The following is a 114,417-nucleotide window of genomic DNA, read 5'->3' on the forward strand; positions in this document are numbered from 1 at the left end:
CGTGCGTTTGCGCTGGCTGTGCAGATAGATGGGAATGCTGGCCACACCGCCGGCAAAGCAGGGTTCGGGCGCCGTCAGGTGCAGGGTCAGGCCGCGCAGGGTGCCGTGACATACATGCATGCCCACCACGGCGCAACCCGCCAGCAAAAAGGTGAGAACGTAGCCAAGATTCAGTTGGTAGTTGATGCTGGCAATCAGCAACACCAGCAGGGTGACAGCCAACATCCAGCCCGGGCGTGTGGGCAGGATGTAGACCGTGCGCTGGGTCAGCGTGATGCTGTCGCTGGGTCTGAGGCGGCTGACCCAGAAGTGCTGTACCCGGGCACGCGCATGCTGCACCGGGTGCCATAGGGGGTGGGGGAGCGCAGCCTGCACGTCTCTTATGGCAGCGGTACCGCCGCCAGCATGGCCAGCACCTGCTCCCGTGGTCCGCGTGCTGCGCTGTCCACGGGAACCAGGCGGTGGGCAATGGTTTGTGGCAGGATGGCTTGCACGTCATCGGGTGCCACATAGTTGCGCCCGCTCAGCAGGGCCTGTGCCTGCGCTGCCCGCAGGACCGCAATCCCGGCGCGCGGGCTCAGTCCTTGTACAAACCACTGGCCGCTGCGGCTGGCGGCAATCAGGTCCTGTACATAGTCCAGCAGTGGGCCAGCCGTATGTACTGCGCGCACCGCGGCCTGCAACTGCTGCAGCTCACCGGAGCGCAAAACCGGTTGCAGTGCATCGGCCATGCCGCGCCGGTCGGTGCCACTGAGCAGTTCGCGTTCGGCAGTGCGGTCCGGGTAGCCCAGCGAGATGCACATCAGAAAGCGGTCCAGTTGCGACTCGGGCAGGGGATACGTCCCCACCTGCTCCAGCGGGTTCTGGGTGGCGATGACAAAGAAGGGTTCGGGCAGGGGACGGGTCTGGCCTTCCACCGAAACTTGCTTTTCCTCCATGGCCTCCAGCAGCGCACTTTGCGTCTTGGGGCTGGCGCGGTTGATCTCGTCGGCCAGCAGCACTTGCGCAAAGATGGGGCCGGGGTGGAATACAAAGGCCTCCTTGCCACGTTCGTACACCGAAACGCCGGAGAGGTCGCTGGGCATCAGATCGGAGGTGAACTGCACCCGAGAAAACTGCAGACCGAAGCTGCGCGCCAGCGCGTGGGCCAGAGTGGTCTTGCCGACTCCCGGCACATCATCGATCAGCAGGTGTCCACCGGCCAGCAGACAAGCGACACAGTCCTGGATCTGGGCCGACTTGCCCACAATCACCGTGTTAAGCTGATCCATCAAAGTATTGAGCGTATGTTGGGCGTCCATGGTTGGACGTTACCCGAATTTTCTGAAAAGCGAGTTTTCAGGTGAACAAGACAGGTTTCTTTTTTCACGGCGATTGCAGCCAGCATGAAATGGGGGCAGGGCACCCGGAATGCCCGCAGCGTCTTGCGGCCATCGAGAAGCGGCTGCAGACGCAGGGCGTGGCCGAACAGCTGCTGCGCCGGGAGGCACCTCTGGCCTCCATTGCCGATCTGGAGCTAGCCCATGACCGCATGTATGTGGCGTCGCTACGCGGTCTGACCGATGGCCTGCGCGATGAAGTGCTGGCAGGTGGCCCGGAGCATGCGCAGATCGATCCAGACACCAGCATCAATATCCACACCTACGATGCTGCGTTGCGTGCCGCCGGTGCCGCCGTTGCAGCAGTGGATGCGGTGATGGATGGTGAGATGGACAACGCGTTCTGCAATGTGCGCCCGCCCGGTCACCATGCCTGCCACGCCAAGGCCATGGGGTTCTGCTTTTTCAACAACGTGGCGGTGGCGGCACGTTACGCACTGGAGCGTCGTGGCCTGCAGCGGGTGGCCATCGTGGATTTTGATGTGCACCATGGCAATGGCACCGAGGACATCGTCGCCGGCGACGAGCGCATCCTGATGGTGAGCTTTTTCCAGCATCCGTTCTATCCATATGGCGGCACAGCGTCCACGGCCAGCAATCTGGTGAATACGCCAGTGCCTGCCTATACCAAGGGTGAAGCCATCCGTGAATTGGTGGCATCCAGCTGGATTCCCCGACTGGATGCATTCCGACCCGAGCTGCTACTGATCAGTGCCGGTTTTGATGCGCACCGTGAGGACGACCTAGGTCAGATGGGGCTGGTGGAGAGTGATTACGAGTGGATCAGCCTGCAGCTGATGCAGGTAGCCCAACGCCATGCCAAGGGACGCATCGTCTCCTGTCTGGAAGGCGGCTACAACCTGGACGCACTGGCCCGCAGTGTGGAAGCACACGTGCGCGTCCTGGCGGGACTTTGAATAGATTGGAGTTGAGGAACCCATGGCAATCGTGCAAATCATCCCTGCACCCGAACCCATAGACGATTTTGAAGGCTGGCTGAATGCCTTTGCCCAGACCACGGTACTGATAGAGCTGGCGGCCTTGCTGGTCTGCGTGTTGCTGGCCTGGGCATTGGTGCGCGGGCTGCGGCGCGGTCTGGGTCTGCAGGAGGAGCGCTCCATCTGGTTTGGGCGGCGCAACATCGATGGCGTGCTGTTCCCGCTGGCGTTGCTGTGCCTGGCATTTGTTGCGCGCGAGATCCTGGCCAAACATGTGTCGGTGGCTCTCTTCAAAGTGGCCATCCCGGTGCTGGTGTCCCTGCTGGTGATTCGCGTGGGCGTCAAGGTGCTTCAAGTGGCATTCAGCGAGTCCAAGTGGGTACGTCCGCTGGAGCAAACCATATCCTGGGTAGCCTGGTTGATCATGGTGCTGTGGGTCAGCGGACTGCTTCCGGTGGTACTCAATGAGCTGGACATGATCACCTGGAAAGTGGGCTCTACTACGCTGTCGGTGCGCAATGTGCTGGAGGGCGCACTCACCGGCGGGGCTGTACTGATATTCACGCTCTGGATTTCTGCCGGGATCGAATCCCGGGTGCTGCGCAACGCCACCGGCGGCGAGTTGTCCCTGCGCAAGGCCATCAGCAATGCCACGCGTGCCTTGCTGATGTTCGTGGGTCTGATGCTGGCGCTCTCCGCAGTGGGGATTGACCTGACGGCGCTGTCGGTGCTGGGTGGTGCGGTCGGCGTCGGTATCGGACTGGGCTTGCAGAAGCTCGCCGCCAACTATGTCAGCGGCTTTGTCATCCTGGCCGAGCGCAGCATGCGCATTGGGGACAACGTGCGCGTAGACAGCTTCGAGGGTTTGATAACCCAGATCAATGCCCGCTACACCGTGATCCGGTCGCTCACCGGGCGGGAGTCCATTGTTCCCAACGAACTGATGATCACCAGCCGGGTCGAAAACCTGTCCCTGGCCGATCCGCGTATCTACCAGTCCACGGTGGTTACGGTGGGGTACGACAGTGATGTGGATTTGGTCCGGTCGCTCTTGCTCAAGGCGGGACAAAGTCAGCCTCGGGTGCTCTCGGATCCTCCTTGCACGGCGACGTTGTCCAACTTTGGAGCCGATGGCCTGGAGTTCACCCTGGGGTACTGGATAGAAGACCCGCAGAACGGGCAAGGCAACCTCAAGTCCGACATCAATCTGGCCATTTTGGCGGCGTTGCGTGCCAACCAGATCGATATTCCGTACCCGCAGCGCGTAATACACCAGCGCTGACGAAAGGTGAAACAAAAAAATAGTACGACCGTGCTATTTTTTGGATAATTAGCCGCATACAATCAAAAGAGTTGACGTGCACGTCAATTCCGAACACCCCATTACAAACTCTGGAGCAGCAAGCATGAAAGCAATGGTCGCGGTCAAACGCGTGGTGGACTACAACGTCAAAGTCCGGGTCAAGTCCGACGGCACGGGCGTGGATATTGCCAACGTCAAGATGAGCATGAACCCCTTTGACGAGATCGCTGTGGAAGAGGCGGTGCGCCTGAAGGAAAAGGGCGTGGTCACCGAGATCATCGCCGTCTCCTGCGGTGTAGCCCAGTGCCAGGAAACCCTGCGCACGGCCATGGCCATTGGTGCAGACCGCGCCATCCTGGTGGAAACCGCCGCCGACCTGCAGCCCCTGGCGGTTGCCAAGCTCCTGAAGGCTTTGGTGGACAAGGAACAACCCGGCCTGGTGATCGTGGGCAAGCAAGCCATCGATGACGACTGCAACCAGACCGGCCAGATGCTGGCTGCCCTGGGCGACTGGCCCCAGGCCACCTTTGCAAGCAAGGTCGAAGTGGTGGATGGCAAATTGAAGGCCACGCGCGAAGTGGACGGCGGCTCCGAGTCCCTGTCGCTGACCCTGCCCGCCATCATCACCACCGATCTGCGCCTGAACGAGCCGCGCTATGTGACGCTACCCAACATCATGAAGGCCAAGAAGAAGCCGCTGGAGACGCTCAAGCCTGAAGATTTGGGTGTGGACGTGAACCCGCGCATCAAGACCTTGAAGGTCAGCGAGCCCCCAGCCCGCAGCGCCGGTATCAAGGTGCCCGATGTGGCAACCCTCGTCGACAAATTGAAAAATGAAGCCAAGGTGATCTGAACATGACATCCCTCGTTATTGCCGAACACGACAACGCATCCATCAAGCCCGCCACCCTCAACACCATCACCGCAGCCACTCAGCTCGGTGGTGATGTGCACGTGCTGGTAGCAGGCCACAATGCCGCAGCTGCTGCCGCCCAAGCCGCCCAGATCAGCGGTGTAGCCAAGGTCATCCATGCCGATGAGGCCGGTCTGGCCCATGGCTTGGCAGAAAACGTCACCGCCCAGGTGCTGGCCATTGCAGCCAACTACAGCCACATCGTGCTGGCTGCCACGCCCTCGGGCAAGAACATTGCACCGCGCATTGCCGCCAAGCTGGATGTGGGTCAAGTGAGCGACATCACCAAGGTGGTGAGCCCCGATACCTTTGAGCGCCCCATCTATGCGGGCAACGCCATTGCCACGGTGCAAGCCACGGACGCGACCAAGGTACTGACGGTGCGCACCACGGGCTTTGACCCGGCAGCCGCCACCGGTGGCAGTGCTGCAGTAGAAACCGCAAGTGCAGTCGCCGCAGCAACCAGCGTCACCTTCCTGGGCTCGGAGATTGCCAAGAACGATCGCCCGGAGCTCACCAGCGCCAAGATCATCGTCAGCGGTGGCCGTGCCCTGGGTTCATCCGAGAAGTTCACCGAAGTCATCACCCCGCTGGCCGACAAGCTCAATGCAGCGATGGGTGCATCCCGTGCGGCCGTAGATGCGGGCTACGCGCCCAATGACTGGCAAGTGGGTCAGACCGGCAAGATCGTGGCGCCCCAGCTCTACATTGCCGTGGGCATCTCGGGCGCCATCCAACACCTGGCCGGCATGAAGGACTCCAAGGTGATCGTGGCCATCAACAAGGATGGCGAGGCTCCGATCTTCTCGGTAGCCGACTATGGCCTGGAGGCGGACCTCTTCACCGCGGTGCCGGAGCTGGTCAAGGCGCTGTAATTTGCGCAGGTTAGAAGGGCATCCAGAGTGGTGCCCTTTTTTTGTATCTTTTTGGAGTTTGTCATGAGTTTTGTTGCCCCCGTCAAGGACATGCTGTTCAACATCGAGCACCTTGCCAACATCGAACAGATCGCCCAAATCCCGGCCTTTGCCGATGCAGGGCTGGACACGGCACAGGCTGTGCTGGAGGAAGCCGCCAAGTTCACCGAAGGCGTGCTCGCTCCCCTGAACTGGGAAGGCGACAAGAACCCTACCAGCTGGAAGGACGGTGTGGTCACCGCAACTCCTGGCTTCAAGGAGGCGTTCAAGCAATTCGCAGAAGGCGGCTGGCAAGGTCTGCAGCACCCGGCTGACTTCGGTGGCCAGGGCCTGCCCAAGACCATTGGCGCGGCCTGCATCGAAATGACCAACAGCGCCAACCTGAGCTTTGCGCTGTGTCCGCTGCTGAGCGACGGCGCCATTGAAGCCTTGTTGACTGCAGGATCTGACGAACTCAATGCGGTCTATCTGGAAAAACTCGTCAGCGGCGCCTGGACCGGCACCATGAACCTGACGGAGCCGCAAGCGGGCTCCGATCTGGCCGCAGTGCGCACCCGTGCGGAGCCGCTGCCGGATGGAACCTACAAGATTTTCGGTACCAAGATCTTCATCACCTGGGGTGAGCACGACATGGCCGAGAACATCGTGCACCTGGTGCTGGCCCGCGTGCAGGGCGCGCCCGAAGGCGTGAAGGGAATCTCCCTCTTTGTGGTACCCAAATTCCTGGTCAACGCGGATGGCTCCCTGGGCGCGCGCAACGATGTGCACTGCGTGAGCATCGAACACAAGATGGGCATCAAGGCCAGCCCGACGGCCGTGCTGCAGTATGGCGATCACGGCGGTGCCATCGGTTATCTGGTAGGCCAGGAGAACCGCGGCCTGGAGTACATGTTCATCATGATGAATGCGGCCCGCTATGCGGTGGGTGTGCAGGGCATCGCGGTGGCCGAACGCGCGTACCAGAAGGCCGTGACCTTTGCCCGCGAACGCGTGCAGAGCCGCCCGGTGGATGGTTCCATGCCCAGCGCAGCACCCATCATCCACCACCCCGATGTGCGCCGCATGCTCATGACCATGCGCGCCTACACCGAGGGGTGCCGCGCGATGGCTTCGGTTGCTGCCAGTGCCTACGACGCGGCTCACCACCACCCGGATGCCGATACGCGCAAGGCCAACCAGGCCTTCTATGAATTCATGGTGCCCCTGGTCAAGGGGTACAGCACCGAGATGAGCCTGACCGTGACTTCACTGGCGGTGCAGGTGCATGGCGGCATGGGTTTCATCGAAGAGACTGGTGTGGCCCAGTACTACCGGGATGCCAAGATCCTCACCATCTACGAAGGCACCACCGCCATCCAATCCAACGACCTGGTGGGCCGCAAGACGGCACGCGACGGTGGCCAGACAGCCAAAGGCATTGCCAGCCAGATCGCAGCGACCGAAGCCGAGCTGGTGCAAAGCGGTTCGGCAAACGCAGCGGCCGTAGCCAAGCGCTTGAAGGCTGCGCGCGAGGCGTTCCTGCAGGTGGTGGACTTTGTGGCTGGCAATACCAAGGCCAGCCCGAATGCGGTGTTTGCAGGCAGCGTGCCTTATCTGATGCTGGCCGGCAATGTCATGGCCGGCTGGCAGCTCGCACGCGCATTGCTGGTGGCAGAGAAGGCCGTGGCTGCAGGCACCGACGTGCCGTTCATGCAGGCCAAGATCACCACCGCGCGCTTTTACGCCGACCACATCCTGAGCCAGGTACCCGGTGTGCGCGATGCCATTGTTGAAGGCGCTGACAGCGTGACCAGCATGGCGCTGGATGCGTTCTGAAGACAAGACAAAGCCCAGACAACGATAAACACAAAGAGAGAGACTCGCCCCATGTCCAAACTGCCTCCTCCGCTGGACCGCCTGCCGTTTCCGGTCATTGGTTCACCGCTCTTCATCATCAGCAATCCCAAGTTGGTGATTGCCCAATGCATCGCCGGCGTGGTGGGCTCCATGCCCGCACTCAACGCCCGGCCTGCTGAGCAATTGGAAGAGTGGCTGATCGAAATCACCGAGGCACTGGCGGCCCACAACGCGGCGCATCCGGACCGTCCCGCAGCACCGTTCGCCATCAACCAGATCGTGCACAAGAGCAATGAACGGCTGGAGCATGACATGGCCCTGTGCGTCAAGTACAAGGTGCCCATCATCATCACGTCGCTGGGTGCACGCGAAGACGTGAACGCAGCGGCGCATTCTTATGGCGGTGTGGTGCTGCATGACATCATCAACAACAAGCATGCGCACAAGGCCATCGAGAAAGGTGCGGACGGTTTGATCGCCGTGGCAGCAGGTGCCGGCGGGCATGCGGGCGTGAAGAGCCCGTTTGCCCTGGTGCAGGAAATCCGCCAGTGGTTCGACGGCCCGTTGGTGCTCAGCGGTTCCATCGCCACCGGCGGCGCCGTGCTGGCAGCACAGGCTATGGGCGCGGACTTTGCCTACATTGGTTCGGCCTTCATTGCCACAGCGGAAGCGCGTGCGCCTGAGGCCTACAAGCAATGCGTCGTCGACAGCAACTCGGACGATATCGTCTACAGCAACCTGTTTACCGGCGTGCACGGCAACTACTTGGCACCCAGCATCCGTGCCGCTGGCATGGACCCCGACAACCTGCCGGTCAGCGACCCGAGTGCCATGAACTTTGGTGGAGAAAAAGCCAAAGCCTGGAAGGAAATCTGGGGTTGCGGCCAGGGCATTGGTGCCGTGACCAAGGTGCAGACTGCGGGTGAGTACATCGCCCAGCTCAAGCGCGAATATGCGGAAGCCCGGGCGCGTCTGCTCGCACTTTGAGCGCATGATCCGCCTTGCGCGCTGGTTGCGTTTTCAACAAGGAATAAGACATGGTTTGGATTGACCTGGTGGCCGTGCTGGCTTTGCTGCAGATGATCTTCTTTGCGGTGCTGGTCGCGCTGGCGCGTACCCGCTATCAGGTGCATGCACCCGCCACCACGGGACATCCCCAGTTTGAACGCCTCTACCGGGTGCAGATGAATACGCTGGAATTGATCGTGGTCCTGTTGCCGGGGCTGTATCTTGCTTCGCATTACTGGTCACCCCAGCCCGTGGCGTGGGGCGGCGCCATCTATCTTGTGGGCCGCATGGTGTACTGGAAGTCGTATGCCAAGGACCCCGCCAGCCGCAGCCTGGGTTATGGGCTCAGCGTTTTCCCGGTGCTGGCCATGCTGGGAGCCGCCCTGCTGGGCATTGTCCTCAAGGTCGTGGTCTGACTACTGCAGATTGGGCCGATCTGAACCGGGCAACGCAAAGCGGGTGATACGGGGCGCGTCGCCCGCCTGCCATGGTGGTACTTTTTCCATGATGGCCTGAAAGGCCGCAGAATCCTCGAAGCGTTGCAACCACTGGCCCAATTGCGGCCAATCCTGCGCGGCAAACCATTGCGGATCGGTGTGGGCAAACTGCCGTACAAAGGGTGCAATTGCAGCATCCAGAAATCCCCATCGCACACCATGCAAGCACGGGTTTGCTGACAGGCGCTCGGCCAATGGGCGCAAGAATTCGCTACCGGCCTCCCTGTGGGCCAAGCCATCAGCCAACGCAAAGCGGGCGGGGTACTTGTAGCGATCCAGGGCTTGCTTGAAAGGGCCGTCATTCAATGCAATGCAGTTCAGCGCGTCTTGCATGGCCGTCTCATCGGCGGGCAACCAATGGTGTTCATCGCCTTGCTGCAGGGCCCAGAGCATGATGTCCAGACTCTGCTCAATCACTTGGCCGTCAGGGAGCAGCAGCACCGGCACAGTTCCCATGGTGGATGCCATAAGCATCTGCCGCGGCTTGTCCCTGAGCAGAATTTCGCGCAGCTCAACTTCCACGCCACTGGCCTGCAATGCCAGCCGCGCACGCATGGCGTACGGGCAGCGGCGAAAGGAATAGAGAACCGGCAGGGCCATGTGAACAGGCCCTAGGCGGCGTCACCAATATGTGTGCGTTGCCGTGCCTTGGCCAGCTCCCATTGGCGTTGGCGTTCCCGGGCGCCGTTCTTCTGCGCCTCACTGGTGTGGGCATGGCAACGCGGGCAGCTGACGCCAGCCTCATACAGCGGCGACTCCATGGCGCCGTCCTCCAGCGGTTGGCGGCAAGCACGGCACAGCGCGTGCGAGCCGGGCACCAGGCCGTGGCCTACCGATACCCGCTCATCAAACACAAAACATTCGCCTTGCCACAGACTCTGTTCCAGTGGCACGGTCTCCAGGTACTTGAGAATGCCGCCCTCCAGGTGATAGACCTCGTCATAGCCCTGGGCACGCATGTAGGCGGTCGACTTTTCACATCGGATGCCGCCGGTGCAGAACATGGCGACCTTGGGCTTCTTCCCTTGTGCGGTGGTATGTGCCAGTGGCTCGGACTGCTGGACCCAGGCGGGCAGTTCGGCAAAGGTACGGATGTGCGGATTGATGGCATGGGCAAACGTGCCAATCTCCACCTCATAGTCGTTGCGCGTATCCACCACCACCACGTCCGGGTCGCTGATGAGTGCATTCCAGTCCTGCGGCTTGACGTAGGTACCGGCCATGTGGGTGGGGCTGATGCCCGGTACGTTGAGGGTGACGATCTCTTTCTTCAGCCGCACCTTCATGCGGTGAAAGGGGGCTTTGTGTGACCAGGATTCCTTGTGCTGCAGGTCGGCCAGCAGCGGATCGGAGCGCAGATACGCCAAGACGGCCTGCACGTCCTCTGCAGCCCCGGCAATGGTGCTGTTGATGCCTTCACGCGCCAGCAGGATCAGGCCCTTGACGTTGTGCTGCTGGCATAGCGCCAGCAGCGGCGCCTTGCGGCTCTCGAAGTCGGGGAGGTCGACGAACTTGTAAAAAGCCGCAGTCAGAAAGGGGGCAGACATGCCCGTATTTTGCAACGCTTCAATCAAACGCCCAGGCACCCAGGCAACTTGGCCCCACGGCACCGCGCCAGAGTCGGCGTGCCGGCTGGTCCGAGCCGGCGCCGCTGGCCACCATCAGCGGCAGCAGATGCTCTTCGCGCGGATGGGACGCACGGCCGCCGGGTGCGCTGCTCCACTGCGCCAAATGCCGCGTGCGCCCGCTGCGGTCAGTGCTTAGTGCTGCGTCCAGCCAGTCGTGAAAGGCAAAGGACGCGGGTGCCGCCGCCTGGAAGTCGCGCAGGTTGTGATAGCTCATTCCCGAACCCACGATCAGCACGCCCTCGTCGCGCAGAGGTGCCAGGGCTGCGCCCAGCGCGCAATGCAGGGCAGGGTCCAGACTGGCTTGCAACGACATGGCCACGACCGGAATCTGCGCTTCGGGATAGATAACTTTGAGCGGTATGAAGACACCGTGGTCCCAGCCGTATTGCGGATCAACCCGGGATGCATGTCCCGCAGAGCGCAGCAAACCGGCAGCCCGTTCCGCCAACTCCGAATTCCCCGGAGCCGGGTACTGCAGCGCATAGGTTTCTGGCGGGAAGCCGTAGTAGTCGTATATCAGTTCGGGGTGCAGGCCGCCGGTAAAACTGGGCACGGACTCTTCCCAATGGGCAGTCACAATCAGTATGGCTGCGGGCTGGGCGGGCAACAGCGAGGGGATGCTGCGCAGGAAATCTTCGGTGGCCTGGTAGCGCTGTTTGCGCTCACCGGTCATGAAAAATGAGGGGCCACCCCCGTGGGGCAGGTACACGGCGGGCATGCGCACAGTGGTCATGGGTGTTCCAATGGGTTGAGCCGCCATTTTGCGGCAGGTAAAGAGCGCGTATCGCCATAGCTGCTATGTGCCATTGGCATGACTTGGCGCACACGTTTCATGCAAGCACTCTCACTGCGTGCGCGCCAGTTACAAGGTCTCGTGAAAGTCGGCAGCGCCGGCTTTCCAGTACGCAGAAATGCGTGAAGCCTCGCGCGGCAATTGGCGCCCATTGATGAGTACCTCGCGCGCCTGGACCATGACGGATGCTTCACCGGCGCACCACACAAAACCTTCGCCCGCAGGCAACGGCGTATTGCGCAAGGCGTCCACCCACGCACGCGCATCAGTCAACCAGTGAACCTGCGCTGCACTGCGGGAAGTCGGCAACTGGCGGTCCAGCGGGTCGGCGATCTGTGCAAACACCAGGGCCGTGCTGCCTGTGGGAAGCTCCAGCAGCCTGCGACGTATGGCGGGCAGGGCAGAGGCGTCGCCCGCCAGCAGATGCCAGTCGTAATCGGTGGGCACGATCATGGAACCCTTGGGGCCGCCAATGACGGCTGCATCGCCAACACGGGCCTGCCGCGCCCATTCGCAGGCCGCGCCATGGGCATGCAGTGCGAATTCCAGCGTCAGTTCGCCGCGAGCCGTATTGATGTGCGTGGGCGTGAAGTCGCGCATGGCGGTTGCGCCGTTGCGGTCCGGGATGATGAGTTTGACATGGTCGTCAAACGACAGCGATACAAAGCTGTGGAGTGATTCACCTGCAAAGGTGAGGGACAGAAAGCCAGGGCTTGGTGCTTCGATACGGCTGATGTGCACGTCGCGCCGGAGCAATTCGTGCCGCACACGCTGAATGCGGCGCAAGGGGGATGCAATGGTCATGTGTTTGCAATCTAGTTGATAATGTCATCTATTATGAAAAAAGAAGTTGATATTGTCAACCAATTGCCTTTTGCGTCCGAGGACGATGTGCTGGAGCTCATCCACGCCGTGATGCATCAGGTACGCGCGCGCCACGGGCGAGCCGCTCCCGATGGGGGCCAATCCATCGCGCACATGGAGGGCAAGGTGATGAATTTCTTTGCCCGGCACCCGGGGGCCACGCAGAGCGACCTGGTTGTGCACTCAGGCCGTGACAAGGGGCAAATCGCGCGCCTGCTGGCGGGCATGAAAGACAAAGGCCTGCTGGAGTCCGTCACTGATGAAAAGGACCGCAGGGTGGTGCGCCACTTCCTGACCGAAAAGGCCAAAGACCTGCATGCCGACGTCAAACGCCAGCGTCAGCAGCTTTCCCGGTTGGCGGTGGCAGGGTTCAGTGCGCAGCAGAAGCAGCAACTGCTGGAGTTGCTGCGCCAGGTGCAGAACAACCTGCGTGAATAGACCCTAGGTCGGCCAGGTGGAGCCGTGCTCCGGCACCATGGCGCGCCAGCCGAGTTCCCGCGAGATGCGGGCGCGCAACGCGTCCGAAGCCTGCAGCTCGCCGTGCACCACATACACCTGTGACGGGGCAGAGGGCATGGTCTTGAGCCAGTTCAAAAGCTGGCCGGCATCCGCATGGGCCGAGGCCGATTGCAGTGACACGATTTCAGCCTGGACTTCCACATCGCGGCCATGGATGCGCACCGAACGCGCGCCGCTGGCCAGGGTGGCACCGCGTGTACCGGGCGCCTGGTATCCGGTCAGGATGATCATGTTGCGGTGGTTGCCGGCATGCTGCGCCAGATGGTGCAATACGCGCCCGCCAGTGGCCATGCCGCTGGCCGAGAGAATCACCATGGGGCCATGGCGTGTGGCCAGGGCCTTGGACTCGTCGGTGCTGCTGACCATGGTGGCACTGTGGGTGAGGGCACGTACCTCCGCTCCGGTAAGCCGGTGTTCGCCGGGATGCGATTCAAACAAATGCGTGGTGTGGACCGCCATGGGGCTGTCCAGAAACACCGGCAGACCCTTGGGCACTTCACCGCGCGCCTTGAGCTGGTTGATGGCGTGCAGGATGGCCTGTGCCCGGCCCACCGCAAAAACGGGAACCACGGCCACACCACCGCGTGCAGCCAACCGGTGCAGTGCGGGGCCGAGTTCAGCCAGCACATCATCCAGTGGATGGGTACGGTCGCCGTAGGTGGATTCGATCAACACCGTATCCGCAGCAGGCGCCCTGTCGGGTGGATTCATCAGCGAATCGTCGGGTCGGCCCAGGTCACCTGAGAACAGAATGCGGCGCCCGGCCAACTCCAGCAGGATGCTGGAGGCGCCCAGGATGTGGCCCGCAGATTGAAAGGTGGCTTGCCAGCCGGGGATGGGCTGGAACGTAACGCCCATGTTGACTGACTTGATCAGGGGCAGACAGTCCAGCGCGTCCTGGCGCGTGTACAAGGGCAAGGCTGGTGCATGTTTGGAAAAGCCATGGCGGTTGGCAAACAGGGCGTCCTCTTCCTGGATATGGCCGCTGTCGGGCAACAGGATCTTGCACAGGTCGCGCGTGCCGGTGGATGCGTACACATGGCCTGCAAAACCTTCCTTGGCCAGCAGGGGCAAGTAGCCGCTGTGGTCGAGGTGGGCGTGGGTCAGCAAAACGGCGTCGATGGTGTCAGGCACTACGGGCAAAGGGCTCCAGTTGCGCAGACGCAGTTGCTTGTAGCCCTGGAACAATCCGCAGTCCACCAGCAGGCTTTTGCCTTCGTGGCGGACCAGGTACTTGGAGCCGGTGACCGTGTTGGCCCCGCCCAGAAAGGTGATGCTTACGCCCATGATTGCCTCTTACAAAAAAGAAATGCCGTCTGATCCTTTATAGACCGGACGGCATGGTTTGCCCAGCGACTGGGTCAGCTTAGCTGAAGAAACTCTTCAGGCGATCGGCCCAGGTGTCGCCCGAAGGAGAGTGCTTGCTGCCCCCCTTCTTGAACGACTCATCAAGCTCGCGCAACAGCTTGCGCTGGTGCTCGCTGAGCTTGACCGGCGTTTCCACCACGATGTGGCAGTAGAGGTCGCCGGGGTAGCTGGAGCGCACACCCTTGATGCCCTTGCCGCGCAGACGGAACTGCTTGCCGGTCTGGGTGCCTTCGGGAATGTCGATGGCAGCCTTGCCCGCCAGCGTGGGTACATCGATCTCGCCACCCAGGGCGGCAGTGATCATGCTGATGGGCACGGAGCAATGGATGTCGTCTCCATCACGCTCAAAGATGTCGTGCTTCTTGAGCCGGATCTCGATGTACAGATCGCCTGCGGGGCCGCCATTGGTGCCGGGTTCGCCATTGCCTGCGCTGCGGATGCGCATGCCTGCATCGATACCAGCGGGGATTTTGACTTCCAGCGTCTTCTGGCGCTTGATCTTGCCCTGGCCATGGCAGGCGGTGCAAGGTTCAGGAATGACCTTGCCATTGCCGCGGCAGGTAGGGCAGGTCTGTTGCACGCTGAAAAAACCCTGGCGCATCTGCACATTGCCGCTGCCGCCGCAGGTGCTGCAGGTCTTGACCTGGGTGCCGGGCTTGGCGCCGCTGCCCTTGCAGGTGTCGCAGTTGTCCCAACTGGGGATGCGGATCTGGGCGTCCTTGCCCTTGGCCGCTTCTTCCAGCGTGATTTCCATGGCGTAGCTCAGGTCGCTGCCACGGTAGACCTGACGGCCACCGCCGGCGCGACCGCGCTGCTGGCCGAACATGTCGCCAAAGATGTCGCCGAAGGCTTCGGCAAATCCGCCAAAGCCTTCCGCACCAGGACCGCCCGCACCGCGGTTGGGGTCCACACCGGCATGGCCATACTGGTCGTAGGCGGCGCGCTTCTGCGCGTCCGACAGCATTTCGTAGGCCTCTTTGGCCTCCTTGAATTTCTCTTCTGCGACTTTGGAGCTGTCACCCTGGTTGCGGTCCGGGTGGTACTTCATTGCCAGTTTGCGATAGGCCTTCTTGATGTCCTCTTCGCTGGCGTTCTTGGGTACGCCCAGAATTTCGTAAAAGTCTCGTTTGGCCATGTTCAGTTTGGGTCTGTTTACAACGAAGAAGCCGCGTTGAGCCACCCAAGGTGTTCAACGCGGCGCAGGGGGCGAAAAACGCCCGGGTGATTAGCCCTTCTTGACTTCCTTGACTTCGGCGTCCACCACATTGTCGTCCGCGGGCTTGGCGGAGGCTTGCGCGCTTTCGTGCGCAGCACCTTCCGTGCCACCGGCTTCGGCAGCCTGCTTGGCCTGCATGTCGGCGTACATCTTCTCGCCCAGCTTCTGGCTGGCAGCCATCAGCGCTTCACTCTTGGCCTTGATCGCGTCCTTGTCGTCGGACTTGAGCACGTCTTCCACTTCCTTGAGGGCGGCCTCGATCTTTTCCTTCTCACCGGCTTCGAGCTTGTCGCCGTACTCGCCCAGGCTCTTCTTGACGCTGTGGGCATTGGCTTCGGCTTCATTGCGGGCCTGCACCAGTTCCAGCTTCTTCTTATCGTCGGCAGCGTTCAGCTCGGCGTCTTTCACCATTTGTTGGATCTCAGCTTCGGTCAGACCGGAGTTGGCCTTGATGGTGATCTTGTTTTCCTTGCCGGTGCCCTTGTCCTTGGCGCCCACGTGCAGGATGCCGTTGGCGTCGATGTCGAACGACACTTCAATCTGCGGCACGCCACGGGCTGCTGGCGGAATGCCTTCCAGGTTGAACTCACCCAGCAGCTTGTTGGCAGAGGCGATCTCGCGCTCACCCTGGAACACCTTGATGGTCACGGCAGGCTGGTTGTCGTCCGCGGTGGAGAAGGTCTGTGCAAACTTGGTCGGGATGGTCGTGTTCTTGGTGATCATCTTGGTCATCACGCCGCCCAGGGTTTCGATACCCAGGGACAAAGGTGTCACGTCCAACAGCAGCACGTCCTTGCGGTCACCGGACAGCACCTGGCCTTGAATGGCAGCACCCACGGCGACGGCTTCATCGGGGTTCACGTCCTTGCGCGGCTCCTTGCCGAACAGTTCCTTGACCTTTTCCTGCACCTTGGGCATGCGGGTCATACCACCCACCAGAATCACGTCATGGATGTCGGCAGCGGACACGCCAGCGTCCTTCATGGCAGTGCGGCAGGGAGCGATGGTGCGCTCGATCAGTTCCTCGACCAGGCTTTCCAGCTTGGCGCGGGTGAGCTTGATGTTCAGGTGCTTAGGGCCGGAGGCATCGGCAGTCACATAGGGCAGGTTGATGTCGGTCTGTGCGCTGCTGGAGAGCTCGATCTTCGCCTTTTCGGCGGCTTCCTTCAGGCGTTGCAGGGCCAGCACGTCCTTGCTCAGGTCCACGCCTTGTTCTTTCTTGAACTCGCTGATGATGAAGTCGATGACGCGCTGGTCAAAGTCTTCGCCACCCAGGAATGTGTCGCCGTTGGTGGACAGCACTTCGAATTGCTTTTCTCCATCGACATCGGCGATTTCAATGATGGACACGTCAAAGGTACCGCCGCCCAGGTCATACACAGCGATCTTGCGGTCGCCCTTTTCATTTTTGTCCAGACCGAAGGCCAGTGCGGCTGCAGTCGGTTCATTGATGATGCGCTTGACATCCAGACCGGCGATGCGGCCAGCGTCTTTGGTGGCTTGGCGCTGGGCGTCGTTGAAGTAGGCCGGCACGGTGATCACGGCCTCGGTCACGGCTTCACCCAGGTAGTCTTCGGCAGTCTTCTTCATCTTGCGCAGAACGTCGGCGCTGACCTGCTGGGGCGCAAGACGGTTGCCGCGCACTTCCACCCAGGCGTCACCGTTGTCGGCAGCAGCAATCTTGTAGGGCATCAGGTCGATGTCCTTTTGCACTTCCTTTTCGGTGAACTTGCGGCCGATCAGGCGCTTGACTGCGTACAGCGTGTTCTTAGGGTTGGTCACGGCCTGGCGCTTGGCGGATGCACCGACCAGCACTTCGCCGTCTTCCTGGTAAGCAATGATGGAGGGCGTGGTACGCGCGCCTTCTGCGTTCTCGATCACTTTGGCCGTATTGCCTTCCATGATGGCAACGCAGCTGTTGGTGGTACCGAGGTCAATGCCGATGATTCTTCCCATGATTTACTCCTGATAATTCAAAAAATTCAGATGTGGATAACTTGTGGGCTACTTGTGTGCTTTCAAGCCCATTTGGTGGATTACTTGTGATTACTTGGGAGCTGCCACAGTGACCAGGGCAGGGCGCAGCACGCGGTCTGCGATGGAGTAGCCCTTTTGCAGCACGGTGACGACTGTGTTGGCTTCCTGCTCGGCAGGCACCATGCTGATGGCCTGGTGCTGATGCGGGTCAAATCGTGTGCCCGCGGCGGGGTTGATGGCCACCACCTTGTTGCGTTCCAGCGCGGCAACCAGCTGGCGCAAGGTGGCTTGGGCACCTTCGCGGATCTGTTCAACCGTTGCGTCCTTGATGATCAGACCGGCTTCCAGGCTGTCGGCAACCGGCAGCAGGCTTTCGGCAAAGCTTTCCACCGCGAACTTGCGCGCCTTGGAGATTTCGTCTTCAGCACGGCGGCGGGCGTTTTCTGCTTCTGCCTTGGCGCGCAGGAACTGGTCGGCCAGATCCGCACTTTTGGCCTGCAAGGTGGCCAGTTCGGCTTGCAGCTTGGGCAGGGCATCCGCTTCATGCGCATTCAGGGTGGCGATGAGCTCCTCGGCACTTTGCTGGTTTTGCGTGGATTCAGTGGGAGTGGGATTGGAAGTAGGTTCAGTCATGCTGGATGGGGTGCCGCAGTGGCTGCTAATAAAACGTTGCCCCGCACATGGGGGCAATCGGGAAGGTTTCAAGTACCCGCTAACACAAATTGCGTAGGCGGGAACGGGCCAGGGGAATCAGCCGATGACGTCCAGCAGTTCGACATCGAACTTGAGTGTGGCGTTGGGAGGAATCACGCCGCCCGCACCGCGTGCGCCATAGCCCAGGGCCGCCGGGATGATCAGGGTACGGGCGCCGCCCACCTTCATGCCAGCCACGCCTTCGTCCCAGCCACGGATGACCATGCCAGCACCCAGACCAAAGACAAAGGGGTCATTGCGGTCCTTGCTGGAGTCAAACTTGGCGCCTTGCACGCCGTCGTTGTAGAGCCAGCCGGTGTAGTGCACCTTGACGCGCTTGCCAGCGACCGCTTGCGTGCCGCTGCCCTCGACCGTGTCCAGATACTGAAGTCCGCTTGTAGTGGTTTGCATGAAGTTTCCTTGGGTTATGCGTGATGGCGCAGGGCACCAATCCTGCGCTCCTGATTCCGCAGCGCGGGCAAACCCGCAATTATGCCGCAAGGCCTCTGAGCCGGGCCCATGGGAATTACTTCACTTTCTTGGTCAGCCCGGCTGCCCAACGGGTGGCGAATGCAGGCAACTCAGCCAGTCTTTTGGCCAGATCGGAACCGGCCGGGGTCAGGCAGTAGCCTTCGCTGACATGGGTGACGAACCCCGCTTCGCGCAGTTCCTTGATACGGGTGTTCAGTGTGTTGGGGGTGATTCCGCCCACGCTGTCCTGCAGAAGCCGGAAGGTCTGTGCGTGCCCATCCCTCAGAGCCCAGATCACTCGCATGGCATAGCGGGATTCCAGCAAACCCAGCAACTGTCCCAGGGCCTGCGATTCTTTTGCACTCATGCACTCAACCTTCTTTTAGCAACGCGTTTTCTTGCCAGCTTATCGCAATTCAGGCCTTGCTACAAGATTCATAGCTAAGAGTCGGCCAAATGGTTGTCTTGCACTTGTCAGTGCCCTGGCGTGGTGCTAAGGTGTCCGGCAGTCAAAAGGCACATGGCCCGCAATGGAGAAAATAAATGGAATACAACTTTGATCAGGTCCACAACTATTACGAACGCCTGGTATTCGAGGAAGTCGCTGTTCGCGCGCAAAGCGAGGCATATAGCCACTTCACCCCTGACATGCTGGCCGATGTGGCATGCCTCTCTCTGAACCGGCTACCCGCCCGCTATGTGCGCCACGATGTGGACATGATGTTCTACCTCACCGAGCAGGAGCGCCATGCGATCGAGCAGTCGCTTGATGAGGTGCTGAAGTTCTCTTTCGGCTTTGTGCAGGAGCGCCTGGCCCGCTCGGCGCGCTGATCCGGCACTACTTACTCAAACCCGCTGCACATCTCCTGTTGCATCGCGCACCCACTGCGCGCGCTGCAGGCCGCGTAGCGCGCTGCAGACCATCAGGGCTTGCGCTGACAGTGCGTCCTGCAGGTGCAGCACTTTCTCGGTGATGTGGGGGCAGCGCTCCAGCATGCGTGTACGCATCACGCCTCTCAATACGCCGCTGGCCAGCGGCGGTGTGTACCACCGACCGTTGGATTGGATCAGCAGGTTGCTGCGTGCGCCTTCGCTCAACTCTCCCCGGGCATTGACAAAGATGGCGTCAAACGCGTCCAGCGCCACGGCCTTGCGGATGGCATCGTCATAGCCACTGCGCAAGGATGTCTTGTACATCAACAGGGCAGTCTCATGCGGTGGCAGCAGGGTGTCCGACAAGACCAGACGCGCCGGACCGAGGGCCAATGGCGGCAGCGCTGCATGTTGCACGGTCATGCTGCCATCGTGATACAGGTCAAGACGCATCCGGTATTGCTGCGTTGGATCCAGCGTGGCCAGCTTCTGCTGCAACACGGCGTCCATATCCCGCTCGTCGATGCGAAAGCCCAACGCCTGCGCGCTGCCCCGCAAACGGCGGCGATGGTGCTTGAGGTGGTGGATGCGGCCGTGGCTCACGCGCATGGTTTCAAACAAGGTGAAGCCCGGGTCCATGGCAGTGAGGAAGCGGGCCTTGGCCTGGGTTTCGGCAAATTCCGTGTGTGCGTCGGAGTCCAGCACCACACCACTTCCCACGCCTAGGGTGACAGGCCTGCGTCCGGCCTGTGCAGCGCCCAGCGCCAAGGTACGGATGGCAACCGACAGGCAGAAATCTCCCACTGCTGCACGCGTCTTGGGCGCATCTATCCAGCCGATGGCACCACAGTACAGACCGCGCGGCGAAGACTCCAGATCGGCAATCAGGTCCATGGTGTGCAGCTTGGGCGCCCCGGTGATGGAGCCGCAGGGAAACAGCGCGCGCAGCACCTCGGCAAACCCCACGCCATCACGCAAGGTGGAGGTCACCGTGGACGTCATCTGGTGCACGGTGGTGTAGGTTTCAATCGAAAAGAGATGTGGGACCCGGACCGAGCCTATCGATGAAATGCGCCCCAGGTCATTGCGCAGCAAGTCCACGATCATCACGTTCTCGGCGCGGTTCTTGGTGTCGTGCTGCAACCAACGGACCTGTTGCTGGTCGGCTTCGGCATCCTGCAGGCGCGCAGCGGTCCCCTTCATGGGGCGGGCGGTCAGTTGCCCGGCGTGGTGATGCAGAAACAGTTCCGGAGACGCGGAGATAACCCATTGGGCATCCTGATCAGTTCCACCATCCTTTGGCCCGGGCAGGCATGCCAGCGCGCCAAAGGCCACGGGTTGCATGGTGCGCAGGCGCCGGTACAGCGCCACAGGAGAACCATATTGCGACCCCCGCATGCGCAGGGTGTAGTTCACCTGGTAGGTCTCGCCACGGCTGATCAGGTCGCGAATGCGCGCGATGTCGTTCGCGAATTGCTCGGGCGTTACGCTGCTCTGCAGATCGCATACGCCTGCGGCGCCGGGCGCATTGCTGCCTTCGCGCTGCGCCAGCCACTGCGATACCGCATCCGCGCTGAGGTGCTGCAGAGAACGGAAAAGGAATACGCGCAACGCGCTGGTGTCATCCTGCGCGAGGGCAGCCAGTCCTGCTTGCTGGAGCTTGCTGCCCCATTCGTAGTCGATGAAGAGCGCCGCATGCAGGCCCGCTTGCTGGTCGGTCTGCACCAACTGCCAGAAGGCGTCCAGCGACTGCGCATCGGTGCAGCGGCGCTCGTGCACAAAGCCGCTGTACAGCCTGCTGGTGGGACTCTGCGCCGTGGCATCACAGTCGTCCAGCAGGACAAATACGTCATCCAAAGCAACTCCTCATCAGGGGAAAAGCCTCTGCGCCAGCGCAGAGGCGTCCCGGCGCAACACCGGGAACCGTAGCCCTGATTACAGCGTGTCGGTGAAGCTGCGCAGTTTGTCGGAGCGACTTGGGTGTTTCAATTTGCGCAACGCCTTGGCTTCGATCTGGCGAATGCGTTCGCGCGTCACGTCAAATTGCTTGCCCACTTCTTCCAGCGTGTGGTCGGATGTCATTTCGATGCCGAAGCGCATGCGCAGCACCTTCGCTTCGCGCGGCGTCAGGCTGTCCAGGATGTCCTTGACCACGTCGCGCAGACCGGCCTGCATGGCGGCTTCCATAGGCGCCGTGTTGGCGCTGTCTTCAATGAAGTCGCCCAGGTGGCTGTCGTCGTCGTCGCCGATCGGCGTTTCCATGGAGATCGGCTCCTTGGCGATCTTCATGATCTTGCGGATCTTGTCTTCCGGAATCTCCATCTTCTCGGCCAGCACGGAGGCATCGGGCTCAAAGCCGAATTCCTGCAGGTGCTGACGGCTGATGCGGTTCATCTTGTTGATGGTCTCGATCATGTGCACCGGAATACGGATGGTGCGTGCCTGGTCGGCAATGGAGCGGGTGATGGCCTGACGGATCCACCAGGTGGCGTAGGTCGAGAACTTATAGCCGCGGCGGTATTCGAACTTGTCCACCGCCTTCATTAGACCGATGTTGCCTTCCTGGATCAGGTCCAGGAACTGCAGGCCGCGGTTGGTGTATTTCTTGGCAATGGAAATCACGAGGCGCAGGTTGGCCTCGATCATTTCCTTCTTGGCCGCGCGCGAAGAGGCCTCGCCTTCGTTCATGCGCTTGTTGATGCCCTTGAGCTGGTCCAGCGGCACCACCACACGGGCCTGGATGTCGGCCAGCTTTTGCTGCAGATCCTGCACCGGCGGAATGTTGCGGCCCATGATGGAGCTCCAGGGCTTGCCGGCAGCGGCCTGTTTTTCGATCCACTTGAGGTTCAGCAGATTGGAAGGTGCCGGGTTGCCGTTCTTGTCGCGGCCACTGAACTCGGCAATGAAGTTTTCCTGCGGGTAGCCGCACTTGTCCACGATGATGCGGCGCAGTTCACGCTCTTTCTTGCGCACATCGTCCACCTGCCCACGCACCATGTCGCACAGCTTCTCGATGGCCTTGGCGGTGAAGCGGATGGTCATCAGCTCTTCGCTCAGCAGCTTCTGGGTCTTGACGTAGTTAGGCGTGCCGTAGCCTTCCTTGTCGTAGACCTTGTGTACTTTTTCGAACAGCTCGCGCAGGCGGTCAAAGCGTTCCAGCGCCTGCTTCTTGAGCTCTTCGAGCTTCTTGGTCAGCGCCTTGGAGCCGCCCTTGCCGTCGTCGTCGTCGGCTTCATCGAATTCGTCGAAGTCTTCTTCGGCCACATAGTCGTCGGCTTCGTTGGGGTTGGAGAAGCCGTCCACGATGGTGGTGATGACGACCTTGCCTTCACGGATTTCTTCGCCCAGGCGCAGAATCTCGGCGATGGTGGCGGGCGACGCACTGATCGCTTCCATCATGGCCATCAGGCCGCCTTCGATGCGCTTGGCGATTTCAATTTCGCCTTCGCGGGTCAGCAGCTCCACCGTGCCCATTTCGCGCATGTACATGCGCACCGGGTCGGTGGTGCGACCGAACTCGCTGTCCACGGTGGACAGGGCGGCTTCGGCCTCTTCTTCAGCTTCTTCCACCGTGGCGGCGGTGGACACATTGTTGTTGAGCAGCAGGGTTTCCGCGTCCGGCGTCTGTTCATACACTGCCACGCCCATGTCGTTCAACATGGAGATCACGACTTCCAGCGTTTCAGCGTCGATCAGCTTGTCGGGCAAGTGGTCGGAGATTTCGCCGTGGGTCAGGTAGCCGCGGGTTTTGCCCAGGGTAATCAGGGCCTTCAGGCGCGAGCGGCGCTTGGCCATGTCCTCTTCGGACAGCACGGTCTCGTCCAGACCGAATTCCTTCATCAAGGCGCGTTCCTTCGCCTTGCTGATCTTCATGCGCAGCGGCTTGACCTTTTCGCCGCTGGCAGCAGCAGCTTCCGGCTCACCGACCAGGTCCGCTTCAATGTCGGACATGTCCAGATCGTCGGCGTCACCACCCGACGCAGCGGCCGCCTTGGGCTTGCGTCCGCGCTTGGCTCCGGTTTTGGCAGGTGCGCTGGATTCCGCAGCCGCAGCCTTGGGAGGGCGACCCGGCTTCTTCTTGGTCAGTGTGTCTTCGGGTTCTGCGGCTTTGGAGGAGGCTTTGGATGCGGGCACGGAGCTGGCTTTCTTGTCGGTCTTGGCGGCTGACTTTGCGGCTGGTTTGGCAGTGGACTGAGCGGGCTTGGCTGATTTTTGAGCGGGCATGCGAAAACCTCAGGACAACAAAAACAATTTGGGCGAACAGAACAAACTTCAACCAGAAGCGCAAATGGGCCTCAGGTGGCAGGGATGGGAAGGAGATTCCCTTGGCAAGATGTGGGGGCGATCATTTGGGATGCAATCCTTGCGGAGAGGTGGCCTGTGTGAACGTGGTCTACTTTGGCCGGGCCCGGAGGTGTTGCTGTCGCTCTTGCCGAATCAACCGAGGATTATACCGTCGTTTTGGATTTTCTCGATAGCGGCAATGAGTTGTTTCTTGCGTGCATTGAGGACTTTGTAGCGCTCCAGGGCCTGCGGATCGGCCTTGGAGGCGGCAATGGCCTCCTGCTCCAGCAGGTTGAGGCGGTCTATCAGCATGCGGTTGAGCAGATCGCGCAACTCCGTACCGGATTCGCTGACCGGCTGCACCGGAATGGCCAGCTCGCCCATCAGCCGCAGAGCCAGGGGCTCGCAAGCGTGTCCGGCCAGACTCTCGCGCAGGGCTTCCCAGGGCAGGGCACCATGGTCATGCAACTGCGCTTCCAGCCAGGCCATCAGGGGGCCATGGGGTTCGGGCAATTCGCATAAAAGCCCGTGGTCCTCATTGCTGAGTACAGACCACAGTTCGGAGTGCCCCAAAAGAATGCGCGTTGCGTGGTCGGCCCGGCTGGTTGGAGCGGTGCGGGAGCCCGTTCGTCCGCCCGAGTAGCCGTAGTTGCCCCCGGAGCCGCCCTTGTTGTAGGGGCGCTTACCGGAGTTGCCAAAGCCCTGGCCCGGAGCAAAGCCGCTCTCTGTCTTGCGCCAGGTGTTGTTGCGCTGTTGCTGGGCTGGAGCTGCGGTGGGGTTCCACAACTCGGCCAGCTCTCGACCGGTGAGCTGCACCAAATCGGCGATCTCGCCCAGCAGCTGCATCTTGAGGGCGCCCTCGGGCATCAGGTTCCACAGCGGTTTGGCATTGCTGGACAGGTGTGCCCGGCCTTCCGCGCTGTTGAGGTCCAGGCCTTCGCGCGCCGATTCAATCAGGAAGCGGCTCAGGGGTGTGGCCTCCGACACATAGCGCGCAAAGGCCTCTTTGCCATGGGCGCGGATGAAGCTGTCCGGATCGTGCTCGGGCGGCAAAAACAGGAACTTGATGCTGCGCACGTCGGTGGCATAGGGCAGGGCGCCGTCCAGCGCCTTGCGCGCAGCCCGGCGGCCGGCGGCGTCGCCGTCAAAGCTGAACACCACAGCGTCAGTGAAACGGAACAGCTTTTGCACATGGTCGGTAGTGCAGGCCGTGCCCAGCGTGGCTACCGCATTGGGAAAGCCCAGTTGTGCCAGGGCCACCACGTCCATATAGCCTTCGGTCACCAGCACGTAGCCCTGGTCACGCAGGGCCGAACGGGCTTCGAACAGGCCATAGAGCTCGCGGCCCTTGCTGAACACAGGCGTTTCGGGTGAGTTCAGGTATTTGGGCTTTTCGTCACCCAGCACGCGCCCGCCAAAGCCTATGCACTCGCCCTTGATATTGCGGATGGGGAACATGACCCGGTCTCGGAAGCGGTCATAGCGCTTGTCTTCACCGCCGTCTTCCTCCACGTTGTGGATGACCAGTCCGCTTTCCACCAGCAGTGGATCGTCATAGTGCGGGAACACGCTGGCCAGGCTGCGCCAGCCCTCGGGCGCATAGCCCAGGCCGAACTGCTTGGCCACTTCGCCGGAGAGGCCGCGTCCCTTCAGGTAGGCAATGGCGCGGGGCGAATCCTTGAGGTGCTTGCGATAGGACTCCCCGGCCTTTTCCAGCACCGAGGTCAGCGTGTGCTGCTTTTCGCGCTGCTCCTGCGCGCGGGCACGGTCCTGGGGCGAGGCGTCATCTTCCGGGACCACCAAACCGTATTGCTGGGCCAGGTCGTGTACCGCTTCGATGAAGGTCATGCCGGCATGGTCCATCAGAAAGCTGATGGCGTTGCCATTCTTGCCGCAACCGAAGCAGTGGTAGAACTGCTTGGTGGGGCTGACCGAGAACGAGGGCGACTTCTCGCCGTGAAAGGGGCATAGCCCCATGAAGTTGGCGCCACCCTTCTTGAGTGGCACATAGCGGCCCACGATCTCCACGACGTCGGCGCGGGCAAGCAGTTCCTGGATAAAGGTTTGCGGGATGGCCATGGCTGTACTGTAGTGGCTAGTCGCCCAGGACTACGCCTTCGCGGCGGGGGTCGGCGCCGCCGAAGAAGCCGGTGGCCGTGCGGGTGATGGCCTGCAGGCCACTGGGCAGTGCGGTGGGCGTGACTACGTGTCCGCGTGCACGCAGGGCTTCCAGGGTGGTGGTGGGCATGCGCCCTTCTTCGACGTACAAGGGCCCGCCCAGGCTGCCGAAATTGGGCAGGTCAATGGCCTGCTGGGCGTTCAGGCCCCAATTCAGCGTGCCGATCAGCGTCTTGGCAGTGAAGTGGATGATCATCGCCCCGCCGGGGCTGCCTGCACTCATCACCACCTGACCGGTGTCCTTGTCAAAGACTAGCAGAGGCGACATCGACGAGCGTGGACGTTTGCCGGGCTCCACGCGGTTGGCAATGGGTTTGCCGTCGCTGCCTGCCGGTTCAAAACTGAAGTCGGTCAGCTGGTTGTTGAGCAGAAAGCCCCCAGCCAGCCCTTTGCCCCGGTTGACCAGCAGGCGCGCACCCCAGTTGCTCTCGATGGTGGTCGTCATGGCCAGCGCATTGCCGTAGCGGTCGAAGATGGAAATGTGCGAGGTGCCGTACTCCGGCTGATCCGGCATGGGCGCGTATGCCATGCGGATAGCCCCTTGCGCACCTTGAGCTTGCGGGGACAAGGCGGGCACGCCTGGCGATACGCTGGGCATGCGCATGCTGCCGGGCTGCAGGTTGATGGCCTTGGCGCGCGCAGCCAGGTAGTCGGGTGCCAGCAGACCACTCCACAGGGCGTCGGGCACCTTCACGAAAGCCGGGTCCCCTACGTACTGGGCGCGGTCGGCAAAAGCAAGTCGGGATGCCTCGGTGTACCGGTGCAGCCACTCGGGGCCGGGCAGGCCGTTTTCCAGCGGCAGTGCGTCCGCACCACTGGCCTGGAGCATGCCCAGGATCTGGCCTATGGCCAGCGTGCCGGAACTGGGCGCTGGCATGCCGCACACGGTGTACGTCTTTGAGGCCACGGCATGGTCAAAGCACAGCGGCGTGCGCACCTGGGCCTTGTAGCCGGCCATGTCCTGCAGGGTCAGTCCACCGGCATTGGCGTGCTGCTGCACTTTGTGCACGATGGCTTGGGCAATTTCGCCCGTCATCAAGGCGTCTGGCCCCTGCTCGGCGATGGCCTGCAAAATGGCGGCCAGCTCGGGATTGCGCAGTACATGGCCCACGGCGAGCGGCTTGCCCTCTGCATCGAAGTAGAAGTGGCGCGCGTCCGGATCCAGCTGCAAAGAGGTGTCGCCGGAAAGCAGCGTGGCCATGCGTGGACTGATGGCAAAGCCCTCAGTGGCTAGACGTATGGCTGGCGCAAACAAATCTTTCCAAGGCAGCCTGCCATGGTCCTTGTGCGCCAGCTGCAGCATGCGCAATACGCCTGGCACACCGACCGAGCGCCCGCCCACGATGGCATCCTTGAATTCCATGGGCTTGCCCTGTGCATCCAGAAAGAGCTCCGGCGTGGCAGCGGCTGGCGCTGTTTCACGTCCGTCGTAGGCCTGGATGCCGTCGCGGTTGGCATGCATCAAAAAGGCGCCACCGCCTATGCCACTGGACTGCGGCTCCACCAAGTTCAGGACCATCTGGATGGCGATGGCCGCATCCACAGCCGTGCCGCCCACTTGCAGGATGTGTTGCCCGGCCTGGGTTGCCAAGGGATTGGCTGCTGCTATTGCGTAGGTCCGGGTGGCACGGCCCTCCTTGGGCGTAAAGCCACTGGCGCCTTCTGGCTGCACCAGCGGCTGCGCCAGCGCGGCAACGCCAAGCCCCAGCAGCGCGCACCAGCCGAGGGCGGTGCACACACGGTGCTTCATGTTTTGGCCCTGGGCACGCGACCCAACAGGTAGAACTCCGGATTGGGCATCATGCCGGTGACACTGGCCACGCGATTGGACAGACCAAAGAAAGCGGTGATGCCGGTGATGTCCCAGATGTCTTCATCATTGAAACCATGGGCCTGTAGCGCTTCAAAGTCGGCTTCGTCCACGGCATGGCTTTGGTTGCAGACCTTCATGGCAAAGTCCAGCATGGCACGCTGGCGCGGGGTGATGTCGGCCTTGCGGTAGTTCACCGCGACCTGGTCGGCAACCAGGGGCTTTTTCTCGTAAATGCGCAGCAGGGCACCGTGGGCCACCACGCAATACAGGCACTGGTTGGCCGCACTGGTGGCGGTGACGATCATTTCGCGGTCGCCCTTGGTGAGGCCGGAGTCTTCGCGCAGCATCAGCGCATCATGGTAGGCAAAGAAGGCACGCCACTCGGCAGGGCGGCGCGCCAGCGCGAGGAACACATTGGGGACAAAGCCGGATTTTTCCTGCACCTCCAGAATTTTGGTCTGGATGTCCTGGGGCAGGGTATTGAGGTCTGGCAGTGGAAAGCGCATGGCAAGACTCCTTGGGGGGTGGCTTGGGTAGGTGGGGAGCAGGGCAGTCAACGTGCCCAGCTACCGGACCATGGATCAGTAGTGGGGTGGCAGCTCGTCGCGCAATGTGCGCGCCTGGCCGCCTTCGGCGGTACTGGCCGAGAGTTCGCGCAGATCACGCACCTGTGCAACCAGGGCGTCGATGGTCTGTTGCTGGCGGATGATGATCTGGTCGAGCTTGTCAATCACATCCTCGGCAAAGCTGGCCTTGATTTCCAGCGCTTCCAGGCGGCGTTCGATGTCATTGGTGTGGGTCATGGCATGGATTGGAACAGAAGACCGGGTGCGTGCACCCGGGTCACATGATCTTGACCAGCGTCTCCAGCTCATCTGGACTGACCGGTCGGGCAAACAGATAGCCCTGGCCGTAGTCGCAACCCGCTTCCAGCAGCAATTGGCGCTGCTGTTCGGTTTCCACGCCTTCGGCAATCACCTTCATGCCCAGCGCATGGGCCATCACGATGATGGCCTTGCACAGGGCCAGATCGGTGGAATCCGGAATCAGGTGGCGCACGAAAGACTGGTCGATCTTGATGTAGTCGATGTCAAATTTCTGCAGGTACGCCAGGGACGAATAGCCCGTGCCAAAGTCGTCCAGCGATACCTTGATGCCGGCATCGCCAAAGGCCAGCAACTGCTCGCCCACGACCTCGCTGGTGTCGAGCAACAGACCTTCGGTGATTTCCACCACCAGGGCTTCGCCCGGCAAACCCATGGCCTGCATCTGCATGCCCCAGGGCGCCTGTCCGGTGTCAACATGGCGGAACTGCACCGGTGAGCGGTTGACGCTGATCTGGAAGTCGGGATGCAGGGTCTTGCGCCATTTCTGCACCTGGGCTGCGGCCTGCTGGAACACCCAGTCACCGATGTCCACGATGAGCCCGCTGGATTCGGCGATCGGAATGAATGCCGCCGGGCTCACCATGCCGCGCTTGGGGTGCTGCCAGCGGATCAGGGCTTCGGCCTTGCGGATGACACCGGTGCCCAGCTCAATGATGGGCTGGTACAGCACGCGGAACTGGCCGTCGTTGAGCGCGGTGCGCAAATCGCTGGCCAGCCGTACCCGGGTCTGTGCGGCTTCCTGCAGGGCCGGCGTGAAGAAGCTGAAACGGTTGCGCCCCTCGCCCTTGGCCACGTAGAGCGCCTGGTCGGCATTTTTGAGCAGATCCTCGATTTCGGTGGCGTCCAGCGGATACATCGTGATGCCGATGCTGGCGGATACAAAGACCTGCTCATCACCAATCTGGAACAGGGCGTCCATGGAGCGCAGGATCTTCTGCAGCAGCGGCTCCAGATGGTTGGTGTTGGAGATGTCGGTCAGGATGATGGTGAACTCGTCACCGCCCATGCGGGCTACGGTGTCGGAGTCGCGTACACAATGCTTGAGTCGCGTGGCTGCCTCCACCAGCAACTGGTCGCCGCTGTCATGGCCCAGGGTGTCATTGACTTCCTTGAAATGGTCCAGATCGATGAACAGGATGGCCAGCTGCAGACCGTCGCGGCGGCAGCGCTTGATTTCCTGTTCCAGACGGTAGCGCAGCATGCGCCGGTTGGGCAGACCGGTGAGGGTGTCAAAAAAGGCCTGCTGGCGGATCAGCGCCTCTGCGTTCTTGCGCTCGGTAATGTCGGTGTGGGTGCCAATCATGCGCAGTGGGCGTCCGTCAGCGTCACGGCTGATCACCATGCCGCGGCTCAATACCCACTTCCAGGTGCCGTCCTTGCAGAGCACCCGGTGCTCATTGTGGTAGGTCGGGGCTTGTCCGCTGAAATGGGCTTCCCGGTCCAGCTCCATCTGTTCCAGGTCGTCCGGATGGGTGCGTCGGTCCAGTTCCTCGGCGGTATTGCCCAGCTCGCCTTCGACAAAACCGTACATCTCGATCAGTCGCTTGGAGAAGTATTCGATTCCGGTGGAGATGTGCCAGTCCCAGACGCCGTCGCCCGTGCTCTCCAGTGCCAGTTTCCAGCGGTTTTCCGTGTCCAGCAAGGCAGCCTGGGCGACCTTGGCTTCGGTGATGTTCTGTATCACCGAGGTGCGCAGCACCAACTTTCCCTCAACCTTTTTCGAGGTGCCCACAGAATGGAGCCAGATGCGTCGACCCTTGGTCGTAATGGCCTGCAACTCCAGGTCATGGGACTGCTTGTCGCCGTAATAAGACTCGCGTAGCAAGGCGACTGACTCCGGCAGGAAGAAACGCTCCACCGTCCCCATGGCCGTAGTGGGCGTGTATTCCTGGGCCGAGGTTTCGAATATGCGATAGACGCCCTCGGTCCAGTACACGTGATCGGCCACCAGATCCACTTCCCAGCCACCCACCTGGGCCAGCGACTGCATGGAAGCCAGCAGCTTGTCCAGCCGCAGGCGGTCACTTTTTGCCTGCACGTAGTCGGAAACGTCTGTAAAAGTTCGCACCATGCCGCCGTCGGGCAATAGTTGCGACTTGACTTCCAGGGTGCGACCCTGGGTTGTCACGCGCAGATATTGCGAGGGCAGGGCTGCTTCTCCACCACTGGCAACATAGCTGCGGGCGTGGTCATCCACCAACTCCAGCCTGGGGCCGAAATCGCCGCGGTCCATCTGCCTTTGGTTCATCTCCTTGAGCGTGGGCTGCGTGCTAAGGAATTCCGCGTCCAGGTTCAGGAGCTCGCACGCCCGCGCGTTGAAGGAACTCAGCTGCATCTGTCCATTGAAGACAAAAATGCCCTGGCTGATGCTTGAGAGCGTGTCGCGCAGGAGGTTGGACCGCTTCAGCAGCTCGGCTTCCACCGCCTTGCGGTCGGTGATGTCGGTATGGGTGCCGATGATTCGCAACGGTTGACCCTCCGGATCACGCTGCACCACCATCCCGCGCGTCACGATCCAGCGCCAGCTTCCGTCCTTGTGGCGCATGCGCATGTCCAAGGTGTAGACAGGCGTCTTGCCATCCAGATAATTCCGGAAGGTCTGTTGCATCAGCGCTACATCGTCGGGATGCACCAACCTCACAAAGGCTTCGAAGTTGGGCTTTACTTCCCCAACTTCATAACCCAGAATTTCTTGCCACCGGGCCGAGAAGGACTGCTCGCCGGTTGCCATGTTGTAGTCCCATACACCCAGGCCCGAACCTTCCAGTGCCAGCTTCCAGGGGTTGTCCTCCTCGGAAAAAGGCTTGGAATTGCTCCAGTGTTCGGTGGCTGAATGGTCGCTTGGCATCTCGGATTCGTATCGGCACGCAGGTTGGGCACACCTGCTTCCCCACTCGCCTGTTGGCGCTCAGATGCAAGCTCCGTCCCCCGCTTTAACTCTCAACCGCATATTACTTGCTTGGCCGTGCAAATTTGCGCGTCGTCCATTGCCCAAGGTCATCCACGTAGGTAAATACCGCAGGGATCACCAGAAGGCTCAGGAAGGTGGAAGTGATTAGGCCGCCGATCACCGCAATGGCCATGGGCGCCCGGAAGCTGGTATCGGCTGCACCCAGCCCGATGGCAATGGGCATCATGCCCGCACCCATGGCCAGCGTGGTCATGATGATGGGGCGGGCCCGCTTGCGGCAGGCGTCCAGCAGCGCATCCCAACGGCTCATGCCGTGCTCGCGGCGCGCCAGGATGGCGTACTCCACCAGCAGGATGGAGTTCTTGGTAGCCACGCCCATGAGCATGATCAGCCCGATGAGGGACGGCATGGAGAAGCTCTTGTCCGCCAGCAGCAGCCCCACGAAGGCGCCGCCCAGCGACAGGGGCAGGGCAAACAGGATGGTCACCGGGTGCAGCAGGCTCTTGAACAGCAGCACCAGCACGATGTAGATGCACAGCACGCCGGTGAGCATGGCCAAGCCGAAGCTGGCAAACAGCTCGCCCATGACCTCGGCATCACCCACCTCGCGCACCGCCACGCCAGGCGGCAGGTTGCGGATGGAGGGCAGGTTCTGCACGGCAGCCGCCACCTCGCCCAGGGGCAGGCCGGAGAGTTCCACGTCGAAGTTGATGTTGCGCGAGCGGTCATAGCGGTCAATCACAGCCGGGCCACCGGCCACCTCCAGCGTGGCCACTTGGCTGAGCATCACCGGACCGCGTACACCCGGCACGCTCAGGCGACCCAGCAAATCCAGGTCGCTGCGCGCCGCACTGTCGAGCTTGACCACGATGGGAATCTGCCGCTGGCTCAGATTGAGTTTGGGCAGGGCCGCGTCATAGTCGCCCAGCGTGGCGATGCGCAGGGTCTCGCCAATGGCGGAGCTGGTCACACCCAGGTCGGCGGCACGGGCAAAGTCGGGCCGTACCGCAATTTCGGGCCGGACCAGGCTGGCGCTGGAGGCAATGTTGCCCAGGCCCTGGATGGTGCGCAAATCCTTCTCCACCGCCAGTGCGGCCGAGGTGAGGGTGGCTGGGTCTTCACCACTGAGTACCAGCACATATTTCTCACCCGAGCCACCCAGCCCCACCTTGCTGCGGATGCCCGGTATGGGCTCCAGCGCATTGCGGATTTCCTGCTCTATGCCTTGTTTGCGGGGCCGCTCATGGCGCGGATCGAGCTGGATGGTGAGCGTGGCCTTGCGCACCTCGGCTGCACCATCCGACGCAAAGGGGTCCGTGCCGGCGGTACCGCCGCCAATGGTGGTGTACACGCTCTTGACGTGGTGGATCTTCATCAGCCGCAACCGCGCATCTTCTGCCACGGCCTTGGTCTCGGCGAGGGTGGAGCCCGGTGGGAGTTCCAGAAAGGCCTGGGTTTGCGAGTTGTCATCCGGCGGGATGAAGCCCTTGGGCAACAGCGGAATCAGCATCAGCGACCCCACGAAGAAGGCCAGGGCTGCCAGCGCCGTGGTGAAGCGGTGCTTCACGCACCAGGCGGCCCAGCGCATGTAGACGCGCATCCAGCGGGGTTCCGCATGCTCGGTGACGATGGGCTTGAGGATGTAGGCGGCCATCATGGGGGTGAGCACCCGGGCCACCAGCAAGGACGCTGCGACCGCCAGCGAAGCCGTCCAGCCGAACTGCTTGAAGAACTTGCCGGGAATGCCCGCCATGAAGGCTGTAGGCAGAAACACGGCGATCAAGGTGAAGGTGGTGGCAATCACCGCCAGCCCGATTTCATCTGCGGCTTCCATGGCCGCCTGGTAGGGTGTCTTGCCCATGCGCAGATGGCGCACGATGTTCTCCACTTCCACGATGGCGTCGTCCACCAGAATCCCGATCACCAGCGACAGGGCCAGCAGCGTCACCACATTGATGGTGAAGCCCAGATAGTGCATGCCGATGAAGGCCGGGATGGCTGACAGTGGCAAGGCCACGGCCGACACAAAGGTGGCGCGCCAGTCGCGCAGGAATAGCCAGACCACCAGCACCGCCAGCACCGCGCCTTCGTACAGCAGGTGCATGGAGCCGTCGTATTCCTCCTGCACCGGGGTCACGAAGTCGAACGCCTCGGTGATCTGGATGTCGGGGTGCTGTTTGCGCAGCTCGTCCAGGGCGCTGCGCACGGCGGCTCCCACTTCCACTTCACTGGCGCCTTTGCTGCGTGCCACCTCGAACCCCACCACCGGCTTGCCATCCAGCAGCGCGGCAGCGCGCGGCTCGGCAACCGTGTCACGGATGGTGGCGACCTGGTCCAGGCGGATGCGGCGGCCATCGCTGAGCGCAAACTCCATGGCGTTGAGTTCCTGCGCCGAGGCCACGGTGGCCAGTGTGCGCATGGGCTGCTCCGCGCCGCCCAGATCGGCACGGCCACCGGCCGATTCCTGCTGCATCTGCTTGAGCTGGCGCGAGATGTCTGCCGCCGTTGCACCCAGTGCCTGCAGCTTGGCAGGGTCCAGTGCCACCTCCACCTGGCGATTCACGCCGCCGACACGGTTGATGGCGCCCACACCGCGCACCGACAGCAGTTTGCGGGTGATGGCGTTGTCCACAAACCAGCTCAGCGCCTCATCATCCATCTGGGTGGAGCCAATGGTGTATGCCAGCACCGGCGAGCCTGCCAGATTGATCTTGCTGATGGCCGGGTCCCGCAGGTCGGCCGGCAGGTCGGCGCGCACCTGCGCCACGGCAGAGCGCACATCGTCCACCGCTTCCTGGCCCGGCTTTTCCAGGCGGAATTCGGCGGTGACGGTGACGCCACCATCCTGCACCTTGGTGTAGATATGTTTGAGCCCCTGCAGGCTGGCGATGGAATTCTCTATCTTGCGCGCCACCTCGGTTTCCAGCTGCGCCGGTGCGGCACCGGGCAGGGATGCGCTCACCACCACGGTGGGCAGATCCAGGTCCGGAAAGTTCTGCACCTTCATGGCGTTGAAGGACAGCAGACCGGCAAAGGTGAGCATGACAAACAGCATCACGCCCGCTACCGGGTTCTTGATCGACCAGGCCGATACATTCATGGCGTGGTCCTCTTACTTGCCGGCAGCCGCAGCTGCCTTGCCATCGGCCACCGTGCCAATGCGCACGGTATCGCCATCGTTCAGGAATCCGGCACCGGCCACGGCGATGGTGGCATCGGCCTGCAGGCCCTTGAGCACCTCCACCTGGTCACCCAGGCGGCGTCCGATCTCCACTTTCTGCTGTGCCACCTTGTTGTTGGCACCCAGGGTGAACACATAGTTGAAGCCGTCGCGCACGACCACCGACTGCTGGGGAATCGTCAGCCCGGTCGAGTTGCCCAGAGCAAACTCGCCCTTGGCAAACATGCCGGCCTTGACGCCGGCTTGGGTAGGGCTGGCGGCCAGATCCACGTAGACCAGAGCGGCGCGGGTCTGTGTGTCCACGGTGGGCGCCACCATGCGCACCTTGCCTTTGACCTGCGTGCCGCTGGCCGTGGTGACCTGCACGGCGCTGCCAACCTGGACGCGGCCCAGTTCGGCAGCGGTTACTTCGGCGCGCCACTCCAGGCGTCCCTGGCGTATCAGGCGGAACATCTCCGTGCCGGTACCCAGCACCGCACCGACCGTGGCGCTGCGCGCCGAAATCACGCCGCTGTCCGGTGCCAATACCTGTGCGTGCTGCAGGCGCAGCAGTTGCGAGTCCAATTGCGCCTTGGCAGAGTCCACACGGGCCTTGGCCGATAGCTCAGCAGTGAGGTATTGGTTGACCTGCTGATCGCTCAGTGCGCCGCTGCCTTTTACGGCGCGGGCACGCTCGGCGTTGGCTGCCGCTTCGGCGGCGTTGGCGCTGGCTTCGGCCAACGCGGCGCGCGCCAGGGCCACATCGGCCTGCACGCTCTCGGCGGCAAAGGTGGCCAGCACCTGGCCGCGGCGCACGCTGTCGCCAATGTTGGCGTGCAGCTCCTGCACCCGCAATCCGCCGGTCTCGGCGCCAATGCTGGCCTCCTGCCAGGCGGCAATGTTGCCGTTGGCGCTCAGCTTGATGGGCAGGTTGGCGGATGCGGCCTTGGTCACACTCACGGTCAATGCGGCCTTGGCCGGTGCCGCAGCGGCGGGTGCATCCACCGCGTGGGCGTGGGTTGTGGCCAGCAACAGTGCGGACAGGCCCAGCATGCTGGTGACAGACAGGAGCAGGCCGAGGGAAACAGGGCGCAGGGTGAAGCGTTTCATGGTGTTGTAGGTTTCAGGCTATTGGGGTTGTTATGGCGTTGAAAGGTGTGATTGGCTCAAGGTGTGTTGGCGTCCCAGCCGCCGCCCAAAGCGCGGTACAGGGCGACCCAGGCGCGGTTGCGTTCCAGCAGCAGATTGAGCTGGGTGGACTTGGCCGCCAGCGCTGTGCGGCGCGCGTCCTCCAGCTCCACCAGGCTGGCAAAGCCCTGCCGGTAGCGCTGCTCGGTGGCTTGGAGCGATTCGCCATACCCTTGCGCAGACACCTCGGTGTCGGCGCTGCGGGCATCGGTGCTCTGCAGGTTGACCAGGGCCTCTTCCACTTCGCGCACGGCCTGGCGCACCTTGCCCTGGTAGGTCACCACCGAGGTGGCATAGGCGGCTTCGGCGGACTGCACGGCGGCGGCGCGTTTGCCGTTGTCAAACAATGGCAGGTTCAGTGCCAGGGGGCCGAAAGACCAGGTATTGAGATCCTGGTCCGCGTCATTGGCACTGAAGCGCAGCGCCCCGATGGAGCCGTTCAATGTCAGGCGCGGCAGGCGCTGGGCCTTGGCGCTGCCCACCTGGGCAGCGGCCACGGCCACATCGCGCTCGGCACTGAACACGTCCGGCCGTTGTGCGATGGTCTGTGCGGGAACATGCGTCACCGCCAGTGGTTTGGCGTGCAGCGGCTGCGCCAGCGCCGCTTGCAGCCGGGGCTGCAAATCGGCCTCGGCCAGACCGGTGAGCGCCACCATCGCCTTGGTATTCAGCGCACACTGGGTGGACTGCTGCACCACGCGGTTGTTGGCTTCCGCAGCGCTTGCGCGTGCCAGTGCGGCCTGGGCCGGCGCAGTGAATCCGGCCTTGGCATTGATATCTGCCAGCCGCGCGGTCTGGGCACGCGAGGCCGCATCCGCGCGGGTCACCTCCAGCAACTGCATGCAGGTGGAAAGGTCGTAATACAGATTGGCCACATCGGCGGCAACCGACACGCGGGCGTCGTGCCACTGGGCCTTGCTGCCATCCACCTGGGCCTGTGCCGCGTTGTTCACGGCCTTGTTGGCCCCGACCAGATCGACCTCCCAGGCTGCTTGCAGACCCAGCGTCTGGGTCGTTCCCATGGGAACGCCGATTTGGGTGACGCCTCGGCTGGCGCTGTACTGTGCGCTGACCTCGGGCACCAGTGCGGAAGCTGCCGCAGCCTGGTTGGCGCGGGCGGCCTCCATGCGTGCCAGGGCTTGCGAGACCGACGGGCTCACGCCTTGTGCCGCGTTGATCAGCTCCACCAGCAGCGGGTCTCCCTGCTGTTGCCACCACTGGGCCAATGCCACCACGTTGCCCTCATGCGGCAAGGGAGCCTGCCACTGATCGGCCACGGTGGCGGGTACCTGCGAGGGGGGGATCAGGCTGGAACATGCAGCCAATGTGAGCGTAGCTGCCAGGATGGTTAGGCGAAGAATGGGCGGATTCATGGTGGCGATTTTGCAGTGGTTTGCAATTTGGCATATCAGGTATGCAGGCAGCGAAGGATAGCGGCACGTACACTGCCCCCCAATTTCCTCGCAAACGCCCGGCCCATGCTCGATATCCTGTCCATCACCAGTCCGATCTACTTCATCATCGGCTTGGGATTTGGCCTAACAAAAGTGGGGTTGTTTTCCAAGCTGGACATGCGGGTGTTTGGCAAGTTTGTGCTCAATCTGGCCCTGCCTGCGCTGGTGTTCAAGGCGCTGTCGCAGCGGCAGTTTTCCGAAGTGTTCAACAGCAGCTATCTGCTGGCCTACATGGTGGGCACCTTGCTGGTGCTGGGCGTTGGCTATTCCTGGACGCGGTATGCGACGCGCCAATCGCCGCTGACCAGCACCTTCTACGCCATGGGCATGGGGTGCTCCAACAGCGGCTTCGTGGGCTACCCCATCCTGCTGCTGACGCTGGCACCGGTGGCCGGCGTGGTGCTGGCACTCAACATGCTGGTGGAGAACCTAGTCATCCTGCCGCTGCTGCTGGTATTGGCCGAACGCGGCAAGGGCAGTGGCCACGCGGGCAAGGCGTTGGCCCAGTCGCTGGTCAAGGTCGCCAAGACGCCCTTGATCGTGGGATTGCTGGCCGGGCTGGCCATCTCTATCTCGGGCTGGAAATTGCCAGCACCGGTGACACAGACCGTGACGCTGTTTTCCAATGCCAGCGGTGCCCTGTCGCTGTTCGTGATTGGTGGTGCGCTGGTGGGCTTGCCACTGGCCGGCATGGGGCAACGGGTATGGCCCATCGTGCTGGGCAAGCTGGTGCTGCATCCGCTGATGGTCTTGCTGTGCATTCTGGCCTTGCCGTATCTGGGGCTGGCAGCGTTGGACCCGTCACTCAGGACCGGTGCGCTGCTGCTGGCCGCCATGCCGATGATGGGCATCTACCCCACACTGGCACAGGCCTACGGGCAGGAAGACTTTGCCGCAGCGGCCACATTGGCTGCCACCGTGCTCTCGTTTTTCTCCATCAGCGCCTTGCTGTGGGTGCTGCAACACTGACTGTGATGGGAGCGGTCGCCGCTCAGGCGGCCAAGCGGTGGTTTGCGGCGGGTAGCTCGGCGCGCAGGGCGTTCAGGTAGTTGCGTGCCATCTGGCCGGCGCCCACGGCCAGGGCGGGGTCGAACCAGGTCTTGGCACTGTCCTTGTCCACCGAACTACCGGCGGCCTGCACATGGCCTTGCATGCGTTCGGTATCCACCACCAGATAGGGCAGGGCGGATGCCATGGCCTTGGAGGCGGCGTGGGCAGACATGAGGAGCTGCGCCCATTCGGCCAACTCGGCCTGCCAGCCACCCAGGGCGCGCTCATGCTCCTGCGGCATGCTGGCCAGAATGGCCGCCACGCGCTGGGGTACGCGTTGTGCAGCGGCAAGTACTGCCATGCTGGCCACCGGGTTGTTCTTGTGCGGCATGTCGCTGGATGCGCCGCGGCCGGGCTCGTGGCGCTCCCACACTTCACCCACCTCGAACTGGCCGAGCAGGGAGATGTCCTTGGCAATCTTGCCCAGGCTGCCGGTCATCAGCCCGAGTTCGCAGCCCAGGGCAATCCATTCGTCACGCTGGGTATGCCAGGGCGCGCAAGGCACGCCCAGTCCCAGCGCCTGCGCCATGTGCGCGGCGATCTGCGGGCCCTTGTCACCCATGCGGGCCAGAGTGCCAATGCCGCCGCCCAACTGCACCTTGAGTGCACCGGTCTTGACGGTCTGCAAGCGCTTGAGGCTGCGCACCAGCGGGCCGGCCCAGTTCACGCATTTGAGGCCGAAGCTGGTCACCGAGGCCGGCTGCATCAGGGTGCGCGCCAGCATGGGAGTGTCCATGTGCTTCTGCGCCAGGTAGAAGATGGCGTCTATGCACTGGCGCAGATCGGCTTCCACCATTTCCAGCACGTCGCGGGTAATGAGCGCCATGCCGGTGTCGATCACATCCTGGCTGACACTGCCAAAGTGCACAAAGGGCACGGCATCGCGATTGAAGAGGCCCACGGTCTCCTTCAGCGTCTTCACCAGCGGAATGGCCAGACTGCCGGAGCGCGCACTTTCGCGCACGATCTTGGAGGCGTCGAACAGATCGACCTTGCAGGTTCCCACGATGGACTGCGCAGCCGACTCCGGGATTAGGCCGGCAGCTGCCTGGGCCTGGGCCAATGCCGCTTCAAAGCGCAACATGGCGGCCACGAAATTGCGGTCGCCAAAGGCACCCATCACTTCTGGGGTCGACAGAAAGCCTTCAAAGACGTTGCTCATGGCCAGGTACTCGCAGCAGGCGCTCAGCCGGTGCGCTTGAGGCGCAAGGCGTTGGGCAGGGGCACCGAGCGGCGCAGCACGTCCTCACCCAGCCAGAGCGCGGCCTTTTGCGCGCGCCGCGCCACAACGTCCAGCGGCATCTGCTGGTAGTCATCGTTGAAGACTTCAAAGCTGTAGTCGCCGCGATAGCCCAGCTGGTGCAGCTTGAGCACCAGGGCGGCCAGGGCGTCACTGTGCACGCCCTCACCGGGGAAGACGCGGAAGGTGCGCGCCGTGCTGATGCGCTCTTCCACCGTCTTGATTTCGTTCCACATGAAGTCGGCCAGCTGCACCAGGAAGATCTTGTCCGGGTCCAGCAGCTCCAGATCTTCCATGGGCGTCTTGGTGGCGAACATGTGGAAGGAGTCAAAGCCCAACCCGAGGTTGGGCATGTCGGCCTCGGCGATGATGTCCCAGGCTTGCGGAAACTCGTTGATGTTGCGCCCCCAGGACAATGCCTCGAAGGCAATTCTGATATTCATGGGGATGGCCAGCATGGCCAGCTTGCGCAGGTCCTGCACCAGCTTGTCTTTGTCGCCGGTGGCGTGCGTGGACGTGGAGGAGCAGGCCAGCATCACGTGGCAGTCCAGCGCGTGGCACATCTCCATCATGGACTTGGCAATGTCGACCTTGTAGTCGTGCAGGTGGCCCGACAGGCCTTCGAAGTCGCGCAACACCTGAAAGCCAGTGACGCGCAGGCCGCTGTCCTTGACTTCCTGCACGGCAGCGCGCCAGCCGTCCGGGTGCCCTACCAAGTCACGTGCCAGCAGCATCACCTGGGTGAAGCCGGCGTTCTTGATGGCCTGTAGCTTGGCCTTGAGCGGGCCGGCCAGCGAGATGGTGTCCATCCCGAAGTTGTCGAAATTGCCCTGGAATTGCGTCATGGCGGATCAGCTTCTGACTTGGTGTACGAGTTCGAACATGGCACCGCTGACCGGCGTGCGGGTCAGGGCACCGCGCTCGGCCTGCTGTGCATCCTTGGGCGGAACGAAGTCCATGCCCAGCTTGCGCAGTGCCGCCACGGTGGCGGGCACATCGGGCGTACCCAGACCAATGCGCTGCAGGCACTCGTCGTCTTCCACATCGAGGATGCCGGGCTCGGGCTCGATGAGCTGCAGGTAGAAGGTCTTGCACGGGCTTTGCAGGATGCGGCCCTTGGGCAGGATGCCAAAGCGTTGCGTGTCTTCCAGCGCGGTGAATCCGAACAGCGAGCCATAGAACTCGGTCCAGTCTGCCGTGCGCTCGTTGCCGATGTACTGCACCACGCCAAACAGGTGCAGGCCGGTGACGGCGGGCGGATGCTGGTCCACCGAAGGAATTGGGATGAAGTCCACGTCGTAGATGGAAAAATCGCCGCAGCGGTCCACGAAATAGATGCGGCTGGTGCCCACGCCATGGATGGCCGGGATGTTGAGCTCCATCACCTCCACATGCACAGGTACGGCCCAGGCGCCGCGGTCTAGCGCGCGCTTGTAGGCGGCGGCCGCATCCTGCACGCGCAGGGCAATGGCTGCAATTTGCGGGCGTTCGGTCACCACCGCGCCATCGCCATGGGCGTTGACGATGATGTTCAGATCGCCTTGACGGTACAGCAGCACTTCACGCGAGCGGTGGCGGGCTATGGGCCGAAAGCCCATGGTCTCCAGCACATTGCCCAGGGACTGCGGTTTGGAAGTGGTGTACTCAATGAATTCCACCCCCATCAGGCCCAGCGGGTTGGGGCCTTCGAAAATGTCTTCGCGTTCGATACCGCCTTGGCGTGGGTTTTGACTCTGTGGCATGGTGGGTACTCCCGGAAGATGGGTTAGACGACGGCGCTCAGACCGGAGGCAGGCGCCGCAGCGGCGCCGTGTGCTCCGCCCAGGAACAGGCGTTCGATGTTCGGATCTTCCAGCAGGTCGGAGGCGGGCTTCTGCAGAACCAGACGGCCGGATTCCAGCGCAATCGCTTCGTCCGAAATCTTCAGGGCGCTCTTGACGTTCTGCTCCACCATGAGCACGGTGGTGCCCTGGTTGGCCAGACGGCGCAGCAGCTTGAACACATCCTGTACCACCATGGGCGAGAGGCCGATGGAAGGCTCATCGATCAGTATCACCTTGGGGCGCAGCAGCAGGGCGCGGCCAATCTCCAGTTGCTTCTGCTCGCCGCCGGACAGGGCCGATGCGGCCGAGTTCATGCGCTCTTTCACGCGGGGGAAGAACTCCAGCACTTCGGGAATGCGCTCGTGCGTGGTCTTCATGCCCAGCGTGATGCCGCCCAGTTCCAGGTTCTCGAACACGGTGAGCTGGCCAAACAGGTTGCGTCCCTGCGGTACGAAGGCAATGCCGTGTGCCAGCAACTGCTTTTGCGTCGCGCCGGCGATTTCCACGCCGTCGAGCTTGATGCTGCCTTGGCGTGGTTTGAGCAGGCCGAACAGCGTCTTGAGCACGGTGGACTTGCCCGCGCCATTGGGGCCGAGCAGCAGGGTGATGGTGCCCTTCTTGGCCTTGAACGACAGGTTGTTGAGGATCATGAAATCCTTGTAACCGGCCACTACGTCGTTGAATTCAATGCAGGTTTCAGACATGTTTTGTTCCAGGTGTTGTTTCTGCTTGCGTTTGGTACGAGGCATTGCGCGCGTTGCGGGTGGGCATGCTGCTGCCACCGAGGTGGATGGTTCCGCGAATGTCCTCCGCCCTGCGGGCTCCCCCTTTATTTCGCTGCATCACCCACCCCGATGTCAGCGGCAAACCGCAGTGTTGGCGTGCAATGACTGAAAGCCCTTGGCGTGCCAACAATGCCTCTTGACTCGGGATGGCGTGGTGCTCAGCGCGGTGAGGTAAAGGAGGAGGCCGAAGGCCGGGGGACACGAACGGCGCTGAGTGCCACGTCAGCCCGAGTCCCGCATGGCCACGCCCAGAAGAGCAAGCGACACGACGAGAACAGACGGCGGTGGTACGTGCGGAATGCGGCATGGCGTTAGCTGCCCAAATAGGCGTCCAGCACCTCTTTGTTGGCGCGGATTTCCGCCGGAGTGCCGATGGCCATGACCTTGCCTTCCACCATCACCATGATGCGGTGGCACAGGTCCATCACAAAGTCCATGTTGTGTTCAATCACCACAAAAGAACTGTGTTTGCCAATCTGCGGGTTCTGGTTGAGCTGCTTGAGCAGGGTGGAGATGCCGCCCACCAGACTCGGGTTCACACCCGCGCAGGGTTCGTCCAGCAGCACCAGATCGGGCTGGCTCATGAAGGCCATGGCAATGTCCACCAGCTTTTGCTGGCCGTACGACAGCTCGCCCGCTTTCTTGTGGGCCACGTGGCGGATGCGGAACTGGTCGATCAGTGCGTCGGCCTTGTCACCCAGACCGGAGTCGCCGGGGGCGAACATGCGGCTGAACATGGAGCCCTTGTGCTCCTGCGCGGCCACGATCAGGTTGTCGCGCACGCTCATCTTGCCGAATACCTGCAGCGTCTGGAAGGTACGGCCCACGCCGCGGCGGTTGAGTTCCAGCGGACCGAGCTGCGTCACGTCTTCGCCGTTGAGCTCGATCTTGCCGGCGTCGGGTGTGATCTGGCCCAGCATGCTGTTGAACAGCGTGGTCTTGCCCGATCCGTTGGGGCCGATCACGCCGAAGATTTCTCCGGGTTGCACCTGGAAGCTCACGCCGCCTACGGCCTGGATCGCGCCGTAGGATTTCTTGAGGCCAGTAACCTTGAGGACCGGTGCATTGGCTGCGCGGTCATGGTGATGAGGATGTGTCATGCCTGGGCTCCCATGCTCTTGGCAGAAAGTGCGCGTGCTGCAGACGCTTCCTTGGCTTGTTTCTTGGCGCGGATGCGGTCGGGAATGCTCAGCAGACCGTCGGGCAACCAGATCATCAGCAGTACCACGGCGCTACCGAACACGAACAGATACCAGGCTTGGGCAAAGCGCAGCCACTCGGGCAGCACCACACCCACGGCAGCACCTAGCACCGGGCCCAGGAAGTAACCGGGGCCGCCCACCACCACCATCAGATACATCATGATGGAGGAGCCCACGGCGAAGGGGGCTGGCTCAATGAACTGCACCAGCGAAGCCAGCAGGCCGCCGGCAATACCGGCATAGGCGGCACCGATGGCAAAGCTCAGCAAGGTGTAGGCGCGGGTGTTGATCCCCAGGCTCTCGGCGCGGATGGGGTTGTCACGCAGGGCGGTGAATGCCTTACCCCAGGGGCTGCGCAGCAGGCCCATCAGCAGCAGGCCCATAAGCACGGTGGCACCCAGCACGAGGTAGTAGTAAGCCAGGTTGCTTTCCAGCGAATAGCCAAACAGAGAAGGGCGGGCAATGTTGTTGATGCCGAAGGTGCCGCCGGTCAGCCACTCTTCGTTGCGCATGACCAGCCAGACGGCCGTGTTGAAGCCCAGGGTGGCGAAGGCCAGGTAAATGGTTTGCACGCGCAGGGCCGGAAAGCCCAGGACGATGCCCACCACAAAGCAGATCGCTGCGGCAACGGGCAGGCCCAGCCAGAAGCTCAGGCCGGCCTTCATCATCAAGGCGACCACGTAGGCGCCGATGCCGAAGAAGGCGGCATGTCCCAGGGACTTTTGACCGGCATAGCCGACGGTGAGGTTCAGGCCCATGGTGGCGATGACGAACACCATCCAGTAGCTCAGCAGGTAGATGCCGTAGTTCTTGAGAAAGGGCGGGGCGATCAGCAGAATCGCGCCAGCCACCAGCCAGGCAATGAGAGAGAATTTTTTCATGATGCGTGTCTCTTGCGGGTTCAAACCTTGCGCTCTTCCTTCTTGCCCAGGAGTCCCTGCGGCTTGAAGAGGATCACAACCATGAAGATCACCAGTGCGACGGCGTCCTTGTAGGCTGGCGAGATGTAAGCCGCAGCCAGGTTCTCGCAGATGCCCACAATCAGCCCGCCCAGCAGGGCGCCGCGGGAGTTGTTGAAGCCACCGATGATGGCGGCAAAGAAGGCCTTGTTGCCCAGGCTCTCACCCATGTCGAACTTGGCCAGATAGGTGGGCGTGACCAGCAGCGCGGCAGCCACGGCCAGCACGGCGTTGATGGCAAATGCGTAAAAGATCATGCGGGGCACGTTGATGCCCAGCACCGAAGCACTTTCGGTGTTTTGCGCAACTGCCTGCATGGCGCGACCGGTCACCGTCTTGGTCATGAAGGCCTGGGTTGCAAACACCAGCGCGATGGCCAAAACAAAGGTGCCCACATCCGCCAGCGTGATGGTCACGCCGGCGATGTTGTACAGCTTGTCGGCAAACAGACTGGGAAAGGGGGAGGCTTCTGCGCTGTAACCAGCACGGATGACGCTGCGCATGGAAATGGACAGGCCGATGGTGGCCACCACGATGGGCATCATGCCGTACTTGAACAGCGGATCCACGATGCCGCGCTTGAAGACCCAACCCAGGACCACTACAGCTACCAGGGCCGACAGCCCGAAGCTCACCAGCAAAGGTGCGCCCATGGACATGAAGGCCAGCATCATGAAGGCCGGTAGCATCACAAACTCGCCTTGGGCGAAGTTGATGGTGCCGCTGGCCTGCCACAGCAAGGTAAAGCCCAGCGCAGCCAGGCCGTAAATTGCGCCCGTGGCCATGCCACTGAACAGCAGTTGGAGGAAGTCGGTCATGGGAAGGTCCGCAGTACGTTCAGAAAAGGCTTACTTCTTGGCGGCAGGCTTGGCGGCGCCAGCAGATGCAGCAGAGGCAAACAAGGACGGGTTGACAGGCGGCAGCACGGTGGTGACTTCCTGTTTGCCGTTCTTCACTTCCACCAGATAGCTTTCGCGATCCAGATCCCCGTTCTGGTCAATGGCCACATCCATCAGCACGCCAGGGTACTTCTTGGCGCTGATGACCAGGCCATGCAGGGCTTGTGCGACGGCCTTGCGGTCCAGTTTGCCGACCTTTTCAATGGCGGCCTTGAGCATGTACACGCCGGTGTAGCCCTTGATGCCGTTGTGGTCAGAGATGTACTTGTATTCCTGATAGAACTTGGCCTTGAACTTCAGCACCTCGGGATTGGGTGCATCAACGGTCAGACCGACGTGGCCCACGGCACCGTTGGCGGCGTCGCCAGCGAGTTCAATCACCTTCTGGCCGGTCAGCGTGGTCTCGCCGATGACAGGCTTGTTCCAGCCTTGCTTGCGCAGCTCGCGCAGGATGCGGGCGGACTCTTCTTCGTTGGAGTAGCTGAACAGGGCGTCAGCGCCGCTTTGCTTGGCTTTGAGCACCGCAGCGGAGAAGTCGACCTGACCGGAGTCGGTGGAGATTTCTGCTACGACCTTGGTGGCGGTGTTGGCCAGGTTCTTCTTGATGTTGTCCAGACCGCCCTTGCCGAAGTCGTTGTTCACGTAGAGGACAGCCAGTGTCTTGACCTTGGCCACGTCACTGATGTAGCGCGCAATCTTGGGAAAGCTTTGGGCTTGGCCAAAGGCGGTGCGGAAGACGTAGGGGTTGCCTTGCTGGGTGATGGCAGCGGCTTCACCACCGGTGAAGTTGGGGATCTCGGCGCGGCGGCTCTCGGCCATGGACACCATGATGGAGCCGGAGAACACCGGGCCGTAGATGGCAAACACGTCTTCGTCAACCGCTTTTTGTGTCAGGCCCTTGGCCACGCCGGGGTTGCTCTGGGTATCCGCCGTGGTGGTTTCGATCTTCTTGCCCAGAATGCCGCCAGCGGCATTGATTTCCTTGACGGCCATTTCAACGCCGTTCTTGAAGTTGGTGCCGGAAGTTGCGCCCGCACCGGAGAGTTCCACGATGTTGGCGATCTTGATGGTTTGCTGTGCGAAGGCGGTGCCAGCACAGACCAGCGCCGCGCAGGCTGCGATCAGTTTGAGGGTGGTGCGTTTTTGCATGAAGGTGTCTCCTCTAGGGAAGTAGTTACTCATTTGGGCCAACTGAGCCAGTGCAAGGAGAGCGGCAGTCGCGGAGCGGTTGGTGTTCCGTTCTGTGCGTTGATCGCTCAATTTGGCTGATTCGGAGCGAACTTTAGCGGTGACATCTCAAAACAAAAAGCTTAATTTCCTATTTGTGACCGATTATCGAACATAAATGTTCGATAATCGATCGTTTCGAGGGTTAGCACTTAGGCCGGGCGGCGCTCCTTGAAATCAAAATTGCTGCCATGGCATTCCAGACACCACAAGACCCAAGCACCCAGAGCGCGCTGGCTCAGGGGCTGGACAAGCGCGACTGGATTGCCGGCCTGGAAAAAGGGCTGTCCATCATCGAGGCCTTTGACGACGCACATTCCCGCATGACGGCCAGCCAGACCGGTGAGCGCTGCGGCATGACCCGCACCGCCGCGCGCCGCTATCTGTTGACCTTGCAGCATTTGGGCTATGTGGCCACCGATGGCAAGCTGTTCTGGCTGACGCCGCGCGTCTTGCGGCTGGGTCAGTCCTATCTGGAGTCGGCGCGCCTGCCTCGCGTGGTGCAGCCTTTCCTGCAGCGGGTCACCGCCGGCACCAACGAAATTGCGTATGTGAGCGTGATGGACGGGGACGACATCGTCTACGTGGCACGCAACGGCAGCAACCGCAGCATGAATACCGGCTTTGTCCTGGGTTCGCGGGTGCAGGCGCGCGTCACTGCGGCAGGCATGCTGATGATGGCCTTGCGCGGCCCGGAGTGGGTGGACCGCTGGCTGGCAGACCACGAACTCAAGGCCTACACCTCGCACACCATAGACAACAAGGACCGTTTGCGCCTGGAGCTGGCCCGCGTGCGCCAGCAGGGCTGGGCGGTTTCCGAGCAGCAGCTGGAGCTGAATTACCGGGGCATCGCCGTGCCGCTGATAGACCACCATGGGGATCTGGTGGGCGCGGTCAGCGTCTCCATGCCCATGGGCCATGAATCGACTGAGGACGCGCTGCGGCGTGTCCTGGGGGTGCTGCAGGAAACTGCACGCGCCATGCGCAACCTACTTTGACACCACACCATGATCAACGGAAACACAGAAATCATTGCCCACATCGGCTACCCCACCCACACCTTCAAGTCGCCGATGATTTACAACCCCTACTTCGAGCAGGCGGGAATCAATGCGGTGGTGGTGCCCATGGGGTGCCAGGTGCCGGACTACCCCGCGTTTCTCAAGGCCGTGTTCAGCCTGACCAATATCCGAGGCGCCCTGATCACCATGCCGCACAAGGTCACCACCGTAGGGCTGCTGGACGAAGTCACGCCCACGGTCAAGGTGGCCGGTGCCTGCAATGCAGTGAAGCGCCGCGCCGACGGCAAGCTGGTGGGTGACATGTTTGATGGCGAGGGCTTTGTGCGGGGCGTGCAGCGCAAGGGCTTAAGCCTGAAGGGCAAGCGCGTGCTGGTGGTGGGTTCTGGCGGTGTGGGCAGTGCCATCGCGGCATCCCTTGCCGCAGCTGGCATTGCAGCGATTGTCCTGTATGACGTCAACACTGCCAGCGCGACCGCGCTGGGCCAACGCTTGCAGCAGAACTACCCCTCTATCAACGTGACCACCGGTTCCAACGATCCGCACGGCTTTGATTTGGTGGTGAACGCCACACCCATGGGCATGAACGAGGGCGACCCGCTACCGCTGGACGTCTCTCGCTTGTCGGCCAACACCTTTGTGGGCGAAGTGGTGATGCGCACCGAGATGACCGCCTTCCTGCAGGCGGCCAAGGCCCAGGGATGCGCGGTGCAGGTGGGCTCGGACATGCTGTTTGAGCAGATTCCGGCTTATCTGGAGTACTTTGATTTGCCGACCACGACGGCGGAGGTGTTGCGGTCGGTGGCGCGGTTGAGTTACTGAGTTTCTTGTTGGGAGAGGGGGCCAAACACCTCAAGCAATAACCGCCTTTGCAACCTCATCCACCTGCCCCCGCAACCAGGCATGCGCGTGGTTGTGCTGGTGCCGCATGTGCCAGACCATGAACATCGGCATGCGTGGGCAGGCCAGGGGAACCTTGGTGCTCGCGAGGCCGCGCAGCATGTGCCGACCCAGCAGGCCTGGCCCGGTTGCCAGCAGATCCGTTCCCTGGACGAAGGGGGCAATGCCCGCAAAGCCGGGCACCGTGACGGCGAATTGCCGGTGCACCCCTTTGTCGGCCAGCCACTGGTCCAGGTCCAGTGATCGGCGTGGCTCGTACACCACCGTCACGTGGCGGGCCGAAAGGTACTGCGAACGCGTGAGCGGCGGCTGACGTACCTGCGGGTCATAGAACACCTGGTACTGGTCTTCGAACAGGCGTTTTTGCACCACGTCTGTCCCGTCGGGCGGTCGGGGACTGATGACCAGTTGGCAGCGCTCGTTGCGCAGCATCTCCAGGCTGGGTACGTCGGACGGAATGACCCGCAGCGCCAATCCAGGCGCCCTGGTGCGCAGGCGCGTCATAAGTGCTGGCAGCAGCAGATCGCGCTGGAAATCGTTGGCGGCAATGGTGATGGTGGTGTTCCAAAGGGCCGGATCAAACTGGTCGGACTGGGCAAAGCCCTGCAGCGTGGACAGCAGCTCGCGCGCTTGCGCGGCCAGTTTTTCGGCACGTTCCGTGGCCACGATGCCCCGGCCGGATTTCACAAACAGCGGGTCGTTGGTGATGGCGCGCAGCTTGTCCAGCAGGTGGCTGACGGCGGATTGGGTGACGCCCAGGCGCTCAGCCGCGCGGGTGACGGAGCCGGTTTCCACTACCGCCACAAGCAATTGCAGCAGACGCCCGTCCAGGTCCAAATGATCGAATTTACTCATATATTCAATCATGATTGATCTGTTTATCTTTGGCAATGGATGGCTGACACTGCAACCACTTTCAACCCCATGCAGGAGACAGACTGTGGCTTCCAAACCGGCATTGCCCCCCATTCCGGGCACCAATCCTTTTGATGGCGAGTACGCCAAGCGTGGTTACGCACTCAACAAGATGTGCTTTTCGTTCAACTCCGCCGAAAACCGCGCCGAGTTCCTGAAGGACGAAGAGGCCTACATGACCAAATACCAGCTCACCGATTCGCAAAAGGCGGCCATCCGCTCCAAGCAGGTGCTGCAGCTGCTGGAAGAGGGCGGCAATGCCTATTACCTGGCCAAGTTCGCCGGCATCTTCAAGCTCGACATGCAGGACATTGGCGCGCAACAGCGCGGCATGACCAAGGACGAATTCAAGGCCATGCTGGTGGCCGCCGGCAAATAAAACACCCTACGTAGGAGCACACACAACATGGCAAAAATCATTGGCGGTCTGGGCACTTCCCACATTCCCGCAATCGGCGGCGCAATCCATAAGGGCTTGCAGCAGGAGCCCTACTGGAAACCCTTTTTTGATGGCTTTCCACCCGTGCAGCAGTGGCTGGGCAAGGTCAAGCCCGACGTGGTGGTGATGTTCTACAACGACCACGGCCTGAACTTCTTCCTCGACAAGATGCCTACCTTCGCCGTGGGCGCCGCAGCCCTGTACAACAACGCCGACGAAGGCTGGGGCATTCCCACGCTGCCACCGTTCAAGGGCGAGGTGGATCTGTCCTGGGAAATCATCAACCATCTGGTCGACCAGGAGTTTGACGTCACCACCTGCCAGGAAATGCTGGTGGACCATGCCTGTACCCTGCCGCTCAAATTGTTCTGGCCCGAGGGTGATTGCCCGGTGACGGTGGTGCCGGTGTGCATCAACACTGTGCAGTTCCCGCTGCCCCATGCCCGCCGCGTGTTCGCATTGGGTCGTGCCGTTGGCGAAGCGGTGGCTGCATGGGACAGTGACAAGAAGGTGGCCTTTGTGGCATCCGGGGGCCTGAGCCATCAGCTTGAAGGCGAGCGCGCCGGCTTCATCAACAAGGAGTTTGACCTGCAATTCCTGCAAAGCCTGGAGACCAACCCCGCGTGGGCCACCCAGTTCAGCATCCATGAGCTGGTGGAAAAGACCGGCACCCAGGGTATCGAGCTGCTGGCCTGGTTGGCCATGCGCTCGGCCTTGTCGGCTGGCGCCAACAGCGGCGTGCGCAAGGTACACAGCAACTACCACATCCCGATTTCCAACACCGCCACCGGGTTGCTGGCACTGGAAACTTTCTGACCAGAGCGTGGCTCCAGGAAGCAAAGGGCAGGCGAGAAGTCGCTTGCCCTTTTTCATTCAGCCGGCGGTGAGCTTGTGCACCAGATCGGCGGTGGTGGACGCCTTGTACTTGCGCATCAAGCGGGCCCGGTAGATTTCCACGGTGCGGTGGCTGATGGCCAGGGTCTTGCCTATGAGTTTGCTGGTGAGACCTTGCATCAGGTAGGCTGCCACTTCGCGCTCTCGCGCCGTCAGCTCGGCTTTGACCGGGCGGCTGGCGCTCAAGTCCTCAAAGCACCAGATGCCGGCCTCGTGAGGCGCGTTGCGGTTCAACGCCCGTCCGGTGACATGGCACCAGAACGGCTCGCCTGCGTGGCTGCCACCCACACGTTTCATGATGCGGTCGTCTGAATAGGTACCGTTGCGGTTCAGGATGGGTGCTATGCGCGCGCCGGTTCGCTCATATTCGTCGGCGCTGGGGTAGAGCACCAGGAATGACTGGCCCACAAGTTGCGTGCGCTCGGCACCGAACATGTCACACAGATGCTGATTGCAATCCATGATGGTGCGGTTGCGCGACAGGGCCAGGCCGACCGGGGCCATCTCGAACGCGAGGCGGTAATCAATATCCATGGCGTGTTCAGCGGTGAACGGATTACAAGGGTTGGACTCTACGAAAAACTACGTATCTCATTACGTAGTATCGTATGACCATCTGTTTTTGAGGAGAACCAGGCAGTGAACAAGATATATCCCAGCGCCGATGAAGCGCTCAAAGGTCTCGTCCGAGACGGCCAACTGATGGCTGTGGGCGGTTTCGGTCTGTGCGGAATCCCGGAGGCGCTGATCGAAGCGCTCAAGGACAGCGGCGTCAAAGACCTGACTGTCATTTCCAACAACGCCGGCGTGGACGGCTTCGGTCTCGGCAAGTTGCTGGAAACGCGCCAGATCAAGAAGATGATTTCCTCCTATGTGGGCGAGAACAAGGAGTTCGAGCGCCAATATCTGGCGGGCGAACTGCAACTGGAGTTCACGCCGCAGGGCACACTGGCAGAGAAGCTGCGTGCTGGCGGCGCGGGCATACCTGCCTTCTTCACCAAGACTGGTGTGGGCACCATCGTGGCCGACGGCAAGGAACTGCGCGAGTTTGATGGTGAAACCTATGTGATGGAGCGCTCCCTGGTACCTGACGTCTCTCTCGTCAAGGCGCACCGCGCCGACAAGTCGGGCAATTTGCAGTTCCGCTTTACCGCGCGCAACTTCAACCCGGCCGTGGCTATGGCCGGCAAGATCACCGTGGTGGAAGTCGAAGAGATTGTGGAAACCGGAACCTTCGAGCCCGATCAGGTGCATCTGCCGGGCATCTATGTGCACCGCATCGTGCTCAATGCCACGCCCGAAAAGCGCATCGAGAAACGCACCATCACCGAGAAAGCAGGAGTTTGACCATGGCCTGGACGCAAGACCAAATGGCAGCACGCGCTGCGCGGGAACTGGAAGACGGTTTCTATGTGAACCTGGGGATTGGTATCCCCACCCTGGTGGCCAACCACGTGCCCGCCGACAAGGAAGTCTGGCTGCAATCCGAGAACGGCATGCTGGGCATTGGCCCGTTCCCCACGGCAGACGCGGTGGACGCAGACCTGATCAACGCTGGTAAGCAGACGGTGACCACCATCAAGGGCTCCAGCATCTTCGGCTCGGACCAGAGCTTTGCCATGATCCGTGGCGGCAAGATCAACCTGAGCATTCTGGGCGCCATGCAGGTGAGCTCCAAGGGTGATCTGGCCAACTGGATGATTCCCGGCAAGATGGTCAAGGGCATGGGCGGCGCCATGGACCTGGTGGCCGGTGTGAAGCGCGTGATCGTGCTGATGGAGCATGTGGCCAAGAAGAAGGACGGTACCGAAGACTTCAAGATCATCCCCAGCTGCACACTGCCGCTCACCGGCGTGGGTGTGGTAGACCGCATCATCACGGACTTGGGCGTCTTCGACGTAACGCCACACGGCATCAGCGTCGTCGAACTGGCAGAGGGCGTGACGCGCGAGTTTGCGCAGAGCAAGACAGGTGTGCCGCTGATCTGATAACTACGTTTGCAACGCACATGCAAAAGCCCCGGGCTCCTAGCGTTCGGGGCTTTTTGTTTTCTTGAATGGTGCTTAGAAATGCGAAATAGTATCCTGCGGACGGTGTCGGAATGCTTATACCTACATGGGATGTAGGCAATTTCCTGGAGGAGCGAATTCCAAGTTTCTAGAGCAAAATTCAGGTTGTTGAGCAAGGATTTATCTATACATTGCATTTGAAGATATGAACACCTTCATTGATACAAGTCCCAGGCAGACGTTCCGGCCAAGTTAGTCGGTTGCATCGCAGGAGTATTTCCGCATCCTGTTAGATGTGATCTGTTTTTTTTTGCGACTTCGTTTGGTACCTGAAACAAATGTCCTTCATTTCCGACTATCAACGCGAGGCAAAACGCAATGGCGAGCGTGGACGCTGCCTGCACTTCGCTGATGGAAATCGGTGCAATGAAATAATTTCGGCTCATTCCATTCAGAAGCGCGGTCAACTCAGCCTGATAGCAGAGGATGGGCATGTTTACGTGTTTAGCTCGGATTTATCTGTTCTTAAGAGGACTGGGGGTGTGCCACATCCGAAGAAAACGGGTTTGCAGCGTGCGTCAACGTTTGCGGGCTTCTGCAAGCACCACGATAACGCGCTTTTCGAGCCAATTGACAATGAACTGCTTGAACCAAATTATTTGCAAGTTGCACTCTATGCCTATCGAAGCATATGTCATGAACTTTTTATCAAGGAAAATGCAGTCCGACTGTTGGATGCTATGAAGAGCCATCCTGAACTTGATGATGTCAAGAAGTTCTTTCTAAAGTCCTCACACGTAGGGCACTCACTTGGTTTAGCCGGGATCGCGCATCACAAGAAGTATTACGATGAAGCGCTTCTGCGCAGAAGATACGAAGAGTTTGAATACACCTGCTTCACCACACAGTCGGCATGTCCGTTGCAGTTATCTGGGAACATATATCCAGACTATGACTTTCAAGGTGGGAAGCTGCAGGACTTAGGAAATTGGTCATCACCGCTTGCATTAATAAGTTTCTTTACTGCCCCAATATTGGGTGGCTGGGCATTTTGCTTTGCTTGGCATGTATCAAGCAGTTATGTATGCATCCCTTTTATGCAGTCGCTCGCGGCCATCATTTCCGAAGGGCAGAAAATTGAAGATGCTCTATTGCGCTTCTCATTTGCATGTTGTGAGAATCACGCCTTCCGCATATCGTGGTGGGACGGCTTATCAGCGTCGGCAAAGCGACATATTGTTGAAAAGATGGTTCTTTTGCTCGATCCAAATACAGCGATTCCTTCTAACTATCTTGCAGCCGGTTGCGAAGGATTTGCGGAATGGAGTTTTGAGCATGTTTACACTACGCTCACTACAAACGATTGACCTCTTATATACAGATATATTTCATCAGTCAAAGGACCGAAAGTGTATTCGTCACCGAGTCTGCAATCGTAGTAAACGACTGGCGAGAGTCCAAAAGGATCGTTGCTGATTGGGATGCACGTTATGCTTCGTACCATCCACCCGTAACCATGGCGCGGCCTTCACATGCATGTTCATCGAATCAATTTCACTGGAGCAATTCTAGAGCGTGGTTTCTGGCTGTATGCATGGAGAATCACAAGTGGCTCCGAAGAGGTGTACTACGTTGGACGCACGGGGGATAGTTCATCCAAATTCGCAGCATCTCCGTTCGCTCGCCTTGGACAGCACCTTGACGTACGACCCTCAGCGTCAGCGAACATGCTCCTGAGGCATGTGCGTAAACTCCAGCTGGACCCGCTGCTCTGCAACTATGAGTTGGTTGCATTTGGACCACTATTTCCGGAGCAATCATCACTCGAGTGGCATAGGACGTATCGCGATCGAATCGCTCCATTGGAATCTGCGCTGGCGTCGCTCTTGCGATCACGTGGATTCAATGTGGTTGGCAAGCATGGCACCAAGGGAGTCGCAGAGCCTGAACTGCTTGCTGCTCTTGAGCTAGCCTTTAGTTCTGAATTTGTTGGGCGCGCTGCTGGCTCTTCGTTGACCACTTAGCTTGAGCGTAATTTCATGCACTTATGCATCCCTCGTGCGTTTGACTAAGTACGATATTGAGAGCGATTGAGTTGGCCTTTAGGAAATCCCCAGATGCTCACATTAACCGCTAGCGAAGCCCGTGCAAATCTATACCACATCGTTGATGAAGTGGCAGAGTCTCATCAGCCAATCATGATTTTGGGCAAACGCAACAACGCTGTTTTGCTGTCGGCAGAAGCTTGGAGTGGTATTCAAGAAACCTTGTGCCTACTTGCTGTGCCGGGCATGCGCGAATCCGTCAAGGCTGGTATGGCCGAACCTCTGACGAACTGCCCGAAGGCACTGAAGTGGTAAATTGAATGGCATTTTTTCCCAAAAGTAGGCCAATGGCGCGCGCCATAGCGGGCATCAGCGCATAGACCAATTTCGTGTTGGCGTGATGCTCAAGTCGATGGCTTAGGTATTACGTTGCCGCAACGCAGACCGAGTTGTTGACCCTGCCGTTGCGCCGCTCCAGCAGTACGGAAGCCGCAAATACAAACAATCCAAAGAACGACAGCACGGCGCCAACATAGCCGGTTGCCGCATAGCCATATCCGTAGGCGATCACCAGGCCGCCTAGCCATGCGCCCAATGCGTTGGCGATGTTGAAGGCGGAATGCATCGACGCAGCAGCCAAAGTCTGGCCGTCTGCGGCCACGTCCATCAGCCGGGTTTGTATGGCCGGGCCAGCGGCAAAGGTGCAGCCAATCAGGAACGTCGAGGTGTACAGCATGACGGGATAGGCTGCCGTGAGGCTGAACAGAGTCATCACCACGATGTTGAATACCAGCATGCCGCCTATGGTTCCCATCAGGGACTTGTCGGCCAATTTGGAGCCCACCACATTGCCCACATTCATACCGATGCCAAACAGCACCATGATCACCGGGATCATGGCGGCAGGCAGGTGAGTAACCATGGTGGTCGTACTGGCAATGTAGGAGAAGATGGAAAACATTCCACCAAAGCCGGTGGCAGCCAACGTGAGTGTCAGCAGCACCTGCGGATGCGTGAACGCTACCAGCTCCCGCATCACGCTGGCACCCGCAGCCGGCTTGTCGCGCGGCAGGTAGATCCAGATCAGCGTCACCGTCAGCGCGCCAATTATCCCAACGGCCAGGAACATCATGCGCCAGCTGAGGAATTGCCCGAACAGCGCCATGACCGGTGTGCCAGCCAAGGTGGCAACCGTAAGCCCCAACATCACATAGCCTACGGCCCGTGTGCGCATGTGAATCGGCGCGAGTGAGGCCGCCACCAGCGCGGATACGCCGAAGTAAGCGCCGTGCGGCAACCCCGAGAGAAAGCGCAGGACGATGAAACTCAGGAAGTCGGGAGCTAGTGCACTGGCCAGATTGCCGATAGCGAAGACTGTCATCAGGATGAGAAGCAATGTGCGGCGCGAAGACTTCGCACCTGCAATGGCAATCAGCGGTGCGCCGACCACCACACCCAACGCATAGGCGCTGATCACATATCCTGCCTGCGGGATCGTCACGGCAAATGTGCTGGCGACGCCCGGCAGCAGACCCATGATGGCGAACTCCCCCGTTCCTATGCCAAAACCGCCGCAGGCCAGAGCGACGATGACCAAGCCTATTTGCAGAGGTGTCAATGGGGAAGAGTCTTTTTTCGCAGTCATGGTTTCCTTGGAATGAGGTCACCGAGTCTATGCAAAACACGATGCCCTCATGCCGGGCTGCGGCAATGGATGGCGCGCTAGCGCCCGTACCGCGCCGTGATGGAAGCAGTAGCCAGCTTGTTGGCGTTCAGCATGAAGCCAATCAGCGCTGCGGAGGCATCGGCGGGCACATCGAGCTTGTCTACCTTCAGCGCAAAGACGGTGAAGACGTAGCGGTGCGGTGCGTCGCCGGGAGGCGGGCAGGCACCGCCGAAGTCATTGCCGCCAAAGTCGTTGCGACCTTGTTTGGCGCCTGCCGGCATGGCGCCAGCTTTGCCCGCGCCCGCTGGCAGGCTGCTCACCGAGGTTGGTAGATCGTAGCTGACCCAATGCCACCAGCCGCTGCCGGTGGGGGCGTCCGGGTCATAGGCGGTGATGGCAAAGCTCTTGGTGCCAGCAGGCACATCGCTCCAGTGCAGGGCAGGGGAGATGTTGCCGCCCGAGCATCCGAATCCCTGGAATACCTGGGCGCTGCCCAGCGTCTTGCCATTGCCGATGTCGGTGCTGCTCAGCTCCAGCGCGCTTGCTTGCAAAGAGACACCTGTGGCCAAGGCGAGTGCGCACACCATGGGGAAAAAAGACTTGTTCATGTACAACTCCTGATAACAACCGAGATCTGAACCGCCGATCTCCAAAGGCCGGCACGGACAGCAACGTAGTGCTGCGTGCTGGGTCCCATGTTCCAGGAAAGTGCCTGCGCCGTGCGCTCAAAGCACTGCGCGAAACGCTCAGGTATTGGCGACCGCAGTGGGGGCAACGCCAAACTGGGCTGTAAAGCCGCGACTGAAGCTGGACAGCGACTGGTAACCGCAAGCCAGCGCAATGGACTTGAGCGGGCGACGGCTCGATTGCAGCAGACCTAAAGCGTGGTGCAGCCGAGTTTCCTTGAGTATGGTCCGCAACGAGGTCTCTTCTTGCGCCAATCGCCTGCGCAAAGTGGCGCCACTCACGTGCAAGGCCGCTTCGAAGTCGCTGGAAGACCAATTGCGCGCCGGCGCTTGGGCCACCAGCAGCCGGATGCGCGCGGCCATGGAAGGGTCCTGCGCATGCAGGAACTGGTCATGCCCGGCGCGCGCCAGTGCCAGCAGCAATCCGATCAACGCATGGTCGCGCTGTGCGGCGTTTGGCGCCTGGCTGGTGGGGGCCATGGCAGCCAGGTAGTTCTGCACGCCGCTCAGCAAGGGTGTCAGCTCGCCACAGGTGAATGGTCTGGCGATAGCGGTGGCCCGGGAGGTGCGGTCGCCATGCTCGCCCAACAGGGTGCGCGTCATGGAAATGACGTGCCAGGAAAAAGGCTGCACCCAGGCGCGATAGCCTGCATTGCCCCCCGGAGGTGGCAGATTCTCCACTCCCATGCGGCAGGCATGGTGCACCATCAGAAATTCGCCACAGGCAATATCCGCTTGCTTGCCCTCCACATCCACGCGTTTCACCCCGGCCAGGGGAACCACCAGCAGAGGTGCGTCCACTTGTACCGCGCGCAGGCGGTAGGCGCGTTGCGCCAATACGGTGATGTGCTCCGCGCCCGACTGCAGGCCTGCCTCCAGCCACCCGGGCAGACTGGGTGCTGATGGTGCAAATCCTGGAATCAGGTTGGGTATTGCCGAAGAAGAATTTTCGCGGTGTGGTTCGTTCATATTGCTCATCCTTTTGGTGGATCAAATGTGGCGAATCTGGTCACTTTCTGTAACACCCGGTGTCTAGTATCGGCCTTTTAGAAATTCAGGGTCATCCGATCCTTGGCTCACTTCTTAGGGACCTCACACATGTTTTCACTGAAGAAATCGCTTCTCGGTTGGGCTGCCACGGGCCTGGTTTTCTGCGCCATGTCGGCACAGGCGCAAGTTCGCATTACCGAAGTCGCGCCCTGGAGCAGCAGCAATTCCACGGTCGCCGCCGACTGGTTTGAGATGACCAACTTTGGAAGTACCGCGGTGAGCATTGCGGGTTGGAAAATGGACGACGACAGCGCCAGTTTCAGCTCGGCGGTCGCGCTAAACGGTGTGACCACCATCAACGCCGGCCAGTCAGTGATCTTTGTGGAAGGAAGTGCTACGCAAGTCACCGCCTTGAAGAACGACTGGCTCACAGGCAGCACCCCTATTGGTTACTACAGCGGCAGTGGAGTCGGCTTGAGTACCACCAGCGACCAGGTGAACATTTTCGATAACACAGGTACCCTGCAGGCCAAGGTGATCTTCGGTGCATCGGACGCCACCTCTCCCTACCAGACGTTTGACAATGCCGCTGGCCTCAATGGTGTGACCATTTCGCAGCTTAGCCAAGTGGGTATCAACGGTGCACACACCGCAGTCTCGGGCACCGAGATCGGATCTCCTGGCAGCATTGCCGCTGTGCCAGAAAACGAGACCTTTGCCATGCTGCTCGCTGGCCTGGGCATCGTTGGCGCTATCGCGCGTCGCCGCCGGTCCTGATTCTTTTTATCCCGGATTCCATCACGCATGAAACTCAAACACATTTTCCTGGCTGCGTTGGCAGCCACCAGCTTGTGCGCTAACGCGGCAAGCTCCATTCAACTGGGCAACTACTCCGTCAGCGGCATCTATTCGCTGGATATTCTTGCCGGAACCACGGGTACGGGGGTGTCCGGCCTGGAAGCTTCTGCAGTGGCGTATGCCCGTGACCGCGGCACCCTGTTCTTTGTCGGCGATGAAGGCACCGGCGTGGTCGAGATTTCCAAGACCGGCCAGACCCTTGGCACCATGTCCTTTGACTGGACCGGTACCGGAAGCACCAAGCACGATACGGAAGGCCTGACCTACTTGGGCAATGGAACGCTGGTTGTGGGCGAAGAGCGCCTCTATGACGCCTACAAGTTCAACTACAGCCAGGGCGGCACCGCCAGCCTGACCAACAGCTCTGTGCACGTTGTCACGGGTTACCCCAACAACAACAGCGGCATGGAAGGTATCAGCTACGACCCGCGCAACGGCAGCTTTGTTGCCGTCAAGCAGGAAAGCCCCGAGAACATCTTTGCCGGCACACTGAGCTTCGCCGCGGGACAGACTGGCACATCGACTGTGACCCAGCTGTTTAATCCTGCGCTGATGGGTTTGAGCACACTGTCCGATGTGCAGACGCTCTCTCCGGTGGATTCCTTTGCGGGAACGCCAGTCGCCGACAACCTGCTGGTGCTCAGCTTGGGCTCCAAGATGCTGATCGAGGTCAACCGTCAGGGGCAGGTGCTGAGTTCGTTTGATCTCTCGACTGTTGTGCCGAACAACGCCATTGAAGGCGTTACGGTGGATGAAAAGGGCGTCATCTATCTGGTTGCGGAGCAGGACCAGACCGCTGGCGCTCCGGCGGGAGCGAAGTCGCAACTGATCGTGTTGACGGCTGCGGTGCCAGAGCCTGAAACCTATGCACTGTTGCTGGCTGGCCTGGGCCTGATCGGTGCTGCCGTCAAACGTCGCAAGCGCCAGCAGGCTTAAGCGCGCGGGAAGCATTTGGCGACGGGGGCTTGGTCCCTGTTCTTGTTTCCGTATTGGCTGACCTAAAGCAAATCCGCAGGCAATCGGCTTCTGCTATGTTCGGTCCCTATGCAAATACATTCATGCAGGGTGCTGTGCGCGGTGGGCCTGAGCTGCGCGCTGGCTTTGGGCGGGCCCGTCCTGGCCAAGACCGCCGATGAGGTGGTGGTCGGCGCGAGCTTGCGCGAGGCTACCCTGCGTGGACTCAACGGACCGGACCGGGCGCTGTCCCAATACCGGGGCAAGCCGCTGCTGATCAATGTGTGGGCGAGCTGGTGCGGCCCGTGTCGCATGGAGATGGGCTCGTTGGAGCGGCTGGCTTGGCAGACCCAATCCAGGCAGTTTACCGTCATAGGCATCTCCACCGATGACAGCGAGGCCGCCGCGAAGGCGTATTTGCGCAGTGCCAACGCCACACTCAACCACTACATTGACCGGGCGCTGGAAATGGAGAACATGCTGGGTGCCAATCGCCTGCCGCTTACCGTGCTGGTGGATGCCAAAGGGCGCGTGTTGGGCAAGTACTACGGTGCCCGGGAGTGGGACAGCCCGCAGGCGCAAAAGTGGATTGCCGGCCTGATCCGTTCGGCGCAACCTTGAGGGCTCGCAGAACCATGGTGCAAGGGTCTGGTCGCTACGTGAAGCTGTTGGCTACGCTGACCATCTCGGCCATTCTGTTATCGGTGGGTTTTCTGCTCTGGGGTTTGCGTGACCGGGAGATGAACCATGCCCGCATGGAGACGGCCAATCTGACCCAGATGGTGGTGCAACAGACGGAGCGGCAGTTTGAGACCATGGATCTGGTTCTGAAAGGCGTGCAGGAGCGCCTGCAAACCCCCTTTGGTACGCAGCAGGATTTATCAGGCCAGACGGTGCGGCTTTTGCTCAATTCCAGAGTGGCGGGGATGCGCCAGGTCCGCTCCCTGTTTCTGCTGGATGCCCAGGGTCGGCTCATCAATGCCTCCGGTACCAACGCGCCGGCGTCGACCAACCTGGCAGAAACCGACTATTTCCGGCGCCTGGTGCAGCGCGGGGCAGATGGCCTGGTGATAGGGCGGCCACTGCGCAACAGTGACGACACCGGCTGGACGCTCAACCTGGCACGTCCGCTGCTTGCGGAGAACGGGCGTTTTCGTGGGGTAGTGGTAGTGGCCGTGGACCTGACAACCTTCGAGAAGATGTACAGCGTGGTGCAACTCGACTACGTGCGGCCCATTGCCTTCTACCTGTCTGACGGAACCTTGTTTGCGAGTTGGCCCCATCGTGAAAGCGCCTTGGGGCAGTTCGCTCCCGAGTGGGGCAAGTTGCTGGAAACAGACCCGACCAGCGCCGTGCAGGCGGTGGACCATGTGGCCGAGGACGGCACGCCACTGACCTATGCCATGGGCCATCTGGCCGGATTTCCCATACGGGTCAGCGTGGCGGATGACGCGTCCCAACGGCTGGTAGCTTGGCGCGAGACGGCATGGCCGATCGGCATTGGTGCCTTGCTGGTGAGCGTCTTTACGGCCTTGGTGGCCACTTATCTGGTGGGAAAGCTGCGCCTCAAGCACCAGCTCACCATGGCTTTGAATGCGGCCGATGAGCGCTACCAGCATACGGTGAATTCGGTCATGGATGCCATCGTGGCAGTGGACGAAGCGATGCGCATCGTGCTGTTCAATCCGTCTGCGGAAAAAATGTTTGGCCGCAAAGCAGTGGCAGTCACAGGCCAGCCCTTGGACCTGCTGATCCCGTCGGGTTTGCGCGGTATGGAGTCGCCACGGGCCGCAGCGGGAAACGCAGAGATCATGGGCCTGCGATCCGACGGCACGGAATTCCCTCTCGAAGCTACGCTTTCACGCTCCGTCATCGGCGGAAAGATGCAGATGACGGCCGTCTTGCGCGACGTTTCCGAACATCGCGCTGCCGAGGCAGAGTTGCGGCTGGTCAACACGCAGTTGCGCGAGCTTTCGGCGTCCTTGCAGAGCGTGCGGGAAGAGGAGCGCAAGCGCATTTCGCGCGAGTTGCATGATGACCTGGGCCAGCAGCTCACCGGGCTCAAGCTCAGCCTGTCCTGGCTGGGCAGCCGGCTCAAGGATGGCAAGCCGACGACGGTGAAGGATGTGGATGAAATGCGTCACCAGATGGATGCCGCCATCGGTTCGGTCAGGCGCATCGCCACGGAATTGCGGCCCCGGGTTTTGGACGATCTGGACTTTCGTGAGGCCTTGAGCTGGCAGGCACAGGACATGTTCAAGCACAGCGGAATCCAGGTCGACCTCCATTTGCAGGATGCGGACCGGGTCCAGGACGACATCCTGGCCACGGCACTGTTCCGTATCGTGCAGGAGGCTTTGACCAACGTGGCGCGGCATGCGCAGGCCAGCAAGGTAGAAGTTTCCCTGGGGTTCCGCGACAACGCCTTGCTCCTGTCCATTCAGGACAACGGCTGCGGCTTTGATTCCGGCAGGGCCAGCCGGGGCATCGGGCTGGTCAGCATGCGGGAGCGATGTGCTGCCATCGGCGCAGGTTTTGTGGTCCGCAGTTACGCGGGTGAGGGAACGCGGCTGGAAGTCAGAGTGCCGGCTGAAGAGGCTGAGTCGCCCCAAAGAAACGCATGAAAGCAGTTATATGAAGCACGATGTATTGATCGCCGACGACCACGCCATCATTCGCGACGGTCTGAGAAAGATCCTGGCTGACACCGATGACTTGGTGGTGCAGGGCGAGGCGGCCAATGGCAACGCTTTGCTGGAGCAAGTGCGGGCCAGGGACTGGAGTCTGCTGGTGCTGGACATTTCCATGCCGGGGCGCAATGGTCTGGAACTGGTCAAGATGGTCAAAAACCTGCGCCCCAAATTGCCCATATTGATCTTCAGCATGCATCCTGAGGAGCAGTACGCGGTGCGCGCCATTCGTGCCGGTGCATCCGGGTACCTGTCAAAGGAAGGTGATTCGGAGCTGCTGTTGCCCGCTATGCGCCGGGTGGTCGCGGGCGGCATGTTCATCAGCCCGAACGTGGCAGAGTTGCTGGCCAGCGATATGGCTCCCCAGAGCCAGAGTCTGCCGCACACCTTGCTGACGGACCGGGAGTTCGACGTGTTCAGCCGCATCGTGCGCGGCATGGGGCTGACCGCTATCGCTGCGGAGCTTTCACTCAGTGTCAAAACCGTCAGCACGCACAAGACCCATATCCTGGCAAAGATGAACTTGAGCACCCAGATTGACCTGGTCCGCTACGCAATTGACCACCATTTGGTTGACTAAGCTCAAATAAAGCTTCGTATAGGAATATTCCTATGCAAAATCTACTGTGCTTCCTATATCGGTAGACAAGGTACGCGCGCAAAATTGTTTGCAAGGTAAACCGCGAGTAAACCTTTGTTAATCAATCTGCATTGTTAGGGGCTAAGTCGTATGAAATCCGCAACCTTTACTTCTTTTCGTGCTGTGACGTGTGTCACTTCGTTTGCACTGGCTGCTTTCCTGGGCCTGGGCGGAAGTGCATTTGCTGCCGATGTGGACGCCGATGCTGCCCAGTCGCTGGCCAAGAAGAACGACTGCTTCAAGTGCCACGCCATTGACAAGACCAAGAAGGGCCCCTCGTACAAGAAGATTGCCGCCAAGTACGCCGGCAAGGCTGATGGTGAAGACAAGATCATCAAGAACATCACCACGGGTCCCAAGATCAAGCTGGAAGATGGCACCGAAGACGAACACAAGATCATCGATACCAAAGACGCCAAGGCACTGAAGAACCTGGCGCAGTGGATCCTGGCGCAATAGGCCCTTGACGCCCGGGGCGCAAGCGCCGGGCTTGAGCGGCTAGGACTGTCGGATGGGCCCGGAAACACGGGCACACATTAGGGAAACGGAAATGAAGCTCATGAGACGGTTGATGACGTGGTGTGTGGCCGCGGGGGCGGTGCTGTGCGTATCGTCTGCACTGGCCGCCGACGAGCCACAAGACCTGGTGCTACGGGGAGATGCGGCCTGCACGGCCTGCCATGACGAATCCGACGCGCCCGAGCTTCTGGCCATTGGCAAAACACCGCATGGCACCTTGGCAGATACCCGGCCGCCAAACCCCATTGGCAAGACCCGCCACGGCACGCAAGCCGACGCCCGCACGCCAACCTGTACCAGCTGCCATGGCATGAGCCAGGCCCACCTAGACTACAAAGGATCGGGCAAGCGGCCCCATCCGGACGTCGTTTACGGGGGCAAAACGCCTTCGAGTGCAGAGGTCCGCAACGAAACCTGCCAGGATTGCCACTCCAATGACACCAAGCGTGACCATTGGGAAGGCAGCATCCATCAGGCTCGCGGAGTAACCTGTGTGGCTTGCCACAAGTCACACGTTGGCAGGGATCCCGTGCGCGACAAGCGTAGCCAGGGTGAGTCCTGCTTTGCCTGCCATAAAGAGCAGCGCACGCAAATCAACAAGCCTTCCCATCACCCGCTGGTCGAAGGCAAGATGTCCTGTTCTGATTGCCACAATCCACACGGTTCCACGGGTCCGAGCCTGATGAAGCGCAACACGGTGGTGGAGACTTGCTACACCTGCCACATGGAAAAACGAGGCCCGGTGGTGCATAGCCACCAGCCGGTAACTGAAGACTGCTCGATCTGCCACAACCCGCATGGCACTACGGCAGAAAGCATGCTGAAGTCGCGTCCTCCGTTCCTGTGCAACAGCTGCCACACACCGCACGGCCCGATACAGCCCGCGCTGGCTAATGGCACAACGACCGGTTTGACGGCGCCGGGCTGGTGGAATGCATCGGTTATCACTCAGGGCAAGTCCTGCGTGAGTTGCCACTCGCAAATTCACGGAAGCAACAACCCGACACCCGCCGGGCAGCGCTTCTTCCGTTGAGATGGTGTAACGATCATGAACACACGCGCACAACATTTCAGCTTCCCACAAAAGATTCTGGTGCTGGCTTTGCTGGCGGCATTTGGCTCCGCACACGCGGATGATGATGAGATTGCCAAGCTGACCAAGCCAGACAGCATCACACTCTCGGCAGGGGCTGCGACCACCGTAGGGTCACGCAAGGACCGCAGTCTTTTTGGCCAGTACAACGGCTGGAGTGACACCGAGTCAGCAGCCTTGCTGGACTTTGTCTATGTCCTGCGCGAGGAGGAAACAGGTACCTGGACGCGGGCCGAAGGGCGCAACCTGGGGCTGGATACGCGTGAGTTGAGCTTCTCCAAGGAACGGCAAGGCCAATGGAAGTTCCTGGCGGAATACAACGAGCAGGTTCGCCACGATCCGCGCACCCTCAATACGGGCATGCAAGGCGTTGGGGGCACAACGCCGTCTGTAAATACGTTGGCTGTAGTAGGCAGCGGTGCCAACCAGAATCTGGACATCAAGCGTCGCAGTATCAGTCTGGACGCTGAAACCTGGGTCAATGCAGGTCTGTTGCTTTCTGCCAGTGTCAAGAGCGAACGCAAGGAGGGTTCCATACTTTCCGGAATTGGCAATTACTGCTCTCCCGTCATAGCCGGAGCAAGATGCGGCGCAACCAGCGGTGCGCTGCTGGCGCTTGCGCAGCCCGTCAATGCCACCACTACGCAGATGGAGGGCAAGATCCACGTCGTTGGCAGTGAATACGGGTTGACGTTGGGCTACTACGGCTCTGCCTTCAGAAACGACAACGGTTCCATGCGGCTGGGCGCTATCAATGGTGGTCTGGTGGATCTGGCAGGCAATGCAGTCAATCCCGGATCGGGCACCAATACGCTGGGCGATTTGCTGATGCAGCCGATTGCGCTCAACCCGGACAACGATGCGTACCAACTGTACGTGACCGGCAACTACGCGCTGGCTCCCACGATCCACACCACGTTCAACTACTCGTATACGCATGCCACCCAGAATGAGAGCTTCGCGGGCATGGGCCTGAGCACGGCTGCAGGACTGCCAACCAGTTTGAACGGTGTCATGGACACCACGGTGGCGCAGGCGGGGATCAGTGCGCGGCCCTGGACCAAGCTCAGCATGCTGGCCAATGTGCGGTTTGAAGACAACAATGACGGCACGCCCAAGGCTTTGTATGGCGGTACCTACATCAATCCGAACAACTCTTCGCAGAAGGTCAGCAGCAAGGCCGAGGCTAGCTACCAGTTCCCGGAGGGGGCGCGTGGTACCTTGGGTGTGGACTACAACTGGGTCAAACGCAATGTGCCCAGTGTAGGCAGTGCAGATCTGATTATTGACCCGGCGTCACTCACCTCGATTCGCGAACAGACCAACGAGTTGAGCTACCGCGCCGAGTTGCGCAAACCGTTGACAGACAACCTCAACGCTTCTGTCGCCTTCGTCCAGAGCTTTCGCAACGGCACGCACTGGATCAATCTGGGTTCTACCAGTGCCCAGTATCCGAATACCTATCAGACCATGCGCTACGCCGACGTGTATGCCGTGACCGGCATATTTCCCAGCACCATGATGGATCGCAAGCGGGAGAAGGTTCGCGGCACCATCGACTGGAATGCCAGTGAAAAGCTGTCTATGCAATTCTCTCTCGAGAATGGGCAGGATACTTTCAGCGCCCCTACTACGACCGGGTTGCACTCCAGCGGCATGACTTCTGCCACGGTGGACGCAAGCTATGCGGTAAATGACAACTGGAAGACCACTGGCTACCTGTCCTACGGTGAGCAGACACTCAATGAGTCACACAGCGCTGGCTATATCGCCCGCATTGTGAATACCACCAGCAGTGCTGGTGTGGGTGTCGTGGGCAAGGTCAACGCCAAGCTGGAAGTCGGTGCGGACCTGAGTTACCTCAGCGATCTCAACGGCTACGGTTTTGAATCAGGCACCAGTGCGGCACCGGGTTCTTTGCCCGATGTGTCCTACCGCATGCTGGCACTCAAGCTGTATGGCAAATACGTGCTCAGCGCTCGCTCCGAGGTCCGCGTGGACCTAGTGCAGCAGAACATCAATTTCGACGACTGGGCCTGGACTGGCTCTGGTGTGCCGTACACCTTCTCAGACAACAGTACGGTTGCCATGCAAGCCAGTCAGAGCGTCACGTATGTGGGGGTGAAGTATGTGTACCGACTCAAGTAATTCCCCCAAGACCGCTGAACTATTTTTTAACGAGGTAAGAAAATGAAACGTACGCTTATTCGGCTGGGCCTGTCGGCGCTGGTCTCGGCCGCGTTATTCGGCTGCGGAGGGGGGGGCGACGGAGTCAGCACCTCTTCCACTGTAACGGTGCCTGTGGGGCCGGCAACTTCCGGATCCACCATCGCATCGAATGCGTCCACGCCTTCTTCTGCTTCAGTGCAGGCTTGGCGTGCGCTGCAGCCAACCATCACGGTGACTGGTGTATCGATCCATAGCCCACCGGTTGTCAGCTTTGCGGTGACCGATGCGTCGGGTGCGGCAGTCGTGGGGCTGGGTAACCGTTCATTGGGTACCACCAGCACGTCCACGAGCGTGTCCGGACTGACCAATTTGAGTTTCACCTTGGCCAAGCTGGTTCCTGCGACGGCCACCGCGCCCAGCAAATGGGTGAGTTACCTCGTGGTCAAGCCTTTGACGGTCGGCCAGGCCGCAGGCACCTTTGCGGCCACCGACTCCTGCACAGCGGACAAGAAATGGTGCGGCACCTATCCGACCACCGACAAGGAAGGCACGCTGGTTGACAACGGTGACGGTACTTACAAGTACACGTTCTACCGTGACATAACCCAGGCCGCCAGCATCGTTTCCAGCCTGGCGGATTCGGCTGACGGCCTCAAGCTCAAAGCGGACTTGGGTGACGTCAGTTACGACCCCACTGCAACGCACCGCCTGGGCATCATCATCAGCGGTGCGGCGCCTGGAACGGGCAGCAACACGCCCAATGCCACAACCATTCTTCCTGCGGTCAATATTGCTATTGCAGGCAACCAAGTTTATGACTTCCGCCCCGATGGCGGCGTAGTCACTTCAACACGAAGCGTGGTGGACATTGCTTCCTGCTCTTCCTGCCACAATGGCAAGGGACTGGCTCACGGAGGCTCACGCAAAGACCCCAATCTGTGCGTGACTTGCCACACGGATCAGGTCAAGTACGGCATGAGTGGCGAAGCCACGCGCGCCAGTACGCTGGTGCTCAATGGCTCCACGACGAACACCACCGCGGTATTGGATGGTCGCGCGATTGGCAACTTCCCCAATATCGCCCACAAGATCCACATGGGTGCAGATCTATCTCTGTCGGGTTACAACTACATGCCAGCCAGTACGGGCATAGGCCACCAATTCGAAAAGAACGAATGGATTCAGGATCCGCGCGATTGCACCAAGTGCCACAACGGTTCCTACGATCCAACGGTTGGTGCCTCCGCTGCCAATGCTGCCGCTGCAGCAGCGGACAAGCTGAACATTGCACCCATCACCAAGGATGGTGACAATTGGAAGACTAAGCCCAGCCGCTTGGCCTGCGGTGCCTGCCATGACAACGTGAACTTTGCCACAGGCGTCATCACTGAAACCACGGGTACCAGCAACCATGCTGCCGGCCCTGCTGTGGATGACAGCTCGTGCAGTTCCTGCCATACATCGGCAGGTATCGCCGAGTCACACCGTGCAGAGGCACCCACTGCCAACAACCCTGTACAGATTGACGGAATATCATCCATTACGTACGAGATCAGTGCAGTGGCACTGAACGCCAGCAAGCAGCCGGTAATCACCTTCCGCATCATTAAGGATGGATCGCCGGTGACTTCATTCAACAATCCAACGTCGCTCTTAACCTTGTCTTCGTCTGGCTATAGCGTGCCCTCCACATTTGAACCTATCACCGGTTTCCGTGGTGGTCCGACCTTCTATGTTGCCTACGCTGTGCCGCAAGACGGTATCGCGGCTCCGGCCGACTTCAACACTTACCAGAGCGTGAGTCTGACCAATCTGCTGATCACCAGCGGCTCACCTAAAGGAGGAACGTTGACTGGTCCGGATGCCAGCGGTTACTGGACAGCCACGTTAACGGGCGATACCACTGGCCTTGCGCCGACCGGTGCTTGCGTCAATGACGCCACCAAGCATATTGCAGGCAAGTGCGTAAATCCTTCTCCGATCAAGATACCGACCACCGCCAAAATGGTGACCGGAGCCATGATCGGTAACTTTACGCAAAATGCTTTCTCTGGGGCAAATGCAGCTACGTTGGCAGCAAAGTGGAACACCATAGTTTCAGGCTCAAACTACCTCAACGGTACCAGCACACCTGGCGTCATTCTCAAGACACCGCTGCAAAAGTTGGTAGCCACTGGGTACACCGCACGGCGTGTGGTGGTGGACACTGCCAAGTGTGAGGCTTGCCATGAGCAGTTGGGTACCGCCGTGGAATTCCACAGTGGCGCGCGCAATGACGGTACCGCCTGTGCCATCTGCCATAACACCAGCAGGAGCAGCAGTGGCTGGTCTGCAAACGCCAGCACGTTTATCCATGGTATTCATGCGGGCACGGATCCTACTGTCGCCGCGGCCGTTACCTCAACAAGTACGCCAAATATTGCTGCGGTTGGCTTTTCCGGTACAGGCGCGGGGGGAGCAGGTACGGGCTATTCATCGGGCAAGCGCACGATTCCATTTAGCTGGCATCGGGCCAACGCTCCTACTGCTACCGGACAGACAGGTTTCAATGCCGCTGCTAACGTGTACCCAGGTATCCTGAAGAACTGTGGTGATTGCCACGTTCCCAATGCGGTGAACTTTGGTATCAATGGCAGCAGCTTGTTCCCGAACTTGCTATGGACAACCTCTACAGCCGGAAAGTTCAATACCGCAACAGATACGGCAAAGGCTTATCCCTATGATCCTTTGGGTGGTTCATCGTCGAATGCGTATCTGGCGTTCCCAGAGGCAGTCACCATCTTCTCTGGTGGTCTCCTGAAGAGCACTACTCTGAATTACGGAAACGTCTTTAGCTTCATTCCTGAAGGGTCAGTAGTTCCCACATACAGCGCATACAGCACCAGCAATGCGAATGGTGTGACAACAGGAACCGTACACACGGCTGCGGCAGGTGGTGAATCCATAGCAGCTGACCTGCATACTCTTGTGGAATCACCGATTACGGCGGCGTGCTTTGCCTGTCATGACACGACTACGGCAAGAGCACATTTCAGGCAGTATGGTGGTGTGTACTACAGCCCGCGTAGTGCGGCAACGCTAGTAAATAACGAAACCTGTCTGATCTGCCACGGCTATGGCCGCGATCAGGATGCAGCGGTGGTCCACGCCAAGTAGGCGCACCGACTAAATCACCGCTGCGTTGCACGCCTGCTGGCGTGTCACCCAGCGGCTTTTAATTGCCAACCCGAATCCGTCCAGCGTGTTCGGGTTGCTTTTTTCGAGAGTTTGTATGAATCGAGTGCAAATCAGTTTCCTGCTTGCAGGCTTTTCGATGTGTCTGGCTGCTTCAGCTGCCACAACCATTGAGCATCCGGCAGTCGCTGCGGCGGCTCCTGCTAGTGGCGCAGGCAAGGCAGTGTTGAAGCCTCCGGCCAAGCCTGCGAAAACCAAAGCTGGTCCCAAGGTCAAACCAGTGGATATCAATGGAGCCAGCAAGGCGGCGCTGAAGAAGTTGCCGGGCATCACCGATGTGGAAGCCGACAAAATCATTGCCGGCCGCCCCTACGGCAGCAAGACCTGGTTGATGACCAATCAGGTACTGGACCGCAAGACCTATGAAGGCATCAAAGGGATGGTGGAAGCCAAACAGCCATTCAAGACCGCAGAACAGAACGCAGCGATGTACAACGACTTGAAAAAGCAAAAGGCCGGCAAGCCCTGAATGAAAAACCGCTGCCTTTGAGGCAGCGGTCGGAGAGTTTCCAAGTTCAAGCCGGTTCAGCGCATCAGTGCGCCCCGGCAGCAGCCTCAGCCGAAGCCGCTGCACCAGCCCCTTTCTTCGGCGGACGTGACAGCCACACCATGGGGATGAGCAGGATGAAGATGATGGCTGAGCCGTGGAACACGTCATTGGCCGCCAGCATGAAGGCCTGTTGATCAATCAGGCGATTGATTTGCGACAGCGCCTGCTCGGTGTCCATCCCTGCAGCTGAAAAGTTCGCCAACGTGGAGTTGGTGGCCATGCTGCCGCGGTTGATCAGTTCCGCGAGTTGGGCATGGTGCATGGCGGCCCGGTCCTGCCAGACCGATACGGCGATGGATGTGCCGAACGAACCGCCCACAATCCGCGCAAAACTCGACAGACCGGAAGCGCCTGCGATCTTGTCAGGTGTCATGCCGCTGAGCGTGATGGTGGTCAGCGGGATAAAGAAGAATGCCAACGCAATGCCCTGGATGATGGTGGGAATCATGATGGTTCCAAAATCCGCCTGGGTGTTGAATTGCGAGCGCATCCACAGCACCAGCGCGAAGACCACAAAGGCAAAGCTGGTGAGCGCACGCGGGTCGTATTTCTGGACGTTCTTGCCCACCAAAGGTGAGAGCAGAATCGCAAACAACCCCACCGGCGCCATCAACTCACCGGCCTGGGTAGAGGTGTAGCCCATGAACTGCTGCAGCCACAGGGGCAGCAACACCAGGTTGCCCATGAACAGGCTGTAGGCTACCGTCATGCACAGCGTGCCCGTCCAGAAGTTGCGGATCTTGAGCATGCGCAAGTCCACCACCGGGTGCTCGTCGGTCAGTTCCCAGGCGATCAGGAACGCGAATCCGATGGCGGATGCAACCGTCAGCGCGATGACTTCTGGCGACTGGAACCAGTCCAGCTCCTTGCCCTTGTCCAGCATGATCTGCAGGCAGCTCACCGACACCACCAGCAGTGCCAAGCCGGTGCTGTCGATCGGCAACTTGCGGATCTGCGTCTCCCGCTTGTGAAAGATGGTCCAGGTCATAGAGGCCGCAGCGATGCCAACCGGGATGTTGATGAAGAAGATCCAGCCCCAATGGGTGTGATCCGTGATCCAGCCACCCAGCAAGGGCCCCATCACCGGGGCCACCAGGGTGGTCATGGCCCACATGGCCATGGCTGTTCCCGCCAGTGCGGGCGGGTAGCTGCTGAGCAGCAGCGTTTGCGCCAGCGGCATCATGGGACCGGCCACAAAACCTTGCAGCGCCCGCATGGCAATGAGCGTGCTCATGTTGGGAGCCAGGCCGCACAGCCAGGATGAAATCACAAACAGCAACACGCTGGTGACGAACAGGCGCACCTGTCCGAAACGTTGCGACAGCCAGCCCGTAAGGGGAAGGGCAATCGCATTGGCCACGCCAAAGCTGGTGATCACCCAGGTGCCCTGGTTGGGGCTGACGCCCAGGTCACCCGCAATCGCGGGCAACGACACGTTGGCGATGGAAGAGTCCAGCACGTTCATGAACGTGGCAGCGGACAGCGCAATCGTTCCCCACAGGCGGGCGGAGCCCTGCAGGGGAGGATGCGCAATATGAGCAGGTGCGGACATGTGGGGTCGCAGTGTCAGTGTGTGGTGCCGTGAGGCGGGCCTTAGTGGCTACCCTTGCCCGCATTGGCGGCAATGATCTTGTGGACTTCGTCGTCCGCGCCCTTGTCCATCAGTGCATAGACCTCGGTCTGCACAGCAGAGGACGGATGGGCCGCATCGGCCAGCGACTTGCCGCTCTGGTCCGTGATGTCCACCGTGGCTTCCATCGACAGGCCCACGCGCAGAGGGCTTTGTGCAACTTGCTTGGGGTCCAGCGCGATGCGCACCGGCACACGCTGCACCACCTTGATCCAGTTGCCGGTGGCATTCTGCGCGGGCAGCAAGGCAAAGGCGGCACCAGTGCCGGCACCCAGACCTGCCACCGTACCCTTGTATTCCATTTTCTTTCCGTACACGTCGGCAGTCAGCGTCACGGGTTGGCCAATGCGGATGTTGCGCAGCTGCACTTCCTTGAAGTTGGCATCTACCCACAGTTGGTTGAGCGGGATGATGGACATCAGGGGCGAACCGGCAGCCACACGCTGACCCAGTTGCACGCTACGCTTGGCCACATAGCCATCGACAGGAGCGGGCAGGGCAGCACGGTGCAGCGCCAGATAGGCCTCGCGTACCTTAGCGGCGGCAGCCATCACGCTGGGATGCGAGTCAACGCGTGTGCCTTCGGTCAGCGTCTGGTTGCTGTTGAGCTGTTCACGTGCGGCCGTGACACCGGCCTGCGCTGCAGACAGGGCATTTTGGGCGGCAGCCACTTGCGACAGCGTGTGGTTGAGCTCCTCCTTGGAAACCGCGCCATTGCCCACCAGCGACTGGCGGCGGTTCAGGTCATCGGTAGCGCGTGCCAGATCGGTCTTTGCGCGTGCCACGTCGGACTCATGGATGGCGATCTGTGCCGAGAGGGTGGTGTTGTTGGCATACAGGGTGCGCACTTGGCGTACGGCCTGGGCCAGGTTGGCCTCAGCCTGGTCAAGTGCGACCTTGGCATCGGCCGGGTCCAGTTGCACCAGCGCCTGACCGGCCTTCACGAAGTCGGTGTCATCGGCAAAGATGGATGTGACGGTTCCGCCTACTTGGGGCGTGATCTGCACCACATTGCCTTGCACATAGGCGTTGTCGGTGGACTCTTCATGGCGTTGCAGGTACCAGTCGTAGGCGCCGTAGGCCAGGCCGATGAGAACCACGATGCTGACAAATTTGAGTGCTTTGGCGCGCTTGGACGTGGGAGCTACGGCAGGAGTGGCAGCGGGTGTTACAGGTGCGTTCATGGTGCGTACTTTTTCTGTTTGGGGTGGGGCGATGTGGCTTATTGGGCGGTGGCGGGCTTCAGGTCTCCGCCTATGGCATTCAGGATTTGCACTTGGGTGTCCAGTGCGCGTGCTGCCAGGTCTACTCCCTGGCGACGTTGCTGCAGCACAGGTGCTTCGGCGCTCAATACATTGAGGTAGTTGCCCAAGCCCGCCTGGTAGCGCTGCAAGGCAATGGAGTAAGCGGTTTCGGCAGAGGCCAGTGCAGCGCTTTGTTCGGTCTGCTGGCGGCGTATGGCCTGTGCGGATGAGAGGCGGTCGGCCACTTCATGCACGGCTTCGAGGACCTGCCCGTTGTAGCTCTCGATGGCGGCGTCCAGATCGGCAGTCTTGCCGCGCAGGTTGGCGCGTAGGCGGCCGCCTTCAAACAGTGGCAGGCGTATGGCTGGGCCCACGCCCCATTCGGAGCTCTTGCTCTCCAGCAGCTTTTCAAAGCCAAAGCTGGAGAATCCTGTGAAGGCCACCAGATTGACGTTCGGGTAGAACTGGGCTTTGGCGGCATCCACGTCGTTCAGCGCAGCCTCCACGCGCCAGCGCGCCGCAGCAATGTCGGAGCGGCGACCCAGCAGATCCAGCGGCATGCTCTGTGCCACGGCCACACCCTGAATCTTCTCCAGTGCCGGTAAGGTCATGTTCAGCGCAGATGCCGGCTGGGCGGTGAGCGCAGCCAGAGCATTCACTGTCAACGCTTTCTGTTCCTTGAGCACTTCGATCTGGAACCGCGCGTCGGGTAGTCCGCCAGCTGCCTGTTGCAGTTCGAGTTGGGTGTCCAGTCCGGCATTCAGTCGGTCATGCACCAATCCCTGGATCTGGATACGTTGGTCCAAAGTACGCTGAGCCACGTCCAGCTGGGCCTGGATGCGCACCAACTGAAAGTAGTTGCGGGCGACGTTGGTGGCCAGCAAGCCCCTGGCGGCACGGACATCGGCTTCGGCAGCCTTGATCTGACCGATGGTGGCGTCCAGCGTTGCACGGTTCTTGCCGAAGAAGTCCAGCTCCCAGCTTGCGGATGCCTGCAGGTTGCCGCTGTCCCACTCTGATCCCCCAATCGGAGGCGGGTAGATGGAGTTGGCCGAGTAGAGCTGGTGCTGCAGGTCCAAGGCGGCGGTCACTTGAGGGTAGTCCGCAGACTTGGCCGTGGCACTTGCGGCCTGTGCCCGTGCCAGACGCGCTTGCGCCGTTTTCAAGGTCGGGCTGTCCTGCAATGCCTTTTCCACCAGACCATTGAGCTGGCTATCGCCAAATGCCTGCCACCAGTCGTTGTCGGTTGCCACGCGGTCAGCATCCTTGCTGGCGTCCAGATTCTTCAGGCCCAGTGTGTCTGCCTTGATCGGCTGCGCAACAGGCTCGATGCCTGAAAAATTGGCACATGCAGCCAGCGTGGCAATCGCGATGCTGCTGAGGGTCAGGAGCGCAAGCTGCGCTATGCCGCGGGAGTAATCAGTGCGCTGCATCGGTATCGGTTCCGTGGGTAGGGTTGTCATTTGCAAGGTTGGAAATGGATTTGGCGTTGTTCAGGATGCGACGCAGGTACTCGCGCAGGTTGTGGAAATCGTCATCCGTGAAGCCTGTGAGATGGGCGTTCTGCACGCCACACAATATGCCGGGTATCTGCTCTGCAGCCTGCTTGCCGGCAGGGGTGAGTTCGATATTCACCACGCGACGGTCGCTCTCGGAGCGCACGCGTCTGCACAGGCCCTTGGCTTCCAGACGGTCCAGCATGCGGGTCATGGCGCCGGCATCCAGATTGCATTGGCGGGCCAGTTCGGCAACAGTGCTTGTCTCACCCCGATAAAGCTTGTAGAGGGGAACCCACTGCGCATTGGTCAGATCGGTGTGGGCGAGCTGTCGCTCCACTTCCTGCCCGACCATATTGATGATCTGGCGCATCAGATAGCCCACGCTGTCTTCGGGTCGGTAATTCTCCGACCGGTAAAAAGAGCGGGGAGGCAAAGATTTCTTCATGGCTGGCAATTGTTATTGCCTAGGCAATTAATGTCAAGGCTGTTAATGCCATGACATATATTGAAGCAGGGTTATTCAGAAAGCACAAAGCCCCTTGCGGGGCTTTGTGCTTGGATGGGTGTAAACGGTTACATGCTTACTTCAGGATGTCGCCCACGCAGAGGTACTTGATCTCCACGTAGTCGTCCATACCGAAGTGCGAGCCTTCGCGGCCCAGGCCGGATTGCTTGACGCCGCCAAAAGGCACGTGTTCGGTGGCCAGAATGCCCACGTTGACGCCGACCATGCCGTATTCGAGCGCTTCACCCACGCGGTGGATGCGGCCGATGTCGCGGCTGTAGAAGTAGCTGGCCAGGCCGAACTCGGTGTTGTTGGCCGCATCGATGGCTTCTTGCTCGGTCTTGAACTTGAACACCGGGGCGAAGGGCCCGAAGGTTTCTTCCTTGGCGCACAGCATGTCTGCAGTGGCGCCGGATACCACGGTGGGTTCAAAGAACTGGCCTTGCAGGGCGTTGCCACCGGTTTCCACCTTGCCGCCCTTGGCAATGGCATCGGCCACATGGCGCTTGACCTTGACGATGGCGGCGTCCTCGATCAGCGGGCCCTGGGCTACGCCGTCCTCAAAGCCGTTGCCGACCTTCATGGCCTTGACCTTGGCGCTGAATTGGGTCACGAATTGGTCGTATACGCCCTCTTGCACATAGAAGCGGTTGGCGCAGACGCAGGTCTGGCCAGCGTTGCGGTATTTGCTGGCCAGTGCACCTTCCACAGCGGAGTCGATGTCGGCGTCGTCAAACACGATGAAGGGTGCATTGCCGCCCAGCTCCAGCGAAAGCTTCTTGATGGTGGGAGCGCATTGCTTCATCAGGATGCGGCCGACTTCGGTGGAACCGGTAAAGCTCAGATGGCGAACCACGTCGCTTTCGCAAATGGCCTTACCTACGGCGATGGACTGATCCGCGTCGGCGGTGATCATGTTGAGTACACCGGCGGGGATACCGGCGCGCAGGGCAAGCTCGGCGGCGGCCAGAGCGGTCAGCGGCGTCAGCTCGGCCGGCTTGATGATGACGGTGCAGCCGGCAGCCAGGGCGGGCGCCACCTTGCGCGTGATCATGGCCAGTGGGAAGTTCCAGGGGGTAATCGCTGCGCAAACGCCGATGGGCTGCTTGATCACCATCAGGCGGCGGTTGTTGTCGAACTGGGGCAGGGTCTCACCGTTGACGCGCTTGGCTTCTTCAGCAAACCACTCCACAAAGCTGGCGCCGTAAGCCACTTCGCCCTTGGCTTCGCCAAAAGGCTTGCCCTGCTCAGCGGTCATGATGCGCCCCAGGTCTTCTTGGTTGGCCATGAGCAGGTCGAACCACTTGCGCAGGATGATGCTGCGTTCCTTGGCGGTCTTGGTTTTCCAGGGGCCCCAAGCGGCGTTGGCTGCGGCAATGGCTTTTTCGGCATCGGCCGCGCCCAGGTTGGCCACGTCGGCCAGCTTGCGGCCGTTGGACGGGTCCAGCACGTCAAAGCGGGAAGTCCCGGCGATCCATTGCCCGTTGATCAGTGCGTCCGTCTTGAGCAGGCTGGGGTCTTTGAGCAAGGCGAGAGGGGAGGTTTTCATGTCCATGGTTCTATTCCTGTAAGGCAAATGTCTGGGGCTGTCGGGGCAGGGCGAAAGCGCTAAGCGTAGCGGCTTTTTGATTTCCGCACTGTGCCAGATGACACGGGGTTGTTGGTTCCATTTGGCATCACTTCCTTCTTCCCCTGAGCCATTCCAATACCATCATCAGCGAAGCAGTGAACAGTATCAGCAACGTGGCAACGGCGGCAATGGTAGGCGAGATGTTTTCGCGAATGCCGGTGAACATCTGGCGCGGCAGTGTGGTCTGCGCTGGTCCGGCAAGAAACAGCGTCACCACGACTTCGTCAAACGAGGTGGCAAAGGCAAAGAGCGCACCCGAGATCACGCCGGGCGCAATCACCGGCAAAGTGATGCGAAAGAAGGTGGTGACCGGGTTGGCGCCCAGGCTCAGGCTGGCCTTGACCAGGTTCTGGTTGAAGCTCTGCAGCGTGGCCAGCACGGTGGTCACCACAAAAGGGGCGCCTAGCGCAGCATGGACCAGTACCAGCCCGGTGTAGGAGTCTGACAGACCGATCTTGGCAAAGAACAGGTAGGTGCTCACGCCCACCACCACGATGGGCACCACCATGGGAGCAATGAGCAGGCTGGTGACCAATCCCTTGCCGAAAAAGCGCACCCGCGCCAGGCCCACAGCGGCCAGGGTGCCCAGTGAAGTGGCAATCAATGTGGCCAGCGGGGCGACGATGAAGCTGTTGCGGGTGGCGCGCGCCCAGTCGTCGGACGCAAACAGCTCCTGATACCAGCGCAGGGACCAGCCCGGGATCGGGTACGACAGGAATGAGGAATTGCTGAACGACAGCGGAATGATCACCACGATAGGCAGCAGCAGGAAGCCCAGGACGGCGGCACAGACCAGTCGCAGGCCGTACCAGCCAGCCTTGTCGGCCAGGGTGTAGTACGCGGGAAATTGAGAAGGGCGCATAGTTTGGATTTATCCCAGGCTGAGTTCGGCCTTGCCAAAGCGGCGGTACACCGCGTATAGGGCCAGCGTGGTGATCAGCAGCACCGAACCCAGTGCGCAGGCCATACCCCAGTTGACTTCTACATTGGTGTACTGGGCCACGTAGTAGCTCAGCATCTGGTCGCCGGCACCACCGAGCAAGGCAGGGGTGACGTAGTAGCCAATGGCCGTGATGAACACCAGCAGGCCGCCCGCGGCCACGCCAGGGTAGGTCTGCGGCACGTAGATGCGGAAGAACGCGGCCAGCGGCGCACTGCCCAGGGATACGGCGGCGCGCACGTAATTGGCGGGCACCGACTTCATCACGCTGTACAGCGGCAGGATCATGAAGGGCAGCAGGATGTGCACCATGGCGATCACCACGCCCAGGCGGTTGAACAGCAAAGGCACAGGGCCGTCGGTCAGGCCTGAGAACATCAGGAAACGGTTCACCAGTCCGTTGCTTTGCAGCAGCACGATCCAGGCAGCAATACGCACCAGCACCGAAGTCCAGAAGGGCAGCAGCACCAAAATCATCATCAGGTTGGCACGGCGCTCGCTCAATGTGGAGAGCCAATAGGCCAGTGGATATCCAATGAGTATGCAGATCAGTGTGACGACGGCGCTGATGGAGAAGGTGCGCAGCAGGATGTCGCTGAAGGCCGCTTCTTCGGCACCCACCCGCACGATGGAGCCTTGCGCATCGCGCTTGAGGTCCAGCGAGGTCAGCAGATAGTCGGGCGTCCAGCGTGAACTGTTCTTGGCAATGGCCCACCAGTAGGGCAGTTCGCTCCAGCGGGCGTCCTGCGCAATCAATTTGTCTTTCACCTGCGCTGCGCTCAGGCCTTCCACGTCCAGCTTGGCACGGTAGGTGCTCATGATGAGCGAGCGTGCACCGCTCACTTCCGAATTGAGTCTGCGCGCCAACACACCGGCCTGTGCGGTTTCGGGGATGGCGGCGAGGTCGCTGACAAGCGCTTGGTAGGCCTCGTCCGGTGGAGCGGCCTTGCGGTCCCAGCCCGACAGGGCCTTGCCGGTTCGCACCAGGCTGTCTGCGACCTCCGGGTTCTCCACTGCGCGGATCAGCAGTGCTCCCAGCGGCACCAGAAAGGTGAGCGCCAGGAACACCAGCAAGGGCAGGGTCAGGGCCATGGAACGCAAGCGCTTGCGTCGTTCAACCCGGGCCAGTTTGGTGGCCAGGGACACCGGTGAAAGCGCTGCTGCGGTCATGGTCTGTCTTACCCCTTGTTCAACTTATTGCGCTGCCCAGGCGGCAAAGCGCTTTTCCAGAGCTTCGCCCTGGTCGGCCCAGAAGGTGATGTTGAATTGCAATGCGTCCTTGCTGTTGGCAGGGGAAGTGGGCAACAGGGCCAGCACCTTGGCATCGATCTTGGGCAGGGCCTTGTTGTTGGTCGGGCCGTAGGAGATGTACTTGGCGTACTCGGACTGCTCGTTGGCGCTGGAAGCCATGGCGATGAACTTGGTGGCCAGGTCCTTGTTGGGCGTGCCCTTGGGCATGACCCAGTAGTCCAGGTCATAGATGCCGCCGGTCCAGGTGATGGCCAGGTTCTTGCCTTCACGTTGTGCGGCGTCGATGCGGCCGTTGTAGGCGGTCGTCATGGTCACGTCGCCGGCCACCAGGAACTGGGGCGGCTGTGCACCGGCTTCCCAGAACTGGATGTTGGACTTGAGTTCGCTCATCTTCTTGAAGGCGCGGTCAGCTCCTTCCTTGGTGGCCAGCACCTTGTAGACGTCGGCGGTCTTGACGCCGTCCGCCATCAGCGCAAATTCCAGGTTGTAGCGCGCACCCTTGCGCATGCCGCGCTTGCCTGGGAACTTCTTGGTGTCCCAAAAATCGGCCCAGGTAGTGGGCGGTGTCTTGAGCTTGTCGGCGTTGTAGGCCATGACCGTAGACCAGATGAAAGTGCCTACGCCGCACTCGTGCACGGCTGCCGGCTGGAAGTCAGCCTTGGGAGCCAGCTTGGACCAATCCAGCTTTTCAAACAAACCTTCGTCGCAGCCGCGGTTGATGTCGGGGCTTTCCACTTCAACTACGTCCCAGGTGACCTTCTTGGCTTCAACCATGGCCTTGATCTTGGCTTGCTCGCCGTTGTATTCCACCGGCACGATTTTGGCGGCTCCGCTCTTCTCGAAGGGCTCAAAGTAGGCCTTCTTCTGCGCGGCGCCGTTGGCACCGCCAAAGTTCACCACGGTCAGTTGGCTTTGCGCCAGCACCGGCAGGGCCAGAACACCAGCAATAGCAATCATCAGGGGCTTCATATTCATCGACGTTTCCTTCTAGAGAGGTAGGTTGAAATGCTGAGATTCAGCGGTACACACGCAGGTGTTCTGGGGGGGCATAGACATGAATCGTCTGGCCGGGGTGGGGCAGGGCGGCGTGTTCCAGCGGCATCTTGATCGTGGCGGCTTCCTGGCCGGCCACTTCGCAGCGCACGCGCAGGTGGTCCCCGAAATAGATCAGATCGATCATGCGGGCCTCGATAGTGTTGGGGCCTGCAGATTGCGCCAGTTGCAGCCGCTCGGGCCGCACGCCGCACTGCACGGTGTCGCCGATCTGCGCGCGATTGACATTGACGCCATGCAGCTGTACGCCATTGGGCAGCACCACATTGCATTGGTTGCCCTGGGTCTGAAACACCTTGGCATCGAGCACCGTGCTGTCACCCACAAAGCTGGCCACGAAGCGGTTCACCGGTGTTTCGTACAGCGTCTCTACAACATCGATCTGCTGGATGATGCCGTCGTTGAAAACAGCCACACGGTCCGACATGGTCAGCGCTTCCGACTGGTCGTGTGTCACGTAGACAAAGGTCACGCCCAGGCGGCGATGCAGCTCCTTCAATTCGATCTGCATGTGCTCGCGCAGCTGCTTGTCCAGCGCGCCCAGCGGTTCGTCCATCAACACCAGCTGCGGATCAAACACCAGGGCACGCGCCAGGGCCACGCGCTGGCGCTGGCCGCCGGAGAGTTGTGCCGGATAGCGGTTGCCCATGGCGCCAAGCTGCACCATGTCCAGTGCGCGGGCTACCTTTGCCTGCTGCTCGCCGGCTGGCACCTTGCGCACGGTCAGCGGATAGGCGATGTTGTCGGCCACCGTCATGTGCGGGAACAGGGCGTAGTCCTGAAACACCATGCCGAAATTGCGCTTGTGCGGGGGCGTGCGGGTAATGGGCACGCCAGCCAGGCTGATTTCGCCAGCGGTGGGCGACTCGAAACCAGCCAGCATCATCAGCGTGGTGGTCTTGCCCGAGCCCGAAGGTCCGAGCAATGAGATGAACTCGCCTTGCTGGATCTGAAGGTTCAGGTCCCGTACAACCAGATTCTTGCCGTCATAGGTCTTCTCGACGCCAGTAAAACTGACGAGGGCTTTCTTGTCACTCATCACGGTCAAACTCAGGCGACCGCGTCAAAGCAGGCAGCAATGATGTCCAGACCTTCATCCAGGATGGCGTCGCTGGCGGTCAGCGGCACCAGAACGCGAATCACGTTGCCGTAGGTGCCGCAGGTCAGCAGAATCAGTCCGCGTTTGGTGGCTTCGGCGGCGATGCGCTTGGCCAGATCGGCATCGGGTTGATGGATGTCACCGTTCTTGAACAGCTCCATGGCCACCATGGCACCCAGGCCCCGCACGTCGCCAATGGCCTTGTGCTTGGCTGCAATCGCCTTCAGGCCCTGAGTCAGGCGTACACCGACATCACGGCTGCGCTGCAGCAGGTTTTCCTTCTCGAATACGTCAAGCACTGCCAACGCGGCGGCGCAGGCAATGGGGCTGCCGGCATAGGTGCCGCCCAGGCCGCCAGGGCCGGCTGCATCCATGACTTCGGCACGACCGACCACGGCAGAAATGGGGAAACCACCGGCCATGGACTTGGCCATGGTGATCAGGTCCGGGGCAACACCGCTTTGCTCCACGGCGAACCAGGTTCCGGTGCGGCCGGCACCGGTCTGCACTTCGTCGCAGATGAGCAGGATGCCGTTGGCATCGCACAGTGCGCGCAGCCGTTGCAGCAGTTCTGGAGGCGCCACGTTGAAGCCGCCTTCGCCTTGCACTGGCTCCAGGATGATGGCTGCCACACGCTTGGCTTCGATGTCGTTCTTGAAGATGGCTTCGATGGAGGCAATCGACTCATCCACGCTCACGCCACGCAGCGCATTGGGGAAGGTGGCGTGGAACACTTCGGACGGGAACGGCCCGAAGCCGGTCTTGTAGGGCGCCACTTTGCCCGTCATGGCCAAGGTCATCAGGGTGCGGCCGTGGTAGCCGCCGCCAAAGCAGATCACTCCGGAGCGGCCGGTGGCAGCGCGGGCGATCTTGATGGCGTTTTCCACCGCTTCGGCGCCGGTGGTCAGGAACAGCGTCTTCTTGGCAAAGTTGCCGGGGGCCTTGGCGTTGATGCGCTCGGCCAGTTCCACGTAGGGCTCATACGCCAGCACCTGGAAGCAAGTGTGGGTGTACTGGTCGAGCTGGTCCTTGACGGCCTGGATGACGGCAGGGTGGCGGTGGCCGGTGTTGAGCACGGCGATACCGCCGGCAAAGTCGATGTAACGGCGACCTTCGACATCCCACACTTCGGCGTTTTCGCCCTTGGCAATGAAGATCTGGTGGCTGTGGCCCACGCCACGGGGTATGGCCGCTTCGCGACGGGCAAACAGGGCAGCGTTGGTGAAATTGGCGTCGCGTTGCATGCAAAAAACTCCTGATGGATATTGGGAATGGCAGTCCGGGGCGGGCCTGCGGTGAAGCGGCGACTTTAGGGCCGGGTGGGAGGGACTAACATATACAGATAGCCCTTGGTTTTGAATGCACTGTGCAGGCTGCCGGGCCAGTACATATTTCCCCTTACTCTCGTTGGCAGCGCCTTACATGTTTGTTCTTGATCCCAAATCCACCGTTCCGTTGGTGACCCAGATCGTTGTGGGTTTTCGCCAAATGGTGGATGACGGCTCGTTGCGGGCCGGAACCAAGGCGCCATCGATTCGCCAGTTCGCCCATGCCCACGGCGTGAGCGTCTACACCGTGGTGGACGCCTACGACCGCCTGGTGGCACTGGGGTACTTCCAGTCGCAGGCACATTCGGGCTTCTTTGTGCGCAGCCGGGGCACGGCTGGCACGACCGTGAGTGGTGGAGCCGGGTCGTACAGCTTTGACTCCATGTGGTACCTGTCGCGCATTTTTGAAAACCGCAAGCTGCACAACAAGCCCGGATGCGGCTGGCTGCCCGGTGACTGGCTCTTCGGCGATGGTCTCAAGCGCAGCCAACGCGCGCTGCTGGCCGCTGACGTCGAGATGGGCGGCTACGGTGACCCGCGCGGCTTTTTGCCTCTGCGGCAATTGGTGCGCGACAACCTGGCTGCCCGTGAAATCGTTCTGGGAGCGGATCAGGTGCTGCTGACCCAGGGCTCAAGCCAGGCCATGGATCTGGCGGCGCGCAACCTGGTGCGGGCTGGGGACACGGTTCTCGTGGACGAGCCGGGCTATGCCAACTTGCTGTTTTCGCTGCGCTTTCTGGGCGCCAAACTGATAGGTGCCCCGCGTTCGCCCAGTGGCTACGACCTGGATGTGCTGGAGCAGCGCATCATCGCGCACCGCCCCAAGGTGTTCTTCACCCAGCCGCGCCTGCAGAGCCCGACCGGGTCGACCGCATCCCTGTCCCATCTGCACCGGGTGCTGCAACTGGCGGAAAAGTACGACTTTGTGGTGGTCGAGAACGACATCTACGCCGACCTCGACCCGGAGTCCCGCCCTTCGCTGGCCAGCCTGGACCAGCTCAAGCGGGTCATTTATGTGGGCAGCTTTTCCAAGACCATTTCACCCAACATCCGGGTCGGCTTCATGGCCGCTTCGGCGTCTCTGCTGGAAGAATTGACGCGTCTCAAGATGTTTTCAGGCCTCACCTCTTCCGAGTGGACCGAGCGTCTGGCCTACGGGGCCTTGATAGACGGCCGCTGGCGCAAGCACATCAAGTCGCTCAAGGACCGATTGGCCCAGGCGCAGCAACTGCTTTCGGCGCAGCTGCTGGCAGCAGGTTTTGCGCTCTTTACCGAACCCAAGGCCGGCATGTTTCTCTGGGCCTGTCATCCGGCGGTCCACAACGCTGCAGAACTGGCCTACAAGGCGGCCGAGCAGGACGTGCTGCTTGGGCCGGGGCATCTGTTTTCCGTCGATCTGGAGCCCAGCCCCTGGTTGCGTTTCAATGTGGCATGGTCGCAGGACGAAGCGGTCCAGCGCTTTCTGGCGGAACTGAAGACTCCCTGAGCGGGCACCGCTGGGGCCGCGGCGGGCGATAATACGCGGCTAATCTTTTTGAACCTGCCCCGAGAAGCCCGACATGACCCAGCCTGTAATGAGTGTTGCCGACATCCGCAAGACCTTCCTCGACTTTTTTGCCTCCAAGGGCCACACCGTGGTGGAAAGCAGCCCGCTGGTGCCGGGCAACGACCCCACGCTGATGTTCACCAACTCGGGCATGGTGCAGTTCAAGGACGTGTTTCTGGGTACCGACAAGCGCTCTTACGTGCGCGCGGCTTCCGTGCAGGCTTGCCTGCGCGCCGGCGGCAAGCACAACGACCTGGAAAACGTGGGCTATACCGCGCGCCACCACACCTTCTTCGAGATGCTGGGCAACTGGAGCTTTGGCGACTACTTCAAGCGCGAGAGCCTGAAGTGGGCCTGGGAACTGCTGACCGAGGTCTACAAGCTGCCCAAGGAACGCCTGCTGGCCACCGTGTATGCCGAAGACGATGAGGCCTTCGACATCTGGACCAAGGAAATCGGCCTGCCGCCTGAGCGCGTCATCCGTATCGGTGACAACAAGGGCGGACGCTATAAGAGTGACAACTTCTGGATGATGGCCGACACCGGCCCCTGCGGCCCCTGCTCGGAAATCTTCTACGACCACGGGGAAGGCATTCCCGGCGGCCCACCCGGCAGCCTGGACGAAGACGGCGACCGCTTCATTGAAATCTGGAACAACGTGTTCATGCAGTTCAACATGGACGAGACCGGCGCCGTCACGCCGCTGCCCGCGCCCTGCGTGGACACCGGCATGGGCCTGGAGCGCCTGGCCGCCATCCTGCAGCATGTTCACAGCAACTACGAAATCGACCTGTTTGACCAGCTCATCAAGGCCGCGGCGCGCGAAACCGGCACCACCGACCTGAGCAATCCCTCGCTCAAGGTGATTGCCGACCATATCCGCGCGACTTCATTCCTGGTCAGTGACGGCGTGATTCCCAGCAACGAAGGCCGCGGTTATGTACAGCGCCGCATCGTGCGCCGCGCCATCCGCCACGGCTACAAGCTGGGCAAGAAGACGCCGTTCTTCCACAAGCTGGTTGCCGACCTGGCCCGCCTGATGGGAGACGCCTACCCCAAGATGCGCGAGCAAGAAGCCCGCATCACCGAAGTGCTGCGCGTGGAAGAAGAGCGCTTCTTCGAAACCCTGGCCACCGGCATGGAAATCCTGGAAGGCGCGCTCAAGGACGGCGCTAAGGTGCTGCCCGGTGATGTGGCTTTCAAGCTGCATGACACCTATGGCTTTCCGCTCGATCTGTCGGCCGACGTGTGCCGCGAAGCGGGCGTGCAGGTGGACAGCGAAGGCTTCAACGCCGCCATGGAAGCGCAGAAGGCCAAGGGCCGTGCGGCTGGTAAATTCAAGATGGACAAGGCGCTGGAGTACACCGGTGCGGGCAACACCTTTGTCGGCTATGACCACCTGACGCAAAGTGCCAAGGTATTGGCGCTGTATGCCGAGGGCACGCCAGTTGCCGAGCTCAAGGCAGGCCAGAACGGCGTCGTGGTGCTGGACACCACGCCCTTCTATGCTGAGAGCGGCGGCCAGGTGGGCGACGTGGGGGCCATCTTCACCGACTCCTCCATGTTTGAAGTGTCTGACACGCAGAAGATCAAGTCCGATGTCTTCGGCCACCACGGTGCGGTCAAGTCCGGCACCCTGGCAGTGGGTGACACGGTCACTGCCCATGTGGACGCCGCCGTGCGCGCCGCCAGCATGCGCAACCACTCGGTCACCCACCTGATGCACAAGGCCTTGCGCCTGGTGCTGGGTGACCATGTGCAGCAGAAGGGCAGTCTGGTCGATTCCGAGAAGACCCGCTTCGACTTCACCCATAACGCACCGGTCACGCCCGAGCAGATTCGCGAGATCGAAGCGCTGGTGAACACCGAAATTCTGGCCAACGCGCCAACGCAAGCGCGCCTTATGCCCATTGAGGAAGCCAAGCAGACCGGCGCCATGATGCTGTTCGGCGAAAAGTACGGCGACATCGTTCGCGTGCTGGACATCGGCACCACCACCGAGCTGTGTGGCGGCACCCACGTGCAACGCACGGGTGACATTGGCTTCTTCAGTATCATGAGCGAGGGCGGCGTGGCCGCCGGCGTACGCCGTGTCGAGGCCGTCACCGGCTTGGTCGCTCTGCACCATGTGCAGGAGCTGGAAAGCACTCTGGATGATGTGGCGGGCAAACTGCGTGCCACGGCAGAAGAGCTGCCAGTGCGCGTGGACGGCATGCTCAGCCAGATCAAGGAGCTGGAAAAGGAACTGGCGGCCGTCAAGGGCAAGCTGGCTTCTGCGCAAGGCGACGAACTGCTCACCAGTGCGGTGGACGTCAAGGGCGTGAAGGTGTTGGCAGCTCGCCTGGAAGGCGCTGACGCCAAGACCTTGCGCGACACCATGGACAAGCTCAAGGACAAGCTCAAGACGGCGGTCATTGTGCTGGCAGCGGTGGACGGCGACAAAGTGCAGATCGCAGCCGGCGTGACTGCCGACACCGTGGGCAAGGTCAAGGCCGGTGAACTGGCAAACCACGTCGCCAGCCAGGTCGGGGGCAAGGGCGGTGGCAAGCCCGATATGGCCATGGCCGGTGGCACTGAGCCCGGCAAGCTCTCCGGGGCATTGGACAGCGTGTTGGCCTGGGTTACCGCCAAGCTGTAATACCCTGCCGGGGCGTGTGACTTAACGGGGCCTTACAGCCCCGTTTTTTTATTTGCGATTTAGCCAACATTTGAGGGTGTTCTCGGGTGTTCACACGTCCGTCATGCAAGTACATTACGCGCATCGAGCATCTGACACGTTGGTTCACGCAGGTCCGGTTGACGGGTTCGTGGATGACGGGTCGGAGATAAGGGAAAAAATACGATGCAAACAAATGGTGTGTTGGGGCTTGGCGTCGCGGTGCTGCGACGGTTGACGTTCTCCCGCAAGATTGCATTGATCGGTTTTCTTTCCGCCATGCCCATCCTGGTTGTGCTCTGGGCATTTTTCGTCGGCACAGAACCCAAGGACGCTTTTCAGGTTGTCATGGGGCTCTGCATCGTGGACGCCGCGGCTTTGGTGTATGTCCTGGTGGCTTGCTACGTCAGCGTGACGCAGGACATCGCGCAGATGGTGCAGTATGTGGATCGCATGGTTGCCGGCGATCTGCGCCAGCCTGTGGTGAGCCGCAGCAAAGACGAATTGGGGAGCGTTTTGACGGTGGTTGGTCAACTGGGACGGACCGTGTCTGCCATGGTGGCCAATGTGCGCGGAAATGCCGCCTTTGTAGCCTATGCCGGGCAGAGCCTGGAGCGTGACAGCCGTGATCTGTCGGATCGCACAGAACAGCAGGCGGCCAATCTGGAGCAAACATCCGCCAGCGTGCAGGAGCTGGCCTCTGCAGTGCAAGTCAATGCGGGGACGGCAGTCAGCGCCAACGGCCATGCCAGCGAAGTGCGGGATGCGGCAGTAGGTGGCGCCAGCGCCATGGAGGAGGCCGTCGTTTCCGTGGAGGCGATTCAGGCCAGCGCCAAGCGCATGGATGAAATTGTGGGTGTGATCGATGGTCTGGCTTTTCAGACCAATATCCTGGCGCTCAACGCGGCGGTGGAGGCCGCACGCGCAGGCGAGTCGGGGCGCGGCTTTGCCGTGGTGGCTACCGAAGTGCGTTCACTGGCACAGCGTTCAGCCGCCTCTTCCAAGGAAATCCGCGAGTTGATCGGAGCCTCTTCCGCGCAGATTGCGGCCAGCGTGCAGAAGATCCATGCAGCCGGTTCCACCATCAAGGGCATGGTGGCGGGCATCCGCGAAGTGGCCGGCAGCATGTCGCAGATCTCCAATTCCAGCGCCGAGCAGAGTTCTGGTCTGAGCGAGATCACGGCTGCAGTGCGCCAGCTTGACGAGATCACGCAGCGCAACGCACAGATGGTTGGTCATGCGGTGGAAAAGGCCGAAGACATGCGCCGTCGAGCCACTACGCTGGTGGATTCGGTAGCCATGTTCAAGCTGATTCAAGGCTCACCTGAAGAGGCAGTTGCGTTGGTGCAGCGCGCTGTGGCGCACAGGCGCAGTGGCAGCAGGGACAGCTTCCTGCGCGACCTGACGGAGCCATCCAAAGGGTTTCATGACCGGGACATGTACGTCTTTGCTCTGGATGAGCACGGTACCTACCTGGCCTTTGGCGGCAATCCATCCAAGGTCGGCACGCGGGTGCAGGACATTGCCGGTATCGATGGCGAAGGTTTGCTGCAAACCATCATGGCCCAGGCCAATTACGAGCCTGGATGGGTGGAGTACAACATTACGAACCCCACAACGGGTACCGTGCAGACCAAGATGTCTTACGTGACGGCTGTCGACGATATCTATTTGGGCTGCGGCGTATACAAGAACCTGGTTGCTAACTGAGCCCGGTTGGGGCGCTGTTCAGGTCGTTGCGGGAAAGCGCATTTCCACCTGCAGGCCGCCGCCGGATCGGTTGCTGAGTGCGAACGTACCGCCATGGCGTTTGACAATGTCGTTTGCTGTGGCCAGGCCCAGTCCCACACCCCCGGTGTGGCGGTTGCGTGAGGACTCCACTCGGTAGAAGGGAAGCAAAACCTTGTCCAGGGCCTCGGGCGGTATGCCGGGGCCGCGGTCGCAGATGCACAGGCTCACCTCGGAGCCAATGCGTTGCAGGGTGATTTCGGCGCCTCCGCCGTAACGCACGGCGTTGTCCATGACATTGGCAATGCTTCGGCGTATGGCGGAGACTTGGGCCTTGATAGGCAGCGCGTAATGCTGCTCGGCGGTGGTCTGCGCCATCGCAACGGCATCACCGCAATCCTGGCTATCGTGTACCTGGCTTTCCACCAGGGAGCGCAAGTCCAGCTCCACCCAGGGTTCCGCCTCAGCCGCGCCGCGCAGATAGTCCAACGTGGCGCGGATCATCTGGTCCATCTCGGCAATGTCCCTGCCCAGACGCTGTCGGTCGTGCTCGTTGTTCAGGGACTCCACACGCAGCGCCAGCCGGGTTAGCGGTGTGCGCAAGTCATGCGACACGGCGGCAACAAACTGGTCACGTTCTTCCAACTGGGTGCATATATGCGCCTGCAGCTGATTGATCATGCTGGTGGCCTCCCGGCATTCGCGGGTTCCTTGCGGTGTGATGGGCGCGCGATGGATATTGCCGGCCAATTCGCGTGTGGCCTGCGCCAGCCGATGCATGGGGGCCGCCAGCCAGCGTGCACCTACCCAGGCCGCCAGCAACACCGCGCTCAGGCGCACGCTGATGTCCATCAGCATGCCTTGCAGCGGCGAACCGTGCGGGGGAGGGGGCATAGGGTGTGGTGGCGGATGCACGCCACCCCATGGCTCGGGGCGGAATTCGAAGAGCAGGGAAAGCGCCAGTACATGGCTGGCAATGGCCACTACGCTCAGCAGAAGTGCCAATCTTCCGAACAAGCTGTCGGGGAGCCATCTTTGCAGGACTTGCGCAGTCCTGCGCAGCAGGGGCATCAAGCGCGCCACGCGACCCTTCCCTGCACGGACTGCACGTTGAACATATAGCCCGCACCGCGTATGGTCTTGATCATCGAGACCTCGCGGGAATCGTCGGCCAGCTTATGGCGCAGACGCGACACCAGCAGATCGATGCTGCGCTCAAACGCGTCCATGGCCCGGCCACGGGCCTGCTCCATCAACTGGTCTCGGCTGAGCAGTCTGCGTGGTGTTGAAAGAAAGGTGTTGAGCAGGCGGAACTCCGCATTGGACAAGGCCACCACCAGGCCGGTGGGGGAGACCAGGGTGCGCAGATTGCGGTGCAGTTCCCAGCCATCAAATACCACCACTTCGCTGGACGCCACGGCCTCCTCCGGTTGCGGGCCTTGCGAGCGCCGCAGAACGGACTGGATGCGCGCAACCAGTTCGCGGGGTTCGAAGGGTTTGCTCATGTAGTCGTCCGCACCGTTTTCCAGACCCAGGATACGGTCCAGGGTGGAGGTGCGGGCCGTCAGCATGATGATGGGCGTGCGGGTCTGGCGGCGGATCTCCCGTGCCAGCATCAGGCCGTCCGCGCCGGGCAACATGATGTCCAACACCACCAGATCCACGTTGTGGCGCCTCAACTGCTCGCGCATGCTTGGCCCGTCGCTGGCGCAATGTACCTCGTAGTTGAATCGGGTGAGGTATTCACCCAACAGCTCGGTGATCTCGGCGTCGTCGTCGACCAGAAGGATGGAGGTTTTTGCAGTCATGGCGTCCCTTGTGCAGAGACAAGTTTAGAAACAAGGTCCCGGGCATAAGCGCTGAATTGCCACGGGAAACCGGTACTGTAACGGGCTTCTTTTGCAGTTTTGTATCAGCTTTGATACCAATTTGAAAAGACCAGCTTACCTGCGCCGCCAAGAATGGAGTGGTCGCTCGGGCCCTGTATGCAACGGGTGACATCCTCATTCACCAGCAGTAAAGGAATTGACCATGAGCACAATCGGGGGAGTCAGCAGCTCCGGCAATGCATGGGCCACACCCAGCGCGCAGCGTAGTCAGCACCAGGCAAAAATGTTTGCCAAAGTGGATACGGATGGCAGCGGCAGTGTGGACCAGAGCGAACTCAGCGCCATGCTGAGCGACATCAGCCAGAAGACCGGGACCAGTCTGGGTGACAGCAAGCAGCTGTTCACCAAGATGGACACCAATGGTGACGGCAGCCTGTCCAGTGACGAATTGGGTCAGGGCATGAAGGACCTCCTGCCACCACCCACCACCATGGATTTCGCCCAGTCGCACGTGCAGGACGGCCAACCAGCGCGGTCAAGCGGCGCTGGCGGAACAGGTGGAACGCAGTCAACCTCCAGCAGCTCCAGTAGTAAGACCTACGATCCATTGGACGTCAACCAGGACGGTACGGTGTCCTCCATGGAGCGGCTGGCTGGCATGCTCAAGGAACTGGCGCAAGGTGCAAACTCCTCGGATTCTTCTGGCAGCTCGGGAAGCTCCAGCAACTCGGAAGTGGCCAAGCTGGCACAAAAGCTCTATGAGCAGATCAGCGCCAGCCTGCAGCAGTCCGGCAACAGCACCACCAGCACACTGAGCGCGACAGCCTGATCTGCCCGGCTCGCCTGAGGTGGGTCAGGCAGCCCGCTGCATGCTGATGCGCTGCGTGATGGCCTGCACTTCGGCAGGCAAGCGGCTGAGCCCAGTATTGCCCAGGTGGGACTGAATCAGCCGCCGCAACGTCTCCAGGTGGGGCGTCACAGTGCCAAAAAAGCGGGCCTGCCCGCCCGTGGCAATCAGAATGGTGGGGAAGTTCTCTACCTCGATGGGGTCGACCAGGTCCGATTCGTCTTCGATATCAATCCAGCGGAACGTGGCACCAGGGAATTCCCCCTGCAGACGCTCAAACAAGGGGGCGTACTCGTTGCAGGTACCACACCACTGAGCGCACAAACAGGCCACCAGCAAGGGGGCGGAAGACGGGTTTTCTGGGTTTGACATGGCGCAAAAGGACTACTTATAAGTTCTGGAGCTATGGATATGCCGGATTGTGGCAGGCCAACCTTTTACACTATAGGGTTTGCTGCAACGCAACTTTGACCCACCACAAGGCCCCCATGAGTGCATTTCTGGAAGAAACCGTATTAAGCGTACACCACTGGACAGACCGCTTGTTCAGCTTCACCACCACCCGTGACCCCGCATTGCGGTTTTCCAACGGCCACTTCACCATGATCGGCCTGCGCCAACCCAACGGCAAGCCGCTGCTGCGCGCCTACAGCATCGTCAGCGCCAATTACGAAGAGCATCTGGAGTTCCTCAGCATCAAGGTGCAGGACGGCCCGCTGACCTCCCAGCTGCAACACATCAAGGTGGGTGACAAGATCGTGGTCGGCAAGAAGCCCACGGGTACCCTGTTGATCGACTACCTGCTGCCGGGCAAGAACCTGTATCTGCTGGGCAGCGGCACCGGCTTGGCGCCGTTTCTGAGCGTGGCGCGCGATCCGGCCACCTACGAGCGCTTCGAGAAGGTCATCGTGGTCCATGGCGTGCGCGAAGTGAAGGAACTGGCCTATTACGACTACCTCACCAACGAGCTGCCCGACCACGAGTTCCTGGGCGACATGGTGCGCGAGCAGATGCTGTACTACCCCACGGTGACCCGTGAGCCCTTCCGCAACCAGGGCCGCATCACCGACCTGATCGAGTCCGGCAAGATGCAGGCGGATCTGGGTCTGCCCAAACTCGACCCCGCAAATGACCGCGTCATGATCTGCGGCTCCCCCGGTTTGCTCAAGGACTTGAAAGTCATTCTGGAAAAGCGTGGCTATGCCGAAGGCAGCACCACGTCGCCCGGCGACTTTGTCGTTGAGCGTGCCTTCGTCGAACAATAACTTCAACCTGCTACCTCTGGAAACCCATGTCCCATTACGATCTTTACGCCATTGGCAACGCGCTGGTGGACTCCGAATACGAAGTCACTGACGCGCAACTGCAGGCCTTGGGCGTGGAGAAGCGGCACATGACCCTCATCGATGCCGAGCGTCGCACCCATTTGCTGGCGGGCGTGCAAGGGTTGCACAGCCGTCGCACGGGTGGCGGCTCGGCCGGCAACACCGTGGTGGCCGTGGCGCAGCTGGGGGGCAAGGCCTTCTATTCCTGCCGTGTGGCCGATGATGAACTGGGGGCCTTCTACCACCAGGACCTGCTGGCCAATGGTGTCGCCACCAATCTCTCGCATATGCCGTTTCCCGAGGGGCAGACCGGCATCTGCATGGTGATGGTGACGCCCGATGCCGAGCGCAGCATGAGCACCTTCCTGGGAGCAACGGCAGACATCGATCAGACCTCCTTGCATGCCAAGGACATTGCCAAGTCCAAGGTCTATTACATGGAAGGCTATCTGTCCGCCTCGCCCACCGGGCTGGACGCCGCCCTCAAGGGGCGTGCCATTGCCAAGGAAGCGGGCGTCAAACTGGCTACCACCCTGAGCGACATGACCATGATCAACTTCTGCCGTCCCGGTCTGGAAGCCATGGTCGGCAGCGATCTGGACTACCTGTTCTGCAACGAGGAAGAGGCGCAGGTCTGGTGCGGCAGCAAGGACCTGCCCACCATCGTCACCCATATGTCCAAGCTCGCCAAGGTCGTCTGCCTGACCCGCAGTGCCAAGGGCTGCCTGGTGATCGAAGGTGCGCAGCAGACCGAAGTACCCGCGGTCAAGGTGCAGGCCATCGATACCAATGGCGCTGGCGACATGTTTGCGGGTGCCTTCCTCTTCGCGGTCACCCACGGCCACAGCCACGCGCAGGCAGCGGCATTGGCCAACCGTGCGGCAGGGCAGGTGGTATCGCAGTACGGCAACCGCCTCACACCCGCGCAATTGCAGGCCATCCGGGCTGAATTCGAAGCGTCGCTCAGCGTCTGATTTCAGACGGGCTGTGCAGCCTCGCGGCCCTGGCGCCGCAGCTGCCGGTAGGGTGGCAAGCCACCCAGCATTCTTCTTCCATACGGCTGCAGTTGCAGCCGTTTGTCATAGCAGATCACCTGGGCGCGGTCTTCCTCGGTGCGGATGGCGCGGCCGGTCCACTGCAGCAGCTTGATGGCCGTGGCGGGAATCACCAGTTCGCTGAATGGGTCACGCCCCATCTTGCGCAGCCATTCGGCACGCGCCTCGTCCACCGGTTCGCTCGGCGGCGCAAATGGCAGCTTGCAGATGAACACGGTTTCGCACAGCTTGCCGGGTAGGTCCAGCCCTTCGCCAAACGATTGCAACCCGAACAGCACCGAGGGCAAACCCGCTTCCACACGCGCCATATGGCTGGCCAGCAGGCGGGTGCGCGACAAGCTGCCTTGCACCAGCACGGTATCCATCAGCCGTGTCGGCAGTGCCTGGGTGGCAGCGCGCATCTGGGCACGCGAGGTGAACAGGGCCAGCGCGCCGTGCTGCACCTCGTCCAGATCACGGATCAGCAGCTCCACCATCTCGGCCGTGTAGGCATCTGCCTGTTTGGGTTCGGCACGGGTGTGCACCACGGTCAGCGTGCCTTGTTCGGTGTAGTCAAAAGGGCTGGAGACTTCCAGCGTGCTGACGTTGGGGTTGCCGGACAGACCGGCCTCCTGCAAAAAGTAGTCAAAGCTGCCGCAACTGGTCAGCGATGCGGAGGTGACCACCGCACCCCGCACTTGGCTCCACAGAAATTGGCGCAGCAGGTCGCCCGGCACCATGGGGCAGGCGTGGGCACTCAGGTTGAGGTAACCGTTTTCGCTCTCGGCCTGCAGCCATTTAGCCAGGGGCTGCTCGCCATGCTCCAGCAGCAGCTGGGCCGTGCCGCTGAGGCTGGCCAGGCGTGGCGCCAGCGCGCCCAGCTTGGCGTAGAGCTGCGCGCACAACGCAGCCATGGACGGGTCTTCCTTGGCGATGGCTTTCACATCCACACCCAGCGCTTCCAGCGCCTTTTGCAGGCCGGTGGCTTGCGCGCTGATCTGGGCGATGGGCTCATGCAAGGGTTCTGGCAGCACACCATGCGCAAACCGCAGCGTGCCGTCGGCGCCTTCTGTCGTGCCGTGCACCAGGTCCAGGGCCAGGCGCTGGGTTTGGGTCAATATGGTCTTGAGCTGAGAGCACACGGTGGTAATGTCCTCGCCCAGGTGCAGATGCAGGCGCTTGGCCACGTCCTGCATGGTGCGTGGCAGCTTGTCCAGCCAGCGCAGGTTGCTCAGGTCCATGGCGCTGGAAAACTGGTCCAGCGCGACGGCAGGAAGGTGGTGGCCTTCGTCAAACACCACCAGGCAGTTGTCCAGATCGGGCAGGGTCTTCAGGCCCAGGGTTGCCAGCACCAAGTCGTGGTTGGCGACGATGACCTGCGCCTCAGCCAGGCGGGTGCGCGCGTTGTAGTAGCTGCAATCCTTGTAGCGCGGGCAGTGGCGCGCGGTGCAGGTGTGGCGTTCGGCGGCCACGGCAGACCAGTCGCTGGGTTCGGGGGCTTGGGCCAGGGTGTCGCGGTCTCCGTCCCATTTGTTGCCTGCCAGCAGCGTGGCCATGTGGTCGTAGAGCTGGATGCGGCGTTCTTCAATGGCCTCCTGCGACGCGGTGGACAGGGCGACGGCCGGAAAGTCCTCCTCAAACAGGTCTTCTTCACCGCTTCCGGTACCGGCCAGCCGGTCCAGCTTGACCTTGCACACATAGCGCCCACGCCCTTTGGCCAGGGCAAACACAAAGGGTTTGTCCATGCTGGCGGCCAGCGCAGGCAGGTCCTTGTGGATGAGCTGCTCCTGCAGGGCCACCGTGGCAGTGGACACCAGCACGCGGGTCTTGCGCTCCAGCGCCATGGCCACGGCTGTGCTGAGGTAGGCAGCGCTCTTGCCCACACCGGTGCCGGCCTGGATCACGGCAATGGCCTTTGCCGGTGCGGCCTGGTCTCCCAGGTCGGCTGCGGCCAGTGTTTCGGCCACGCGCTCGGCCATGGCGTGCTGGCCGCTGCGGATTTTGAAGCCGGGGGAGCTGCGCACCACCTGTTCGAAGGTCTGGAGGGCGAGCGCGCTCAAAGCGGCGGGAGTGGAAGGGGTAAAGCTCAAAACATCAATCTGAAATAGGAACCGGATGGTCGGCCGCCACGTCTTGCAGGGGCAGCAGCGACAGGCCGCTGGTGAAGTGGCGCGGCTCGCCGGTCACCGGGTCGGTAAAGGCCAGCGTCTTTGCCAGCAGCTGCAAGGGCTTGCTGGTGTCGGCACTGCCTTCGGGCGTGAGGGTGGGGTAAATGCCGTCATGGACCAGCGGCAGCCCGAGCGCATGCATATGCACCCGCAGCTGGTGGCGCTGGCCTGTGACGGGCTGCAATTCATAGAGTGCATATTCGCCAGTCTGTTGAATCGGGCGGATATGGGTGAGGGCGTTGGCAGGGCCCGGCACTTCGGCCTGCTGCATGAAGTGGCTGCCTTCGGCGATGCGGGTGTGGCGCGTGACCGGCCAGGCCAGCGCCGGATTCCAGCGGGCCACCGCATGGTAGGTCTTGCGCACCTGGTGCTCGCGAAACAACCGGTGGTAGAGGTTGCGCGTGGCCGGATTGCGGGTGAACAGCACCAGCCCGGCGGTATCGCGGTCGATGCGGTGGGCGGGTGCCAGACTGTCGGTGCCAAAGGCTTTGTTCAGGCGCACCAGCAGCGTCTCGCGTACATATTTGCCAGACGGAATCACCGGCAGAAAGTGTGGCTTGTCGGCTACCACGATGTGTTCGTCCTGCCAGACGATGCGTTCTTCAAAGGGCACCTTGGGTTCGGTCGGCAGACTGCGGTAGTAGTAGATGCGCTGCCCGGTGTGGACCGGTGTGTCGGCTTGCAGGACCAGTCCTTGTGAATCCACGATGTCGCCCGCGTTCAGGCGTTGCTGCCAGTCTTCGCGGACCACGGCAGTGAAGCGCGCTGCGAAGAATTCCAGTGCATTGGCCCGGACTCCGTCAGGCACCACCACGCAACTCGGGCTCAGGCCGTCGCGCGGTGGCGGTGGATTGGGGCGATAGCGGGCCATGGTCTCAGGATTGCCTGACGCGAGAAACTCAGACGCGCTCGAAGACCAGATCCCACACGCCGTGGCCCAACCGGATGCCACGGTTTTCGAACTTGGTGAGGGGGCGGTAATGCGGCTTGGGCGCGTAGCCTTTCAGCTCGGGGTTGCTCGCCAGCGCCCGGTTGCGCAACTGCGGCTCGGCGCTGAGCACTTCCAGAATCTGCTGGGCGTAGGGCTCCCAATCAGTGGCGCAGTGCAGATAGCCGCCGGGCTTGAGGCGTGCCGCCAGCTTGGCCACCAGCGGCGCCTGGATCAGGCGGCGCTTGTTGTGCTTGGTCTTGTGCCAGGGGTCGGGGAAGAAGATGTGCACGCCGTCCAGGCTGGCCAGGGGCAGCATGTGGTCAATGACCTCCACCGCGTCATGCGCACAGATGCGGATGTTGGTCAGCTGGTTCTCGCCAATGCGTTTGAGCAGCGCGCCCACGCCGGGCTCGTGCACCTCACAACACAGAAAGTTGGTATCGGCCAGGGTGGTCGCAATCTTGGCCGTGGCTTCGCCCATGCCAAAGCCGATCTCCAGCACCACAGGGCGCTGCGTGGGTGCAGCGTCCGGCGCGGCAAAGGCCGCCTGGAAATCCAGCAGGCTTTGCTGGTAGGGGAGCAGAAACTTCGGTCCCAGCTCCTGAAAGGCTTTGGCCTGGCCGACCGTGGTGCGGCCTGCGCGTTTGACAAAGCTCTTGATGGTGCGCATGAAGGGCTTGGGGGCCTCCGCGCCGTCTTGGGGTGGGGTGTTCTCGGTATTCATGATCAGGTGGGGTGTCGCCAACGGACACGCTATTGCGACTCAATACATGGCGCGCCATTGGGCAACCCAGGCGGCCAGTGCCATCCCCCTATTGTCGCGGTTTCCGCGGGGATGCAGTCCCAGGCTTTCGGCGGCCTGATCCAATGCGGCCAACGCGGCTTCAGCTGTGCTGGTGTCCAGCGCAGCGGCGCCATTCTGTTTGCTGAGCTTCTGACCATCTTCTGCCAGAACCAGCGGCGTGTGCAGGTAATGTGGCGTGGGGTAGCCCAGGGCCTGCTGTAGCAGGATCTGGCGTGGTGTGTTGTCGGCCAGGTCTTCACCGCGCACGATGTGGGTGATGCCCTGGTCGGCATCGTCCACCACGACTGCCAGCTGGTAGGCAAAAAGGCCATCCGCCCGGAGCAGCACGAAATCGCCCACGGCCTCGGCAACATCCTGCACTTGGGGGCCTCCGCGTCTGTCCGTCCAATACACCACCGACTGCTCTGGTGTGCGAAATCGCCAGGCACGTGCGGGCTTGCCGTGCAAGCCATCTCGGCAGGTTCCGGGGTACACCAGTTCACCGTGGCGCGGCTTGGTCTTGCCGTTAGCGTGCAGGGCTTCTTCTATGTCCTTGCGGGTGCAGGCGCAGGGGTAGGCCTGGTCGCACTCTATGAGCCGGTCCAGAGCCCGGCGATACAGGTCTGTACGCTGGCTTTGCCACACGGGCGGTTGGTCGGGGTACAGGCCGCAGGCGGCGAGTTGTTGCAGGATGTGCAGGTCTGCTCCGAGCACACAGCGCGGTAGATCTACATCTTCGATACGCACCAGCCACTGGCCTTGCTGTGCGCGGGCATCCAGCCAGCTCGCCAGCGCGGCCACCAGCGAGCCTGCATGCAGCGGCCCCGTGGGAGAGGGCGCGAACCTGCCCCTATAGGCTTGCGACGGCCCGGCGGCGCTCACGACATGGCGAGTGCCAGTTCCAGACCTGACACAAAGGCGTCTTCCACGCGGTGGCCCAGGCACCAGTCACCGCAAACACCCAGGCCCAGCTTGGCGTCCCACAGGTGGGACACGCCCAGGGGCTTTTCCGTCTTGGCATAGAGCCAGCGGTGCACTTCGGCATGGGCCGGTTCGGCACGGATGCCGGTGACTTCGGCGAAGGCCTTGATCAGCTTGGCGGTGACGCGGCTGGCGTCGTCCTGCAGATGTTCCTGTGACCAAGCGGCGCTGGCCTGCACCGTCCAGCGCTCCACGGCACTGCGTCCGGGCTTGCTGGATTCGCGTGCCAGCCAGGCGATGCGGTGGTGGGTGCTGCGTGCCGCATTCCATTGCGGACCCAGTGTGGTCAGACCGGGCTGCACGGCTTGCGGAAAGGCCACCATCAAGGTCCAGCAGGGTGCCACCGTGGATTTGGCCACTTTCTTGGCCAGTGCCGAAGCCGCCTTGTGCGTCTTGAGCAGCACTTCAGCCTGCGGGCCGGGGATGGCCAATACAACGGAGTCAAACCCACTGAATACATGCGTGCTGTCTTCTGCTCCGGCTGTGCGCAATTGCCACTTGTGCGCATCCAGCGCATCCTTTTCGATGGCGGTGACGCGGACCTGCATCTCGACCGAGCGGTTGTCTACCAGGGGCTGGGCCCAGGCGCGCACCAGGCTGCTCATGCCGGGTTTGGCGACCCAGTGCGGCTCGCGCGCCGGCAGGCCTGCTTCGGCCACGCGGCCGTGGGAGTCCAGCACTTGCACCGTATTGGCACTCCAGCGGCGGCAGATGCTGGGCGTGGTTTCCAGTGCCTGCGCAAAACGGCTGTCACGTACCGTGAAATATTGGGCGCCATGGTCAAAGCTGCCAAAGGCACTGCTGCGGGTGGACATGCGTCCGCCAAAGCCATGGCTCTTCTCGAACACCGTCACGCTATGGCCCGCCTGTACCAGAGTGCGGGCACAGGCAATGGCTGCCATGCCTCCCCCCACGATTGCGATGCGTTTGGAATTGCTCATGTGCGCTTTCTCCGTTTGTGAAAGGGTTTGCATGGTTTATACACGCACATAGAGCCGCCTTCGGGCTTGGCAGCGACTTTAGTAGCTGGCGTGGTTCTCCAGCAGCGCGTTGCGCGTGGTCGGGCTCTCCAATTGAGACAGCCACCACTGCATGGCGCGGCCCTGGCTCTGGTTCTTGGTCTGGCGCCAGGCGTAGTGCACGGTGACCAGGCGTTTGGCGCGTTCGGTCTGTTTGAACACCAGGCGGCCGGACTCCAGATAGCGCGTGGCCATGCCCGCGGGCAGGTGACCGACACCCAGTCCGCGCAGTTGTGCGTCCAGCTTGTCGCGCATGCTGGCCACGGTAAAGACCTCCTGGCCACTGAAGATGCCAAAGGTCTGGCCACTGCCGCGCTGCACCGAGTCTGCTACCGCCACGGCCCGGTGCTGTTGAATGACTGCATCGGATAACGGCTCCTGTGCCTTGGCCAATGGGTGGTGCGGGGCGATGGCAAAGATGAAATGGGCTGTGCCCAAAGGCTTGCTCTGCAGTCCGCTCACATTGCTGGAATCCGGGCCTGTGCCTATGGCCAGATCGGCCTGGCCCGAGGTGAGGGCTTCCAGCGTGCCCGAGAGCGTTTCGTCGCGCAGGCGGATTTGGGTGGGAGGGTTCAGGGCGTAAAAGGCATCGCAGAGTTCCATCATGGTGGTTTTGGAAACAATGGTGTCCAGGGCGATGGTGAAGCGCGATTCCCAACCGGTGGCGACACGTTTCACGCGGTTTGCCACCGCGTCAATCTCCCCCAGCAGGCGCGCGCCTTCACTGAGCAGCTCGGCGCCGGCCGCAGTCATCTTTGCCTGGCGCGAGCTGCGGTCAAACAGCAGCACGTCCAGCGCATCTTCAATTTGGCGAACCCGGTAGGTCAGCGCGCTGGGCACCATGCCCATTTGACGGGCCGCCGCGGCAAAGCTGCCGGTACTCGCAATGGTTTGCAGCATGGAGAGAGCGTCGGGCGTCAGTACATCGCGGGGAGTTTGCATGAAAGAGGGTGTTTTGGTTGAAAACATTTGAATGATGCCATCAATCAGCATGCAATGCAGAAGGTCACCCCAGCCCTAAAGTAGATGCCATGATCACATTACGCAAATCCTCTGAGCGCGGCTATGCCGACCACGGTTGGCTCAAGTCTTTCCACAGCTTTTCATTCGCGGGCTACTACGACCCCAAGCACATGGGCTGGGGCAATCTGCGCGTGATCAACGAAGACCGCATCGCCCCAGGCACCGGCTTTGGCACGCACGGCCACCGCGACATGGAAATCATCAGCTACGTGGTGCAGGGCAATCTGGCCCACAAGGACAGCATGGGCAACGTCAAGGGCATCCCGCCCGGCGACGTGCAGCGCATGAGTGCGGGCACTGGCGTGCAGCACAGCGAGTTCAACCATGCAGAAGGCCAGACCACGCACTTTTTCCAGATCTGGATTGAACCTGATGTGCGCGGCATTGCGCCCGGTTACGAGCAAAAGACGTTTGCCGCAGATGAAAAGCGCGGTGTCCTGCGCCTGCTGGCCTCCAGTGACGCGGCGGGTGGGTCCGTCAAGATTCATGCAGATGCGCGTCTCTATGGCGGCCTGTTTGATGGTGAACAGGCTGCTTCGCTGACCCTGGCACCGGGACGCAAGGGCTATGTGCAAATGGTGAGCGGCGAATTGCAGGTGAACGGTTTGAAGCTCGGCAGCGGTGACGCGGCCATGCTCGAGGGAGAGACCCGTATCGAACTTGGTGCGGGCAAGCAGGCAGAGGTGCTGGTGTTTGATCTGGCACCCTGATCGTGTTGAGAGTGGAGTGTGCCGCCCTGCGGTAGATTCCCAGTTGTTGTGTTTGTGTTTTCCAAATTAACCAATCAAGGAGTATTCGAATGGCAAAAGTTGTTGTGATTTACCACTCGGGCTATGGCCACACCCAGCGTTTCGCCCAATCCGTGGCACAGGGCGCTTCAGCCCAGCTGATCGCGATCGACGCGGACGGCAATCTACCTGAAGGCACCTGGGAAACACTGGCTGCAGCGGATGCCATCATCTTTGGTTCGCCCACCTACATGGGCTCGGTGAGCTGGCAGTTCAAGAAGTTTGCGGATGCCTCGTCCAAGCCCTGGTACACCCAAGCCTGGAAGGACAAGGTCTTTGGCGGCTTCACCGCCAGCGCCAACGTCAATGGCGACAAGTTCAGCACCCTGCATTACTTTATGACCCTGGCCATGCAGCACGGTGGCATCTGGGCTGGTACCGGCATCATCTACAACAACACCAAAGCCTCACAACGCACGGACATCAACTACCTGGCATCCAGCGGTGGCCCGATCGCCCAGACCCCGGGTGACGCAGGTGCTGACGAAATGAATACCGGTGATCTGGAAACCGGTCGCCAGTACGGCGAGCGCGTCGCGGCTCTGGCCGCCAAGTTCCGCGGCTAAGCGGCAGGGTGGGCGCCCTCTGCGGGCGCTGCCTTCAAAGTGGACCCTTGGCGGCTCAGCGAATGACTTCGCTGGCGCTGGTTGGGTCCACTTGCCGTATGTAGCTGGCCATGGATTCCACGGTTACCGTGTCAATCAGGTCGGCAAAACGGCGCTCGTCGGGGTGGTCGTCAAATGCCACATTGGCCCGAAACATGCGCGCACCCAATCGTGTGAAGGCGTTCAGCTTGAGCGTGCTGGGCTGGTAGCCCGTCAGCTTGAGCCATTGCTGCGCCTGCTGGCGAGTGGCAAGTGGCGGAGTGATGCCGACTTGCTGTGAAGTGGCAAGGGTCAGCAACTCCAGTACCCACTGATTGGAATTCTGGTATTTGTCGGAAAACGGATACGCCAGCATGTTGTAGAGCGGCTGGTGCATGGACAACGCGCGTTTGTCGTCGTTCACTATTGCCAGTAGCTTTTCCTGCACAGCGGGTGAGGGCACGATGAGCAGCGCTTCGTATGCGAACAGGTCATCCAGAAAGAAGTTGGCCAGACCTTCGTGCCACAGAGCCGACTGGTTGGAGTTGCAGGCATTGAGCAGGTGGGTGGTGCGCCACTGACCGCTTGCCGCATCCTTGCTGACAAACGCTATGTGGGAGTAACGCAAGCCGTATTTGGAGAGGTCTTGACCGACCCTTCCAACCAGTGCAATGCGAGGTTGCAACTGCTCCAGCCGTTGGTGGAGCTTGTACGCCGCTTGAAAGGCCTGCTGGATGGATTCCGGCTTGGGAGGCGCATCCGAGCAGGCAGTACCGGCTGTAGCTGCATTCGTCATGCACAGGCACAGGCACAGCAGTAGCGTGCCCCACAGTTTGGCTGCAGTGCGCATGCTTACTTGATCTGCGATTGGTGCAGCAGCGCTTGGCCGATGGCATTGGGAACAAATGCCAATAGTTGACCGGATGCCATGAGCGCGTAGCCAGTGGATTCCGCCACCACCCGAATGCTGGTGCCTGTGGCCACCGAAGCCGCCTTGACGGCCTTGGTGGATGCCTTGACGACAAAGGTGCTGCCCGCTTCCACGCCCTTGAGCGTCAGAGACACTACTTCACTTGCGCCTTCCACCACCCCCACGACAACGAAGGCGCCGCCCAGGCCGAGTGCCGCGGAGGCTTCCAGCGGCTTGCCCTCCAACGAGAGCACGGGCGAGGCCAGAATGCTGTTGACGCCCAGTGCCGAGGCCTGGCTGCCTTTGTCGCTTTGGGCAAATGCGGGCGCGCACAAGGCGGCGCCAAGGCAGGCGATCGTGATCAGTCTTTTCATGGAAGGTTTCCTGTGGGATTGCAGACCGCTGGAATCATACTGAGAACGAACGCGGCCAATTCAGGGGCGTATGCGTGTCATCCCTGTGTCAGTTCAGGTGCCGCCTCGAGCCGCGCATCAACCGCACGGCGCTCGTCAAATACAAAGCAGCCGCCGTGGTAATGGGCATCGCCGACTTCCTCGAAGTACTTGAGGATGCCGCCTTCCAACTGGTACACGTGCTCCAGACCCATCTGGTGCATCAGGATGGCGGCCTTCTCGCAGCGAATGCCACCGGTGCAAAAGCTCACCACGGTTTTGCCTTCCAGCTCAGCCTTGTGTTCCTGCACCGCGTGAGGGAACTCCGTGAACTTGGTGATGCGCCAGTCGATGGCGCCATCAAAGGTACCGGCGTCCACTTCAAAGTCATTGCGCGTGTCCAGCGTCACCACGGGCCGGCCTGAATCGTCATGCCCTTGGTCCAGCCAGCGTTTGACCGTGGCAGGTGGTACTGCTGGTGCGCGCCCTTCTGCCGGCCGTATGGTGGGGTGGTTCATGCGGATGATTTCGTTCTTGACCTTGACCAGCATCTTCTTGAAAGGCTGGGTGCCCGACCAACTCTCCTTCGGCGCAATGTCGGCAAAGCGTGCATCGGTGTGCAGCAGGGCGACAAAGCCGCGCACATACCACTCGGGCCCGGCCAGGAACAGGTTGATGCCTTCCTCCGCCAGCAAAATAGTCCCCTTGAGCTGCAGGGCCGTTGCGCGCTCCAACAACAGCTCGCGCAGGGCGTGCGCGTCGGGCAGGGGGACGAATTTGTAGGCGGAGATGTTGAGGATGGTGTTCACGCCCCAATTTTAAGTGGCCGCATCCCTACAATCCCACCATGTTCGTACATCTGCGCCTTCACACCGAATTTTCCGTGGTTGACTCCACCTGCCGTATTGACGAGGTGGTCAAGGCGGCTGCCAAGGACGGCCAACCCGCACTGGCCATCACCGATCTGTCCAATCTGTTCGGTGGTATCAAGCTCTACAAGGAGGCGCGTGGCAAAGGCGTCAAGCCTTTGCTGGGGGCCGAGATCGTGCTGGAGGGGCTGGGATCGGACGTACTGGCTGTTTCGCGCATGATTTTGCTGGTGCAGAACAAGCAGGGTTACCTGAACATTTCCGAGTTGATTGCCCGTGCATTTACCCAGAACGTGCTGACCACGGGCGGCAAGCAGCAGGCCGTGGTCAAGTTGGCCTGGCTGAAAGAACTGAATGAAGGGCTGATCTGTCTGGCAGGCGCCCAGGCCGGGCCGGTGGGGCAGGCGCTGGTGCAGGGCGATACGCAGCGCGCCTATGACGTGGCGCTGCAGTTGGCGGGCATCTTCACCCACCGCTTCTATCTGGAATTGCAGCGCGCCGGACGTACGGACGACGAGCCCCACGTCATGGCCACGGTGCAACTGGCTGCACGCATGAAGCTGCCGGTGGTGGCTACGCATCCGATCCAGTTCACGCTGCCCGACGATTTCGAGGCGCATGAGGCGCGTGTCTGTATTGCCGATGGCGAGGTGCTGGGCAATGCCAAGCGCGTACGCCGCTTCACGCGCGAGCAGTATTTCAAAAGCAGCGCGCAGATGGAGGCCTTGTTTGCCGACATCCCCTCGGCCGTTGCCAACACGCTGGAAATTGCCAAGCGCTGCAGCCTGACGCTGGTGCTGGGCAAGCCGCAGTTGCCGGACTTCCCCACGCCCGAAGTCAACGGTGTGCGCATGTCGCCGGAGGAATATTTCCGCTATGCGTCACTGGAGGGTTTGAAGGAGCGCATGCTGCATCTGTATCCCGATGCCGCCGAGCGCGAGAAGCGCATGCCCGAGTACCTGGAGCGGCTGGAGTTCGAGCTGGCCACCATTCTCAAGATGGGCTTTCCGGGCTACTTCCTGATCGTGGGCGACTTCATCAACTGGGCTAAGAACAACGGCTGCCCGGTGGGGCCCGGACGGGGTTCCGGTGCTGGCTCGCTGGTGGCCTATGCGCTCAAGATCACCGACCTGGACCCGATCAAGTACAAGCTGCTGTTCGAGCGCTTCCTGAACCCGGAGCGGGTGTCCATGCCTGACTTCGATATCGACTTCTGCCAGACCAACCGCAACCTGGTGATCGACTATGTGAAGAGCAAGTACGGCAAGGACGCGGTGAGCCAGATTGCCACCTTCGGTACCATGGCCGCGCGTGGCGTGGTGCGCGATGTGGGCCGTGTGCTGGACATGAGCTACACCTTTTGCGACGGCATCAGCAAGCTCATTCCCAACAAGCCCGGAACCAACGTTACCCTGCAGTTGCCGCCCACCGATGGCAAGAAGAGCGACAAGTACGTCTACGCGACCGAAGCCGAGCCGATTCTGGCCGAGCGCGAGGCCAAGGAAGAGGACGTCAAGACGCTGCTAGAGCTGGCACGCAAGCTCGAAGGCCTGACCCGCAACATCGGCATGCACGCCGGGGGTGTGCTGATTGCGCCGGGCAAGCTGACTGACTTCTGCCCGCTGTACCAACAGCCCGGCAGTGAATCGGCGGTGAGCCAGTACGACAAGGACGACGTGGAAGCCATCGGCCTGGTGAAGTTCGACTTCTTGGGTCTGGCCACGCTCACCATTCTGGAGATTGCGCGCGAGTTCATCATGAAGCGCCACCCGGGGCAGGAAGGCTTTGCCTACGAAAACCTGCCGCTGGACGATGCTCGCGTGTACCGCCTGTTCCAGGAGGGCAAGACCGAAGCCGTGTTCCAGTTTGAAAGCCGCGGCATGCAGGGCATGTTGCGCGACGCCAAACCCACGCGCCTGGAAGACCTGATCGCCTTGAACGCGCTGTATCGCCCAGGCCCTATGGACCTGATTCCCAGCTTCGTGGCCCGCAAGCACGGGCGCGAAGAGGTGGAATACCCGCACCCGGCCGTGGCCGACATGCTCTCCGAGACCTACGGCATCATGGTCTACCAGGAGCAGGTGATGCAGACGGCGCAGATCCTGGGCGGCTATTCGCTGGGTGGCGCCGACTTGCTGCGCCGGGCCATGGGCAAGAAGAAGGCCGAAGAGATGGCCGAGCACCGCGAGAAGTTCCGCGCCGGTGCCCTCAAGACCCACAACATTCCACAGGAGAAGGCCGACGAGGTGTTCGACTTGATGGAAAAGTTTGCGGGTTACGGCTTCAACAAGTCGCACGCGGCTGCCTACTCGCTCCTGGCCTACCACACGGCCTGGATCAAGGTGCATTACACGGCCGAGTTCTTCTGCGCCAACATGACGGTGGAAATGGACGACACCGACAAGCTCAAGGTGTTGTTTGAAGATGCAGAGAAGATGGGCCTCTCCTTCGAGCCGCCCAATGTGAACCGTGGCAAGTACCGGTTCGAGCCCATTTCCGACAAGCAGATCCGCTATGGGCTGGGCGCCATCAAGGGCACCGGTGAGCAGGCGATCGAGGCCATCGTGGCCGCGCGCGAGGGCAGGGGCCCGACCGCTGAGGCCGGCCCGTTCACCAGCCTGTTTGACTTCGCCCGCCGCGTCGAGCGCAGCCGCTTGAACAAGCGCTGTGTGGAAGCACTGATCAAGGCTGGCGCCTTTGACACACTGCAGCTCAACCGCGCCAGCCTGGTGGCTTCCATTGACCTGGCGTTTGACTTTGCCAATGCATCTGCGGCCAACGCCAACCAGGTCGGCCTGTTCGACATGGGCGACGACGACCACGGCTCCAGCACGCAGGAGCCCGATCTGGTGGAAGTCACGCCCTGGGGTGTGAAGGAGCGGCTGACCTTCGAGAAGACGGCTGTGGGCTTCTACCTCTCCGGCCATTTGTTTGACGAGGTTGAAACCGAAGTGCGCAAGTTCGCCAAGCGGCCCATTGAGGAACTGCTGGAAACCCGCGAGCCGCAGTTGCTGGCCGGCATCGTGACGGACCTGCGCGTGATCAACGGGCAGCGCGGCAAACTTGGGCTGTTCAAGCTGGACGACAAGTCCGCCACGATTGAGGCGCGTGCGGACGAGAACCTGCTCAATGCGCACAAGAACCTGCTCAAGGACGATGAACTCATCATCGCTATGGGCAAGGCCCAGCCGGACCGCTTCTCAGGCGGCATGCAATTCACCGTGCAGCAGATCTGGAGCCTGGAGCAGGCACGTTGCCGCTTTGGCAAGTACCTGCGGGTAGCTGTCAATGGCCGTGCACCGGACATTGCGCGCTTGCTCAAGGACTTCCCGGCCCAGCGCGAAATATCCGAGCAGGGCGAGCTGGTGCGGGGCCTGGGTGTGCGCCTGCAGCTCAAACGGGATGCCGACGAAGCGGCGCAGGGTTGTGCCGGTGCCGAAGTGGTGCTGGCGCTGGGTGAAGACGCGCGCTTCTACCCCAGTGACGCAGCGTTGGCGAGCTGGCGTGCGCAGGCAGATCAAGGCCGGGCCGTCATCGCCTACGACTGACAGGCGACGCCATAAAACCGGTCCTTTGATCTGGCTCAAACGCCGCACGATTGGTACGGATAGGGGGCATGCCAATCAATCTAAATGAGATAGACTCTCATTTAGATTGCGCGTTGTCCATGCCTTGGAGACGCCAAACCCCAAGGATCCAACATGCTTCTGTCCCAATTGCCCAATGGTGCCCATGCCCTTGTGAAGCGTGTCTTCAGCGGTGCAAGCGAAGTGGATCAGGCAACGGTGCAGCGGCTGGAGGAGTTAGGTTTCATCGCCGGTGAGCCGGTGCTGATGCTGCGCCGTGGTCCTGGTGGACGCGAGCCGCTTGCCGTGCAGGTGGGCGAGACAATGTTTGCGCTGCGCCTGGTGGAAGCCTGCAGCGTGGAAGTATCGGCGCCTGATTCGGTGAAGGCGCTAGCCTGATATGTCCCAAACGTTGACCGCCGCGCCCAAAGTGATTGCCCTGGTGGGCAACCCCAACTGCGGCAAGACTGCACTCTTCAATCTGCTGACAGGTGCTCGCCAGAAAGTGGCCAACTATGCCGGCGTCACCGTGGAGCGCAAGGTCGGCACTGCCCGCCTGCCATCCGGCAAGACGATATCGGTGGTGGATCTTCCAGGCTCCTACAGCCTCAAGCCCAGCACGCCCGATGAGCAGGTCATGCTGGAAGTGGTGGAAGGCCGCCGCGTTGGCGAGGCTGCACCCGATGCCATCGTGGCGGTAGTGGATGCCACCAATTTGCGCATGAATCTGCGCCTGGTTTTGGAGCTCAAGCAGTTGGGCAAACCGCTGATCGTGGCGCTCAACATGGCGGACGTGGCGCGCGCCCATGGTTTACATATCGACGTGCAGCGGCTCAGTGCCGAGCTGGGTTGCCCGGTGGTGGAAACCGTCGCGGTCAAACATGAAGGGCATGCGGCATTGCTGGCGCAATTGGAAGTGCAGATCAATCAGCTGGCGCAGGTGCCCGATGCGCAGGCCGCAAAGCAGCCGGGGGCTGCAGCAGCATGGAGTTCGGTCGAACTGCAAACCCAGGTACGCCGAATATTGGCGCTGGTGGCGCCACAAGTGCCTGCCATGGGCCGCTTTCAGTACCGTCTGGATGCGGTGGTGATGCACCCGGTCTGGGGGCTGGTGTTGCTGGCCACCATCCTGTTCCTGATCTTTCAGGCGGTGTTCTCCTGGGCCAATGTGCCCATGGACTTCATCAAGGATGCCATGGCGGCGTTCGGTGACTGGACCACGGCCCATATGGGGGACGGCCCCTTGCGCAGCCTGCTGGTGGACGGGGTGATTGCGGGTGTCGGTGGCGTGCTGGTGTTCCTTCCGCAGATCCTGATTCTGTTTTTCTTCATCCTGTTGCTGGAAGACTCCGGCTATCTGCCACGCGCCGCCTTCCTGCTCGACAACCTGATGGGTAAGGTCGGGCTCTCGGGGCGCGCGTTCATTCCGCTGCTGTCGAGCTTTGCCTGTGCCATCCCCGGCATCATGGCCACACGCACCATTGCGAACTGGCGTGACCGCCTGGCCACCATTATGGTGGCGCCGCTGATGACCTGCTCGGCCCGCCTGCCGGTGTACGCCTTGCTGATCGGCGCCTTTGTGCCAGCGCGCCAAGTGGGTTGGTTTGATCTGCGCGGGCTGACCCTGTTCGGCTTGTACATTGCCGGCGTGGTCAGTGCCATGGCGGTGGCTTGGCTGCTCAAGCGGGTCTGGATGAAGTCGCACTACCAGCCTCTGATGCTGGAGTTGCCGCCGTACCGCCGCCCCAGCTTGCGCAATCTGGGGCTGGGGTTGTGGGAGCGGGCGCGCATCTTCATGAGCCGAGTGGGCGGCATCATTTTTTCGCTGATGGTGATCCTGTGGTTCTTCTCCACCTTTCCGGGCCCACCTGCGGGCTGGGATGCGTCACAAGGTCCGGCTATCCAATACAGCCTGGCCGGCATGCTGGGCAAGGCACTGGAAGTGGTGTTTGTGCCCATTGGTTTCAACTGGCAGATTTCCATTGCCCTGGTGCCCGGCCTTGCCGCTCGTGAGGTTGCGGTGGGCGCACTGGGTACGGTGTATTCGCTGTCCGCCGCCGAGAGTGGTGTGGCCGAGGCACTGGCGCCAGTGATTGCGCACGGCTGGTCCCTGGCCACCGCCTACGCGCTGCTGGCCTGGTATGTGTTTGCACCGCAATGCTTGTCCACGCTGGCGGTGGTGCGCAGGGAAACCAATTCGTGGAAATACCCGCTGCTGATGGCGGGCTACCTGTTTGCGCTGGGATACGTGGCAGCCTTTGCAACCTTCCGCATCACGCAGGCATTGGGAGGCTAGTGCGATGGTGCAGTCTTTGATCGCAGGTCTGCTGGTGGGCGCTAGTGCAATCTATGCGCTGTGGACTCTCTGCCCCAAGGCAGCACGCGGTCGCCTCGCTGCCAGTCTGCTGAAGCTGCCGCATCCGCGCTTCCTGGAAAAGCCTCTGCTTCAGGCGGTCAAGCAGCAGGGTGGTTGTGGTTGTGATGGGTGTGACCGGGTGTCCTTGAAGGCGCCTGCCAAGCCCCAAGAAGGTTACGCGTCCATCGTGATTCACCGCCGATAGGCGGCTAAGCCTAGTCCTTGGGGCGGAAGCCAATCAGCATGGGATTGGGAATGCGGCCATCCACGTCCTTGGGCAGCACTCCGGTCTTTTCGATTGCACGGGTAATGGCGTCATCCCACGATTTCACTCCGCTGGATTGGGTGATGCGGGCACTCAGGATATCGCCGCTTGGGGATGTGCGAATTTCCACCTCGACGCGCGGGTTGCCGTTGATGTTGTCCGGATAGGTGATGTTGGGCTTGATGCGCGCCTGGATGCGGCCGGCATAGCTGGCAGATGGGCCGCTGGACTGTGCTGCTGAAACACCGCCCGGCGTACTGCCGCCGCCATCACCTCCGGCAAGCCGCTCGAAGCGCTTGATCTGGTCTGCCCGCGCCTTGGCCGCCGCAGCTTCAGCCTGCTGGTCCTGCTTGCGTTGCGCCTTTTCCTTGTCCGCAGCCAGCTTGTCAGCCTGCTCTTTCTTGAGCTTGTCCTGCTTCTCTTTGTCTTTCTTTTCCTGCTCCAGCTTGGCCTGCTTTTGCTTTTCCAGCTCCGCCTGTTTCTTTTTCTCCAGTTCGGCCTTTTCCAATGCCAGCTGTTTTTCCTTGAGCTGTTTGGCTTTTTCCTTTTCCTTGGCAAGGGCGATGTCGGCCTGGGCCTTGATCTCTGCCGGTGTGGGGCCAGGGTCGGACTTGGGTTCTGGTTTGACTTCCGGCGGTGCAGGCTTGGGAGGCTCGGGCTCAGGTACCGGTTCGGGTGCAGGTGGTGCTGCTTCCACCGGAATGGTGGACCACAACTCGGCTTCCACCGGGGTCTGAACCGCTTCGCGTTTCCATTGCACTCCCACGCTCAATACCGCCAGCAATACCAGATGCGCCAGGATGGCCAGGATGAGCGCACGCAGCATGCCCGGCGCGGGTGGCGGCGCAAACTCGATTCGGCGGGCGGATGACTCCATGGCGTGAGGCCCTTGGGCTAGTTGGCCAGCTGCACCGACAGGCCCACACGCTGGATGCCGGCGCGCTGCAGCGTGTCCATCACACGGACCACGCTTTCGTATTTCACGTTCTTGTCGGCGCTGATGACCACCGCCGAATTGGCCGCTGCCGCGCTGTCCTTGCCGCCTTGGGCACGTTTGACAGCTGCGGCCAGGTCCTTGAGGGAAATGGGAGCAGTCTGGTCGCTGGTCTTGAGTTCCAGCGCCTCATCCTTGCTCACGGTGATCTGGATCACCTGGTCCGGCTGACGAGCAGCCTTGCCCACACTGGGCAAGTCGATCAGGCTGGGTGTGATGAGCGGCGCAGTCACCATGAAGATGATGAGCAGCACCAGCATCACGTCGATGAAGGGAACCATGTTGATTTCGTTGATGGTGCGGCGTCCGCGTCCATGACCTCGGCTGGCAACGGCTGGCATGTTGGGCTCCTGGCTTCTTCAGCGTTGCGTGGGTTGCGCAGCCTGCGCACCCACATTGCGTTGCAGGATGTTGGAGAACTCTTCGATGAAGGTCTCCTGCTGGATGGCGATACGATCCAGGTCGCGCGCAAAGCGGTTGTAGGCCACCACCGCTGGAATGGCGGCAAACAGGCCGATGGCCGTGGTGGCCAGCGCTTCGGCAATGCCGGGTGCAACCGTGGAGAGCGTGACCTGCTGCAGCGAAGCCAAGCCGGTGAACGCATGCATGATGCCCCACACCGTGCCGAACAAGCCCACATACGGCGATACCGAGCCGACGGAGGCCAGAAAGGACAGGTTGCTTTCTACCGCGTCCATCTCGCGCTGGAAGCTCGCGCGCATGGCGCGGCGTGCGCCGTCCATCAGCGTGCCGGCATCGGTGATGCGGCGCTCACGCAGCTTCTGGTATTCGCGCATGCCGCTGGCAAAAATGCGCTCCATGGGACCGCAGTGGCTGGCGCGCTTGACGGCGGCATTGAAGAGCTCGTTGAGGCTGGCGCCGGACCAGAATTCACGCTCGAAGTCTTCGTTCTGTCCTTTGACCTTCTTGAGCGCAAACAGTTTGCGGAAGATGGCGGCCCAGCTGGCGATGGACACCAGCATCAGCAGCAGCATCACGGCTTGCACCACGATGCTGGCATTGAGCACCAGATGGAGAATATTTAGGTCTTGGTTCATGGATGGCTTCGGTTGTCAGGCGAGGAGGGCGCGCAGGCGCTCCACCGCGGTTTGCAATTGCGCCAGCGAACTGGCAGTCGAAAATCGGATGAAGTTGGCCGTCTCAAAATGTCCAAAATCGCGACCCGGTGTCACTGCCACATGGGCGCGGTTCATGACTTCCAACGCAAAATCCCAGCTGCCGTTGACGCCCAGTTTGCTGCACGCGGCCGAACAATCGGCCCAGGCGTAGAAGGCGCCGTCTGGCATGACGGGTACGGTCAGACCCAATGCGTTCAGTGCGGGAATGAAATAGTCGCGCCGGGCCTTGAACTCTTCGCGCCTTTGCTCAAAGGTGGCAATGCTTTGGGCTTCAAAGCAGGCCAGCGCGGCATGCTGCGCGATGGCGCTGGGGCAGATGAACAGGTTCTGCGCGAGGCGCTCCAACGCCGGCACCAGCTTGTCGGGCACCACCATCCAGCCCAGACGCCAGCCGGTCATGTTGAAGTACTTGCTGAAGCTGTTGATGCTGATGATGGAGTCGTCAATGTGCAAGGCGGTCTGGCCGTACTGCGGGTCAAAACTCAGGGCCAGATAGATTTCGTCCACCAGGGTGATGCCGCCGCGCGCCTGCACCACCTGGTGGATGCGGCGCAATTCATCGGGATGAATCGAGGTGCCGGTGGGGTTGGAAGGGGAAGCCAACAACACACCCCGCGTGCGCTGCGTCCATGCAGCTTGCACTTTGTCGGCACTGAGCTGGAAGCGCTCTGCCGCTGTTGTGGGAATCAGCGTTGCCTGTCCTTGTGCCGCGGTCACAAAATGCCGGTTGCAGGGGTAACTCGGGTCGGGCATGAGGATTTCGTCGCCCGCATCGATCAATGCCATACAGGCCAGGTGCAGCGCTGCAGACGCACCAGCCGTCACCACGATGCGGCTGGCTGGCACCTTGGCGCCAAAGCGCGTGGCATACCAGTCGGAGATGCGTTCACGCAGAGGCATCAGCCCAAGTGCCGGGGTGTACTGCGTCAGGCCGTCACGCACGGCACGTGCTGCTGCTTCCTGTACCAATGCGGGGGCGGTGAAGTCGGGCTCGCCAATGTTCAAAAACACCATGGGCGAATCGGTGTGGGCCACGGTGGCGCCCAACTCGGCCGCCGCCTTGGCCACTTCCAGCACGTAAAACGGCTCTATGTTTCGTGCGCGCTCGGAAATCTGCATCGGTGCTGGTTTAGCGAGGTTTCTTGGCGCGGTCGGCTTCCACTTCGGCCGCACGCAATTGCGGAGCCAAGCCGTTGAGCACGGCGTTCACGTATTTGTGGCCATCGGTGCCACCAAATTCCTTGGCCAGCTCGATGCACTCGTTGATCACCACGCGCCAGGGCACGTCCAGGCAATGCTGCATCTCATAGACACCAATCCACATGACGGCGTGCTCAATGGGCGAAATTTCGGCAAACGGGCGATCCAGCAAGGGCGTGATCAGTGCGTCCAACTGTTCGGCTTGCTCGTTGCAGCCATGCAGTAGTGCGTCGAAATGCGCGGCGTCGGCTTTGTTGAAACCGGCCAGGTCACGGGTGAAGGCATCCACATCGTCCACCGGGTTGCGGCCCACCAGGCTTTGGTACAGGCCCTGCAGTGCGAATTCGCGGGCGCGGCTGCGGTTGGATTTGCTGCCAGCCTTGCGCGCGCCGGTGCTGGTCACGCCGGTGCGTGATTGGCGGGGCGGTCGGGCAGGGGCGCTGGGGTGGTTGAAATCACTCATCAGATGGACTCCAGCAGATTGGCCATTTCCACGGCCACGCGGGCCGCGTCACGGCCTTTTTCTTCCTGGCGGGCCACGGCCTGCTCCAGGTTTTCCGTGGTCAGGATGGCGTTGGCAATAGGGAGCTGGTAGTCCAGACCAATGCGCGTGACAGCGGCACCGGATTCATTGGCAACCAGCTCGAAATGGTAGGTCTCCCCACGGATGATGCAGCCCAGGGCAATCAATGCATCGAACTGCGATTTTTCCGCCATCGCCTGCAGGGCCACGGCCACTTCCAGCGCGCCGGGTACGGTGATGTGGGTGATGTGTTTCTCGGCC

102 protein-coding genes and 2 pseudogenes (2 of these 104 only partly in view) are annotated in these 114,417 nt (G+C 61.2%); 41 read left to right on the top strand and 63 right to left on the bottom strand.

Going from position 1 to position 114,417, the window contains the following annotated elements:
* On the bottom strand, positions 1-375 hold the 5' end (the start) of the coding sequence (locus tag AC1RMF_RS01030; RefSeq protein ID WP_493138866.1) for a DUF58 domain-containing protein. 624 nt of this gene lie to the left of the window's left edge; only the first 375 of its 999 coding nucleotides appear in the window; the start codon lies at positions 373-375; the stop codon falls past the left edge of the window.
* Between the two features lie 5 nt (positions 376-380).
* On the bottom strand, positions 381-1,301 hold the full coding sequence (locus AC1RMF_RS01035; protein ID WP_493138868.1) for an AAA family ATPase: 921 nt from the start codon (positions 1,299-1,301) through the stop codon (positions 381-383).
* 41 nt (positions 1,302-1,342) lie between these two features.
* Here AC1RMF_RS01035 and AC1RMF_RS01040 point away from each other — a divergent pair, with 41 nt between their 5' ends.
* The 7 genes from AC1RMF_RS01040 to AC1RMF_RS01070 all read left to right on the top strand — a co-directional run bounded on the left by AC1RMF_RS01040 (position 1,343) and on the right by AC1RMF_RS01070 (position 8,707).
* Positions 1,343-2,296: a histone deacetylase family protein gene (locus AC1RMF_RS01040; protein ID WP_493138871.1), complete on the top strand. Its 954-nt coding sequence runs from the start codon at positions 1,343-1,345 to the stop codon at positions 2,294-2,296.
* Positions 2,297-2,318: 22 nt separating this feature from the next.
* Positions 2,319-3,599, top strand: a complete 1,281-nt coding sequence (locus AC1RMF_RS01045; RefSeq protein WP_493138873.1) for a mechanosensitive ion channel family protein — start codon at positions 2,319-2,321, stop codon at positions 3,597-3,599.
* Positions 3,600-3,723: 124 nt separating this feature from the next.
* Positions 3,724-4,473 carry an electron transfer flavoprotein subunit beta/FixA family protein gene (locus AC1RMF_RS01050; RefSeq protein WP_493138875.1) on the top strand — a complete coding sequence of 250 codons (750 nt, stop codon included), beginning with the start codon at positions 3,724-3,726 and terminating at the stop codon, positions 4,471-4,473.
* 2 nt (positions 4,474-4,475) lie between these two features.
* A complete protein-coding gene (locus tag AC1RMF_RS01055) occupies positions 4,476-5,408 on the top strand; it encodes an electron transfer flavoprotein subunit alpha/FixB family protein (RefSeq protein WP_493138876.1) in 933 nt (310 codons plus the stop codon).
* A gap of 63 nt (positions 5,409-5,471) precedes the next feature.
* Positions 5,472-7,262: an acyl-CoA dehydrogenase gene (locus AC1RMF_RS01060; RefSeq protein WP_342618002.1), complete on the top strand. Its 1,791-nt coding sequence runs from the start codon at positions 5,472-5,474 to the stop codon at positions 7,260-7,262.
* Positions 7,263-7,313: 51 nt separating this feature from the next.
* Positions 7,314-8,270, top strand: a complete 957-nt coding sequence (locus AC1RMF_RS01065) for an NAD(P)H-dependent flavin oxidoreductase (RefSeq protein WP_493138877.1) — start codon at positions 7,314-7,316, stop codon at positions 8,268-8,270.
* 50 nt (positions 8,271-8,320) lie between these two features.
* On the top strand, positions 8,321-8,707 hold the full coding sequence (locus AC1RMF_RS01070; RefSeq protein ID WP_342618000.1) for an MAPEG family protein: 387 nt from the start codon (positions 8,321-8,323) through the stop codon (positions 8,705-8,707).
* On the opposite strand, the gene AC1RMF_RS01075 is transcribed toward AC1RMF_RS01070, so the two are convergent.
* From AC1RMF_RS01075 to AC1RMF_RS01090, 4 genes are all read right to left on the bottom strand, one after another.
* Entirely contained in the window at positions 8,708-9,388 is a 681-nt protein-coding gene (locus AC1RMF_RS01075; protein WP_493138879.1) for a glutathione S-transferase, read from the bottom strand. It abuts the gene before it with no gap.
* Between the two features lie 11 nt (positions 9,389-9,399).
* Positions 9,400-10,335: an oxygen-dependent tRNA uridine(34) hydroxylase TrhO gene (gene trhO, locus AC1RMF_RS01080; RefSeq protein WP_493138881.1), complete on the bottom strand. Its 936-nt coding sequence runs from the start codon at positions 10,333-10,335 to the stop codon at positions 9,400-9,402.
* A gap of 19 nt (positions 10,336-10,354) precedes the next feature.
* Positions 10,355-11,149 (bottom strand): DODA-type extradiol aromatic ring-opening family dioxygenase, encoded by a 795-nt coding sequence (locus tag AC1RMF_RS01085; protein WP_493138883.1) that lies wholly within the window; start codon positions 11,147-11,149, stop codon positions 10,355-10,357.
* A 129-nt stretch (positions 11,150-11,278) separates the two neighbouring features.
* A complete protein-coding gene (locus AC1RMF_RS01090; protein WP_493138885.1) occupies positions 11,279-12,013 on the bottom strand; it encodes a siderophore-interacting protein in 735 nt (244 codons plus the stop codon).
* 33 nt (positions 12,014-12,046) lie between these two features.
* Here AC1RMF_RS01090 and AC1RMF_RS01095 point away from each other — a divergent pair, with 33 nt between their 5' ends.
* Positions 12,047-12,511, top strand: coding sequence for a MarR family winged helix-turn-helix transcriptional regulator (locus tag AC1RMF_RS01095; protein ID WP_493138888.1), 465 nt, complete (start codon positions 12,047-12,049; stop codon positions 12,509-12,511).
* Between the two features lie 3 nt (positions 12,512-12,514).
* Here the strand turns inward: AC1RMF_RS01095 and AC1RMF_RS01100 are convergent, their stop codons facing one another.
* From AC1RMF_RS01100 to AC1RMF_RS01125, 6 genes are all read right to left on the bottom strand, one after another.
* The gene (locus tag AC1RMF_RS01100) at positions 12,515-13,879 is read right to left on the bottom strand and encodes an MBL fold metallo-hydrolase (RefSeq protein ID WP_342617994.1); all 1,365 of its coding nucleotides are present in this window, start codon (positions 13,877-13,879) and stop codon (positions 12,515-12,517) included.
* A gap of 79 nt (positions 13,880-13,958) precedes the next feature.
* Positions 13,959-15,095 (bottom strand): molecular chaperone DnaJ, encoded by a 1,137-nt coding sequence (gene dnaJ / locus AC1RMF_RS01105; RefSeq protein ID WP_342617993.1) that lies wholly within the window; start codon positions 15,093-15,095, stop codon positions 13,959-13,961.
* Positions 15,096-15,185: 90 nt separating this feature from the next.
* On the bottom strand, positions 15,186-17,132 hold the full coding sequence (dnaK, locus tag AC1RMF_RS01110; RefSeq protein WP_493138891.1) for a molecular chaperone DnaK: 1,947 nt from the start codon (positions 17,130-17,132) through the stop codon (positions 15,186-15,188).
* Between the two features lie 90 nt (positions 17,133-17,222).
* Positions 17,223-17,786 carry a nucleotide exchange factor GrpE gene (grpE, locus tag AC1RMF_RS01115; protein ID WP_493138893.1) on the bottom strand — a complete coding sequence of 188 codons (564 nt, stop codon included), beginning with the start codon at positions 17,784-17,786 and terminating at the stop codon, positions 17,223-17,225.
* A 117-nt stretch (positions 17,787-17,903) separates the two neighbouring features.
* Complete coding sequence (locus AC1RMF_RS01120; RefSeq protein ID WP_493138894.1) at positions 17,904-18,257, bottom strand: FKBP-type peptidyl-prolyl cis-trans isomerase; 354 nt, start codon at positions 18,255-18,257, stop codon at positions 17,904-17,906.
* A 115-nt stretch (positions 18,258-18,372) separates the two neighbouring features.
* Positions 18,373-18,684, bottom strand: coding sequence for a winged helix-turn-helix transcriptional regulator (locus AC1RMF_RS01125; RefSeq protein ID WP_342617989.1), 312 nt, complete (start codon positions 18,682-18,684; stop codon positions 18,373-18,375).
* A 176-nt stretch (positions 18,685-18,860) separates the two neighbouring features.
* Between AC1RMF_RS01125 and AC1RMF_RS01130 the strand changes: the two genes are divergently transcribed.
* Positions 18,861-19,148, top strand: a complete 288-nt coding sequence (locus AC1RMF_RS01130; protein WP_342617988.1) for a late competence development ComFB family protein — start codon at positions 18,861-18,863, stop codon at positions 19,146-19,148.
* A 15-nt stretch (positions 19,149-19,163) separates the two neighbouring features.
* Here the strand turns inward: AC1RMF_RS01130 and pabB are convergent, their stop codons facing one another.
* The 10 genes from pabB to AC1RMF_RS01180 form a co-directional block, all read right to left on the bottom strand.
* Positions 19,164-21,047, bottom strand: a complete 1,884-nt coding sequence (gene pabB, locus AC1RMF_RS01135) for an aminodeoxychorismate synthase component I (protein WP_493138897.1) — start codon at positions 21,045-21,047, stop codon at positions 19,164-19,166.
* A gap of 78 nt (positions 21,048-21,125) precedes the next feature.
* Complete coding sequence (gene rpoD, locus AC1RMF_RS01140) at positions 21,126-23,414, bottom strand: RNA polymerase sigma factor RpoD (RefSeq protein ID WP_493138899.1); 2,289 nt, start codon at positions 23,412-23,414, stop codon at positions 21,126-21,128.
* A 213-nt stretch (positions 23,415-23,627) separates the two neighbouring features.
* On the bottom strand, positions 23,628-25,553 hold the full coding sequence (gene dnaG, locus AC1RMF_RS01145) for a DNA primase (protein WP_493138901.1): 1,926 nt from the start codon (positions 25,551-25,553) through the stop codon (positions 23,628-23,630).
* Between the two features lie 16 nt (positions 25,554-25,569).
* Positions 25,570-27,402, bottom strand: a complete 1,833-nt coding sequence (locus AC1RMF_RS01150; RefSeq protein WP_493138903.1) for a gamma-glutamyltransferase family protein — start codon at positions 27,400-27,402, stop codon at positions 25,570-25,572.
* The gene (locus tag AC1RMF_RS01155) at positions 27,399-27,971 is read right to left on the bottom strand and encodes a peroxidase-related enzyme (RefSeq protein ID WP_342617983.1); all 573 of its coding nucleotides are present in this window, start codon (positions 27,969-27,971) and stop codon (positions 27,399-27,401) included. Before AC1RMF_RS01155 ends, AC1RMF_RS01150 begins: the two co-directional genes overlap by 4 nt.
* Before the next feature lie 75 nt (positions 27,972-28,046).
* A complete protein-coding gene (locus AC1RMF_RS01160) occupies positions 28,047-28,268 on the bottom strand; it encodes a SlyX family protein (protein WP_342617982.1) in 222 nt (73 codons plus the stop codon).
* A 40-nt stretch (positions 28,269-28,308) separates the two neighbouring features.
* Positions 28,309-31,200 carry a sensor domain-containing protein gene (locus AC1RMF_RS01165; protein WP_493138906.1) on the bottom strand — a complete coding sequence of 964 codons (2,892 nt, stop codon included), beginning with the start codon at positions 31,198-31,200 and terminating at the stop codon, positions 28,309-28,311.
* Between the two features lie 103 nt (positions 31,201-31,303).
* Entirely contained in the window at positions 31,304-34,363 is a 3,060-nt protein-coding gene (locus tag AC1RMF_RS01170; protein WP_493138908.1) for an efflux RND transporter permease subunit, read from the bottom strand.
* 12 nt (positions 34,364-34,375) lie between these two features.
* Positions 34,376-35,533 (bottom strand): efflux RND transporter periplasmic adaptor subunit, encoded by a 1,158-nt coding sequence (locus AC1RMF_RS01175; RefSeq protein ID WP_493138910.1) that lies wholly within the window; start codon positions 35,531-35,533, stop codon positions 34,376-34,378.
* Positions 35,534-35,589: 56 nt separating this feature from the next.
* On the bottom strand, positions 35,590-36,984 hold the full coding sequence (locus tag AC1RMF_RS01180) for an efflux transporter outer membrane subunit (RefSeq protein WP_493138912.1): 1,395 nt from the start codon (positions 36,982-36,984) through the stop codon (positions 35,590-35,592).
* Positions 36,985-37,089: 105 nt separating this feature from the next.
* Here AC1RMF_RS01180 and AC1RMF_RS01185 point away from each other — a divergent pair, with 105 nt between their 5' ends.
* Complete coding sequence (locus tag AC1RMF_RS01185) at positions 37,090-38,034, top strand: AEC family transporter (protein WP_342617977.1); 945 nt, start codon at positions 37,090-37,092, stop codon at positions 38,032-38,034.
* A gap of 22 nt (positions 38,035-38,056) precedes the next feature.
* On the opposite strand, the gene AC1RMF_RS01190 is transcribed toward AC1RMF_RS01185, so the two are convergent.
* The 8 genes from AC1RMF_RS01190 to AC1RMF_RS01225 all read right to left on the bottom strand — a co-directional run bounded on the left by AC1RMF_RS01190 (position 38,057) and on the right by AC1RMF_RS01225 (position 46,172).
* On the bottom strand, positions 38,057-39,277 hold the full coding sequence (locus tag AC1RMF_RS01190) for a lyase family protein (protein WP_342617976.1): 1,221 nt from the start codon (positions 39,275-39,277) through the stop codon (positions 38,057-38,059).
* 23 nt (positions 39,278-39,300) lie between these two features.
* Entirely contained in the window at positions 39,301-40,200 is a 900-nt protein-coding gene (locus AC1RMF_RS01195) for a sugar phosphate isomerase/epimerase family protein (protein ID WP_493138915.1), read from the bottom strand.
* A 6-nt stretch (positions 40,201-40,206) separates the two neighbouring features.
* Positions 40,207-41,097, bottom strand: a complete 891-nt coding sequence (locus AC1RMF_RS01200; RefSeq protein ID WP_493138917.1) for a 4-hydroxyphenylpyruvate dioxygenase — start codon at positions 41,095-41,097, stop codon at positions 40,207-40,209.
* Between the two features lie 23 nt (positions 41,098-41,120).
* Entirely contained in the window at positions 41,121-41,882 is a 762-nt protein-coding gene (locus AC1RMF_RS01205) for an ABC transporter ATP-binding protein (protein WP_493138919.1), read from the bottom strand.
* A gap of 392 nt (positions 41,883-42,274) precedes the next feature.
* Positions 42,275-43,063, bottom strand: coding sequence for an ABC transporter ATP-binding protein (locus AC1RMF_RS01210; protein WP_493138921.1), 789 nt, complete (start codon positions 43,061-43,063; stop codon positions 42,275-42,277).
* On the bottom strand, positions 43,060-44,046 hold the full coding sequence (locus AC1RMF_RS01215) for a branched-chain amino acid ABC transporter permease (RefSeq protein ID WP_493138923.1): 987 nt from the start codon (positions 44,044-44,046) through the stop codon (positions 43,060-43,062). The genes AC1RMF_RS01210 and AC1RMF_RS01215 overlap by 4 nt, the downstream gene beginning before the upstream one ends.
* A 20-nt stretch (positions 44,047-44,066) precedes the next feature.
* Entirely contained in the window at positions 44,067-44,942 is an 876-nt protein-coding gene (locus tag AC1RMF_RS01220) for a branched-chain amino acid ABC transporter permease (protein ID WP_342617970.1), read from the bottom strand.
* A gap of 30 nt (positions 44,943-44,972) precedes the next feature.
* Positions 44,973-46,172, bottom strand: coding sequence for an ABC transporter substrate-binding protein (locus tag AC1RMF_RS01225; protein WP_493138926.1), 1,200 nt, complete (start codon positions 46,170-46,172; stop codon positions 44,973-44,975).
* Between the two features lie 269 nt (positions 46,173-46,441).
* On the opposite strand from AC1RMF_RS01225, the gene AC1RMF_RS01230 reads away from it, so the two are divergent.
* Both AC1RMF_RS01230 and AC1RMF_RS01235 read left to right on the top strand, forming a co-directional pair.
* The gene (locus tag AC1RMF_RS01230; RefSeq protein WP_342617968.1) at positions 46,442-47,248 is read left to right on the top strand and encodes an IclR family transcriptional regulator domain-containing protein; all 807 of its coding nucleotides are present in this window, start codon (positions 46,442-46,444) and stop codon (positions 47,246-47,248) included.
* A gap of 9 nt (positions 47,249-47,257) precedes the next feature.
* Positions 47,258-48,091, top strand: coding sequence for a shikimate dehydrogenase family protein (locus AC1RMF_RS01235; RefSeq protein WP_493138928.1), 834 nt, complete (start codon positions 47,258-47,260; stop codon positions 48,089-48,091).
* A gap of 30 nt (positions 48,092-48,121) precedes the next feature.
* Here AC1RMF_RS01235 and AC1RMF_RS01240 read toward each other — a convergent pair whose 3' ends face one another.
* Positions 48,122-49,024: a LysR family transcriptional regulator gene (locus AC1RMF_RS01240; RefSeq protein WP_493138930.1), complete on the bottom strand. Its 903-nt coding sequence runs from the start codon at positions 49,022-49,024 to the stop codon at positions 48,122-48,124.
* Positions 49,025-49,109: 85 nt separating this feature from the next.
* On the opposite strand from AC1RMF_RS01240, the gene AC1RMF_RS01245 reads away from it, so the two are divergent.
* Both AC1RMF_RS01245 and AC1RMF_RS01250 read left to right on the top strand, forming a co-directional pair.
* Positions 49,110-49,463 (top strand): protocatechuate 4,5-dioxygenase subunit alpha, encoded by a 354-nt coding sequence (locus AC1RMF_RS01245; protein ID WP_342617965.1) that lies wholly within the window; start codon positions 49,110-49,112, stop codon positions 49,461-49,463.
* A 27-nt stretch (positions 49,464-49,490) separates the two neighbouring features.
* Positions 49,491-50,339 (top strand): class III extradiol dioxygenase family protein, encoded by an 849-nt coding sequence (locus AC1RMF_RS01250; protein ID WP_493138932.1) that lies wholly within the window; start codon positions 49,491-49,493, stop codon positions 50,337-50,339.
* A 57-nt stretch (positions 50,340-50,396) separates the two neighbouring features.
* On the opposite strand, the gene AC1RMF_RS01255 is transcribed toward AC1RMF_RS01250, so the two are convergent.
* On the bottom strand, positions 50,397-50,951 hold the full coding sequence (locus AC1RMF_RS01255; RefSeq protein WP_342617963.1) for a LuxR C-terminal-related transcriptional regulator: 555 nt from the start codon (positions 50,949-50,951) through the stop codon (positions 50,397-50,399).
* Between the two features lie 105 nt (positions 50,952-51,056).
* Between AC1RMF_RS01255 and AC1RMF_RS01260 the strand changes: the two genes are divergently transcribed.
* From AC1RMF_RS01260 to AC1RMF_RS01275, 4 genes are all read left to right on the top strand, one after another.
* Complete coding sequence (locus AC1RMF_RS01260) at positions 51,057-51,764, top strand: CoA transferase subunit A (protein WP_342617962.1); 708 nt, start codon at positions 51,057-51,059, stop codon at positions 51,762-51,764.
* Between the two features lie 2 nt (positions 51,765-51,766).
* Positions 51,767-52,405, top strand: coding sequence for a 3-oxoacid CoA-transferase subunit B (locus AC1RMF_RS01265; protein ID WP_342617961.1), 639 nt, complete (start codon positions 51,767-51,769; stop codon positions 52,403-52,405).
* 359 nt (positions 52,406-52,764) lie between these two features.
* The gene (locus tag AC1RMF_RS01270; protein ID WP_493138935.1) at positions 52,765-53,793 is read left to right on the top strand and encodes a hypothetical protein; all 1,029 of its coding nucleotides are present in this window, start codon (positions 52,765-52,767) and stop codon (positions 53,791-53,793) included.
* A gap of 750 nt (positions 53,794-54,543) precedes the next feature.
* Positions 54,544-54,786, top strand: a complete 243-nt coding sequence (locus AC1RMF_RS01275; protein ID WP_493138937.1) for a type II toxin-antitoxin system Phd/YefM family antitoxin — start codon at positions 54,544-54,546, stop codon at positions 54,784-54,786.
* Between the two features lie 109 nt (positions 54,787-54,895).
* Here AC1RMF_RS01275 and AC1RMF_RS01280 read toward each other — a convergent pair whose 3' ends face one another.
* From AC1RMF_RS01280 to AC1RMF_RS01290, 3 genes are all read right to left on the bottom strand, one after another.
* The gene (locus tag AC1RMF_RS01280) at positions 54,896-56,116 is read right to left on the bottom strand and encodes an MFS transporter (RefSeq protein ID WP_493138939.1); all 1,221 of its coding nucleotides are present in this window, start codon (positions 56,114-56,116) and stop codon (positions 54,896-54,898) included.
* A 77-nt stretch (positions 56,117-56,193) separates the two neighbouring features.
* Complete coding sequence (locus AC1RMF_RS01285) at positions 56,194-56,745, bottom strand: YbhB/YbcL family Raf kinase inhibitor-like protein (RefSeq protein ID WP_493138941.1); 552 nt, start codon at positions 56,743-56,745, stop codon at positions 56,194-56,196.
* Between the two features lie 138 nt (positions 56,746-56,883).
* Positions 56,884-57,792: a helix-turn-helix transcriptional regulator gene (locus tag AC1RMF_RS01290; RefSeq protein ID WP_493138943.1), complete on the bottom strand. Its 909-nt coding sequence runs from the start codon at positions 57,790-57,792 to the stop codon at positions 56,884-56,886.
* A gap of 129 nt (positions 57,793-57,921) precedes the next feature.
* Between AC1RMF_RS01290 and AC1RMF_RS01295 the strand changes: the two genes are divergently transcribed.
* From AC1RMF_RS01295 to AC1RMF_RS01345, 11 genes and pseudogenes are all read left to right on the top strand, one after another.
* The gene (locus AC1RMF_RS01295) at positions 57,922-58,590 is read left to right on the top strand and encodes a lamin tail domain-containing protein (protein WP_493138945.1); all 669 of its coding nucleotides are present in this window, start codon (positions 57,922-57,924) and stop codon (positions 58,588-58,590) included.
* Between the two features lie 27 nt (positions 58,591-58,617).
* Positions 58,618-59,442, top strand: a pseudogene (locus AC1RMF_RS01300) (SdiA-regulated domain-containing protein); the annotation flags it as partial.
* Between the two features lie 69 nt (positions 59,443-59,511).
* A pseudogene (locus AC1RMF_RS01305) lies at positions 59,512-59,607 on the top strand (PEP-CTERM sorting domain-containing protein); the annotation flags it as partial.
* 108 nt (positions 59,608-59,715) lie between these two features.
* Positions 59,716-60,246 carry a TlpA family protein disulfide reductase gene (locus tag AC1RMF_RS01310; RefSeq protein ID WP_493138947.1) on the top strand — a complete coding sequence of 177 codons (531 nt, stop codon included), beginning with the start codon at positions 59,716-59,718 and terminating at the stop codon, positions 60,244-60,246.
* Positions 60,247-60,260: 14 nt separating this feature from the next.
* Positions 60,261-62,249 carry a histidine kinase gene (locus tag AC1RMF_RS01315; protein ID WP_342617952.1) on the top strand — a complete coding sequence of 663 codons (1,989 nt, stop codon included), beginning with the start codon at positions 60,261-60,263 and terminating at the stop codon, positions 62,247-62,249.
* A gap of 10 nt (positions 62,250-62,259) precedes the next feature.
* Entirely contained in the window at positions 62,260-62,895 is a 636-nt protein-coding gene (locus AC1RMF_RS01320; RefSeq protein ID WP_342617951.1) for a response regulator, read from the top strand.
* Between the two features lie 150 nt (positions 62,896-63,045).
* The gene (locus AC1RMF_RS01325) at positions 63,046-63,414 is read left to right on the top strand and encodes a c-type cytochrome (protein WP_342617950.1); all 369 of its coding nucleotides are present in this window, start codon (positions 63,046-63,048) and stop codon (positions 63,412-63,414) included.
* A 91-nt stretch (positions 63,415-63,505) separates the two neighbouring features.
* The gene (locus tag AC1RMF_RS01330) at positions 63,506-64,507 is read left to right on the top strand and encodes a DmsE family decaheme c-type cytochrome (RefSeq protein WP_493138950.1); all 1,002 of its coding nucleotides are present in this window, start codon (positions 63,506-63,508) and stop codon (positions 64,505-64,507) included.
* A gap of 15 nt (positions 64,508-64,522) precedes the next feature.
* Positions 64,523-66,715 (top strand): MtrB/PioB family decaheme-associated outer membrane protein, encoded by a 2,193-nt coding sequence (locus AC1RMF_RS01335; protein ID WP_493138952.1) that lies wholly within the window; start codon positions 64,523-64,525, stop codon positions 66,713-66,715.
* Between the two features lie 42 nt (positions 66,716-66,757).
* Positions 66,758-69,892: an OmcA/MtrC family decaheme c-type cytochrome gene (locus tag AC1RMF_RS01340; protein ID WP_493138954.1), complete on the top strand. Its 3,135-nt coding sequence runs from the start codon at positions 66,758-66,760 to the stop codon at positions 69,890-69,892.
* A 115-nt stretch (positions 69,893-70,007) separates the two neighbouring features.
* Positions 70,008-70,439: a ComEA family DNA-binding protein gene (locus AC1RMF_RS01345; protein WP_493138956.1), complete on the top strand. Its 432-nt coding sequence runs from the start codon at positions 70,008-70,010 to the stop codon at positions 70,437-70,439.
* A 64-nt stretch (positions 70,440-70,503) separates the two neighbouring features.
* Here the strand turns inward: AC1RMF_RS01345 and AC1RMF_RS01350 are convergent, their stop codons facing one another.
* The 10 genes from AC1RMF_RS01350 to gabT form a co-directional block, all read right to left on the bottom strand.
* On the bottom strand, positions 70,504-72,072 hold the full coding sequence (locus AC1RMF_RS01350) for a DHA2 family efflux MFS transporter permease subunit (protein WP_493138958.1): 1,569 nt from the start codon (positions 72,070-72,072) through the stop codon (positions 70,504-70,506).
* A gap of 41 nt (positions 72,073-72,113) precedes the next feature.
* On the bottom strand, positions 72,114-73,334 hold the full coding sequence (locus AC1RMF_RS01355) for an HlyD family secretion protein (RefSeq protein WP_493138960.1): 1,221 nt from the start codon (positions 73,332-73,334) through the stop codon (positions 72,114-72,116).
* A 38-nt stretch (positions 73,335-73,372) separates the two neighbouring features.
* Positions 73,373-74,827, bottom strand: coding sequence for an efflux transporter outer membrane subunit (locus tag AC1RMF_RS01360; protein WP_493138962.1), 1,455 nt, complete (start codon positions 74,825-74,827; stop codon positions 73,373-73,375).
* Positions 74,814-75,338 carry a MarR family winged helix-turn-helix transcriptional regulator gene (locus tag AC1RMF_RS01365; protein WP_342617942.1) on the bottom strand — a complete coding sequence of 175 codons (525 nt, stop codon included), beginning with the start codon at positions 75,336-75,338 and terminating at the stop codon, positions 74,814-74,816. The genes AC1RMF_RS01360 and AC1RMF_RS01365 overlap by 14 nt, the downstream gene beginning before the upstream one ends.
* A 136-nt stretch (positions 75,339-75,474) precedes the next feature.
* Complete coding sequence (locus AC1RMF_RS01370) at positions 75,475-76,953, bottom strand: NAD-dependent succinate-semialdehyde dehydrogenase (protein ID WP_493138964.1); 1,479 nt, start codon at positions 76,951-76,953, stop codon at positions 75,475-75,477.
* A gap of 121 nt (positions 76,954-77,074) precedes the next feature.
* A complete protein-coding gene (locus tag AC1RMF_RS01375) occupies positions 77,075-77,890 on the bottom strand; it encodes an ABC transporter permease (RefSeq protein ID WP_493138966.1) in 816 nt (271 codons plus the stop codon).
* Between the two features lie 9 nt (positions 77,891-77,899).
* On the bottom strand, positions 77,900-79,138 hold the full coding sequence (locus tag AC1RMF_RS01380; protein ID WP_493138968.1) for an ABC transporter permease: 1,239 nt from the start codon (positions 79,136-79,138) through the stop codon (positions 77,900-77,902).
* 24 nt (positions 79,139-79,162) lie between these two features.
* On the bottom strand, positions 79,163-80,194 hold the full coding sequence (locus AC1RMF_RS01385; protein ID WP_446737943.1) for an ABC transporter substrate-binding protein: 1,032 nt from the start codon (positions 80,192-80,194) through the stop codon (positions 79,163-79,165).
* Between the two features lie 40 nt (positions 80,195-80,234).
* Complete coding sequence (locus AC1RMF_RS01390; RefSeq protein WP_342617938.1) at positions 80,235-81,311, bottom strand: ABC transporter ATP-binding protein; 1,077 nt, start codon at positions 81,309-81,311, stop codon at positions 80,235-80,237.
* Between the two features lie 11 nt (positions 81,312-81,322).
* Positions 81,323-82,615, bottom strand: coding sequence for a 4-aminobutyrate--2-oxoglutarate transaminase (gene gabT / locus AC1RMF_RS01395; RefSeq protein ID WP_493138971.1), 1,293 nt, complete (start codon positions 82,613-82,615; stop codon positions 81,323-81,325).
* A 178-nt stretch (positions 82,616-82,793) separates the two neighbouring features.
* Here gabT and AC1RMF_RS01400 point away from each other — a divergent pair, with 178 nt between their 5' ends.
* The 3 genes from AC1RMF_RS01400 (at position 82,794) to AC1RMF_RS01410 (ending at position 88,611) form a co-directional block, all read left to right on the top strand.
* Positions 82,794-84,185, top strand: a complete 1,392-nt coding sequence (locus AC1RMF_RS01400; RefSeq protein WP_342617936.1) for an aminotransferase-like domain-containing protein — start codon at positions 82,794-82,796, stop codon at positions 84,183-84,185.
* Positions 84,186-84,258: 73 nt separating this feature from the next.
* The gene (alaS, locus tag AC1RMF_RS01405; RefSeq protein ID WP_493138974.1) at positions 84,259-86,883 is read left to right on the top strand and encodes an alanine--tRNA ligase; all 2,625 of its coding nucleotides are present in this window, start codon (positions 84,259-84,261) and stop codon (positions 86,881-86,883) included.
* 204 nt (positions 86,884-87,087) lie between these two features.
* Positions 87,088-88,611, top strand: coding sequence for a methyl-accepting chemotaxis protein (locus AC1RMF_RS01410; protein ID WP_342617934.1), 1,524 nt, complete (start codon positions 87,088-87,090; stop codon positions 88,609-88,611).
* A gap of 18 nt (positions 88,612-88,629) precedes the next feature.
* Here AC1RMF_RS01410 and AC1RMF_RS01415 read toward each other — a convergent pair whose 3' ends face one another.
* Positions 88,630-89,712, bottom strand: coding sequence for an ATP-binding protein (locus AC1RMF_RS01415; RefSeq protein WP_493138977.1), 1,083 nt, complete (start codon positions 89,710-89,712; stop codon positions 88,630-88,632).
* Entirely contained in the window at positions 89,700-90,437 is a 738-nt protein-coding gene (locus AC1RMF_RS01420) for a response regulator (protein ID WP_342617932.1), read from the bottom strand. Before AC1RMF_RS01420 ends, AC1RMF_RS01415 begins: the two co-directional genes overlap by 13 nt.
* A 223-nt stretch (positions 90,438-90,660) precedes the next feature.
* Between AC1RMF_RS01420 and AC1RMF_RS01425 the strand changes: the two genes are divergently transcribed.
* Complete coding sequence (locus AC1RMF_RS01425) at positions 90,661-91,287, top strand: EF-hand domain-containing protein (RefSeq protein WP_493138979.1); 627 nt, start codon at positions 90,661-90,663, stop codon at positions 91,285-91,287.
* 24 nt (positions 91,288-91,311) lie between these two features.
* Here the strand turns inward: AC1RMF_RS01425 and AC1RMF_RS01430 are convergent, their stop codons facing one another.
* Positions 91,312-91,677, bottom strand: a complete 366-nt coding sequence (locus tag AC1RMF_RS01430; protein ID WP_342617930.1) for a thioredoxin family protein — start codon at positions 91,675-91,677, stop codon at positions 91,312-91,314.
* Between the two features lie 116 nt (positions 91,678-91,793).
* Between AC1RMF_RS01430 and AC1RMF_RS01435 the strand changes: the two genes are divergently transcribed.
* Both AC1RMF_RS01435 and AC1RMF_RS01440 read left to right on the top strand, forming a co-directional pair.
* The gene (locus tag AC1RMF_RS01435; RefSeq protein ID WP_342617929.1) at positions 91,794-92,570 is read left to right on the top strand and encodes a ferredoxin--NADP reductase; all 777 of its coding nucleotides are present in this window, start codon (positions 91,794-91,796) and stop codon (positions 92,568-92,570) included.
* A 26-nt stretch (positions 92,571-92,596) separates the two neighbouring features.
* Positions 92,597-93,604 carry an adenosine kinase gene (locus tag AC1RMF_RS01440; RefSeq protein ID WP_493138982.1) on the top strand — a complete coding sequence of 336 codons (1,008 nt, stop codon included), beginning with the start codon at positions 92,597-92,599 and terminating at the stop codon, positions 93,602-93,604.
* A gap of 2 nt (positions 93,605-93,606) precedes the next feature.
* Here AC1RMF_RS01440 and dinG read toward each other — a convergent pair whose 3' ends face one another.
* From dinG to AC1RMF_RS01470, 6 genes are all read right to left on the bottom strand, one after another.
* Positions 93,607-95,724, bottom strand: a complete 2,118-nt coding sequence (gene dinG, locus AC1RMF_RS01445; RefSeq protein ID WP_493138984.1) for an ATP-dependent DNA helicase DinG — start codon at positions 95,722-95,724, stop codon at positions 93,607-93,609.
* Between the two features lie 34 nt (positions 95,725-95,758).
* Positions 95,759-96,703 (bottom strand): pseudouridine synthase, encoded by a 945-nt coding sequence (locus AC1RMF_RS01450; RefSeq protein ID WP_493138986.1) that lies wholly within the window; start codon positions 96,701-96,703, stop codon positions 95,759-95,761.
* A 28-nt stretch (positions 96,704-96,731) separates the two neighbouring features.
* Positions 96,732-97,487, bottom strand: a complete 756-nt coding sequence (gene trmB / locus AC1RMF_RS01455) for a tRNA (guanosine(46)-N7)-methyltransferase TrmB (protein ID WP_493138988.1) — start codon at positions 97,485-97,487, stop codon at positions 96,732-96,734.
* Between the two features lie 39 nt (positions 97,488-97,526).
* On the bottom strand, positions 97,527-98,429 hold the full coding sequence (gene gluQRS, locus AC1RMF_RS01460; RefSeq protein WP_493138990.1) for a tRNA glutamyl-Q(34) synthetase GluQRS: 903 nt from the start codon (positions 98,427-98,429) through the stop codon (positions 97,527-97,529).
* Positions 98,426-99,469: an NAD(P)/FAD-dependent oxidoreductase gene (locus AC1RMF_RS01465; RefSeq protein WP_493138992.1), complete on the bottom strand. Its 1,044-nt coding sequence runs from the start codon at positions 99,467-99,469 to the stop codon at positions 98,426-98,428. The genes gluQRS and AC1RMF_RS01465 overlap by 4 nt, the downstream gene beginning before the upstream one ends.
* Before the next feature lie 78 nt (positions 99,470-99,547).
* On the bottom strand, positions 99,548-100,489 hold the full coding sequence (locus tag AC1RMF_RS01470; protein WP_342617922.1) for a LysR family transcriptional regulator: 942 nt from the start codon (positions 100,487-100,489) through the stop codon (positions 99,548-99,550).
* Positions 100,490-100,578: 89 nt separating this feature from the next.
* On the opposite strand from AC1RMF_RS01470, the gene AC1RMF_RS01475 reads away from it, so the two are divergent.
* Positions 100,579-101,280 (top strand): pirin family protein, encoded by a 702-nt coding sequence (locus AC1RMF_RS01475; RefSeq protein ID WP_342617921.1) that lies wholly within the window; start codon positions 100,579-100,581, stop codon positions 101,278-101,280.
* Positions 101,281-101,369: 89 nt separating this feature from the next.
* Entirely contained in the window at positions 101,370-101,924 is a 555-nt protein-coding gene (locus AC1RMF_RS01480) for a flavodoxin family protein (RefSeq protein WP_342617920.1), read from the top strand.
* A gap of 55 nt (positions 101,925-101,979) precedes the next feature.
* On the opposite strand, the gene AC1RMF_RS01485 is transcribed toward AC1RMF_RS01480, so the two are convergent.
* The 3 genes from AC1RMF_RS01485 to AC1RMF_RS01495 form a co-directional block, all read right to left on the bottom strand.
* Complete coding sequence (locus tag AC1RMF_RS01485) at positions 101,980-102,792, bottom strand: DUF2145 domain-containing protein (RefSeq protein ID WP_342617919.1); 813 nt, start codon at positions 102,790-102,792, stop codon at positions 101,980-101,982.
* A 2-nt stretch (positions 102,793-102,794) separates the two neighbouring features.
* A complete protein-coding gene (locus AC1RMF_RS01490; RefSeq protein ID WP_493138995.1) occupies positions 102,795-103,226 on the bottom strand; it encodes a hypothetical protein in 432 nt (143 codons plus the stop codon).
* A 77-nt stretch (positions 103,227-103,303) separates the two neighbouring features.
* Entirely contained in the window at positions 103,304-104,053 is a 750-nt protein-coding gene (locus AC1RMF_RS01495; RefSeq protein ID WP_342617917.1) for a sulfurtransferase, read from the bottom strand.
* Positions 104,054-104,091: 38 nt separating this feature from the next.
* Between AC1RMF_RS01495 and dnaE the strand changes: the two genes are divergently transcribed.
* From dnaE to AC1RMF_RS01515, 4 genes are all read left to right on the top strand, one after another.
* Complete coding sequence (gene dnaE, locus AC1RMF_RS01500) at positions 104,092-107,661, top strand: DNA polymerase III subunit alpha (RefSeq protein WP_493138997.1); 3,570 nt, start codon at positions 104,092-104,094, stop codon at positions 107,659-107,661.
* A gap of 153 nt (positions 107,662-107,814) precedes the next feature.
* Positions 107,815-108,078 (top strand): FeoA family protein, encoded by a 264-nt coding sequence (locus AC1RMF_RS01505; RefSeq protein ID WP_493138999.1) that lies wholly within the window; start codon positions 107,815-107,817, stop codon positions 108,076-108,078.
* A gap of 1 nt (position 108,079) precedes the next feature.
* On the top strand, positions 108,080-109,975 hold the full coding sequence (feoB, locus tag AC1RMF_RS01510; RefSeq protein WP_493139001.1) for a ferrous iron transporter B: 1,896 nt from the start codon (positions 108,080-108,082) through the stop codon (positions 109,973-109,975).
* 4 nt (positions 109,976-109,979) lie between these two features.
* Positions 109,980-110,240: a hypothetical protein gene (locus AC1RMF_RS01515; RefSeq protein ID WP_493139003.1), complete on the top strand. Its 261-nt coding sequence runs from the start codon at positions 109,980-109,982 to the stop codon at positions 110,238-110,240.
* Between the two features lie 10 nt (positions 110,241-110,250).
* Here the strand turns inward: AC1RMF_RS01515 and tolA are convergent, their stop codons facing one another.
* The 6 genes in view from tolA to ribH are tightly spaced (at most 18 nt apart) and all read right to left on the bottom strand, a layout consistent with a single transcriptional unit that may run on beyond the window.
* Positions 110,251-111,177 (bottom strand): cell envelope integrity protein TolA, encoded by a 927-nt coding sequence (gene tolA, locus AC1RMF_RS01520; protein WP_493139005.1) that lies wholly within the window; start codon positions 111,175-111,177, stop codon positions 110,251-110,253.
* Positions 111,178-111,194: 17 nt separating this feature from the next.
* Entirely contained in the window at positions 111,195-111,635 is a 441-nt protein-coding gene (locus AC1RMF_RS01525; RefSeq protein ID WP_493139007.1) for a biopolymer transporter ExbD, read from the bottom strand.
* Between the two features lie 18 nt (positions 111,636-111,653).
* On the bottom strand, positions 111,654-112,352 hold the full coding sequence (tolQ, locus tag AC1RMF_RS01530) for a protein TolQ (RefSeq protein WP_342617910.1): 699 nt from the start codon (positions 112,350-112,352) through the stop codon (positions 111,654-111,656).
* 15 nt (positions 112,353-112,367) lie between these two features.
* A complete protein-coding gene (locus AC1RMF_RS01535) occupies positions 112,368-113,552 on the bottom strand; it encodes a pyridoxal phosphate-dependent aminotransferase (RefSeq protein ID WP_493139010.1) in 1,185 nt (394 codons plus the stop codon).
* A gap of 10 nt (positions 113,553-113,562) precedes the next feature.
* Positions 113,563-114,096, bottom strand: a complete 534-nt coding sequence (gene nusB / locus AC1RMF_RS01540; protein WP_342617908.1) for a transcription antitermination factor NusB — start codon at positions 114,094-114,096, stop codon at positions 113,563-113,565.
* Positions 114,096-114,417, bottom strand: the 3' portion of a protein-coding gene (gene ribH / locus AC1RMF_RS01545; RefSeq protein ID WP_493139012.1) for a 6,7-dimethyl-8-ribityllumazine synthase. It continues 152 nt past the right edge of the window; the window shows 322 of its 474 coding nt (coding positions 153-474); the start codon falls outside the window, past its right edge — the gene reads right to left on this strand; the stop codon is at positions 114,096-114,098. Before ribH ends, nusB begins: the two co-directional genes overlap by 1 nt.

It is taken from the genome of Rhodoferax sp. GW822-FHT04A08, assembly GCF_058801025.1.

Excerpts from the sequence above, each read along its gene's own strand:
- AC1RMF_RS01225 (WP_493138926.1), bottom strand. The coding sequence starts at position 46,172 with ATGCAAAAACGCACCACCCTCAAACTGATCGCAGCCTGCGCGGCGCTG.
- AC1RMF_RS01150 (WP_493138903.1), bottom strand. The coding sequence starts at position 27,402 with ATGAAGCACCGTGTGTGCACCGCCCTCGGCTGGTGCGCGCTGCTGGGG.
- AC1RMF_RS01210 (WP_493138921.1), bottom strand. The coding sequence starts at position 43,063 with ATGACACATCCTCATCACCATGACCGCGCAGCCAATGCACCGGTCCTC.
- AC1RMF_RS01515 (WP_493139003.1), top strand. The coding sequence starts at position 109,980 with ATGGTGCAGTCTTTGATCGCAGGTCTGCTGGTGGGCGCTAGTGCAATC.
- AC1RMF_RS01180 (WP_493138912.1), bottom strand. The coding sequence starts at position 36,984 with ATGAATCCGCCCATTCTTCGCCTAACCATCCTGGCAGCTACGCTCACA.
- dnaK (WP_493138891.1), bottom strand. The coding sequence starts at position 17,132 with ATGGGAAGAATCATCGGCATTGACCTCGGTACCACCAACAGCTGCGTT.
- AC1RMF_RS01090 (WP_493138885.1), bottom strand. The coding sequence starts at position 12,013 with ATGACCATTGCATCCCCCTTGCGCCGCATTCAGCGTGTGCGGCACGAA.
- AC1RMF_RS01045 (WP_493138873.1), top strand. The coding sequence starts at position 2,319 with ATGGCAATCGTGCAAATCATCCCTGCACCCGAACCCATAGACGATTTT.
- AC1RMF_RS01130 (WP_342617988.1), top strand. The coding sequence starts at position 18,861 with ATGGAATACAACTTTGATCAGGTCCACAACTATTACGAACGCCTGGTA.
- AC1RMF_RS01450 (WP_493138986.1), bottom strand. The coding sequence starts at position 96,703 with ATGGCCCGCTATCGCCCCAATCCACCGCCACCGCGCGACGGCCTGAGC.
- AC1RMF_RS01315 (WP_342617952.1), top strand. The coding sequence starts at position 60,261 with ATGGTGCAAGGGTCTGGTCGCTACGTGAAGCTGTTGGCTACGCTGACC.
- AC1RMF_RS01095 (WP_493138888.1), top strand. The coding sequence starts at position 12,047 with ATGAAAAAAGAAGTTGATATTGTCAACCAATTGCCTTTTGCGTCCGAG.
- AC1RMF_RS01430 (WP_342617930.1), bottom strand. The coding sequence starts at position 91,677 with ATGTCAAACCCAGAAAACCCGTCTTCCGCCCCCTTGCTGGTGGCCTGT.
- AC1RMF_RS01480 (WP_342617920.1), top strand. The coding sequence starts at position 101,370 with ATGGCAAAAGTTGTTGTGATTTACCACTCGGGCTATGGCCACACCCAG.
- dnaG (WP_493138901.1), bottom strand. The coding sequence starts at position 25,553 with ATGGCCATCCCGCAAACCTTTATCCAGGAACTGCTTGCCCGCGCCGAC.
- AC1RMF_RS01185 (WP_342617977.1), top strand. The coding sequence starts at position 37,090 with ATGCTCGATATCCTGTCCATCACCAGTCCGATCTACTTCATCATCGGC.
- AC1RMF_RS01125 (WP_342617989.1), bottom strand. The coding sequence starts at position 18,684 with ATGAGTGCAAAAGAATCGCAGGCCCTGGGACAGTTGCTGGGTTTGCTG.
- AC1RMF_RS01175 (WP_493138910.1), bottom strand. The coding sequence starts at position 35,533 with ATGAAACGCTTCACCCTGCGCCCTGTTTCCCTCGGCCTGCTCCTGTCT.
- rpoD (WP_493138899.1), bottom strand. The coding sequence starts at position 23,414 with ATGCCCGCTCAAAAATCAGCCAAGCCCGCTCAGTCCACTGCCAAACCA.
- AC1RMF_RS01035 (WP_493138868.1), bottom strand. The coding sequence starts at position 1,301 with ATGGACGCCCAACATACGCTCAATACTTTGATGGATCAGCTTAACACG.
- AC1RMF_RS01265 (WP_342617961.1), top strand. The coding sequence starts at position 51,767 with ATGGCCTGGACGCAAGACCAAATGGCAGCACGCGCTGCGCGGGAACTG.
- AC1RMF_RS01050 (WP_493138875.1), top strand. The coding sequence starts at position 3,724 with ATGAAAGCAATGGTCGCGGTCAAACGCGTGGTGGACTACAACGTCAAA.
- nusB (WP_342617908.1), bottom strand. The coding sequence starts at position 114,096 with ATGAGTGATTTCAACCACCCCAGCGCCCCTGCCCGACCGCCCCGCCAA.
- AC1RMF_RS01385 (WP_446737943.1), bottom strand. The coding sequence starts at position 80,194 with ATGAATATGAAGCCCCTGATGATTGCTATTGCTGGTGTTCTGGCCCTG.
- gabT (WP_493138971.1), bottom strand. The coding sequence starts at position 82,615 with ATGCAACGCGACGCCAATTTCACCAACGCTGCCCTGTTTGCCCGTCGC.
- AC1RMF_RS01240 (WP_493138930.1), bottom strand. The coding sequence starts at position 49,024 with ATGAGTAAATTCGATCATTTGGACCTGGACGGGCGTCTGCTGCAATTG.
- AC1RMF_RS01380 (WP_493138968.1), bottom strand. The coding sequence starts at position 79,138 with ATGACCGCAGCAGCGCTTTCACCGGTGTCCCTGGCCACCAAACTGGCC.
- AC1RMF_RS01280 (WP_493138939.1), bottom strand. The coding sequence starts at position 56,116 with ATGACTGCGAAAAAAGACTCTTCCCCATTGACACCTCTGCAAATAGGC.
- AC1RMF_RS01235 (WP_493138928.1), top strand. The coding sequence starts at position 47,258 with ATGATCAACGGAAACACAGAAATCATTGCCCACATCGGCTACCCCACC.
- AC1RMF_RS01330 (WP_493138950.1), top strand. The coding sequence starts at position 63,506 with ATGAAGCTCATGAGACGGTTGATGACGTGGTGTGTGGCCGCGGGGGCG.
- AC1RMF_RS01160 (WP_342617982.1), bottom strand. The coding sequence starts at position 28,268 with ATGACCCACACCAATGACATCGAACGCCGCCTGGAAGCGCTGGAAATC.
- AC1RMF_RS01350 (WP_493138958.1), bottom strand. The coding sequence starts at position 72,072 with ATGTCCGCACCTGCTCATATTGCGCATCCTCCCCTGCAGGGCTCCGCC.
- AC1RMF_RS01215 (WP_493138923.1), bottom strand. The coding sequence starts at position 44,046 with ATGAAAAAATTCTCTCTCATTGCCTGGCTGGTGGCTGGCGCGATTCTG.
- AC1RMF_RS01100 (WP_342617994.1), bottom strand. The coding sequence starts at position 13,879 with ATGGGCGTAAGCATCACCTTTCTGGGCGGGGCCAACACGGTCACCGGC.
- tolQ (WP_342617910.1), bottom strand. The coding sequence starts at position 112,352 with ATGAACCAAGACCTAAATATTCTCCATCTGGTGCTCAATGCCAGCATC.
- AC1RMF_RS01490 (WP_493138995.1), bottom strand. The coding sequence starts at position 103,226 with ATGAAAAGACTGATCACGATCGCCTGCCTTGGCGCCGCCTTGTGCGCG.
- AC1RMF_RS01190 (WP_342617976.1), bottom strand. The coding sequence starts at position 39,277 with ATGAGCAACGTCTTTGAAGGCTTTCTGTCGACCCCAGAAGTGATGGGT.
- AC1RMF_RS01400 (WP_342617936.1), top strand. The coding sequence starts at position 82,794 with ATGTTTGTTCTTGATCCCAAATCCACCGTTCCGTTGGTGACCCAGATC.
- AC1RMF_RS01290 (WP_493138943.1), bottom strand. The coding sequence starts at position 57,792 with ATGAACGAACCACACCGCGAAAATTCTTCTTCGGCAATACCCAACCTG.
- AC1RMF_RS01060 (WP_342618002.1), top strand. The coding sequence starts at position 5,472 with ATGAGTTTTGTTGCCCCCGTCAAGGACATGCTGTTCAACATCGAGCAC.
- AC1RMF_RS01220 (WP_342617970.1), bottom strand. The coding sequence starts at position 44,942 with ATGACCGACTTCCTCCAACTGCTGTTCAGTGGCATGGCCACGGGCGCA.
- AC1RMF_RS01535 (WP_493139010.1), bottom strand. The coding sequence starts at position 113,552 with ATGCAGATTTCCGAGCGCGCACGAAACATAGAGCCGTTTTACGTGCTG.
- AC1RMF_RS01310 (WP_493138947.1), top strand. The coding sequence starts at position 59,716 with ATGCAAATACATTCATGCAGGGTGCTGTGCGCGGTGGGCCTGAGCTGC.
- AC1RMF_RS01075 (WP_493138879.1), bottom strand. The coding sequence starts at position 9,388 with ATGGCCCTGCCGGTTCTCTATTCCTTTCGCCGCTGCCCGTACGCCATG.
- trhO (WP_493138881.1), bottom strand. The coding sequence starts at position 10,335 with ATGTCTGCCCCCTTTCTGACTGCGGCTTTTTACAAGTTCGTCGACCTC.
- AC1RMF_RS01320 (WP_342617951.1), top strand. The coding sequence starts at position 62,260 with ATGAAGCACGATGTATTGATCGCCGACGACCACGCCATCATTCGCGAC.
- AC1RMF_RS01375 (WP_493138966.1), bottom strand. The coding sequence starts at position 77,890 with ATGCGCCCTTCTCAATTTCCCGCGTACTACACCCTGGCCGACAAGGCT.
- AC1RMF_RS01165 (WP_493138906.1), bottom strand. The coding sequence starts at position 31,200 with ATGCCAAGCGACCATTCAGCCACCGAACACTGGAGCAATTCCAAGCCT.
- AC1RMF_RS01340 (WP_493138954.1), top strand. The coding sequence starts at position 66,758 with ATGAAACGTACGCTTATTCGGCTGGGCCTGTCGGCGCTGGTCTCGGCC.
- AC1RMF_RS01355 (WP_493138960.1), bottom strand. The coding sequence starts at position 73,334 with ATGAACGCACCTGTAACACCCGCTGCCACTCCTGCCGTAGCTCCCACG.
- AC1RMF_RS01255 (WP_342617963.1), bottom strand. The coding sequence starts at position 50,951 with ATGGATATTGATTACCGCCTCGCGTTCGAGATGGCCCCGGTCGGCCTG.
- AC1RMF_RS01205 (WP_493138919.1), bottom strand. The coding sequence starts at position 41,882 with ATGTCTGAAACCTGCATTGAATTCAACGACGTAGTGGCCGGTTACAAG.
- AC1RMF_RS01335 (WP_493138952.1), top strand. The coding sequence starts at position 64,523 with ATGAACACACGCGCACAACATTTCAGCTTCCCACAAAAGATTCTGGTG.
- AC1RMF_RS01425 (WP_493138979.1), top strand. The coding sequence starts at position 90,661 with ATGAGCACAATCGGGGGAGTCAGCAGCTCCGGCAATGCATGGGCCACA.
- AC1RMF_RS01085 (WP_493138883.1), bottom strand. The coding sequence starts at position 11,149 with ATGACCACTGTGCGCATGCCCGCCGTGTACCTGCCCCACGGGGGTGGC.
- AC1RMF_RS01485 (WP_342617919.1), bottom strand. The coding sequence starts at position 102,792 with ATGCGCACTGCAGCCAAACTGTGGGGCACGCTACTGCTGTGCCTGTGC.
- AC1RMF_RS01170 (WP_493138908.1), bottom strand. The coding sequence starts at position 34,363 with ATGAATGTATCGGCCTGGTCGATCAAGAACCCGGTAGCGGGCGTGATG.
- AC1RMF_RS01345 (WP_493138956.1), top strand. The coding sequence starts at position 70,008 with ATGAATCGAGTGCAAATCAGTTTCCTGCTTGCAGGCTTTTCGATGTGT.
- AC1RMF_RS01410 (WP_342617934.1), top strand. The coding sequence starts at position 87,088 with ATGCAAACAAATGGTGTGTTGGGGCTTGGCGTCGCGGTGCTGCGACGG.
- AC1RMF_RS01295 (WP_493138945.1), top strand. The coding sequence starts at position 57,922 with ATGTTTTCACTGAAGAAATCGCTTCTCGGTTGGGCTGCCACGGGCCTG.
- AC1RMF_RS01470 (WP_342617922.1), bottom strand. The coding sequence starts at position 100,489 with ATGCAAACTCCCCGCGATGTACTGACGCCCGACGCTCTCTCCATGCTG.
- grpE (WP_493138893.1), bottom strand. The coding sequence starts at position 17,786 with ATGACTGAACCTACTTCCAATCCCACTCCCACTGAATCCACGCAAAAC.
- AC1RMF_RS01285 (WP_493138941.1), bottom strand. The coding sequence starts at position 56,745 with ATGAACAAGTCTTTTTTCCCCATGGTGTGCGCACTCGCCTTGGCCACA.
- AC1RMF_RS01360 (WP_493138962.1), bottom strand. The coding sequence starts at position 74,827 with ATGCAGCGCACTGATTACTCCCGCGGCATAGCGCAGCTTGCGCTCCTG.
- AC1RMF_RS01200 (WP_493138917.1), bottom strand. The coding sequence starts at position 41,097 with ATGCCACAGAGTCAAAACCCACGCCAAGGCGGTATCGAACGCGAAGAC.
- AC1RMF_RS01420 (WP_342617932.1), bottom strand. The coding sequence starts at position 90,437 with ATGACTGCAAAAACCTCCATCCTTCTGGTCGACGACGACGCCGAGATC.
- AC1RMF_RS01505 (WP_493138999.1), top strand. The coding sequence starts at position 107,815 with ATGCTTCTGTCCCAATTGCCCAATGGTGCCCATGCCCTTGTGAAGCGT.
- AC1RMF_RS01270 (WP_493138935.1), top strand. The coding sequence starts at position 52,765 with ATGTCCTTCATTTCCGACTATCAACGCGAGGCAAAACGCAATGGCGAG.
- AC1RMF_RS01120 (WP_493138894.1), bottom strand. The coding sequence starts at position 18,257 with ATGCAAACCACTACAAGCGGACTTCAGTATCTGGACACGGTCGAGGGC.
- AC1RMF_RS01465 (WP_493138992.1), bottom strand. The coding sequence starts at position 99,469 with ATGAGCAATTCCAAACGCATCGCAATCGTGGGGGGAGGCATGGCAGCC.
- AC1RMF_RS01250 (WP_493138932.1), top strand. The coding sequence starts at position 49,491 with ATGGCAAAAATCATTGGCGGTCTGGGCACTTCCCACATTCCCGCAATC.
- dnaE (WP_493138997.1), top strand. The coding sequence starts at position 104,092 with ATGTTCGTACATCTGCGCCTTCACACCGAATTTTCCGTGGTTGACTCC.
- AC1RMF_RS01155 (WP_342617983.1), bottom strand. The coding sequence starts at position 27,971 with ATGCGCTTTCCACTGCCAGACCTCAATACCCTGCCCCAGGACATCCAG.
- AC1RMF_RS01440 (WP_493138982.1), top strand. The coding sequence starts at position 92,597 with ATGTCCCATTACGATCTTTACGCCATTGGCAACGCGCTGGTGGACTCC.
- tolA (WP_493139005.1), bottom strand. The coding sequence starts at position 111,177 with ATGGAGTCATCCGCCCGCCGAATCGAGTTTGCGCCGCCACCCGCGCCG.
- AC1RMF_RS01525 (WP_493139007.1), bottom strand. The coding sequence starts at position 111,635 with ATGCCAGCCGTTGCCAGCCGAGGTCATGGACGCGGACGCCGCACCATC.
- AC1RMF_RS01435 (WP_342617929.1), top strand. The coding sequence starts at position 91,794 with ATGAGTGCATTTCTGGAAGAAACCGTATTAAGCGTACACCACTGGACA.
- alaS (WP_493138974.1), top strand. The coding sequence starts at position 84,259 with ATGACCCAGCCTGTAATGAGTGTTGCCGACATCCGCAAGACCTTCCTC.
- AC1RMF_RS01230 (WP_342617968.1), top strand. The coding sequence starts at position 46,442 with ATGGCATTCCAGACACCACAAGACCCAAGCACCCAGAGCGCGCTGGCT.
- AC1RMF_RS01195 (WP_493138915.1), bottom strand. The coding sequence starts at position 40,200 with ATGACGCAATTCCAGGGCAATTTCGACAACTTCGGGATGGACACCATC.
- AC1RMF_RS01325 (WP_342617950.1), top strand. The coding sequence starts at position 63,046 with ATGAAATCCGCAACCTTTACTTCTTTTCGTGCTGTGACGTGTGTCACT.
- AC1RMF_RS01365 (WP_342617942.1), bottom strand. The coding sequence starts at position 75,338 with ATGAAGAAATCTTTGCCTCCCCGCTCTTTTTACCGGTCGGAGAATTAC.
- AC1RMF_RS01390 (WP_342617938.1), bottom strand. The coding sequence starts at position 81,311 with ATGAGTGACAAGAAAGCCCTCGTCAGTTTTACTGGCGTCGAGAAGACC.
- feoB (WP_493139001.1), top strand. The coding sequence starts at position 108,080 with ATGTCCCAAACGTTGACCGCCGCGCCCAAAGTGATTGCCCTGGTGGGC.
- trmB (WP_493138988.1), bottom strand. The coding sequence starts at position 97,487 with ATGAATACCGAGAACACCCCACCCCAAGACGGCGCGGAGGCCCCCAAG.
- AC1RMF_RS01475 (WP_342617921.1), top strand. The coding sequence starts at position 100,579 with ATGATCACATTACGCAAATCCTCTGAGCGCGGCTATGCCGACCACGGT.
- AC1RMF_RS01370 (WP_493138964.1), bottom strand. The coding sequence starts at position 76,953 with ATGGACATGAAAACCTCCCCTCTCGCCTTGCTCAAAGACCCCAGCCTG.
- AC1RMF_RS01065 (WP_493138877.1), top strand. The coding sequence starts at position 7,314 with ATGTCCAAACTGCCTCCTCCGCTGGACCGCCTGCCGTTTCCGGTCATT.
- dnaJ (WP_342617993.1), bottom strand. The coding sequence starts at position 15,095 with ATGGCCAAACGAGACTTTTACGAAATTCTGGGCGTACCCAAGAACGCC.
- AC1RMF_RS01275 (WP_493138937.1), top strand. The coding sequence starts at position 54,544 with ATGCTCACATTAACCGCTAGCGAAGCCCGTGCAAATCTATACCACATC.
- AC1RMF_RS01055 (WP_493138876.1), top strand. The coding sequence starts at position 4,476 with ATGACATCCCTCGTTATTGCCGAACACGACAACGCATCCATCAAGCCC.
- AC1RMF_RS01070 (WP_342618000.1), top strand. The coding sequence starts at position 8,321 with ATGGTTTGGATTGACCTGGTGGCCGTGCTGGCTTTGCTGCAGATGATC.